At 36.8% G+C, this 115,343-nt stretch carries 114 protein-coding genes and 1 riboswitch (2 of these 115 running past the window's edge); of the genes, 59 read left to right on the plus strand and 55 right to left on the minus strand.

Annotated elements, in window-relative coordinates:
* The 6 genes from I3217_RS14175 to I3217_RS14200 form a co-directional block, all read right to left on the minus strand.
* Positions 1-1,192, minus strand: the 5' portion of a protein-coding gene (locus I3217_RS14175; RefSeq protein WP_435050432.1) for a hypothetical protein. It extends 617 nt beyond the left edge of the window; only the first 1,192 of its 1,809 coding nucleotides appear in the window; the start codon lies at positions 1,190-1,192; its stop codon lies off the left edge, out of view.
* Between the two features lie 142 nt (positions 1,193-1,334).
* Positions 1,335-2,735 (minus strand): TolC family protein, encoded by a 1,401-nt coding sequence (locus tag I3217_RS14180; protein ID WP_435050433.1) that lies wholly within the window; start codon positions 2,733-2,735, stop codon positions 1,335-1,337.
* Positions 2,735-4,087, minus strand: coding sequence for an HlyD family secretion protein (locus tag I3217_RS14185; protein ID WP_435050434.1), 1,353 nt, complete (start codon positions 4,085-4,087; stop codon positions 2,735-2,737). Before I3217_RS14185 ends, I3217_RS14180 begins: the two co-directional genes overlap by 1 nt.
* The gene (locus tag I3217_RS14190; protein ID WP_435050435.1) at positions 4,087-5,754 is read right to left on the minus strand and encodes a peptidase domain-containing ABC transporter; all 1,668 of its coding nucleotides are present in this window, start codon (positions 5,752-5,754) and stop codon (positions 4,087-4,089) included. The genes I3217_RS14185 and I3217_RS14190 overlap by 1 nt, the downstream gene beginning before the upstream one ends.
* Before the next feature lie 49 nt (positions 5,755-5,803).
* Positions 5,804-6,472: a TetR/AcrR family transcriptional regulator gene (locus I3217_RS14195; RefSeq protein WP_435050436.1), complete on the minus strand. Its 669-nt coding sequence runs from the start codon at positions 6,470-6,472 to the stop codon at positions 5,804-5,806.
* 72 nt (positions 6,473-6,544) lie between these two features.
* The gene (locus tag I3217_RS14200) at positions 6,545-7,138 is read right to left on the minus strand and encodes a DUF502 domain-containing protein (protein ID WP_435050437.1); all 594 of its coding nucleotides are present in this window, start codon (positions 7,136-7,138) and stop codon (positions 6,545-6,547) included.
* A gap of 184 nt (positions 7,139-7,322) precedes the next feature.
* On the opposite strand from I3217_RS14200, the gene I3217_RS14205 reads away from it, so the two are divergent.
* The 10 genes from I3217_RS14205 (at position 7,323) to I3217_RS14250 (ending at position 19,088) form a co-directional block, all read left to right on the plus strand.
* On the plus strand, positions 7,323-7,850 hold the full coding sequence (locus tag I3217_RS14205) for a DUF4251 domain-containing protein (protein ID WP_435050438.1): 528 nt from the start codon (positions 7,323-7,325) through the stop codon (positions 7,848-7,850).
* 349 nt (positions 7,851-8,199) lie between these two features.
* Positions 8,200-9,294, plus strand: a complete 1,095-nt coding sequence (locus I3217_RS14210) for a glycoside hydrolase family 88 protein (RefSeq protein WP_435050581.1) — start codon at positions 8,200-8,202, stop codon at positions 9,292-9,294.
* Between the two features lie 13 nt (positions 9,295-9,307).
* Entirely contained in the window at positions 9,308-10,615 is a 1,308-nt protein-coding gene (locus I3217_RS14215) for a BNR repeat-containing protein (protein ID WP_435050439.1), read from the plus strand.
* 11 nt (positions 10,616-10,626) lie between these two features.
* Positions 10,627-12,642: a DUF2264 domain-containing protein gene (locus I3217_RS14220; protein ID WP_435050440.1), complete on the plus strand. Its 2,016-nt coding sequence runs from the start codon at positions 10,627-10,629 to the stop codon at positions 12,640-12,642.
* Between the two features lie 196 nt (positions 12,643-12,838).
* Entirely contained in the window at positions 12,839-14,353 is a 1,515-nt protein-coding gene (locus I3217_RS14225) for a family 43 glycosylhydrolase (RefSeq protein WP_435050441.1), read from the plus strand.
* A 6-nt stretch (positions 14,354-14,359) separates the two neighbouring features.
* Positions 14,360-15,982, plus strand: coding sequence for a glycoside hydrolase family 43 protein (locus I3217_RS14230; protein WP_435050442.1), 1,623 nt, complete (start codon positions 14,360-14,362; stop codon positions 15,980-15,982).
* A gap of 229 nt (positions 15,983-16,211) precedes the next feature.
* Positions 16,212-17,696 (plus strand): Na+/H+ antiporter NhaC, encoded by a 1,485-nt coding sequence (gene nhaC / locus I3217_RS14235; protein ID WP_435050443.1) that lies wholly within the window; start codon positions 16,212-16,214, stop codon positions 17,694-17,696.
* Positions 17,697-17,836: 140 nt separating this feature from the next.
* Positions 17,837-18,475, plus strand: a complete 639-nt coding sequence (locus I3217_RS14240; protein WP_435050444.1) for a peroxiredoxin — start codon at positions 17,837-17,839, stop codon at positions 18,473-18,475.
* 60 nt (positions 18,476-18,535) lie between these two features.
* Positions 18,536-18,850, plus strand: coding sequence for a thioredoxin family protein (locus I3217_RS14245; RefSeq protein WP_435050445.1), 315 nt, complete (start codon positions 18,536-18,538; stop codon positions 18,848-18,850).
* Positions 18,831-19,088 (plus strand): DUF6952 family protein, encoded by a 258-nt coding sequence (locus tag I3217_RS14250; protein ID WP_435050446.1) that lies wholly within the window; start codon positions 18,831-18,833, stop codon positions 19,086-19,088. The genes I3217_RS14245 and I3217_RS14250 overlap by 20 nt, the downstream gene beginning before the upstream one ends.
* Before the next feature lie 73 nt (positions 19,089-19,161).
* On the opposite strand, the gene hutH is transcribed toward I3217_RS14250, so the two are convergent.
* Positions 19,162-20,670: a histidine ammonia-lyase gene (gene hutH, locus I3217_RS14255; RefSeq protein WP_435050447.1), complete on the minus strand. Its 1,509-nt coding sequence runs from the start codon at positions 20,668-20,670 to the stop codon at positions 19,162-19,164.
* A 119-nt stretch (positions 20,671-20,789) separates the two neighbouring features.
* On the opposite strand from hutH, the gene I3217_RS14260 reads away from it, so the two are divergent.
* Positions 20,790-21,824 (plus strand): TlpA family protein disulfide reductase, encoded by a 1,035-nt coding sequence (locus I3217_RS14260; RefSeq protein WP_435050448.1) that lies wholly within the window; start codon positions 20,790-20,792, stop codon positions 21,822-21,824.
* A 67-nt stretch (positions 21,825-21,891) separates the two neighbouring features.
* Here I3217_RS14260 and acs read toward each other — a convergent pair whose 3' ends face one another.
* The 4 genes from acs to I3217_RS14280 all read right to left on the minus strand — a co-directional run bounded on the left by acs (position 21,892) and on the right by I3217_RS14280 (position 27,723).
* A complete protein-coding gene (gene acs, locus I3217_RS14265; protein ID WP_435050449.1) occupies positions 21,892-23,799 on the minus strand; it encodes an acetate--CoA ligase in 1,908 nt (635 codons plus the stop codon).
* Between the two features lie 275 nt (positions 23,800-24,074).
* Positions 24,075-25,850: a sodium:solute symporter family protein gene (locus tag I3217_RS14270; protein ID WP_435050450.1), complete on the minus strand. Its 1,776-nt coding sequence runs from the start codon at positions 25,848-25,850 to the stop codon at positions 24,075-24,077.
* Between the two features lie 19 nt (positions 25,851-25,869).
* Complete coding sequence (locus I3217_RS14275) at positions 25,870-26,127, minus strand: DUF4212 domain-containing protein (RefSeq protein ID WP_435050451.1); 258 nt, start codon at positions 26,125-26,127, stop codon at positions 25,870-25,872.
* Positions 26,128-26,352: 225 nt separating this feature from the next.
* Complete coding sequence (locus I3217_RS14280; RefSeq protein ID WP_435050452.1) at positions 26,353-27,723, minus strand: alanine/glycine:cation symporter family protein; 1,371 nt, start codon at positions 27,721-27,723, stop codon at positions 26,353-26,355.
* Between the two features lie 193 nt (positions 27,724-27,916).
* Here I3217_RS14280 and I3217_RS14285 point away from each other — a divergent pair, with 193 nt between their 5' ends.
* A complete protein-coding gene (locus I3217_RS14285) occupies positions 27,917-29,041 on the plus strand; it encodes a heparan-alpha-glucosaminide N-acetyltransferase domain-containing protein (protein WP_435050453.1) in 1,125 nt (374 codons plus the stop codon).
* Here the strand turns inward: I3217_RS14285 and I3217_RS14290 are convergent.
* The 3 genes from I3217_RS14290 to I3217_RS14300 all read right to left on the minus strand — a co-directional run bounded on the left by I3217_RS14290 (position 29,021) and on the right by I3217_RS14300 (position 31,819).
* Positions 29,021-29,974: a phosphoribosylaminoimidazolesuccinocarboxamide synthase gene (locus I3217_RS14290; protein WP_435050454.1), complete on the minus strand. Its 954-nt coding sequence runs from the start codon at positions 29,972-29,974 to the stop codon at positions 29,021-29,023. The genes I3217_RS14285 and I3217_RS14290 overlap by 21 nt on opposite strands.
* A gap of 143 nt (positions 29,975-30,117) precedes the next feature.
* Positions 30,118-30,798, minus strand: coding sequence for a 2'-5' RNA ligase family protein (locus I3217_RS14295; RefSeq protein ID WP_435050455.1), 681 nt, complete (start codon positions 30,796-30,798; stop codon positions 30,118-30,120).
* Positions 30,799-30,865: 67 nt separating this feature from the next.
* Complete coding sequence (locus I3217_RS14300) at positions 30,866-31,819, minus strand: PhoH family protein (protein WP_435050456.1); 954 nt, start codon at positions 31,817-31,819, stop codon at positions 30,866-30,868.
* Positions 31,820-31,930: 111 nt separating this feature from the next.
* Between I3217_RS14300 and I3217_RS14305 the strand changes: the two genes are divergently transcribed.
* From I3217_RS14305 to dnaN, 6 genes are all read left to right on the plus strand, one after another.
* On the plus strand, positions 31,931-32,767 hold the full coding sequence (locus I3217_RS14305) for an SAM hydrolase/SAM-dependent halogenase family protein (protein ID WP_435050457.1): 837 nt from the start codon (positions 31,931-31,933) through the stop codon (positions 32,765-32,767).
* A gap of 2 nt (positions 32,768-32,769) precedes the next feature.
* Positions 32,770-33,066 (plus strand): putative quinol monooxygenase, encoded by a 297-nt coding sequence (locus I3217_RS14310; protein ID WP_435050458.1) that lies wholly within the window; start codon positions 32,770-32,772, stop codon positions 33,064-33,066.
* A 22-nt stretch (positions 33,067-33,088) separates the two neighbouring features.
* Positions 33,089-33,802, plus strand: a complete 714-nt coding sequence (gene gldF, locus I3217_RS14315; protein ID WP_435050459.1) for a gliding motility-associated ABC transporter permease subunit GldF — start codon at positions 33,089-33,091, stop codon at positions 33,800-33,802.
* Between the two features lie 2 nt (positions 33,803-33,804).
* A complete protein-coding gene (locus I3217_RS14320) occupies positions 33,805-34,293 on the plus strand; it encodes a hypothetical protein (protein WP_435050460.1) in 489 nt (162 codons plus the stop codon).
* Positions 34,286-35,953 carry a gliding motility-associated ABC transporter substrate-binding protein GldG gene (gene gldG, locus I3217_RS14325; RefSeq protein ID WP_435050461.1) on the plus strand — a complete coding sequence of 556 codons (1,668 nt, stop codon included), beginning with the start codon at positions 34,286-34,288 and terminating at the stop codon, positions 35,951-35,953. Before I3217_RS14320 ends, gldG begins: the two co-directional genes overlap by 8 nt.
* Positions 35,954-36,030: 77 nt before the next feature.
* Positions 36,031-37,149, plus strand: coding sequence for a DNA polymerase III subunit beta (gene dnaN, locus I3217_RS14330; protein WP_435050462.1), 1,119 nt, complete (start codon positions 36,031-36,033; stop codon positions 37,147-37,149).
* A gap of 50 nt (positions 37,150-37,199) precedes the next feature.
* Here the strand turns inward: dnaN and I3217_RS14335 are convergent, their stop codons facing one another.
* Positions 37,200-37,661 carry an Lrp/AsnC family transcriptional regulator gene (locus tag I3217_RS14335; RefSeq protein ID WP_435050463.1) on the minus strand — a complete coding sequence of 154 codons (462 nt, stop codon included), beginning with the start codon at positions 37,659-37,661 and terminating at the stop codon, positions 37,200-37,202.
* A 149-nt stretch (positions 37,662-37,810) separates the two neighbouring features.
* Here I3217_RS14335 and I3217_RS14340 point away from each other — a divergent pair, with 149 nt between their 5' ends.
* A complete protein-coding gene (locus tag I3217_RS14340) occupies positions 37,811-38,944 on the plus strand; it encodes a histidine decarboxylase (protein WP_435050464.1) in 1,134 nt (377 codons plus the stop codon).
* Between the two features lie 73 nt (positions 38,945-39,017).
* Here I3217_RS14340 and I3217_RS14345 read toward each other — a convergent pair whose 3' ends face one another.
* The 3 genes from I3217_RS14345 to I3217_RS14355 form a co-directional block, all read right to left on the minus strand.
* On the minus strand, positions 39,018-39,356 hold the full coding sequence (locus I3217_RS14345; protein ID WP_435050465.1) for a DUF4870 domain-containing protein: 339 nt from the start codon (positions 39,354-39,356) through the stop codon (positions 39,018-39,020).
* Positions 39,357-39,419: 63 nt separating this feature from the next.
* Positions 39,420-39,833 carry a DUF6691 family protein gene (locus I3217_RS14350; RefSeq protein ID WP_435050466.1) on the minus strand — a complete coding sequence of 138 codons (414 nt, stop codon included), beginning with the start codon at positions 39,831-39,833 and terminating at the stop codon, positions 39,420-39,422.
* Positions 39,834-39,837: 4 nt separating this feature from the next.
* Entirely contained in the window at positions 39,838-40,392 is a 555-nt protein-coding gene (locus I3217_RS14355) for a YeeE/YedE family protein (RefSeq protein WP_435050467.1), read from the minus strand.
* A 162-nt stretch (positions 40,393-40,554) separates the two neighbouring features.
* On the opposite strand from I3217_RS14355, the gene I3217_RS14360 reads away from it, so the two are divergent.
* Positions 40,555-41,898, plus strand: a complete 1,344-nt coding sequence (locus I3217_RS14360; protein ID WP_435050468.1) for a serine hydrolase domain-containing protein — start codon at positions 40,555-40,557, stop codon at positions 41,896-41,898.
* Between the two features lie 59 nt (positions 41,899-41,957).
* On the opposite strand, the gene ribH is transcribed toward I3217_RS14360, so the two are convergent.
* Both ribH and I3217_RS14370 read right to left on the minus strand, forming a co-directional pair.
* The gene (gene ribH / locus I3217_RS14365; RefSeq protein WP_435050469.1) at positions 41,958-42,443 is read right to left on the minus strand and encodes a 6,7-dimethyl-8-ribityllumazine synthase; all 486 of its coding nucleotides are present in this window, start codon (positions 42,441-42,443) and stop codon (positions 41,958-41,960) included.
* A 3-nt stretch (positions 42,444-42,446) separates the two neighbouring features.
* Positions 42,447-43,235 carry a tetratricopeptide repeat protein gene (locus I3217_RS14370; RefSeq protein ID WP_435050470.1) on the minus strand — a complete coding sequence of 263 codons (789 nt, stop codon included), beginning with the start codon at positions 43,233-43,235 and terminating at the stop codon, positions 42,447-42,449.
* A 129-nt stretch (positions 43,236-43,364) separates the two neighbouring features.
* Here I3217_RS14370 and recF point away from each other — a divergent pair, with 129 nt between their 5' ends.
* Genes recF through I3217_RS14385 form a run of 3 tightly spaced genes read left to right on the plus strand, consistent with a single transcriptional unit; the run spans position 43,365 to position 45,177 of the window.
* Positions 43,365-44,450 (plus strand): DNA replication/repair protein RecF, encoded by a 1,086-nt coding sequence (gene recF / locus I3217_RS14375; protein WP_435050471.1) that lies wholly within the window; start codon positions 43,365-43,367, stop codon positions 44,448-44,450.
* Between the two features lie 10 nt (positions 44,451-44,460).
* Positions 44,461-44,874 carry a lipocalin family protein gene (locus I3217_RS14380; protein WP_435050472.1) on the plus strand — a complete coding sequence of 138 codons (414 nt, stop codon included), beginning with the start codon at positions 44,461-44,463 and terminating at the stop codon, positions 44,872-44,874.
* A 6-nt stretch (positions 44,875-44,880) separates the two neighbouring features.
* Positions 44,881-45,177: a DUF721 domain-containing protein gene (locus I3217_RS14385; RefSeq protein WP_435050473.1), complete on the plus strand. Its 297-nt coding sequence runs from the start codon at positions 44,881-44,883 to the stop codon at positions 45,175-45,177.
* Positions 45,178-45,185: 8 nt separating this feature from the next.
* Here the strand turns inward: I3217_RS14385 and holA are convergent, their stop codons facing one another.
* Positions 45,186-46,190 (minus strand): DNA polymerase III subunit delta, encoded by a 1,005-nt coding sequence (gene holA, locus I3217_RS14390; protein WP_435050474.1) that lies wholly within the window; start codon positions 46,188-46,190, stop codon positions 45,186-45,188.
* Positions 46,191-46,284: 94 nt separating this feature from the next.
* On the opposite strand from holA, the gene I3217_RS14395 reads away from it, so the two are divergent.
* From I3217_RS14395 to I3217_RS14420, 6 genes are all read left to right on the plus strand, one after another.
* A complete protein-coding gene (locus tag I3217_RS14395) occupies positions 46,285-46,737 on the plus strand; it encodes a type I restriction enzyme HsdR N-terminal domain-containing protein (RefSeq protein ID WP_435050582.1) in 453 nt (150 codons plus the stop codon).
* Between the two features lie 3 nt (positions 46,738-46,740).
* Positions 46,741-47,730: a glycosyltransferase family 2 protein gene (locus I3217_RS14400; protein WP_435050475.1), complete on the plus strand. Its 990-nt coding sequence runs from the start codon at positions 46,741-46,743 to the stop codon at positions 47,728-47,730.
* A gap of 88 nt (positions 47,731-47,818) precedes the next feature.
* Positions 47,819-48,661: an OmpA/MotB family protein gene (locus tag I3217_RS14405; protein WP_435050476.1), complete on the plus strand. Its 843-nt coding sequence runs from the start codon at positions 47,819-47,821 to the stop codon at positions 48,659-48,661.
* 109 nt (positions 48,662-48,770) lie between these two features.
* Positions 48,771-49,757 carry an aldo/keto reductase gene (locus I3217_RS14410; protein WP_435050477.1) on the plus strand — a complete coding sequence of 329 codons (987 nt, stop codon included), beginning with the start codon at positions 48,771-48,773 and terminating at the stop codon, positions 49,755-49,757.
* Entirely contained in the window at positions 49,751-50,029 is a 279-nt protein-coding gene (locus I3217_RS14415) for a DUF202 domain-containing protein (protein ID WP_435050478.1), read from the plus strand. Before I3217_RS14410 ends, I3217_RS14415 begins: the two co-directional genes overlap by 7 nt.
* Positions 50,030-50,500 (plus strand): hypothetical protein, encoded by a 471-nt coding sequence (locus tag I3217_RS14420; protein WP_435050479.1) that lies wholly within the window; start codon positions 50,030-50,032, stop codon positions 50,498-50,500.
* Position 50,501: 1 nt separating this feature from the next.
* On the opposite strand, the gene I3217_RS14425 is transcribed toward I3217_RS14420, so the two are convergent.
* The 5 genes from I3217_RS14425 to I3217_RS14445 form a co-directional block, all read right to left on the minus strand.
* Positions 50,502-51,152: a hypothetical protein gene (locus tag I3217_RS14425; RefSeq protein WP_435050480.1), complete on the minus strand. Its 651-nt coding sequence runs from the start codon at positions 51,150-51,152 to the stop codon at positions 50,502-50,504.
* A complete protein-coding gene (locus I3217_RS14430) occupies positions 51,149-51,979 on the minus strand; it encodes an ABC transporter permease (RefSeq protein WP_435050481.1) in 831 nt (276 codons plus the stop codon). Before I3217_RS14430 ends, I3217_RS14425 begins: the two co-directional genes overlap by 4 nt.
* Positions 51,976-52,833 (minus strand): ABC transporter ATP-binding protein, encoded by an 858-nt coding sequence (locus I3217_RS14435; RefSeq protein WP_435050482.1) that lies wholly within the window; start codon positions 52,831-52,833, stop codon positions 51,976-51,978. Before I3217_RS14435 ends, I3217_RS14430 begins: the two co-directional genes overlap by 4 nt.
* Positions 52,830-53,372, minus strand: coding sequence for a hypothetical protein (locus tag I3217_RS14440; protein WP_435050483.1), 543 nt, complete (start codon positions 53,370-53,372; stop codon positions 52,830-52,832). The genes I3217_RS14435 and I3217_RS14440 overlap by 4 nt, the downstream gene beginning before the upstream one ends.
* Positions 53,373-53,483: 111 nt before the next feature.
* Entirely contained in the window at positions 53,484-53,903 is a 420-nt protein-coding gene (locus I3217_RS14445; protein ID WP_435050484.1) for a nucleoside-diphosphate kinase, read from the minus strand.
* 86 nt (positions 53,904-53,989) lie between these two features.
* Here I3217_RS14445 and I3217_RS14450 point away from each other — a divergent pair, with 86 nt between their 5' ends.
* Genes I3217_RS14450 through I3217_RS14460 form a run of 3 tightly spaced genes read left to right on the plus strand, consistent with a single transcriptional unit; the run spans position 53,990 to position 56,683 of the window.
* Positions 53,990-55,006 (plus strand): DHH family phosphoesterase, encoded by a 1,017-nt coding sequence (locus tag I3217_RS14450; protein ID WP_435050485.1) that lies wholly within the window; start codon positions 53,990-53,992, stop codon positions 55,004-55,006.
* Positions 55,003-55,542, plus strand: coding sequence for a gliding motility-associated peptidyl-prolyl isomerase GldI (gene gldI, locus I3217_RS14455; protein WP_435050486.1), 540 nt, complete (start codon positions 55,003-55,005; stop codon positions 55,540-55,542). Before I3217_RS14450 ends, gldI begins: the two co-directional genes overlap by 4 nt.
* Before the next feature lie 31 nt (positions 55,543-55,573).
* Positions 55,574-56,683 (plus strand): peptidylprolyl isomerase, encoded by a 1,110-nt coding sequence (locus I3217_RS14460; protein WP_435050487.1) that lies wholly within the window; start codon positions 55,574-55,576, stop codon positions 56,681-56,683.
* 66 nt (positions 56,684-56,749) lie between these two features.
* Here the strand turns inward: I3217_RS14460 and I3217_RS14465 are convergent, their stop codons facing one another.
* A complete protein-coding gene (locus I3217_RS14465) occupies positions 56,750-58,210 on the minus strand; it encodes an aminoacyl-histidine dipeptidase (protein ID WP_435050488.1) in 1,461 nt (486 codons plus the stop codon).
* A gap of 75 nt (positions 58,211-58,285) precedes the next feature.
* Between I3217_RS14465 and I3217_RS14470 the strand changes: the two genes are divergently transcribed.
* Genes I3217_RS14470 through I3217_RS14480 form a run of 3 tightly spaced genes read left to right on the plus strand, consistent with a single transcriptional unit; the run spans position 58,286 to position 61,472 of the window.
* Positions 58,286-59,353, plus strand: coding sequence for a DUF3810 domain-containing protein (locus I3217_RS14470; protein ID WP_435050489.1), 1,068 nt, complete (start codon positions 58,286-58,288; stop codon positions 59,351-59,353).
* Positions 59,354-59,406: 53 nt separating this feature from the next.
* Positions 59,407-60,204, plus strand: coding sequence for a TrmH family RNA methyltransferase (locus I3217_RS14475; RefSeq protein WP_435050490.1), 798 nt, complete (start codon positions 59,407-59,409; stop codon positions 60,202-60,204).
* 32 nt (positions 60,205-60,236) lie between these two features.
* A complete protein-coding gene (locus I3217_RS14480) occupies positions 60,237-61,472 on the plus strand; it encodes a M48 family metallopeptidase (protein WP_435050491.1) in 1,236 nt (411 codons plus the stop codon).
* A 2-nt stretch (positions 61,473-61,474) separates the two neighbouring features.
* Here I3217_RS14480 and cls read toward each other — a convergent pair whose 3' ends face one another.
* From cls to I3217_RS14495, 3 genes are read right to left on the minus strand one after another with little or no spacing between them, the layout of a single operon-like run.
* Positions 61,475-62,932, minus strand: coding sequence for a cardiolipin synthase (gene cls / locus I3217_RS14485; RefSeq protein WP_435050492.1), 1,458 nt, complete (start codon positions 62,930-62,932; stop codon positions 61,475-61,477).
* A 5-nt stretch (positions 62,933-62,937) separates the two neighbouring features.
* Positions 62,938-64,182 (minus strand): glycosyltransferase family 4 protein, encoded by a 1,245-nt coding sequence (locus I3217_RS14490; protein ID WP_435050493.1) that lies wholly within the window; start codon positions 64,180-64,182, stop codon positions 62,938-62,940.
* Positions 64,183-64,656 carry a heme-binding domain-containing protein gene (locus I3217_RS14495; protein ID WP_435050494.1) on the minus strand — a complete coding sequence of 158 codons (474 nt, stop codon included), beginning with the start codon at positions 64,654-64,656 and terminating at the stop codon, positions 64,183-64,185.
* Between the two features lie 36 nt (positions 64,657-64,692).
* Between I3217_RS14495 and I3217_RS14500 the strand changes: the two genes are divergently transcribed.
* Complete coding sequence (locus I3217_RS14500; protein WP_435050495.1) at positions 64,693-65,259, plus strand: adenylosuccinate lyase; 567 nt, start codon at positions 64,693-64,695, stop codon at positions 65,257-65,259.
* Here the strand turns inward: I3217_RS14500 and I3217_RS14505 are convergent.
* Positions 65,246-66,229, minus strand: a complete 984-nt coding sequence (locus I3217_RS14505; protein WP_435050496.1) for a DUF1028 domain-containing protein — start codon at positions 66,227-66,229, stop codon at positions 65,246-65,248. The two genes, I3217_RS14500 and I3217_RS14505, sit on opposite strands and share 14 nt — an antisense overlap.
* Positions 66,230-66,361: 132 nt before the next feature.
* Between I3217_RS14505 and purB the strand changes: the two genes are divergently transcribed.
* Both purB and I3217_RS14515 read left to right on the plus strand, forming a co-directional pair.
* Positions 66,362-67,705, plus strand: coding sequence for an adenylosuccinate lyase (gene purB / locus I3217_RS14510; protein ID WP_435050497.1), 1,344 nt, complete (start codon positions 66,362-66,364; stop codon positions 67,703-67,705).
* A gap of 14 nt (positions 67,706-67,719) precedes the next feature.
* Entirely contained in the window at positions 67,720-67,935 is a 216-nt protein-coding gene (locus tag I3217_RS14515) for a hypothetical protein (RefSeq protein ID WP_435050498.1), read from the plus strand.
* A 65-nt stretch (positions 67,936-68,000) separates the two neighbouring features.
* Here I3217_RS14515 and rmuC read toward each other — a convergent pair whose 3' ends face one another.
* The 4 genes from rmuC to I3217_RS14535 form a co-directional block, all read right to left on the minus strand.
* Complete coding sequence (gene rmuC / locus I3217_RS14520; RefSeq protein ID WP_435050499.1) at positions 68,001-69,389, minus strand: DNA recombination protein RmuC; 1,389 nt, start codon at positions 69,387-69,389, stop codon at positions 68,001-68,003.
* Between the two features lie 73 nt (positions 69,390-69,462).
* Entirely contained in the window at positions 69,463-70,257 is a 795-nt protein-coding gene (locus I3217_RS14525; RefSeq protein WP_435050583.1) for an ABC transporter ATP-binding protein, read from the minus strand.
* Between the two features lies 1 nt (position 70,258).
* Complete coding sequence (locus tag I3217_RS14530; protein WP_435050500.1) at positions 70,259-71,287, minus strand: FecCD family ABC transporter permease; 1,029 nt, start codon at positions 71,285-71,287, stop codon at positions 70,259-70,261.
* The gene (locus I3217_RS14535; RefSeq protein ID WP_435050501.1) at positions 71,288-72,304 is read right to left on the minus strand and encodes an ABC transporter substrate-binding protein; all 1,017 of its coding nucleotides are present in this window, start codon (positions 72,302-72,304) and stop codon (positions 71,288-71,290) included.
* A gap of 349 nt (positions 72,305-72,653) precedes the next feature.
* A riboswitch (cobalamin riboswitch) is annotated at positions 72,654-72,860 on the plus strand.
* Positions 72,861-72,891: 31 nt separating this feature from the next.
* Between I3217_RS14535 and I3217_RS14540 the strand changes: the two genes are divergently transcribed.
* Positions 72,892-74,721, plus strand: coding sequence for a TonB-dependent receptor (locus I3217_RS14540; protein ID WP_435050502.1), 1,830 nt, complete (start codon positions 72,892-72,894; stop codon positions 74,719-74,721).
* Between the two features lie 10 nt (positions 74,722-74,731).
* A complete protein-coding gene (locus I3217_RS14545; protein WP_435050503.1) occupies positions 74,732-75,802 on the plus strand; it encodes a DUF5074 domain-containing protein in 1,071 nt (356 codons plus the stop codon).
* Positions 75,803-75,883: 81 nt separating this feature from the next.
* On the opposite strand, the gene glyA is transcribed toward I3217_RS14545, so the two are convergent.
* Positions 75,884-77,158, minus strand: a complete 1,275-nt coding sequence (glyA, locus tag I3217_RS14550; protein WP_435050504.1) for a serine hydroxymethyltransferase — start codon at positions 77,156-77,158, stop codon at positions 75,884-75,886.
* A gap of 111 nt (positions 77,159-77,269) precedes the next feature.
* Between glyA and fahA the strand changes: the two genes are divergently transcribed.
* The gene (gene fahA / locus I3217_RS14555; RefSeq protein WP_435050505.1) at positions 77,270-78,559 is read left to right on the plus strand and encodes a fumarylacetoacetase; all 1,290 of its coding nucleotides are present in this window, start codon (positions 77,270-77,272) and stop codon (positions 78,557-78,559) included.
* Between the two features lie 36 nt (positions 78,560-78,595).
* On the opposite strand, the gene ytxJ is transcribed toward fahA, so the two are convergent.
* Positions 78,596-78,982: a bacillithiol system redox-active protein YtxJ gene (gene ytxJ / locus I3217_RS14560; RefSeq protein ID WP_435050506.1), complete on the minus strand. Its 387-nt coding sequence runs from the start codon at positions 78,980-78,982 to the stop codon at positions 78,596-78,598.
* Between the two features lie 140 nt (positions 78,983-79,122).
* Between ytxJ and clpB the strand changes: the two genes are divergently transcribed.
* Positions 79,123-81,729 (plus strand): ATP-dependent chaperone ClpB, encoded by a 2,607-nt coding sequence (gene clpB, locus I3217_RS14565; RefSeq protein WP_435050507.1) that lies wholly within the window; start codon positions 79,123-79,125, stop codon positions 81,727-81,729.
* A 133-nt stretch (positions 81,730-81,862) separates the two neighbouring features.
* Here clpB and I3217_RS14570 read toward each other — a convergent pair whose 3' ends face one another.
* The 13 genes from I3217_RS14570 to I3217_RS14630 all read right to left on the minus strand — a co-directional run bounded on the left by I3217_RS14570 (position 81,863) and on the right by I3217_RS14630 (position 94,350).
* A complete protein-coding gene (locus I3217_RS14570) occupies positions 81,863-83,212 on the minus strand; it encodes a BatD family protein (RefSeq protein WP_435050508.1) in 1,350 nt (449 codons plus the stop codon).
* The gene (locus I3217_RS14575) at positions 83,206-84,951 is read right to left on the minus strand and encodes a vWA domain-containing protein (protein WP_435050509.1); all 1,746 of its coding nucleotides are present in this window, start codon (positions 84,949-84,951) and stop codon (positions 83,206-83,208) included. The genes I3217_RS14570 and I3217_RS14575 overlap by 7 nt, the downstream gene beginning before the upstream one ends.
* A 2-nt stretch (positions 84,952-84,953) precedes the next feature.
* Positions 84,954-85,946 (minus strand): vWA domain-containing protein, encoded by a 993-nt coding sequence (locus I3217_RS14580; RefSeq protein WP_435050510.1) that lies wholly within the window; start codon positions 85,944-85,946, stop codon positions 84,954-84,956.
* Positions 85,939-86,418 (minus strand): DUF4381 domain-containing protein, encoded by a 480-nt coding sequence (locus tag I3217_RS14585; RefSeq protein ID WP_435050511.1) that lies wholly within the window; start codon positions 86,416-86,418, stop codon positions 85,939-85,941. Before I3217_RS14585 ends, I3217_RS14580 begins: the two co-directional genes overlap by 8 nt.
* 29 nt (positions 86,419-86,447) lie before the next feature.
* Entirely contained in the window at positions 86,448-87,395 is a 948-nt protein-coding gene (locus I3217_RS14590) for a DUF58 domain-containing protein (RefSeq protein WP_435050512.1), read from the minus strand.
* Positions 87,396-87,411: 16 nt separating this feature from the next.
* Positions 87,412-88,383, minus strand: coding sequence for an AAA family ATPase (locus I3217_RS14595; RefSeq protein WP_435050513.1), 972 nt, complete (start codon positions 88,381-88,383; stop codon positions 87,412-87,414).
* A gap of 35 nt (positions 88,384-88,418) precedes the next feature.
* On the minus strand, positions 88,419-89,450 hold the full coding sequence (locus I3217_RS14600) for an HAD family hydrolase (RefSeq protein ID WP_435050514.1): 1,032 nt from the start codon (positions 89,448-89,450) through the stop codon (positions 88,419-88,421).
* A 143-nt stretch (positions 89,451-89,593) separates the two neighbouring features.
* Positions 89,594-91,135 (minus strand): arylsulfatase, encoded by a 1,542-nt coding sequence (locus I3217_RS14605; RefSeq protein WP_435050515.1) that lies wholly within the window; start codon positions 91,133-91,135, stop codon positions 89,594-89,596.
* 149 nt (positions 91,136-91,284) lie between these two features.
* Positions 91,285-91,836: a helix-turn-helix domain-containing protein gene (locus I3217_RS14610; protein ID WP_435050516.1), complete on the minus strand. Its 552-nt coding sequence runs from the start codon at positions 91,834-91,836 to the stop codon at positions 91,285-91,287.
* Between the two features lie 188 nt (positions 91,837-92,024).
* Positions 92,025-92,231, minus strand: a complete 207-nt coding sequence (locus I3217_RS14615; RefSeq protein WP_435050517.1) for a hypothetical protein — start codon at positions 92,229-92,231, stop codon at positions 92,025-92,027.
* Between the two features lie 26 nt (positions 92,232-92,257).
* A complete protein-coding gene (locus tag I3217_RS14620) occupies positions 92,258-92,419 on the minus strand; it encodes a DUF1328 family protein (RefSeq protein WP_435050518.1) in 162 nt (53 codons plus the stop codon).
* Positions 92,420-92,553: 134 nt separating this feature from the next.
* Positions 92,554-93,240: an SOS response-associated peptidase family protein gene (locus tag I3217_RS14625; protein WP_435050519.1), complete on the minus strand. Its 687-nt coding sequence runs from the start codon at positions 93,238-93,240 to the stop codon at positions 92,554-92,556.
* Positions 93,241-93,312: 72 nt separating this feature from the next.
* Entirely contained in the window at positions 93,313-94,350 is a 1,038-nt protein-coding gene (locus I3217_RS14630) for an AI-2E family transporter (RefSeq protein WP_435050520.1), read from the minus strand.
* Positions 94,351-94,597: 247 nt separating this feature from the next.
* Between I3217_RS14630 and I3217_RS14635 the strand changes: the two genes are divergently transcribed.
* Positions 94,598-95,176, plus strand: coding sequence for a porin family protein (locus tag I3217_RS14635; RefSeq protein ID WP_435050521.1), 579 nt, complete (start codon positions 94,598-94,600; stop codon positions 95,174-95,176).
* 75 nt (positions 95,177-95,251) lie between these two features.
* Here I3217_RS14635 and I3217_RS14640 read toward each other — a convergent pair whose 3' ends face one another.
* A complete protein-coding gene (locus I3217_RS14640) occupies positions 95,252-96,160 on the minus strand; it encodes a YihY/virulence factor BrkB family protein (protein WP_435050522.1) in 909 nt (302 codons plus the stop codon).
* A gap of 165 nt (positions 96,161-96,325) precedes the next feature.
* On the opposite strand from I3217_RS14640, the gene I3217_RS14645 reads away from it, so the two are divergent.
* The 6 genes from I3217_RS14645 (at position 96,326) to I3217_RS14670 (ending at position 101,841) form a co-directional block, all read left to right on the plus strand.
* Entirely contained in the window at positions 96,326-96,502 is a 177-nt protein-coding gene (locus I3217_RS14645) for a hypothetical protein (protein ID WP_435050523.1), read from the plus strand.
* 13 nt (positions 96,503-96,515) lie between these two features.
* Complete coding sequence (locus I3217_RS14650) at positions 96,516-96,815, plus strand: HPF/RaiA family ribosome-associated protein (protein WP_435050524.1); 300 nt, start codon at positions 96,516-96,518, stop codon at positions 96,813-96,815.
* Between the two features lie 100 nt (positions 96,816-96,915).
* Positions 96,916-99,744, plus strand: coding sequence for a PAS domain S-box protein (locus I3217_RS14655; RefSeq protein WP_435050525.1), 2,829 nt, complete (start codon positions 96,916-96,918; stop codon positions 99,742-99,744).
* Positions 99,745-99,876: 132 nt separating this feature from the next.
* A complete protein-coding gene (locus I3217_RS14660) occupies positions 99,877-100,323 on the plus strand; it encodes a response regulator (RefSeq protein ID WP_435050526.1) in 447 nt (148 codons plus the stop codon).
* Between the two features lie 297 nt (positions 100,324-100,620).
* Entirely contained in the window at positions 100,621-100,758 is a 138-nt protein-coding gene (locus I3217_RS14665; RefSeq protein ID WP_435050527.1) for a hypothetical protein, read from the plus strand.
* Positions 100,759-100,818: 60 nt separating this feature from the next.
* Positions 100,819-101,841: a helix-turn-helix domain-containing protein gene (locus tag I3217_RS14670; RefSeq protein ID WP_435050528.1), complete on the plus strand. Its 1,023-nt coding sequence runs from the start codon at positions 100,819-100,821 to the stop codon at positions 101,839-101,841.
* Between the two features lie 82 nt (positions 101,842-101,923).
* Here I3217_RS14670 and I3217_RS14675 read toward each other — a convergent pair whose 3' ends face one another.
* Complete coding sequence (locus I3217_RS14675; RefSeq protein ID WP_435050529.1) at positions 101,924-103,189, minus strand: metallophosphoesterase; 1,266 nt, start codon at positions 103,187-103,189, stop codon at positions 101,924-101,926.
* A gap of 174 nt (positions 103,190-103,363) precedes the next feature.
* Between I3217_RS14675 and I3217_RS14680 the strand changes: the two genes are divergently transcribed.
* From I3217_RS14680 to moaA, 10 genes are read left to right on the plus strand one after another with little or no spacing between them, the layout of a single operon-like run.
* Positions 103,364-104,554, plus strand: coding sequence for a molybdopterin molybdotransferase MoeA (locus tag I3217_RS14680; RefSeq protein ID WP_435050530.1), 1,191 nt, complete (start codon positions 103,364-103,366; stop codon positions 104,552-104,554).
* Positions 104,544-104,888, plus strand: coding sequence for a winged helix-turn-helix domain-containing protein (locus I3217_RS14685; RefSeq protein ID WP_435050531.1), 345 nt, complete (start codon positions 104,544-104,546; stop codon positions 104,886-104,888). The genes I3217_RS14680 and I3217_RS14685 overlap by 11 nt, the downstream gene beginning before the upstream one ends.
* Positions 104,869-105,615 (plus strand): sulfite exporter TauE/SafE family protein, encoded by a 747-nt coding sequence (locus I3217_RS14690; RefSeq protein WP_435050532.1) that lies wholly within the window; start codon positions 104,869-104,871, stop codon positions 105,613-105,615. Before I3217_RS14685 ends, I3217_RS14690 begins: the two co-directional genes overlap by 20 nt.
* The gene (locus I3217_RS14695) at positions 105,615-106,199 is read left to right on the plus strand and encodes a molybdenum cofactor guanylyltransferase (protein WP_435050533.1); all 585 of its coding nucleotides are present in this window, start codon (positions 105,615-105,617) and stop codon (positions 106,197-106,199) included. Before I3217_RS14690 ends, I3217_RS14695 begins: the two co-directional genes overlap by 1 nt.
* Positions 106,196-107,005 carry a uroporphyrinogen-III C-methyltransferase gene (gene cobA, locus I3217_RS14700; RefSeq protein ID WP_435050534.1) on the plus strand — a complete coding sequence of 270 codons (810 nt, stop codon included), beginning with the start codon at positions 106,196-106,198 and terminating at the stop codon, positions 107,003-107,005. Before I3217_RS14695 ends, cobA begins: the two co-directional genes overlap by 4 nt.
* Position 107,006: 1 nt before the next feature.
* Positions 107,007-107,594 (plus strand): precorrin-2 dehydrogenase/sirohydrochlorin ferrochelatase family protein, encoded by a 588-nt coding sequence (locus I3217_RS14705; protein WP_435050535.1) that lies wholly within the window; start codon positions 107,007-107,009, stop codon positions 107,592-107,594.
* Complete coding sequence (locus I3217_RS14710; protein WP_435050536.1) at positions 107,594-107,830, plus strand: MoaD/ThiS family protein; 237 nt, start codon at positions 107,594-107,596, stop codon at positions 107,828-107,830. The genes I3217_RS14705 and I3217_RS14710 overlap by 1 nt, the downstream gene beginning before the upstream one ends.
* Positions 107,831-107,865: 35 nt before the next feature.
* Positions 107,866-108,303, plus strand: coding sequence for a molybdenum cofactor biosynthesis protein MoaE (locus tag I3217_RS14715; RefSeq protein WP_435050537.1), 438 nt, complete (start codon positions 107,866-107,868; stop codon positions 108,301-108,303).
* 3 nt (positions 108,304-108,306) lie between these two features.
* Positions 108,307-109,212: a bifunctional molybdenum cofactor biosynthesis protein MoaC/MoaB gene (moaCB, locus tag I3217_RS14720; RefSeq protein WP_435050538.1), complete on the plus strand. Its 906-nt coding sequence runs from the start codon at positions 108,307-108,309 to the stop codon at positions 109,210-109,212.
* A 1-nt stretch (position 109,213) separates the two neighbouring features.
* The gene (moaA, locus tag I3217_RS14725) at positions 109,214-110,221 is read left to right on the plus strand and encodes a GTP 3',8-cyclase MoaA (protein ID WP_435050539.1); all 1,008 of its coding nucleotides are present in this window, start codon (positions 109,214-109,216) and stop codon (positions 110,219-110,221) included.
* Here moaA and I3217_RS14730 read toward each other — a convergent pair.
* The 3 genes from I3217_RS14730 to I3217_RS14740 form a co-directional block, all read right to left on the minus strand.
* A complete protein-coding gene (locus tag I3217_RS14730; RefSeq protein WP_435050540.1) occupies positions 110,218-111,663 on the minus strand; it encodes a rubredoxin in 1,446 nt (481 codons plus the stop codon). The genes moaA and I3217_RS14730 overlap by 4 nt on opposite strands.
* Entirely contained in the window at positions 111,663-115,184 is a 3,522-nt protein-coding gene (locus I3217_RS14735) for a molybdopterin-dependent oxidoreductase (protein WP_435050584.1), read from the minus strand. Before I3217_RS14735 ends, I3217_RS14730 begins: the two co-directional genes overlap by 1 nt.
* A 68-nt stretch (positions 115,185-115,252) precedes the next feature.
* Positions 115,253-115,343 carry the final stretch of an MFS transporter gene (locus I3217_RS14740; protein WP_435050541.1) on the minus strand. 1,313 nt of this gene lie beyond the right edge of the window, so only the last 91 of its 1,404 coding nucleotides appear in the window; the start codon falls outside the window, past its right edge; it ends in the stop codon at positions 115,253-115,255.

Below are 115,343 nucleotides of genomic sequence, written 5' to 3' on the forward strand. Positions count from 1 at the left end.
AGGCACTTCCCGGACGATTTTTATCTATATTTCTCTGTTTTTCCAGATCCTTGGTATTACCTTTTAAGCTGTTAAAAGGCACGCCCAAAGGCGAAATATCACTTAAGTATAAATCTTTTTCTTTTGCCTGCACCATTTGGTTAAGCGTATCATCATCTACTGTAGTCGCCTCTGGAACAAGTAAAAAAGGTGTCCCCCAGCCTACAGAATCCAGTTTATACTGATCTAATAAAAATTCGTGTTCTTCGTTAGTTCCCACGCCACCCTGAGCAGTAATTTTAACATCTAAAATATCCTGAGGAACCACTAAATTCTTTTCGGATAAAGCTTTGCTTAATAGCTCGAATAATTCGTTTGCAAGACTACCTTTATTAGTTTGAAACTCGTTTAATATTGGGCCCATTAGTAAGCCGTTAGTCGCGAAAGCATGGCCACCACAATTTAAACCAGATTCAATTCTATACTCAGAAACCCAAAGTCCCTTTTTAGCTAAAATTTTTCCCTGAATTAAGGCCGAACGATAATCGCTAACCTTTAGAATTATTTTCTTTTTGATATATCCTTCAGCATCAGGATAAAAATCTTTAAAATTTTCCAGATAGCTGAATAAATGTGGATTCATCCCTGCAGAAAGAATTAAAGACGAACTTAAATCACTGTTTGCATAGCCTCTTAAAGCTGAATGCGCATCGTTATACTCGGTTGGTAATTTACTTTTATCCTTGTAATTATCCTTATCTACCTTGGTCATAATATTGACATCGATACTTCCCTTTCTTAAATGGCTGGATAAAAATTCTTTGGCTTTTTCCAGTCCAAAAGGTTTCGAAATAAATGCAGACACCTGTTCTTTTAGCTGAGACGTTCCAGGTAATAAATTTAAATACTGTTTTAGATCTTCAATATGAGACGCATTTGCAGCTTTTAACTGGTTAAATTTTTGTTCGGAAACCTCGTGTATTAAATTTAAGTACGAAGTAATACGCTTGGCTCGGAAATCGGTTTGATTGGCATCAATTTCCTCATATGGCATCTGGAACATACTACAATACATCTTTCTTAACTTCTCGATAAGAATATCATCTACCAGCGAAATGGCCGAATCGATACCTAAATGCGATACTTTAAGCGGTGTATCTATAGTAAACCCAATACCCATTACAGGAATATGAAATGAGTGTGTTTTGGTCATGATTAATCTTTTTTTATCTCTTTATTTTCAGACAAAGAGACGCAAAGGTCATGTACTGAATTTACATAGACTATGATTTTTGTCATATCTCAATGCAAATCCTGCAATTCTAATCAGCAAAACACTATAGTTTAAACCCTGGTTATTCTATAGTTAAACCCAGACTATTATAAAGTTTAGCCACAGCAACTAGTTGCTTGGTAAGCAAATCATTTTCTTTTAACTGCGCATCAATTAATTTTTGTTCGCGCGAGTTAATTAAAAATAAAGAACTATCTCCAAGAGCAAATTTACGCTCTTCGGCCTTAACCATGGTTTCGTAATCCTGAACTATATTTTTAATTAACGCATTCTGAGTTTCTAAAGAAGTTAATTCAGCCTGAATAGCTTCGGCTTTATTTTTGATTTTTAATACTGAATTTACTCTATCGAGTTTAGCATCCTCCAGTTTTAAATTAGCCAGACGTAAATCGCCACGCTCCTTTCTTAAAAACAAAGGCATACTAAAATTAACAAACGCCTTATAATTTGCCGTATTAAACGAATTTATTTGATCGACATCCTGAGTTAAAAAATTATACTGTAAGTCTAATTTAGGAAGCAACTTGGTCTTTTTATAAAACTTATCTATATCTAATTGCCCTATTTTAGCATCTAAGCTTAAAACTTTAGGATGCAGTTGCAGTAAAGCATCATCGTTATCTAAATTTTTTAAAGCCAGGGAAGCTTTTAAACTGTCTACAGAAGGTAATTCCGGCATAACATCGGGTTGAACTTCCATAGGAATATCATTAACCCACAAATAATTACTCAATTCCAGACGTGCCTTTTGCATATGTAAATTAGCCGCTTCCAGCCCCAGTTCTCTATTCTGGTAGGTAATTCTTGCTTCGGTAGCATCGATAGCTGCTTTGTCGCCTTCTTCCACGCTTAACACTACAGCTTCGTAACGTTGTTTCGCATTTTGTAAAGACGTGGTATAAATATCCTGTTCGGTAGCTGCCTGCAACCAGTTAAAATATGCCTTACTGGCCTCGAACAACAAATTGTTTACTAAAAGATTGCGCTCAGCAGCTGTCTGGTCCTTAAAATACTTCGCTTTTTTTAATGTAGCCATACGCTCATCAATCAATAGCCCCTGAGCCAGAGAAAAAGAAACACCCGCACTGTAAAGTCCATCTTCAGGAACTGTTAAACTCGGATCTAAATAATACCCTGTATTATTTTCGAAATTAGCTTTAAACTCTACACCATACCAGGTTGGTACTTTAAAGGTTGAATAAAATGTATCATAATACTCGGTGCCTTTAAACTTTTTACGGTCGTAATCGACTTCTATTTTAGGATCGAAACCACCACGTGCCTTTAACAAATTTGCTTCTCCGGAACTCAAAACAATATCTGCCTGTTTCATGATGGGATGATATTTTTTAACATACCCCAGAAACTCTTCGAAAGACAATATATTCTCAGGAGCAGTTTGTGCCTCTAATGAAAACCCGAAAGCAAACATCGCAATAAAAAAGACAATTATACTTCTCATTACTTTTTAGATTTAACGTTTTCAGCACTATTAGGCTGATAGTAATTAGGAGGAAAACCGTTTAACTTACGCCATAATTCAAACCAGATTGGCACATCTTCCAGTAATGCAAAAGTATACGCACCAGAACCCACACTTAATTTTTCAGGCCAGGCATTTTCATTTTTATCTGGAGCGATAAGTACTCTAAATTTTCCGTTTGGACTAATAAACGATTCAATAGCCACAACATTTCCGGCATAAGTACCATAAGATGTGTTTGGCCAGCCGCTAAAGAAAATGGAAGGCCAGCCATCAAACTGAATCCTTACGGTTTCTCCTATATGCAATAAAGGCAAATCTATAGGATTTATATAAGTTTCTACTGCCAGTTGAAAGTTAGCAGGCATAATTCCTACCAACTGCTCGCCTTCCTTAAAAGTCTCTCCAATTCCGCCTTTTAACGCTTTTGTAATATACCCATTTTGTGGTGCTTTAATATAATACATATCGTTACGCATTTCATAGTTAGTCGATTGACTTTCTAATTTAGAGACCTGTGCTTCGGCCTCGTATTGACTGGACTCTGCAGTATACATATCGCTAGTGGTTTTAGCTATCTTATCGGCATATTCCGCGCCAATTCTGTTCAGTTCTATTCCCGCATTTATCACATCGTTTTTACTGCTTAACAGTTTATTTTCCTGAGCAATAAGTTTAGCCTGAGCTTCCTGTAATTTTACTCGTTTTTCTTCAACATCGGTTACGGCTTTCAGGCCTTCACTTTGCAACGTTTTAGTACGGTTGTATTGACGCTCTACAATTTCATAATTGTTTTTTAAGGCCTCCAAATCCATACTATCACTAACCACCTTAAATTTAGACTGTTCTAACTTATTTTGTGCCTGAGAAAGTTTTAATTGTCTTTCATTTTTTAGAGCAGCCACCTGATTCCCTAGAGCCTTAATTTTTTCCTGATAGGATACGACCGATTTACTTTTAGCCTCTTTCTGAATATTAGTACGGGCTACTAAATTAGGATCCTGATATTCATTTTTAATCTCAGAAATATGTAAAATAGTATCGCCTTTTTTCACGTAATCCCCTTCCATAACATACCAGTGTTCTATACGTCCAGGAATTGGCGACTGGATGGTTTGTGGTCTCTGATCCGGGGTTAAAGTTGTAACGTACCCGCGACCACTAACATTTTGAGTCCAAGGTAAAAACAATACAACCAAAATAATTATGGTAAAAATGGCTAACATGCGGTTAAACACTTTACTGTTTTTAGGAGAAAAGGCCTTTTTATACGACTTGTATTCTTCTAAAGGTATCTTTTTATTAAGCTGAGTATTTGAAATGTTTAACATTATATATTCGCTTGATTAATAATTTGTCCGTTTGAAATTTCTATGGTTTTATTACAATATGGCCACCATTGCTGATTCTGACTCGAAATTACCAATGCCCATGGTCTTTCCTTAGCCGTTAGATATTTCATAAGTTGTTCCGCTTCGTCATTTTCAAAATATTCTAACGGATCTTTTAATAGCAACAACTTAGGTTTATGTACAATTGCTCTTGCTAATAATATACGTTTAGATACGGTAAACGGTATTTGCTGCCCTTCCGGATACAATACCGTATCTATACCCTTAGGCTGCGTTTTTATAAAAGGTAATAATCCGGTACTTTTTAAAACCTCATGCAACTGCTCCTGAGAAATATCTTTTCTTCCAAAGGTTATATTCTCTAAAATGGTTCCTTCAAAAGGCAATTGAAATGGTAACACCTGTCCCACATAAGCTCTGTATTTATTTGGCCAAACCCCAATCATGGAAAAATCATTCACATAGAAAGCACCATAAGTTGGCGTAAGTAAACCAGATAATATTTTAAGCAAAGTGGTTTTTCCGGAACCCGATTCGCCATCAAGTAAAATACGATCGCTTTTCTCAATATTGAAACTAAGCTGACTTAATACTTTATACCCCTCCGGATCTCTATACGTAAGTTTGTCTAATTCGATATGTAAATCGCGCTCTAATTCAAATGGATCTTCTCCCGATTGCTCCTCCAGTTCTTTATCGACAACCTGCCCTATTTTCTCCAAAGAAGTCAGCACGTCGTAAAAAGACTCCAAACCACGAATTAATTTTTCAACTGAAGTAATAACCAATAGAATAATAATTTCGGCTGCGACAAACTGACCAATGTTCATTTGCTGATTCAAAACCAGTAAACCTCCGATACTTAAAAGTCCGGCAGTTACCAAAACTTTAAATCCAATTAATTGTAAAAACTGAAGCACTAACACCTTAAAATGACTCTCTCTGGCATCTAAATATTGCGAGGTATAATAATCATTTTTTTCCATAGCAAGGTTGGTTCTTCCTGACAGTTTAAAACTTGTTAAAGATCTGGAAACCTCCTGTAACCAGTGCGCTACTTTATACTTGTTTTTCGACTCCAGTAAACTGGTATCTAATCCTTTCTTAGCTGTAAATTTAAAAACCAGATAAATTAGAACCACAAGTAAAAGACCGTAAAAAATGAAAAAGGCGTGATAAAAAGATAATAAAATCAAACCGAAAATGATCTGTAAAACAGCTGCCGGAAAATCTATTAAAATCTTAGATAAACTTTTCTGTATGGTTAAAATATCGAAAAAGCGATTAGCCAGTTCCGGCGGATAATAATTATGCAGTTCCTTCATTTTAATTTTCGGGAATCGGTAGGCAAATTCAAAAGATGCTCTGGTGAAGATTTTCTGCTGTACCATTTCCAGTATACGCATTTGCATAAGCTGTAATACACCTTGAAACGCTACCCCTAGAGTTACCAGTACCACAAGTACAATCCAGGAGGTAGAAACCTGTGCTCCCTGAATTAAATTGATAATGGCCTGTATTCCTAAAGGCAATGTTAATGCAACTATCCCAGCGAAAATAGCATAATAAAAAATCTGGCGAATATCCCTTTCATCTAACTTTAAAAGGTATATAAAGCGCCTCCACGGAGACATTATTTTTTTCATTTATTTATTTTTTTCTTTATCAACAATATATAGCGTTACTTTTTTACTACTAACTAAGAGTCTTATCTACTAGTTCTTTATAAAATCTAACCAAATCATTTTTATCTTGCATAGTATTGGTTAATCCCGGAATATGCTCTGCAAAATAGCGCTGCTGCAAAGCACTTTCTATAACTGTAGACACTAACATAACCGGAAATTCAAAATTTGGATTTACATCCAGAACTAATTGACTAACACGTTGTACTACGCGCTTATAAATTTTATGAAATCCCTTTTTATTCTCCAAGTCTACATCTTTAGTGTAAAAAGATTTAATAGATTCCGAAATAATTATTCGGTTTAAAACTACTTCGTCTATATAACTAAAACTGTGATCTTCTTTAACCTCTTCTGTTAGTATACATATGGCATTATGGAGTTTTTCCTTAGGTGTTGTGGCAGAACTTAAGGCTACTATTAACTTATACTCAATCCAGCTCCAGTACCAGTTAACCAGATACATTAAAAAATAATGTTTATTCTCGAAATAGCGATAAATAGAACTTTCGTTTGAGCCAATTAGCTTCCCAAGCTTTTTAAAATTAAAAGCCTCAAACCCGCATTCATCAATTAATACAATCCCTTTGTTTACAATCTTTTTTCCTAAATCTGACGATTCCGGATTCTTAATATAAAGGTCGGGATTAATTACAATCTGTATTGGTAATTCTTCCATAGCATCACAAATATAATAGTATTACTATTAAAACATAACTGCTATACTATTTTTATAAAATTTTTAAGATTTCTAACTAAACGATTTAGAGCGATTAACATCCAAGCCTTTCCCAAAATGGTTTAGTGCATTCATTGCCTGTTTCATGGTTATTGGTATATATTCGCAGGATTCAACAGGAAAATAACGCACTTCTCCAGCATCCATCTTAGGAGCATCTGGCACATAAACAGCTAATAAATCAGGGTTACTACGATCGGTAATAAAAGCGACTAAATAGAATGCTTCTTCTTTAAGCAAAACAGGTTCCCAAAAGTTTTGTTTTTCATAAACTACATCATCTATAAGGCGGTATTTCATCATCTGAAACGACGGAAAAAAATAGAACAAACGTTCTTCAACCTTGTTTCCCCATTGTTTAAAAAATCCATGCAATAAAAAATATCCAAAAATGTAACCTATAAATAAAATCACCAGAATACCAACTATAAAAACTGCCGCTGAACCAAAGACCGATTTTAAATCCAACAACTCTGTTAATTTATGAGAAACAGGCAATAACAGCTGCAGCGCTTTAGAAAATAAGACAACAACTATTAACATTGGTACAACAAAAAACAAGGTTCCTGCCAGAACGTATTTTACTATTGATTTAGGTTTTAACATAAGAGACTAAAATTAAAATCTGTTTTATCTGTGTAAGTTACCAAATTTAAAGTCAGAAATTGCACTCCAGATTTGTAAGACACTCGAAAACTTTAAACCTTAAAAAAATGCCGAAAATTTTGTAAATTTAAGTAAGCAGTATTCGATATAACATTTATCTACAATAAATTACACTTAAAAACATATGAAAACTTATAGCCTTTTACTTTTTAGTTTACTTTGCTGTGTTCAGCTATGCTTTTCACAAACCAAAGCAGAAAGAAAAGAAGCGAAAAAAGCGCAAGAAGCGGAAGCTTTTAAAAATGTAAAAACGCTGGTAGAATCTGGGTCGTATATGTTCGAAGCCGACTGGGCTTTTGCCCAGGGTGGCGCTCGAATAAATCTGATCGGAAATCCGAACTTCTTAATTGTAGATCAGGGACACACTAAAGGCGATTTACCTTATTTTGGAGTAGCCCAAATAGTAAATTACGGAGGTGATGGCGGAATTAATTTTGACGGACCAGCAGAAAATTATACCATTAGCTATAATAAAAAGAAAAACTGGGTACTCGTTAAATTTTCCACCAGTGACAAACTGGAAGGTATAAATGTTATTTTAAAAGTACTTGGCCCGGAAAGTGCAACTGTATCCATTAACAGTAACACCCGAAATTCCATTACTTACGACGGGAAAGTAATTGAGATCCCAGAAGATTTGAAGAAAAACTGAAGGACATTAATCTGCTAAATAACGAACCAAAATCATAAAACAGAACACTCAAAAAAATAAGTGTTAAAATCACACAAATAATTAATAAAACAATTAGTTCAATATCGGAATCGTTTGTAAAACCTATGCAATTGAATTATATTCACATAAAACTAACTAAGCTCAAAAATCGCAACTGAATTTTGGCTAAATAATGCCCTTTGAACTATAACTTAAAATGAAATATTCCATTCTGACAACCCCCGTATCAATAGCTATTATTAGTCTTTTTACAACATTCACAGCCTGCAAAACGGAAAACACAAAACCACAAAAAGCACAACCCAATTGGGCTGAGCAGCATTTGGAAATGGCAGCCAACAACTACAAAACCCTTTCCAAAAACGTTCCTGTCAACCAATTTCCCACTACTTATACCAACGATACTCTTAGATTTAGTGACTCTGGTTGGTGGTGCAGTGGTTTTTACCCAGGTACTTTGGTGTATTTATTTGAAGGCACTCAAGATTCCATGTTTCTTAAAACCGTCGAAACAAAATTGACAGAACTTAAAAAAGAACAATATAATACCACCACCCACGATTTAGGATTTATGATGTTCTGCAGTTATGGCAATGCTTATCAAGTAACGCACAACCCTAAATATGCCGAAATCATCAAAAATGCATCACAATCTATAAGCTCTCGTTTCAATCCAAAAACGGGAACTATCCGCTCTTGGGATCCTGCACCGTGGAATGACAAATGGGAATACCCTGTAATCATTGACAATATGATGAACTTGGAAATGCTTCTTTGGGCTGGGAAACAATTCAACAACCATAAATTTACCGAAGTAGCCTTAACACATGCCGATACCACGCTAAACAATCATTTCCGTAAAGATTTTAGCAGTTACCATGTTGTGTCCTACGATACCATTTCAGGAAATGTTGAAATGAAAAATACCGATCAAGGCTATGCCGATGAATCCTCTTGGGCACGAGGACAAGCCTGGGGATTGTACGGCTACACCACCATGTACCGATATACCAAAAACCAAAAGTATTTAGAACATGCCATGGGTATTGCTGACTTTATAGTGAACCATCCCAACCTTCCTGAAAATAAAATTCCGTATTGGGATTTTGACGCTCCAAATATTCCCAATGCCAAAAGAGATGCCTCGGCTGCGGCTATCATGGCTTCTGCCTTTTTGGAACTCAAAAACTACGCTTCTGAAGACAAAGCCAAAATCTATTTTAACACTGCCGAACAAATGCTCAAGAGTCTTTCTTCTCCTGAATATTTTGCATCGCAAGATGAACAAGGCGGTTTTATCATCAAACATTGTGTTGGGAATATGCCTGATAATACCGAAGTTGATGTTCCCCTCTCCTATGCCGACTATTATTACGTGGAAGCACTTTTAAGATACTTAAACAAAATAGAACTCATCAATTAGACATTAGGCAATCATGTTAAAACATACGTTTTCCTATCTTTTACTTTTTCTTTTAGCAGCATCTTGCCATAAGACTTCGTTCCAAAAACCTTTAGAAACCAGCATCTCTCACGTGGGTGAAGGTTGGGCCAAGAACTCTATCAATACGGTTATTTTCAGAAAAAATTCGTTAGTAACTCACAACAAACACCAGTACATTGCTTACTATAATCCAGAAGGCCATGTGGTATTGGGAAAAAGACTCCTAAAATCCAGCCAATGGGAAACCTTCGTCACTCCTTACACCGCCCATGTAGAAGATGCCCATAACTCAATCAGCATTATGGTTGATAGCGAGGGGTTTTTACATGTGGCTTGGGGCAACCACAACAATCAGCTTAACTATGCGAAAAGTGTACGTCCCAATTCCTTGGAACTAGGCAAGAAAACACCAATGTTGAGCGACAAAGAGCAACAGGTCAGTTACCCTGAATTCTACGCCTTACAGGATGGCAACCTCCTGTTTTTCTATAGAGATGGAGGTTCTGGAAATGGTAATCTAGTCATCAACCATTACAACACCCAAACCCAAACTTGGCACAGGGTACAGGATAATCTTATAGACGGAGAAGGTTTAAGAAATGCCTATTGGCAGGCCTATGTAGACAAAAATGACCAAATTCATATTTCTTGGGTTTGGAGGGAAAGCCCCGATGTGGCTAGCAATCATGATTTGGCTTACGCCACTTCCAAAGACGGTGGGAAAACCTGGCAAAAATCGACAGGAGAAATTTACCAACTTCCTATTACAGAAAGCTCTGCTGAAGTGATTGAAAACATCCCTCAAAACAGCGAGCTTATCAACCAAACTTCCATGACCTCCGACAAGCATGGCAATCCTTTCATTGTGAGTTATTGGCGTGAAGCAGATAGTGAGATTCCGCAATTCCATCTTACCTACAAAACAGACCAATGGCAAACTGTCGATTTAAGTTTCAGAAAAACACCTTTTAGCCTAAGTGGACTAGGTACGAAATCCATTCCTATTTCCAGACCACAAATAGTGGTTACAAATTCAAATCAAGTATTGGTTATTTTCAGAGATGAAGAACGTGGCAGTAAAGTTTCTATTGCCCATAACACTATTCCCTTTAACACCAAATGGCAAGTCTTGGATTTAAGCCAAGAATCATATGCGGCGTGGGAACCAACCTTAGATACCGAACTTTGGAAAACCTCAAAAACACTAAGCCTGTTTTTACAAAAAACCTATCAAGTAGACGGTGAAGGCTTATCCAATATTCAGAAAAGTGATGTTGAAGTTTTAGACTGGCAACCTTAAAAAATAAAACGATGAAAATCACATTTACATTAATAGCACTCTTTTTAACAGCGAATTTCACAAGGCTAAATGCCCAAAGCAACCAAAAAGCAGCGGCTGTTTTTCAAATTGACCAACCTGATTACGAACAGAGTCCCTATACAGGAATGACCAAACAACACTGGAGGGATGCCGCATTATACATATTGGAAGGCGCCTTTTCATACATCGATTCCTATGAAGACCCGATGAAGTTCCCCAAATTACCAGGTAAAAGCTACCCGCATAACGAAGATCAGGTACCAACGGAAAAGCTAGAAGGCTTATGCCGTACGTTGTTTGTAGCAGCGCCACTTTTAAAGGAAAATCCCTCCTTACAGGTTAACGGCCTTGATGTGGCAAAATATTATCGCCTTCAAATTTTAAATTTACTAGATCCTTCTAAGGCCTCCTATATCCCACCTAGAACTCAAGATCAGGGGCCTACGCAAATTCTCGTAGAGTTTGGAGCGTTGGCCATTTCACTTTTTGTAGCACCGGAGGCCATTTGGGAACCATTGTCCCAAGAGCAAAAAGACACCTTAGCCCATACCATGCTGAGCTATGGAAATGGACCAACTGTACCTTCCAACTGGAGGTTTTTCAACATTTTCGTGATGAGTTTTTTCAAAGATCAAGGATACCCCATAAACGAGAAATTATTAACCGAATATTTAAATCTATCCCTAGATCAATACCGTGCGGATGGCTGGTATAATGACGCTCCTGCCTATGACTATTACAGCATGTGGGCCTTTCAGCTTTACGGTATTTTATGGTCTGAATTTTACGGACAGAAGTACCTCCCAGAAATTGCAGCAAAGTTCACCAGTAATTTTACAGACATGACCGACAATTATCCTTATCTGTTTTCAAAAAATGGAGAAATGATCATGTATGGCAGAAGTATCAGCTATCGGTTTGCTTCTATTAGCCCGCTACCCTTTTTCGGAACCTTAGAAAATGAAGACATTAATTATGGTTGGATGCGCAGAATTTCCTCAGGCGTCCTAATGCAGTTTTTGTCCAACCCAGAATTTCTGGAAGACGAAGTTCCTACTCTCGGCTTTTACGGACATTTTGAACCTGCCGTTCAAAATTACAGCTGTCGCGGCAGTGTGTATTGGATAGGCAAAGCCTTTCTTGGGTTGCTCATTCCTGACAACAATCCATTTTGGACTGCCAGAGAAAACAATGGCCCTTGGAAAACCGATTTCAAAAAAGATACGGTTTACAATAAATTTCAAAAAAAGTCGAACATCTTAATTACAGATTACCCCAATATTGGCGCTTCAGAAATACGTGCTTGGTGTCATGAAAAAGTAGCGGATGATTGGCAAAAGTTCCGTTCTTCTGAAAATTACAATAAACTGTCCTACAACAGTGCCTTTCCCTGGCAAGCAGATGGACAGAACGGAGAAGTCTCAATGAATTATGCCATCAAAAACCAAAAAAATGAATGGGAAGTATTTAGACTTTACGATTTCAAAAAATTTGAGGACAGTATTTACTATCGAGATGCTGTTTTGGAAACCGATGAAACTGTTACCATGCAATTGGCCGACATTCCTTTACCAAATGGCATACTGCGTGTAGACCTGAACACAACCAACAAACCATTGGAAATACGTTTGGGTCATTACGCCCTTCCCAAATTGGAAAAAGATATCAAATACTCCAGAAAACGCATTGATGGCCACGAGGTATTGATTATGGATAACGGCACCTACCAACTTGCCATGGTCATACTGAGTGGTTGGGACAACTTAGAATTTGTTGAAACTACAAGATTGCATCCTGTTTCCGGAGAAAGCAGTGTTTTGAATGCTGTTGCCCAATACGCACCAAAAGAAGACAACGTTTTTGCATGTTTGATGCTTTGGAAAACATCGGGAGACTCTTGGAGTAAAGAGGATTTGGTTCCTGTAAAAAATGTAAAATTGAAAAATAACAAGGTCATTATCAAAATGAAAGATGGTAGTACAAAAACCTGTAAATTTTCAAATTAAAACACCGCTCAAAATTTATCATATTATCATTTTTCATTCACCAAAAGCACTTTTTTAACAAATTGAAGTAATATTTTTTGATAAATCAAAAAATTAAAACGATTAAATTAAAGGACAAACCGTATATTTATAGTCAAAATAACCATAAGCTTGTTTTTGAAAAGCAATTTACTCTGTTCTTTAATTTAATTAACCGATGAAACCAATATTTACAGTCCTAGTAATTCTATGTACATTTTATACGGCTAAAGCCCAAAACCAAAATTACAAGCAAACAACCCAAGAAGGATATTATACCAACCCAATATTCCCTGGTGATTATCCAGACCCAAGTATTTTAAGGGATGGAGATGATTTTTACATGGTGCATTCTTCTTTTGAATACTATCCTGGCCTTTTGATTTGGCACTCTACAGACCTCATCAACTGGGAACCAGTTACCAATGCCCTGAACACTTATGTAGGTTCCGTTTGGGCACCGGATTTGGTAAAATATGAAGGCAAGTATTACATTTATTTCCCGGCAAGCGATACCAACTATGTGATTGTTGCCGACGATATTAAAGGCCCTTGGAGCGCTCCAAAAGAATTAAAAATTACCATGATCGACCCCGGTCATATCACGGATGACCAAGGCAACCGCTACCTCTATTTCAGTAGCGGCAGCTATGTACCACTTTCCATAGACGGTCTTACCGTGACAGGAGAACCTAAACATGTGTATGATGGTTGGGAAATTCCACGCGAATGGAGTATTGAATGTTTCTGTATGGAAGGTCCTAAACTGTTTAAACGAGGGGATTACTACTACCTCACCGTTGCCGAAGGTGGTACCGCTGGACCCGCCACTGGGCATATGGTGATTTCCGCACGTTCCAAATCGCCTTTAGGACCATGGGAGAATGCGCCTCACAATCCCATCCTTAGAACGCAATCTGTAGACGAACAATGGCGGTCTATGGGACACGCCACTATTTTTGAAGACGGACATGACCAATGGTATATGCTATTCCACGGCTATGAAAAAGGGTTTTACAATATGGGACGTCAAACCATGTTGACACCTATTGAATGGACCAAAGATGGCTGGTACAAAATCCCTGACCATATTGACATTAACAAGGCGATCAAACTACCGAATCTTAAAAACAAACTGAAAAACAACTTCACGTTAAGTGACACCTTCAAAGGTCCAGAACTAGCACCACAATGGAGTTTCTTTAAAGGATCCGAAACCAACAGGTATCAGTTTACCGACAACAGCCTAGAAGTTAAAGGGAAAGGCAACGGTGTTGCCAATTGCTCCCCTTTACTGGCCATGCCTGCCAACCATTCCTATACCGCAGACGTGGAATTGGAAATTGAAGGAGAAGCCATAGGCGGCTTGGTATTGTTCTATAACGAAAGTGCGTTTTCGGGAATTCTAGCTGACAAAGAAAATGTATTGGCCAATTTAAGAGGTTGGCAGTTTCCTACAGAACGTAACGTCATTAAAAGACACGTATATCTACGCCTGAAAAACACCAATAACTTGGTTGACATGTACTACAGTTTAGACGGAAAGGAATGGCTTAAAATTGAAAACTCATTCGATGCCACTGCCTACCACCACAATGTCCTTAGTGGTTTTATGGGACTAAGAATTGGCCTATGCTCTATGGGAGAAGGCAACGTACGTTTCAAGAATTTTGTTTATACTCCGCTGAATTAAAGCATAATGACAATACTACCAAAAACACTAAAATTAAACGGCATCAAACTTACCATTATCACGGTAATGGCCTGCTTCAACCTCTTTGGACAAACAGCTCCAGCCACTTTTGAAAATCCTATTCTCCCTGGGTATCATCCCGACCCGTCCATTTGCAGGGTGGATGACGACTATTATTTGATCAATTCCACCTTTGTTTGGTTCCCTGGTTTACCAATTTATCACAGTAAAGACCTTGTAAATTGGGAACTTATTGGGCATGCTATTGACCGCCCAGATCAAATGAATTTCGATAAGTTACCAGATATGCTTGGCCTCTTTGCTGCTACCATTAGGCATCACGATGGCGTATTTTACATCATCAATACCTGTGTGGGGTGCGGGATGAACTTCTATGTAACCGCTACCAACCCTGCAGGTCCATGGTCCGATCCTAATTGGCTGCCTGAAGCCGATGGTATTGACCCTTCGTTGATGTGGGACGATGATGGCAAATGTTACTATACGGGAGTTGTAGGTGCCGAAACGCCAGAATGGAAAGACCAAGGGGTTATTTTCACCCAAGAACTGGATTTACAACAAAAGAAATTGGTAGGCGAACGCCATAATGCTACCTATGGCCATGCCAACAACGCTTCCTATTCCGAAGGGCCACATCTTTATAAAATAAACGGCAAATACCTCTTGATGATTTCTGAAGGAGGTACAGGCATTTACCACGCCCTTACCGTGCACCATAGCGATTCTGTATTTGGTCCCTACACTACGGACTATATCAACCCTGTGTTGAGCCACCGTCATTTAGGGCAAGATTACCCCGTACATGCCATTGGCCATGGCGATTTGGTACAGACCCAAAACGGCGAATGGTGGTGCGTGATGCTAGGCAAACGTCGATTGGACAGACTAACCACTCTTGCCAGGGAAACCTTTTTGGCCAAAGTGGAGTTTGATGGGCAAACGCCCGTGTTCAATCCAGGTGAAGGCAAAGTACTCATGACACAAACCCGTCCCAATTTACCTTGGACGCCTTTTGAAAAACAACCTGCCAAGGACGAATTTGAAGGCGATAAACTGGATCTAAAATGGAGTACCATTCGGACGCCTAAGGAACCGTTTTATAATGTAAGCAAAGGAGCGCTTAGCCTCAATCTGCGAAAGGAAGTCATGGACAGCCTTGTCAATTCTTCCATTTTGGTGCAGCGCATTGAACACCATAAATTTGAAGCTTCCACCAAAATGACTTTTAAAACCTCCAAAGATAATGAACAGGCAGGTTTAACAGTGTACAGAACCAACGAAAATCACTTCAACCTTTTAAAAGACAAGAATTCCTTGGTATTGATCAAAGCTTTTAAAGGCGAACAAACCGAAATTGCCCGTATCCCCTACAAAAACAAAGAGGTCTATTTTCATGTAGAAGGCAACGATTTGGACATTCAATTTAGCTACGGTGAAACTTTGGAGGCCCTAAAACCAATTGGGGACAAACAAAACCTCATTGTGATTGCAGATCTTCAGGGGAATGCCATGTTTAATGGTCCGGGTATTGGCATGTATGCCACCAGTAATGGCAAGACCTCCAAAAACAAAGCGGTTTTTGATTGGTTTTATTATGAGGGCAAATAATAATTATTATAAAAATTAATATGAGGAACTAATAACACAATTAAATATAGTGTATTGCAATTTCAAGTCAGAACAGTTTTTCTCTTAAAAAAACGCTTCTACAATTTAAGAAGCGTTTTTTTTGTTTATATACTAACAAAACGCTCCAAAAAGTAAAAATTACCTATTTGCACAAAAGCATCTAAAATCGTAACATTACAACTCTATTTTAATACCCTTAAAGAACTTCATGGAAAGCCAAGACATTAAACCTCAAAGTCCGAAAGACGAACCTATCGTAGAAAATAAAGAATTAAGCATCTGGGAAGCCCTGATACCTGTAATAGCACTGGTATTAATGCTGTTCTACAATGTAAAATTTGCTTTTGGAGACGATGCTTTAAGTGGAAGTAATCAGTTTATTTTACTCTTGGGTGCCGCAGTTGCCGCCGTAGTTGGCTTTTTCAACAAGGTATCATACGATCAGATGTTAGAAGAGGTCGCTTTAAATATAAAATCCACATCCGGAGCTTTACTTATTCTTCTTTTTGTAGGTTCTTTGGCTGGCACCTGGTTGATAAGCGGTATTATACCCTCCATGATTTATTATGGTTTACAGATTTTAAATCCAAGTATATTTTTACCTGCATGCGTTATAATCTGCGCTATTATATCTGTTGCTACGGGAAGTAGCTGGACTACTTCTGCCACAGTAGGTATTGCTTTAATAGGTATAGGAAATGCCTTAGGCATCTCTTCGGGAATGACTGCCGGAGCTGTTATTTCGGGCGCTTATTTCGGAGATAAAATGTCTCCACTTAGCGATACCACCAATCTGGCCCCGGCAATGGCAGGAGGTGAATTGTTTTCGCATATAAAATATATGACCCTAACTACAGTCCCTACATTAATCGTTACACTTGTATTATTTATAATTATAAGTCTGTCGCTGGATATTTCAGGAACAACAGACACCTCAGATATGTTATCTGCCATTGACGCGTCATTTAACATCTCTCCTTGGCTATTTTTAGTTCCCGCTCTAGTAATTTTTATGATTATCAAAAAAACACCACCGCTACCTGCCCTATTAGTCGGTACACTTTTAGGAGGTGTGTTTGCGCTTATCTTTCAACCGGAAATCGTGAAACAAATTACAGGAGCTACAGAACTCACTACGCTTTCTGCTTATAAAGGCGTTATGACCGCCATGACTGTAGACACTTCAGTGAACACTACCAGTGCCGAATTAAACGACTTGTTTTCGTCTGGAGGTATGGCTGGTATGTTAGGAACTATCTGGTTAATAATTTGTGCTATGGTCTTTGGAGGTATAATGGATGCCATCGGAGCTCTATCCAGAATCAGTCGAGCTGTTCTAAATCTTTTCGATTCTGTATTCGGTTTATTTGCCAGTACAGTAATTAGCTGTGTTGGTTTAAACGCCATTGCCAGCGACCAGTATTTAGCCATCGTAATTCCGGGAAGAATGTATAAAAAAGCGTTCGAAGACAAAGGGCTGGCTCCAGAAAACCTAAGTCGCACCCTGGAAGATTCCGGTACGGTAACCTCTGTTTTAGTGCCTTGGAACACCTGTGGAGCGTACCAAAGCAGCGTATTAGGAGTAGACACCTGGTCGTATGCCGGCTATGCCTTCTTTAACTACTTAAGTCCATTTACAACTTTATTATTCGCCGCCTTCAGAATAAAAATAAAGCAGCTTACAGATAAATAACACAAAACTATACAGTTAACATTTTACCATAACTAAAACTTATACATCTATAAAAATTTAAAATTTTGTTGACATTTTAAATCCACCTAGAGCCCTATATTTGCACAAAGAAAAATAATAATCATTTAATAAAAAATACTATGGCATTTGTAGGAAAAAAATTCCCAAATTTAAACGTTGACGCAATGAATGAAATGGGCGATACTTTTAAAGTAAACGTTCTAGAAGAAGCTGTTAACAACAAGAAAAAAGTAGTTTTATTCTGGTATCCAAAAGACTTTACTTTTGTTTGTCCAACAGAATTACACGCATTCCAGTCAGCAGTTGCTGAATTCGAAAAAAGAAACACTATTGTAATTGGTGCTTCTTGTGATACTCCAGAAGTTCACTTTGCTTGGTTAAACACAGCTAAAGACAATGGTGGTATCGAAGGTGTAACTTACCCAATCCTAGCAGATTCTAACAGAAACTTAGCTTCTACTTTAGGAATCTTAGATATTACTAACGAAACTTACAACGAAGAGACTGGTATTGTAACTGTTGAAGGTGACAACGTAACTTACAGAGCGACTTACATTATCGACGAAGATGGTATCGTACAACACGAAAGCATTAACAACATGCCTTTAGGTAGAAATGTTGGTGAGTACTTACGTTTAGTAGATGCTTTAACTCACGTACAGGAAAAAGGTGAAGTTTGTCCAGCAAACTGGGAAGAAGGAAAAGACGCTATGAACGCTAACAGAGATGGTGTTGCTAGTTACTTAGCTTCTCACTAATAAATAAATTCAATCTACCATCCTTTTTCGGTAAAGGATGGTAACCTAAAAAATACGCTTATGTTACAAGAATTAGAACAAGACAATTTAAACGATATCGTATCAGAAAACGATACAGTAATCGTACAGTATTCAGCGACTTGGTGTGGTAATTGCAGAATTATGAAACCAAAGTTTAAAAAATTATCTACTGAAAACGAAAATGTAACGTTTGTTATCGCTGATGCCGAAAAATTTACAGAATCAAGAAAATTAGCCAATGTAGACAACTTACCTACGTTTGCTGCCTTTAAAAAAGGGGAATTTGTAAATCAGGTGCAAACAAACAAGTTTGACGTTTTAAAAGAATTAGTCGATGAAGTTACCAGTAATTAAGCACTTAACTCAGTTTATAGAAGAAAACGATGAGGATTTCGTTCACGAAACCATCGAAACGCTTGAAGCTTTAACTGAAGTGCCATCTTTAAAAGATGAAGAATTAGATGTTATTGGTGAATTGATTTCTAATATGTACGGTGCTATAGAGGTAAATACCATGATAAAAAGCGGTACCCCTCAAAAAGAAGCCTTAAACAGTTTCATGAAACGCGTATTAGGATCTATAGACAAATAACTTTATAGATTGTATAAAACAAAAATCCCGACATAAATTATATGTCGGGATTTTTGTTTTATGACTTTTACTTTTAAAATAATTCAGCTGAATCGATTTGAAGATTTTCAATAAATGATATGGACCTTTCAATATCATCATGTAAAATTCTATCGTCTGTTACAAACGGTACTACTTCCTGATACGATTTCAAAAATGATTCAATAAACTCAGATGACTTCAGAGGTGAACGCAATTGCAAGGCCTGAGAGGCATTAAATAATTCAATAGCCAGAATACGCTCTACATTGTTTACTAGTTTATAAGCCTGAGTTGCGGCATTAGCCCCCATACTAACATGATCTTCCTGACCGTTACTGGAAACTATACTATCTACACTTGCAGGTGTTGCTAACTGCTTATTTGCACTAACAATACTAGCTGCGGTATACTGCGGAATCATAAAACCTGAATTCAATCCAGGATTATTCACTAAAAAGGCCGGTAATCCTCGCAAGCCTGAAACCAGCTGAAAAATTCTGCGTTCCGAAATATTTCCTAATTCTGCCATAGCTATTTTTAAATAGTCTAAAGCCAAAGCTAAAGGCTGACCGTGAAAATTCCCTCCCGAGATAATCTCATCTTCTTCAGCAAATATATTAGGGTTATCTGTCACCGAATTAATTTCAGTTTTAAATGTTTTCTCTACAAACGCCAAAGTATCCTTACTCGCACCGTGTACCTGAGGTATACATCTAAAAGAATATGGATCCTGTACATGTTGCTTTTCCTGTGTAATTAATGCACTGCCATCTAAAAATTCACGAACGCGTTCTGCTGTTTTTAACTGTCCGTTATGAGGTCTTGCCAAGTGTACCAATTCATTAAATGGCTCAATTCTTCCATCAAAAGCATCTAATGACACACATCCTATTAAATCGGCTAAGTAAGATAGTTTGTAGGATTTTAATAGTAAGTGAACGCCATAGGCACTCATAAACTGTGTGCCGTTAAGTAGCGCTAAGCCTTCTTTAGAACGCAAAGCTATAGGAGCCCAGTTTAATTTTTTCAATAAAACTTCGGATGCCATAAGTTCTCCCTCAAACACCACTTCACCTTTACCCAATAATGGTAAAGACAAGTGTGCCAAAGGTGCCAAATCTCCCGAAGCTCCTAAAGAGCCCTGAGTATAAACCACAGGTAAAATATCGTTATTAAAAAATTCAATTAAACGATTTACCGTTTCCAATTGCACCCCACTATGCCCATAACTCAACGATTGAATCTTAAATAGCAACATTAACTTAACGACTTTCTGAGGCACTTGTTCTCCCGTACCACAAGCATGAGACATTACCAGATTCTCCTGAAGTTTCGTTAAATTCTCTCTGGAAATTTTTACGTTATATAAAGACCCAAACCCGGTATTAATACCATAAATAGGTTTGTCCTGAGATTTCATTTTTTCGTCTAAATACTCGCGACACTTTAAAATACTCTGTTTCGCCTCTTCCGATAATTGTAATTTTTTATGTTCTGTTACAATGTCCTGAATCGTTGTAAGATCAAGAGTTTTATTAGAGATTGAATGATAATTATTCATAATATATAATTAATGAGCGCAAAAATCTTCATTTTTGTTAAACAAAACAAACTTTTACAAATAATTCATAAAGATTAGAACGAATCTCTTATTTTTGGGAAACTTAAAATGAACTTAAAATGAAAAAAACACTTTTTGCCCTAGGTGCGCTTAGTATTTTCGCCTGCCAGCAAGCCCCAAAAGAAATTAAAGATTACGCTTCCCTTTCGGGAAAAATTTCCAACAAAAATAGTGATTCACTACTTATTCGTAGCAGAACTTATAATAAAACTATAAAAGTTAACGAAGATGGTACTTTTAGTGATACGCTTAAGGTTGAAGCTGGTCTGTACAACTTTTTCGACGGTACAGAATCAACAACTATTTTTCTTAAAAACGGGTATGATTTAAATATATCTTTAGACACCAAGACATTTGACGAATCGCTTAAATATACTGGAGAAGGTGCCAACGACAACAACTTCCTGGCTGAAAAATCTTTATTACAGGAAAAATTATTCGATCAGGATTTCTCAACTCTGGATATGGATGGTTTAGATAAAGCCTTTAATGATATAGAATCGGAATTAACTAAGTTCTATGCTTCAAAAACAGAAGTAGATTCTTTAGCCATTACACCATTTACGAGTAGTTTACCTCGTATGCTGGATAGCTATAAAAAATACTATGCAGGAGCTATTTTACTTAGACAGGAAATGGCAGGAAAACCATCACCTGAATTTACCGATTACGAAAACATAGACGGTACTAAAACATCTTTAGCAGATTTAAAAGGAAAGTATGTGTATGTTGATGTTTGGGCTACCTGGTGCGGACCTTGTAAAGCTGAAATCCCATCTTTAAAAGCTTTAGAAAAAGAATATCACGGTAAAAACATTGCTTTTGTTAGTATGTCTGTGGACGACGACAGAACGCATGGTGGGTCATGGGACAAAGCCAAGGAAGACTGGAAAGCTATGGTTGCCGATAAAGAATTAAGTGGTATACAGATTATGGCTCCGGAAGGTTGGAAATCTCAATTTGTACAGGATTACAAAATTACGGGTATCCCAAGATTTATCTTAATAGATCCTGCTGGAAATGTGGTTGACCCTAGTGCCCCAAGACCTTCAGACGAAAAAATTAAAGAGATTTTTAACGCGTTAAGTATTTAATTCTCTACATTAAAATATAAAAAAAGCCGCTTTTCAGCGGCTTTTTTTATCTGTATCAGTTCTGAATTTACAATATGCCATCCATAATTTCTTGAACTACTTCCGGATTTAATAATGTACTGGTATCTCCCAGATTGGAAGTATCGTTGCTCGCTATTTTACGAAGAATTCTGCGCATAATTTTACCACTTCGTGTTTTGGGCAAAGCACTGGTAAATTGTATTTTATCTAACTTCGCTATAGCGCCTACTCTATCAGTAATCACCTGATTAATTTCATTTCTCAAGTTATTCTGATCACGAGATTCTCCGGTTTCCTTTAAGGTTACATAACCATATAAAGCATTGCCTTTTACTTCATGAGGAAATCCTACAATTGCTGATTCTGCAACGGCTGGGTGTTCGTTAATCGCATCCTCGATAGGTGCTGTTCCTAAATTATGTCCGGAAACAATTATTACATCGTCTACACGACCTGTTATTCTGTAATAGCCAACCTCATCACGTAAAGCACCGTCACCGGTAAAGTACATATTTTCAAAGGCCGAAAAATACGTGTCTTTGTAACGTTCATGGTTCCCCCAGATAGTTCTGGCAATCGAAGGCCACGGAAATTTAATACACAAACGGCCATCCACCTGATTTCCTTTTATTTCCTCTCCGTTTTCATCTAATAGCGCGGGTTGTATTCCGGGAAACGGTAACGTGGCATAAGTCGGTTTTGTTGGTGTTACATAAGGTAAAGGCGTAATCATTACCCCACCTGTTTCGGTTTGCCACCAGGTATCTACTATCGGACTTTTATGTTTCCCCACATTATCATTATACCAGTGCCAGGCCTCTTCATTTATCGGTTCTCCTACAGAACCTAACACTTTTAACGAAGATAAATCGTGTTTTTCAACAAACTCAATACTCTGCTTTCCTAAAGCCCTGATCGCCGTAGGTGCGGTATAAAACTGATTGACTTTATGCTTATCTACTATATCCCAGAAGCGTCCAAAATCGGGATATTGTGGCACCCCTTCAAACATTACCGTAGTTGCACCATTAGCTAACGGACCATAAACTATATAACTATGTCCGGTAATCCAACCGATATCGGCAGTGCACCAGTACACATCGCCATCTTTATATTGAAATACATTTTTAAACGTGTATGCCGAATACACCATGTAACCTCCTGTGGTATGCACCATGCCTTTAGGTTTACCTGTAGAGCCCGAAGTATATAAGATAAATAAAGGATCTTCAGCATCCATAATTTCAGGTTCGCACGCTGCAGATGCTTCGTCCAGTAAAGGCTTCAACCAAAGATCACGACCTTCTTTCATAGTGATTTTTGAATTTATTCTGTTTACCACCAACACCGTTTCTACAGACGAGCAGGTTTCCAAACCATCGTCTACAATACCTTTAAGATCGATGGTTTTTGCTCCGCGATACGAGCCGTCGGAAGTAATGACCATTTTACATGCACTATCGTTAATTCTGGAAGCCAAAGCGTTGGATGAAAACCCTGCAAAGACCACCGAATGAATGGCTCCTATTCGGGCACAGGCTAAAAGTGAAATAGCCAGCTCTGGAATCATGGGCAGGTAAATACAAACACGATCACCTTTGTTGATGCCTTTAGATTTTAAAACATTAGCCATCTTACACACCCGTTCGTGTAATTGCTTAAAGGTTATATATTCCGCTTCCTCTTCAGGACTATTGGGCTCAAAAATAATAGCGGGTTTATCGCCTTTAGTCACCAAATGTCTGTCTATACAATTTTCTGTAATATTCAGCTGAGCGCCTTCATACCATTTTATCTCCGGTTTTTTAAAATCCCAGCTTAGTACTTTGTCCCATTTTTTGCGCCACATAAAATGCTCTTCTGCAACTTCTGCCCAAAAGCTTTCGGGATCGCGAACCGATTTTCTGTAGACCTGATAATATTCTTCTAAATGCTTTATATGATAATTACTCATTAAATGATATTTTATAGTTTTCTTTAAATTTTACACATTATATAAATTTAAACTCTAAAATATAAAAATATACCAAACTCAATAAGTTTTTTCTACCGATAACACAAATTAAACGACTGACTATAGAAAATTAAATACAAATAAGATATTCTTTAATCCTTTTTCTGTTTTACTATAAAAATAAAGAAGCACTGATTTTCTCAATGAATTCCGAATAATTAAATCTACATTATTGCGAATTATGGTCTTCACACAGAATCTGGTAAAATAAAGCTTTAATGTGAAGCCGCCTGTTTAACTCCACTTGGTATTCTGATCGACTCTACCATATCCTGAACCGCTTCTGAAGGCGCCGGTGTAAGTCTGGAAATTACTACAGATACAACTACATTTACCAGCATAGCAATAGTACCGAAACCTTCTGGTGACGTTCCAAACCACCATTCGCTTTCGGGTAAAGGATCAAAAACACCTATAAGTCCGGTTTTAAACCGAACCATATAAAAGAGCATCAAAAGCGTCCCAATTACCATTCCGGCGATAGCTCCCTCCTTATTCATTCTCTTATCAAAAATTCCGAGTATAATAGCCGGAAAAAACGACGCTGCTGCTAGGCCAAAAGCCAAAGCAACCACTGCCGCCACAAAACCGGGCGGATATATCCCAAATAAACCAGCTATAACAATAGCTACAATAATAGATATACGCGCTATTTTTAATTCGTCGGAATCCGATATATCCGGACGTATTTGTTTTTTAATTAAATCATGAGAAATAGAAGTGGAAATAACCAATAATAAACCGGCTGCTGTAGATAATGCAGCTGCCAAACCACCGGCTGCTACCAAAGCAATAACCCAATCGGGTAATTTTGCTATTTCCGGATTAGCTAATACCATAATATCACGATCCACATACAATTCGTTAGGGTGAATACTGGCATTAGTAATTAATCGTTCGCCATGTTCGCCTCTTTCTTCTGTAAACTTTGGGGTTTTACCATCCAAAGCCTGTCCGTTAAGGTATTGTATTTTTCCGTCAGCATTTTTATCTATCCAGGCTATAAGCCCAGTATTCTCCCAGTTTTTAAACCATTCCGGAATGTTGGTATAACTTTCATCCCTTACCGTTTCTATTAGATTAGTTCGCGAAAACACAGCAATTGCAGGAGCAGTAGTATACAAAATAGCGATAAAAAGCAAAGCCAGGCCAGCCGATTTACGCGCATCTTTAACCTTGGGCACGGTAAAAAACCTTACGATTACATGTGGTAAACCTGCAGTCCCTACCATTAATGCCAAGGTAATAGCAAACACATCCCAGGTAGATTTAGATCCGGAGGTATAGGCTTTAAAACCTAATTGCGTATGCAAATCATCCAGTTTATCCAACAAATATACCCCGTCTGTTCCTTTACTTCCCATACCGAATTGTGGTACCGGACTTCCCGTCATTTGAATCGATATAAAAATAGCCGGCACCATAAAAGCAAAAATAAGCACGCAGTACTGTGCTACCTGTGTATAAGTAATCCCTTTCATGCCTCCTAAAAAAGCAAAAACCAAAACTACCGCCATGCCAATTATAACACCTACAGTAATGTCAACCTGTAAAAACTGAGAAAACACAATACCAACACCCCGCATTTGACCTGCCACATAAGTGAAGGACACAATTAAAGCACAAATTACAGCAACGGTTCTTGCTGCATTAGAGTAATACCGGTCGCCAATAAAATCGGGAACAGTAAATTTTCCAAATTTTCTGAGATAAGGTGCCAGTAACAAGGCCAGTAATACGTAACCACCGGTCCACCCCATTAAAAACACAGAACCATCGTAACCACTGAAGGAAATAATACCTGCCATAGAAATAAATGAAGCGGCACTCATCCAGTCTGCTGCCGTGGCCAGCCCATTTGCCAGGGGAGACACGCCTCCTCCAGCAACATAAAAATCTTTAGTAGATCCTGCTCTGGCCCAAAAAGCAATTCCAAAATATAAGGCAAATGTAATTCCAACTAAAATCCAGGTCCAAACTTGTACTCCCATAACTATGTTCTCTTATAATTTATTTATCGTAACCGTACTTCTTATCCAGTTTATTCATTAAACGGACATATACAAAAATTAAAATCACGAAAACATAAATTGAACCTTGCTGAGCGAACCAGAATCCCAGCTTAAACCCTCCTAATTTAATAGCGTTAAGCTGATCTTTAAATAAAATTCCGGCGCCATAGGACACCAAAAACCAAATCGATAATAAAACAATAAGATATTTCAGGTTCTCCCTCCAATATGCCTTGGCCTGTTGATTTTCTTTCATAAAGTGTTGGATTAATAATGTAATTGAAATTGAATCTCATGATTTGGCCGTACCCAGACTTACATTCATTACGGAATACTCATTAAACCGAAATCAATAAAACCGAAAATACATTATTATTTTAACATTTTTATTAAGAAATTGTAATTTTCAAACTCATATAATTATTACAAAACTAATTCTTATACAAAGACAATAGCAACAGGCTTATATTTTCGGCTGAAACTAACGCTCAAGCTTTTTCACATAAATAGTTACCTGTTTTAAAACACGAGGCGCCATAATTAAAGTCGCCAACATGGTTGGAATTGCCATTAAAGCGAAAAAACCATCTATTAGATTAATCATCATGGATAATGAGGTTGTGGCTCCCACAATAATACTGGCGATATAAATATAGTTGTACCAATGTTTATTTTGAGCTCCAAACAAAAAGGACATACATTTGGAACCGTAATAGGAATAAGAAAACAACGACGAAATACTAAAAATAAAAATACAGATGAGTAGCAAGTATTTACCAGCATACGGGATAGCCTTATTAAAAGCTGTTGCTGTTAAACTTACACCATTAGCATCGGACGTTTGCCAGACTCCGGTTACAAGAATAGCGAGAGCTGTTAAAGTACAAACCACTAAAGTATCTATAGCAGGTCCTAACATTGCTACCAGGCCTTCTCTAACAGGCTCCGTCGTTTTAGCTGCCCCATGTGCCATAGGAGCGGTTCCTATTCCTGCTTCGTTAGAGAATGCAGCTCTTCGAATTCCTAAAAGAATTAAACCACCTAATGTTCCGCCTAAAAAAGTATCCCCTTTAAAATTGTGAGCTGTAAAAGCATTAGACAATATCATTCCTAAATACTTAGGCACCTGATCGTAATTAACGAATAAAATAATGAGCACCAGTACAAAATACAACACTACCATAGAAGGCACTAATTTTGCAGCTGTTTTACTAATACGATCCAGACCACCCAGAATAACAAAACTAGTAAGCGCCACTAAAACCAATCCGATAATAAAACTGGATGTAAAACCAACAGGAATATGATTTGGAGCTAACAAAATATCATTTATAGCCTGAGTTAACTGATTTACATTAAAAATAGGAAGTGCACCTACCAGGCCGCAAACACTAAACATTACCGCCAGAGGTTTCCATTTAGCCCCCAAACCTTCGGTAATAAAATACATAGGTCCGCCTTGTAATTGTCCCTCGCTATCTTTTCCTCTGTACATAATTGCCAAAGCAGAAGTAAAAAATTTGGTAGCCATACCAATAACAGCACTTACCCACATCCAGAAAACTGCACCGGGACCACCAATAGCAATTGCTACAGCTACTCCGGCAATATTTCCCATACCTACGGTAGCCGACAAAGCCGTTGTTAGTGCCTGAAAATGTGAAATCTCACCGGGATCATCGGGGTTATCATATTTTCCTCTTAAGACCTGAATGGCATGTCCCATAAACCGGAAAGGTAAAAACCGCGAATACATGAGTAAATACAACCCGCCTCCGGTTAACAAAATAAGCAATGGCAAACCCCATACAAAAGATGCAAAATCTGATAAAAACTGCTCTAATTCCAGCATTATATATTGTGTTTTAAAAGCTTAAATATATCTTTTTTATCCTTAAACCATTACCAATAATTCACAAAACAAAAGCTATTTTAAAAGAATCAGCAATTATATTCTTAATTTTTTCAACAACATTTTAATTCTACACACTCATTATCAAGATCTTAATTTAAATACTATTTTTGACCTTTTAATTCTATATTTTTTGAAAGCGACCAGGTTATATTTTATCGATGCCGTTAGAGCATTTGCTATTTTAATGATGTTACAAGGACATTTTATTGATGGCCTGCTCGATCCTGTTTATAAATCGACCGACCATCTTGCTTTTAATATCTGGAATTATTTCAGAGGGAACACTGCTCCTGTATTTTTTACTATTTCAGGATTAATAGTCATGCTCTTACTTTTAAAAGCAAGAGAAAAACAAACCGATAAGCTTCGCATAAAAAAAAGCATTAAACGCGGATTTAATTTAATACTTACCGGATACTTGCTTCGCATCCCTTTCTTTATGTGGTTTAGCGGACATTTTAACACCTATTTTTTAGTTACCGATGTCCTCCAGATTATAGGACTGTCCTTAATTCTTTTAAATGGGATTTATTATCTGGCAAAATCAAACCTCTACGTACTTACAGGAATTTTAACAAGTATCGGGACTTTAATTTTTCTTACCGAACCCTATTACCGCAATTTAGAAGTCAGTCGGTTACCTCTGGCTATTTCTAATTATCTTAGTAAATCTAATGGCTCTGTGTTTACCATATTTCCATGGTTTGCTTATGTTTGCTTTGGAGCGGTAATTGCAGTAGCGTTTCACAAATTCCAGGACAAACCTCATTTTAAACTAAAAACACTGTCGATTTTTACTGCTTCTGGTTTATTCCTAATCTTTTTGTCATCTCCGATTTTAAGCTGGATGTCTCAGATTACAGGTATAGACTTATTTGAATCCATAGCAGTCTATAACTACCTTAATTTAAGACTGGGTAATGTTTTAATAACTTTTGCTGTATTTTTTGCTTTAGAATCTCGCCTGAAACATCCATTAATTACACGATTAGGAGCGCATACGCTTTCTGTTTATGTAGTTCATTTTATAATACTTTATGGAAGCTTTATAGGAACTGGTCTATACCGTTTTTTGCATCATACACTAAGGCCATGGCCAGCTGTTATCGGCGCTGCATTATTTATGATTTCGGTATCGGTTATTGTACTGTTATACGAAGCCAAAATAAAAGCCTTCCTGAAAATGTCATTCAGAAAGGCTGTTATAATATTTAAATTTAATACCGTAAGACGTTTACGCCTTTACAGACGCTAAGTAGTTTTCGACATTTGCTTTTATACGGGCTTCAATATTGGAAACATCTGCTTTATTAAAAGTTTCTCCCATAATGTTTTCGTATAATTCGATATAACGATCGCTTACAGTTTCTATATATTCATCTGTCATTTCCGGTAATACCTGACCTTCTAATCCCTGGAATCCGTTAGTAATTAACCACTGACGCACAAATTCTTTAGACAATTGCTTTTGAGGTTCTCCTTTTTTCTGACGCTCTATATAGCCTTCAGCATAAAAATAACGTGAAGAATCCGGGGTATGAATTTCGTCTATAAGAACGATTTTACCGTCCTTAGTTTTTCCAAATTCATACTTCGTATCTACCAGAATTAAACCGCGACCAGCTGCAATTTCAGTTCCTCTTTGAAATAATTTGCGCGTATAGTCTTCTAAAACTTCATAATCGGCTTCTGAAACAATTCCTTTTTTAATTATATCTGCTCTGGAAATGTCTTCGTCGTGATCGCCCATTTCTGCTTTAGTTGCAGGCGTAATAATTGGCTCCGGAAATTTATCATTTTCCTTCATTCCTTCCGGAAGTGCTACACCACATAATTCTCGTTTTCCAGCTTTGTACTCGCGTGCAGCATGCCCAGACATATACCCACGAATAACCATTTCTACTTTAAAAGGTTCACACAAATGCCCCACTGCTACATTTGGATCTGGCGTTGCCACCAGCCAGTTAGGCACTAAATCTTCGGTCTGTGCCATAAATTTAGTAGCAATCTGATTTAAAATTTGACCTTTAAAAGGAATGCCTTTAGGCATTACAACATCAAACGCACTTAATCTGTCTGTGGCAATCATTACCAACAAATCGTCATTAATATTGTAAACCTCTCTTACTTTTCCTTTATAAACACTTTTCTGACCTGGAAAATTGAAATTAGTTTCTGTAATTGTCATGGTATTATTTTTGCATCTGCTCCGTATTGAGATGCGCTATTTGTTAATTTAAAATAATAAAAAACACTATGTTTTTAGCAGTACAAAAGTAAGTAATAATTCATGAAATGATTCATGCCTTTCTAATATTCCGTAAATCTTTATTACAGTGAAAAGGTATGTAACAGCTTTACGTGTTCAGCTTTCTGATACCAGTCGTTGTATACTAACTCCACCTCATTTACATTAAACGTACCAAAATCGAACTCCCTATACTGGTTTAAACAATTTATAAATTCAGCTTTTTGTTGTAATTCTGATTTAAATCGGACAACAGTAGCATGAGCTGTCTGAATGGTATACCGTGAATCTAAAGATTGTTGTAAACTGCTATTTTTAAACTTGTGTCGCAAAGCGTCCCGAAGTTGATTTAAACCTTCTGAAGTTGGAAAACCCTGAATCATAATACAGGATAGTGAACCGGTAACACCCTTAAATGCAATTGAAAATTCCTGAATTTGCTGCAAACACTCCTGAATGAGATGTATATAATCCTGCAACACTATGGTTTTTAACCGAAATCCGGAATAACATGAAATTACAGACATTACTGTAATATGAATATCGCTATCGGGATAATAATACTGATTAGGATCGACCGCTTTTAAATCGTCCAGAAAAGTTTGAATCCTTAAATTCACACATTCCGGAGGCCTAATTCTTAAAGTGATTCCTCTTCTAAAATCCTTTTTATCTGAAATTAAATTATCTGTACTATAAATATCATTTTCTAAGGCGTGTAGAGTATTGCTATACAATCCGTCATAATGAGCTTTCAAATGCATTTAAACAAACAGGATTCCTTTAGTTGAAATTAAATTGAGAAGGCAAAAACCAGAGAATAAGACAGCCTTATTCTCTGTTTTCTATACTCTTGTAAGCTTCAATAACTTTTTTAACCAGTTTATGACGAATAACATCTTTATCGTCTAAGTAAATCATCCCTACACCTTCCACATTTCTTAAAATTAGCAAGGCTTCTTTTAACCCTGAAGTGGTACGTCTTGGTAAATCTACCTGCCCCGGATCGCCAGTTAATAAAAACTTAGCATTTTTCCCCATACGGGTAAGGAACATTTTCATCTGGGCATGTGTGGTATTCTGTCCTTCATCTAAAATTACAAAGGCATTGTCTAAAGTACGACCACGCATAAAGGCCAGCGGTGCTATTTGTATGGTTCCGTTTTCAATGTACATAGCCAGTTTTTCAGGAGCAATCATATCGCGAAGTGCATCGTAGAGCGGCTGCATATACGGATCCAGTTTTTCCTTTAAATCTCCTGGTAAAAACCCTAAATTCTCCCCGGCCTCAACTGCTGGTCGGGTTAAAATAATACGCTTAACTTCTTTGTTCTTTAAAGCCTGTACAGCTAAAGCCACCCCGGTATAGGTTTTTCCTGTTCCCGCTGGTCCTATCGCAAAAACCATATCGTTTTTACGCATGCTTTCCACAAGTTTACGCTGATTCGCTGTTTGGGCGCGTATTAATTTCCCGCTAACACCATGTACAATAACCTCACCGCTTTGCTGAGACGTCGTGTAATCGTCACTACTCTGACTTGTAAGTACACGCTCTATGGTATTCTCGTCTAATTTATTGTATTTGGCAAAATGATTCAGTAGCATGGTAAGTCGACGATCGAACTCTTCTAAGAGATCTTCATCTCCAAAGGCTTTAATTTTATTGCCGCGGGCAACGATTTTTAATTTGGGGAAATATTTTTTAAGTAATTCAATATTTACATTTTGTGCTCCAAAAAACTCTTTTGGAGTAATCTCTTCAAGTTCTATAATAATTTCGTTCAAAAGCTACTCGATTAAATTAAATATATCAGTTAAGTTTTATTAGTTTTGTGCTTCTAACAAATCTAATCAATTTTACCTCAGATATGTGAAAAACATATCAACAATTCACGTATGGCAATAATAACTTTAACGACTGATTTTGGTGAGAAAGATCACTTTGCTGGCGCAATTAAAGGGGCTGTCTACAGTGAATTGTCGGATGTTAGAATTGTTGATATCTCGCATTCGGTAACCCCATTTAGCATCTCAGAAGCGGCTTATATTATCCAAAATGCCTACACCAGTTTTCCCAAAGGCACCATACACATTATAGGTATAGATGCCGAAATTAATCCGGAGAACAAGCATATAGCAGTCCTGCTGGATGGCCATTATTTTATCTGTGCCAACAATGGCATTATGAGTATGATTTGTGCTGAAATTAATCCGGAGAAAATTGTAGAAATTAACATTCACGATAAAATTCAGACGAGTTTTCCTGTTTTGGATGTGTTTGTAAAGGTAGCCTGCCATATAGCAAGAGGAGGTACTCTGGAAGTGATTGGCAAGACGATTGAGGAAATAAAACCCATACAAAATATTAAGCCCTATGTAAATGACGAACAAAACCAGATTATTGGAAGCATTATTTACATAGACAATTACGGGAATGTGGTAACCAATATTAAACAGAAGTTTTTTGAAACCATACAAAAAGGACGAAACTATAAAATTTCAGCCCGAAACCACAACTTTACTACTATTCACAGGAAATACAGCGATATTATAGATTTCTCCAAACCGAGGGACGAACGACAAGCAGAAGGAAAAGGATTAGTGGTTTTTAATTCGTCCAAATACCTGGAAATTGCCATTTATAAAAGCAATACTACAAATATTGGAGGTGCCTCTACCCTTATGGGACTGGATTTAATGGATACCATAACCGTAAATTTCTCAAAAGAATAGGTATGTTTGCACGCATAGTTAAAATGAGTTTTAAACCTTCTGAAGTGGAAGCTTTTAAAACGCTGTTTCAATCTAAAAAGGAATTGATTCGTAACTTTAACGGATGTATGTTTTTAGAACTCTATCAGGATAAAACTAATACAAACATATTTTTTACCTATAGCTATTGGAATACCGAAGAGGATTTAGAGCTGTACAGGCAATCTGAGTTGTTTAAATCCGTTTGGTATGAAACAAAACAATTATTTAACGATAAACCCGAAGCCTGGAGTGTAGACAAACTGGTGAGTCTGCCATAACGCTTTTTATATATTACAACACATGTTTGCAATCTTAAAAAAAGAAATAAATACTTTTTTTTCATCGCCCATAGGCTATTTAGTTATCGGCCTATTTTTACTCTTTAATGGCTTGTTTTTATGGTTTTTCAAGGGAGAGTTTAATATACTGGATAGCGGATTTGCAGATGCGTCGCCTTTTTTCCTTCTGGCTCCATGGATTTTAATTTTCCTGGTTCCTGCAGTGACCATGCGCAGTTTTTCCGATGAAAAAAAACAGGGAACTTTAGAACTTTTGCTCACTAAACCACTTACGAAATTACAAATTGTACTCGGCAAATTTTTGGGTGCTTTTAGCTTAATACTAATTACTCTTGTTCCTACGCTTCTGTATATTTATACCCTATTTAAATTAGGGGCTCCGGAAGGCAATCTGGATTTAGGCAGTACCATGGGGTCTTATTTCGGACTAATTTTCCTTACTGCCGCATATACTGCCATAGGCGTATTTGCTTCATCGCTGTCAGATAATCAGATTGTAGCCTTTTTGCTAGCCGTGTTTTTATGTTTCTTTTTCTATTTAGGTTTTGAAGGGATTGCAAATTTAATATCCAGCGATTTTATAGATGGCCTGGGAATGAGTTACCATTACAAAAGTATATGTCGAGGTGTATTAGACACACGCGATCTCATTTACTTTTTAAGTATATCCTTCTTGTTTATCACCCTAACCCAAATTAATATCAACAAAAAATAACCATGATACTTACAACTGCTTTTGTAATTATAATTTCGGTCCTTTTCGTCCTATTATGGCTATTTGCCAGAACTATAGACAAACGTATTTGGGTTAGTGGTCTCATTAGCCTTGTACTCACTCCTGTAATATATTTTTATGTACTGTATCCTTTAATCAACATTTTTACCGATTATCATCATGAAAAATATTTTGATTCAGAAGCATGGAAAGGCAAACCGGGATTACGCTACGAAATGGCAGACCATCTGGAAACATCAGAATTAGTGATTAACAAATCAAAAAATGAAGTCGCCCAACTACTGGGTAAGCCAGAATGGTTTAGCTGGAACGATGCCATTAAAGCAAACGATTCTAATTTCTGGAATTACAATTTAGGTATAAAACCCGGAGCCTTTAACCGCATGCAGGAATGTATTAAAATAACCTTTGATGCTGATAAGGCTTCAAAAGTTGAACATTATCAATTAGAATTAAAATTTGATGAGTAAAAACGTAAAACAAATCGCTCTTGTTGTTGGTGTTTTAATTTTAGTCAACATCATAGGAGCTAAGCTATATAAACGATTCGATTTAACTCAGGATCACAGATACACTTTAAGCGAAGCCACAAAAAACATTATTAACGATGTCGATTCCCCAGTGCTTATCGATGTATTTTTAGAAGGAGAAGGGTTTCCTTCGGAATTCAGAAAGCTACAGGCAGAAACAAAGCAGCTGTTGGACGAACTTTATGCCGAAAACAGTAATATCAAATACAATTTTATAAATCCGTTAGAAAACGAAGCTAATCGCGATAAGGTTATACAGCAGCTTAACGATCGAGGGATGACGCCGATGCAGTTAACCGTTCAGGAAAACGGCAAGAGCAGTCAGGAAATTATTTTTCCATGGGCTTTAGCCAGTTACAACAATACTACCGTAAAAATTCCTCTGGTAAAAAACAAGCTGGGAGCTTCCCAACAGGATCTGGTTAGCAATTCCGTTCAACATCTGGAATATGCATTTGCCGATGGACTAAATAAATTAGTTTATCCTAAACGTAAAAAAATCGCTGTATTAAAAGGTAATGGCGAACTGGAAAATAAATACATAGCCGATTTTGTTACTACCCTGCGCGATTATTATTTTATAGCTCCTTTTACACTGGATAGTGTAGAACTTGCCCCTAGAAAAACCCTGAAAGCTTTAAACGCTTACGACCTGATTATAGCAGCAAAACCGACTGAGGCGTTTTCTGAAAAAGAAAAATTTGTTCTAGACCAATATACCATGAACGGCGGTAAAAGCCTATGGCTAATAGATGCCGTGGCCATGGAAAAAGACAGCCTTTACAACGCAGAAGGACGCTCCATTGCTCTGGCTCGCGATTTAAATCTTACCGATCTTTTCTTTAAATACGGGGTAAGAATTAACCCTGTTCTGGTAAGTACACCGTATTCTGCCCCCATAACACTGGCCATGGGCGAAGGCAGCAATGCTCAGTTCCAGAATTTACGCTGGCCTTACTCCCCGCTTGTAAATCCGGAAAACCATCACCCTATAGTAAACAATATCAATTTAATTAAATTCGATTTTGCAAACCCTATAGACACGCTTAAAAACAATCTTAAAAAAACCATTCTACTGGAAAGTGCCAAACTCAGCAAACTGGAAGGTACTCCTAAAGAAATTAGTTTAGATATTGTCACCAAAGACCCCGATCCTAAGCAGTTTATCAATGGAAGTCAGCCACTGGCTGTTCTTGTTGAAGGAGTGTTTACCTCGGCCTACAAAAACCGTTTAAAGCCCTTTAAATTAGATTCTGAAAAAGAAACCGGAAGTCTGGCAAAAATAATTGTGGTGTCTGATGGCGATCTGATTAAAAATGATGTGATAAAAAATATTCCTCAGGAATTAGGTTTCGATCGCTGGACCGGTCAGCTCTTCGGAAATAAAGAATTCTTACTGAATACCGTAAATTATCTGCTGGACGATAACGGACTTATAAACATTAGAACGAAAGAAATAAAGGTTCCTTTCTTAAATCACGAGAAAATTGCGGAGTCCAAATTAAGCTGGCAACTGCTTAATACCCTGTTACCATTGGGCTTATTAGCCATCTTCGGAATTGCATTTAATTATATACGCAAAAAAAAGTACAGTGCCTAAATGTTAATAAGTTTGTTTCTTAATTAAACCTTTAACCGATATATTTGTAAGAAGTATAATTAACCTTTAAGATACAGATGAAATTTATAGTATCAAGTACCTATTTATTAAAGCAATTACAAGTACTGGGTGGTGTAATTAACAGTTCGAACACCTTACCTATTTTAGATAATTTCCTTTTTGAATTAAGCAGTTCTAAGTTAACTGTTTCGGCAAGCGACTTAGAAACCACCATGTCTGCCACACTTGAAGTAGAAAGTGATAGCGATGGTAGTGTAGCCATTCCTGCGCGTTTACTTTTAGATACTTTAAAAACGTTTCCAGAGCAACCTCTAACCTTTATTATTGAAGACAATAATACTATAGAAATAAGCTCTAATCACGGTAAATATGCATTGGCATACGCCGACGGAAAAGAATTTCCTAAAGCTGTTACCCTGGAAAATCCAAGCACAACAACTATTCAGGGAGACATTTTGGCAACCGCCATTAGCAAAACTATATTTGCTGCAGGTAACGACGATTTACGTCCGGTAATGAGTGGCGTGTTTTTCCAGTTCTCTACAGAAGGTTTAACCTTTGTAGCTACCGATGCTCATAAATTAGTAAAATATACTCGTGAAGATGTTTCTGCAAGTCAGGTCGCAGAATTCATTATGCCTAAAAAGCCTTTAAATTTATTAAAAGGTATACTGGCTGGAAGCGAAGACGATGTTATTGTTGAATACAACGATTCTAATGCAAAATTCACATTTGATAATGTAGAGCTTATTTGTCGTTTAATTGACGGTAAATATCCAAACTACGAAGCGGTAATACCAAAAGAAAACCCTAACAAACTTACTATTGCCAGAAATCAGTTTTTAAGTTCGGTAAAACGTGTTAGTATTTTCTCTAATAAAACCACGCACCAGATTCGTTTAAAAATTGCCGGTGCAGAATTAAATATTTCTGCCGAAGATATTGACTATAGCAACAAGGCCGAAGAACGTTTAACCTGTGATTATCAGGGAGACGATATGCAGATAGGCTTCAACTCGCGTTTCTTAACAGAAATGTTAAACAACCTGAATGCCGATGACGTTCAACTTGAAATGAGTTTACCAAACAGGGCTGGAATCTTAACACCTGTAGATGGTTTAGACGAAGGAGAACAGGTTACTATGCTGGTAATGCCGGTAATGCTTAACAACTAAAACATTACATTAAATAATTAATCCTATTGAAGTCCTGTAGATTTTTTAATTTACAGGACTTTACTTTTTAAATCCTTTATATTCTTAATAACAAAAGAACTCTGAATGTTGGAAATAATACTCAGCTTAGACAACTTCCTTAAAACGAATTCCTGATACTCATTCATATCCTTTAAAAGAATCTTCAATAAAAGGTCGTACGTCCCCGCAATATAATTAGCCTCCACAACATCATCCAAAGTATTTATATAAGCTTCAAACGCTTTAAAAGGCTCTTCCTGATGACTGTTTAAAGTAACCTGGCAATACACCACTAACGTTTTTCCCAGCTTATTGTAATCTATTACAGCAGTATATTTATTAATAACCCCCGAAGCCTCCAGCTTCTTAATACGTTCATGTACGGGTGTTATTGAAAGGTTTACGCCTTCTGCCAGTTGTTTTATAGACTGTTTTCCATCCCGTTCCAGGGCTTCAATCAGTTTATAGTCAATATCGTCCAGTTTAATCATGGTATTATTTTCTATTTCGGTGTTAAACTTTCAGTTAAAAAGAATTTTATTCTTCAAAAATAATATTATTAGAATAATTTTTCAAATAAACTTCCTTAACACAAAATATTTACCACATAATATATCTTTGCGTAACAAATTTTAATATTATGAACTCAGCAGAAATCAAAGAAATCTACCACAGAATTAAACACTTTTCAGACAGCTTTTTAGGCTATCCTGTATCCAAAGATTTCTCTTACCAGGACTTTGCTCCTTTTTTAGGGATTTGCATCAATAACGTAGGTGATCCCGAAACCCCTTCTACATTTGCCATAGATACTAAAGATATAGAACTGAAGTGTATTTCATTTTTTGCCGAAATGCTTTCCACCAACATGCAGGATGTTTGGGGTTATTTAACCAACGGAGGAACCGAAGGTAATCTTTATGCCTTATACCTTGCACGTGAAAGTTTCCCTAATGCTATGGTATACTATAGTGAAAGTACACATTATAGTGTTAAAAAAAACCTGCATTTATTAAATATACCTAACATTGTAATCCGCTCTCAGGAAAACGGCGAAATGGACTATGAAGATCTGGAACAATCTGTTGCGCTTCGTCGTGATAAACCCGCTATTTTCTTTTTAAACATTGGAACTACAATGACAGAAGCCGTAGACAAACTGGACGAAATTAAGCGCATTATTAAAAAGTTTGCCATCAAGGATTATTTCATCCACTGCGATGCGGCCTTTTTAGGGACCATTGCTCCTTACGTAAACCCAAAACCTAAATTTGACTTTGCCGAAGGCGTAGATAGTATTGCCATTTCCGGACACAAATTTATTGGTAGCCCTATTCCATGTGGTGCTGTACTAGTAAAACGAAGACACCGCGATCGTATCGCCAACATGGTTTCTTATGTTGGGACTATGGATACTACAATTACAGGTTCGCGTAACGGCCTTACACCATTATTTATCTGGGATTTCATCCAGAGACACGGGCATGACGGACTAAAGGCACGTGTTGTAGCTGCCCAGAAAGTTGCGGCATATACTGAAGAGGAATTAAACAAAATTGGGGTAAAAGCCTGGAGAAATAACCAGGGATTAACTGTAATCTTACCTAAACCAAGTATAGCACTTTGTAAAAAACATCAGCTGGCATCTCAGGAGGATATAGCACACGTTATTTGTGTACCCGGTATTACCATTGCTCAAATTGATGGTTTTATTGCCGATTTAAAAGCTGAGATTAACGCTATTCCCACAGAAGCTGAAGCTGTTTTAGCTTAGCATAAATACTTTTTTCATGTTAAAAAAAACGCCAACTGAAAAGTTGGCGTTTTTAACTTTATCTTAAAAAGGATTAACTAATAAAATTAAAAGATAAAGGATATCTTGGTGTTTCTCCGTTACTCACTTTAATGGCATTCAAAATAGGAAATACAATCCCAAGTATACCAATGAGGGCAAAACCTAATAATCCTAGTCCTAATACAAGTATTAACGGTACGCAAATTAAAGCGTAAACAATTAAACTGATTTGAAAATTAAGGATGTTTTTACCATTTTCATCCATCATCCAAACTTTATCTTTTTGAGTTATCCAGATAATTAAAGGAATTAACAAACTTCCAAAACCGGTTATTAAAGTAACCAGCTGACTTAAATGGGTAATAACTAAAAGTTGTTTATCTTCTCTCATGGTTTCAATACTTTAACTGTTATACATAAGACGACAAACCTTTTAAAATGTTACACCATTTTTTTAGTGCGGAAGCTTATTTTTTACGACTCCATAAACAAAAGTGCCTAAAACAGCCGATAGGAACACAACAATTACAGGTACAAATCCTGCCCCGATCAACACAAATATAGGGCCCGGACATGCTCCGGCTAAAGCCCATCCGAGACCAAAAATGATACCGCCATACATGTATCTGGCAAAAGAGCGCTCTTTTTCTTCAATAATTATAGGATCGCCATCGAAGGTTCTTAATTTTTTACGCTTAATCAACTGAACAAAAATAACCCCAAAAGCTAAGGCTGTTCCTATAATACCATACATATGAAAAGATTCAAATCTGAACATTTCATAAATTCTGAACCACGACGCAGCTTCCGATTTATACATTATAATTCCGAAAGCAAAACCTAAAACGATATATATTAACTTTTTCATGTTCTTAAAAAATTAAAGGAAACAACAGGTGAACCATTACTAATCCACCTATAAAAAATCCAATTACGGCAATTAAAGATGGTAATTGCAAATTACTTAATCCGGAAATAGCATGACCAGACGTACAACCTCCGGCATAGCGCGCACCGAAACCGATTAAAAATCCGCCTGAAATTAAAATCACCCAAGTTTTAACACTTGATAATGCTTCCATCGAAAATAACTCTGCCGGTAAATAGCTGTTCTTGTCAGAAATATTTAAATCCTGTAGTGCTAGTTTTGTACTTTCACTAATATCCGGAATACTGTTAGCCGATAAATATTGTGCTGCTACAAAACCGCCTAAAACAGCGCCAATAACAACAAATAAATTCCAACTATCCTGTTTCCAGTTGTAATTAAAAAAATCGCTGGCTTTACCGCCTCCGCACATACTACAAAATGTTCTTAAGTTAGATGACATTCCAAATCGTTTGCCGGAAAGCAACAATAAAAACATGAGTACCGCAATTAAAAAGCCCGAAACATACCAAGGCCAGGGGTTTAAAATAAAATCCATAGTTTAATTAAAATATTTTTTTTGAAGGCAAAAATAGGTTTTACATCTATTAGCTATGTAACCTAAGTTACCTTAAATTTAAATTAGTACTTTTTATATCCCATTACAAATTAAAACCTTAAATAATTTTAATTCGTTATCTTTCAAAATCATAAGGTTACTATGAAAACAGCTTTAAAAATTACCGGTATTCTTCTTCTAATTATATTAAGTTTTGTGGTTTATACCAATTACCCAAAATTGGATATTATTACAGGGTTTGCCTCTAAAAATGTATGTTCATGCACGTTTATAGCACAAAGAGACCTTACCTCTATAGAAAGTCAGGATAACGACTTTTCTCCTGTTTTTTATACTAAAAACAATATTAATTACAAGAACAAATCGGTTACTTCTACTCTTTTCGGCCTTAATCCCAGAACAGCTGTTTATAAAGAAGGTTTAGGCTGTATTTTACTCCCTGAAAACTCTAGTGCGCAACAAATCAGTTTAAAACCTAAGCGGAATTTCAAACCAAATACTGCTCCTTTCCCATATGGAGATGAAGCACAAAAAGACACAATTTTCAAAAACATTGATTATAAGCAACTAGATAAAGCGGTTAATAACGCCTTCGATGCTCCCAATGAAAAACAAAAGCGTACCCGAGCACTTTTGGTTATTTACAAAGATCATATTATAGCCGAAAAATATGCCGATGGTTTTAACAAAGACACGAAAATTTTAGGCTGGTCTATGACCAAAAGTATTACCAGTGCTATTGTTGGAGTTCTTGAAAAGCAAGGAAAAGTAAATAGAAATCAATTCCATTTATTTAAATCCTGGGATGAAGACCAGCGCGCAGAAATCACTTTAAATAACCTCTTACAAATGAATAGTGGACTGGAATGGACTGAAGATTACAATGCCATTTCCGATGTCACAAAAATGCTGTATCAGGCACCTGATATGCCTAAAATACAATTAGAAAAACCACTAATAAACAAACCCAACCAACATTGGAATTATTCATCCGGAACCACAAATTTAATATCAGCATTTATTGCGAATCAGTTTAAAAACAAGCAGGATTATCTGGATTTCTGGTATACCGAGCTTATAGATAAGATTGGGATGCATTCCATGGTTATTGAAACAGATTTTGAAGCGAATTTTATTGGATCGTCATATGGCTGGGCTACCGCAAGAGACTGGAGTAAATTTGGTTTATTATATCTGCACAATGGAATCTGGAATGGAGAAGAAATATTAACTAAAGCATGGATAAATTACACCACGACCCCGACAAACACCTCGGACGGCATTTACGGCGCTCAATTCTGGTTAAATGCCGGAGGCCAGTTTCCGGATTTACCAAAAGACCTGTATTCCTGTAATGGCTTTCAAGGGCAAAAAGTAAGCATCATTCCATCAAAAGAAACGGTTATCGTTCGCTTTGGATTAACCGAAGCACCTGAATTTGATTTTAATGTTATGCTTTCAGGAATCCTGAAAGCCATAAAATAAAAACTCCCGACTATACAAGCCAGGAGTTCTTTATATTTTTAATATAGTACTCGATTTTATTACGCTATACTTCTTAAATGCGCCATTTTAATAGCAGCAATGGCCGCTTCTGTCCCTTTATTGCCATGAATTCCTCCAGAACGGTCTATAGCCTGTTGCATAGTATTATCTGTTAACACACAAAAAATAACCGGAGTGTCATGTAATACATTTAAATCTTTAATCCCCTGAGCTACGCCTTCGCAAACAAAATCGAAATGTTTAGTTTCTCCCTGGATTACACTACCTATTGCGATAACAACATCTACATGTTGTTCCTGCATTTTCTTGCAACCGTAAATCAACTCATAGCTTCCCGGAACTTGCCAGTGTTTGATATTGTCGGCACTAACACCATGTTCTAGAAGTGTATTATAAGCCCCTTCAAACAACCCATTGGTTATGGTATCATTCCATTCTGAAACAACAATCCCAAACCGAAAGTTGTTCGCGTTTGGGATTGTTGTTTTATCGTAATCGGATAAATTTTTATTAGCTGTTGCCATATATTATTTATTTGCTAACACCTGTGCTTTTCCAATAAACACATCGATAGTAGTAGCTTCAGCCGAATTTGGATACTCATTCTTTACTTTTTCGAAGTAGCCTAAAGCCTTATCTGCTTTACCTAATTCTAAAGCTACTAAACCTGCTTTATTTAAATACATTGGTGTTGTAAATTCATTTGTTCTTATTTCTGCAGCTTCCTTATAGTAATCTAAAGCGTCGTCTAACTGGTTTAACTGAACAAAAGCATCTCCTATTGCACCTTTAGCTAAAGGAGCCAAAGCTTCATCTTCGCTTGTAAAATTGCTTAAATGTTCAACAGCGTTTTTATAATCTTTTAAATTTAAATAAGCCATACCTGCGTAATACTCTGCAAGATTAGCTGCCGGAGTTCCTCCATGTTCGTTTATGATATCTAACATACCATATTTCCCATTTCCTCCGTTTAACGCTAAAGTATAAAGTGAATCCTTTTCCGTTCCGTTTACAGCTTCATTAAAGTACTTTTGTGCCTGGAACATATCGTTCATAGCTTCACTTTCTTTTGGCTGCGCTACAAATTCATTATAACCTAAATATCCTAAAACAAGAGCTGCAACCACCCCTATAATAACAAAAATATACTTTTGGTTACCTGCTACCCATTCTTCAGTCTTTGAAGCCGTTTCGTCTAAAGTATTAAAAACTTCGGCTGTAGTTGAAGTTTCTTCTACGTTATCGAAATTTTCAATTTCGGTTTCTACTTCAGGTTTTGCAGTTGGTTTGTAACCTCTTTTCTTATAAGTTGCCATAAATTCTATATTAGTCGGCGCAAAAATAAAATTTTTCTGTAGAAATAAAAGCTAATTTATTTGTTATTTTTCAATAATTTGCGGCACTTTCTAACGTAAAAATCGTTTTAGATCTTTATCTTTCGTTTTATGATTCTAAAATCCTTATCTGTAATTAATTATAAAAATTTTGAAAGCGAATCGTTTGAATTCGACAACAAAATTAATTGCTTTGTAGGACAAAACGGAGTTGGAAAGACAAATATTTTGGATGCTATTTATCATCTGGCCTTCGGAAAAAGTTACTTTAACCCTGTTGCTTCCCAGAATATTAACCACAATGCCGATTTTTTTGTAGTAAATGGTGATTTTTTGAAAGGTGACACGCCCGAAAAAATTATTGTAAGTTTAAAACAGGGACAAAAAAAAGTGATAAAACGCAACGGTAAGCCGTACGAAAAATTTAGTGACCATATTGGTTTTATACCCCTGGTAATTATCTCTCCGGCAGATCGCGATTTAATTATTGAAGGCAGCGAAACTCGCAGAAAATTTCTGGATAGTGTGATTTCGCAAAGTGATAAATCCTATTTAAACGACCTTATTAATTACAACAAAACTGTGGCACAACGCAATGCCTTATTAAAATATTTTGCACTTAACTACACGTTTAACAAAGACACACTGGACGTTTATAACCAGCAAATGCACGAGCTTGGCACCTCAATTTTCGAAAAGCGAAAGACCTTTCTGGAAACCTTTGTTCCTATTTTCAAGGCACGTCATAAAGTAATAAGCAACGGGCAGGAAACCATAGACCTCTGTTATAAAAGTGATTTATTTAATGGCCCACTTATCGAATTGTTAAACCAAAACATTGGTAAAGATCGTGCCGTACAATACACCTCTACTGGTATACATAAAGACGATTTATTATTTCAGATTAAAGACCATCCGATAAAAAAATTCGGTAGTCAAGGGCAACAAAAATCGTTTTTAATCGCTTTAAAATTAGCACAGTTCGATTTTATTAAAGCGCAAAGTGGAGTTAATCCTATTCTGCTTTTAGATGATATTTTTGATAAACTGGACGAACAACGTGTGGGACAAATTATTAAATTGGTGGACGATGCCAATTTTGGGCAATTGTTTATTAGTGATACACATGCCGACAGGACAGAGAATGCTATTAAGCAAGTGCATCAATCTTATCAATTATTTAAAATTGGCGAATAACATTATAGCTATGAAATATCTGTTAACAGGTTTATCCTTAATTCTTTTATTAGCCTGTACTTCTAAACCAGACATTAATCCTGAAGATTTAAACGGGTACTGGGAAATAGAAGACGTGACTTTACCCGATGGCTCTAAACACATTTACAAAATAAACGAAACCGTAGAACAATTCGAACTGAATGACAGTTTAAAAGGCTTCAGACAAAAAATGAAACCAACGGATAAGGATGTCTATATTCCCGTTACGGAAAAAGAAACTATAACTCTTAAGACTGAAGGTGACAGTATAAACCTGTATTACAAGACGCCTTTTTCCAGCTGGAAGGAAACCATTCTGGAATTAGATAAAAATCATTTAAAACTTACTAACCCAAACCATAACATTTACTCGTATAAACGTTATATCCCTTTAAACCTTTAATATTTCATGGCTAAACGTAATAATGATCATTTAAGCATTTCAGACGTTCTAAAAGAATTTGTGGAAACCAATAAACTAGAACGTGGTTTAGACAAGGTTAATGTTAGAGATGCCTGGACCAAACTTATGGGAAACGGCGTAAACAATTACACTACAGCCATTAGCTTAGAACGTGAGACACTTTACGTGCAGTTAAGTTCCAGTGTGCTTAGAGAAGAGTTGAGTTACGGTAAGCAAAAAATTATTGCAATGCTTAATGAGGATCTGGGTAAAGAAGTGGTAAAAAAATTGGTCTTAAGATAAAACAGCAACTAAGACATCAGGAGTACCAATAGTTCTTTTAACAAATCGCCCTGAGATACGGCATTTGCCCCCACCCCTTTACTTTTAACATCGAATTCCCTTAAAGTTGCTATATTAGCACTTACCTTTTTCATTGGGTAATTTCTAACTGCTGTTAAATATTCGTCCACAAAATACGGACTAATTTTTAGGGCCTGAGCTACATTACGCGGATTCTTATCACTCATACCATGCACATGAAGTAATTGAGAAAAGAAACTAAAGAGTAACGAAACCGTAACCACCATAGGATTGTCCTTAGGGTTATCGGCAAAATATTTTACTATTTTATGAGCTTTTACGGCATCTTTAGCACCAACGGCCTTTCTTAACTCAAAATTATTATAATCCTTACTTATCCCGATATTCTCCTCGATATGGTCGGGTGTAATCTGGGTGCCTTCAGGTAAAATTATCTGAAGTTTTTCCAGTTCATTACTTATTTTACTCAAATTAGTTCCTAAAAACTCCACAAGCATCTGTGCTGCTTTAGGCGTAATAGTATACGATTTAGGAGATAATACGCGTCTAATCCAATCGGCTACCTGGTTTTCGTAAAGTTTCTTACTTTCATAAACCAGACCTGTTTTATTAATGGTTTTGTATACCGCTTTCCGTTTGTCTACAGATTTATACTTATAGTTAAGCACCAGAATAGTAGATGGCTGCGGTTGCTTAGCGTAATCCACAAGCTTGTCTATAGTTCGGGCTAATTCCTGAGCTTCCTTTACTATAACCACCTGATATTCGGCCATCATCGGGAAGCGCTTAGCCTGACCAACAATATCTTCTATAGTAACATCACGACCATAAAGCACCATCTGGTTAAAGCCTTTCTCCTCTTCACTAAGTACATTGGCTTCAATGTAATCAGAGATTTTATCTATATAATAAGGTTCTTCCCCCATTAACAGATAAATAGGTTTTAATTTCTTTTGCTTAATATCGGCTACTAATTGTTTAATTTCGTCCAAACTGTAAATGCTCTGGTATTGAATTCCAAAAATAAGGTGATGGAATTTGGTTTTTGAATTATGAAATCTACCTTTGAACACTCAAGAATTAATCATGCAGGAGCTCAACTTTCCAAGGTTTACATTTCGATTCAAAAATAGCGAAAATAAAATTTCTATTTTTGATGAAATACGTAAAAAATTTATCGTTCTTCAGCCAGAAGAATGGGTACGACAACACTGTGTACAATACTTAATTCAGGTTAAGGGATTTCCAAAATCTCTGATTAATGTGGAGAAAGAACTTAGCGTAAATAATTTAAAAAAGCGCTACGATATTGTAGTTTTTAATCCTGACGGTTCCATACATTTAATAGTGGAATGTAAAGCACCAAAAGTAACTATAGACCAAACTACTTTCGACCAGATTGCCCGATATAACCTAACGTTAAACGGCGAGTATTTAATGGTAACTAACGGATTAAATCATTATTATTGTCAGATGGACTTTAAAGCCGAAGCCTATAATTTTTTAAAAGACATTCCCAATTATAAAGACCATAACTAAGCCATGAAGCTCGCTATCGTTATTTTAAACTGGAACGGCAAAGCCTTACTGCAACAATTTTCACCTTCAGTTATATCCCATTCTCCAGAAGCAGATATATATGTAATTGACAATGCTTCTACCGATGATTCTGTGTTTTTTTTAAAAACAGAGTTTCCAGATGTAAAAATTATTATTAATTCTGAAAACGGTGGCTATGCCAAGGGGTACAATGAAGGCTTAAAACACGTAGATGCCGATATTTACTGCTTATTAAACAACGATATTGAAGTTTCTCCTAATTGGTTACAGCCTATAATTGAAACTTTTAAAACACAACCTAACACGGCCGTTATACAACCCAAAATTTTAGATTTCAAAAACCGGGAGTATTTTGAATATGCCGGAGCCGCAGGTGGCTTTATAGATAAATATGGCTATCCGTTTTGTCGCGGTCGTATTTTTGATACTCTGGAAAAAGACCTGGGACAATACAATGCTGAAGAAGACATTTTCTGGGCTACCGGTGCCTGTCTGTTCATCAGGTCATCCGTTTTTAAATCACTACAAGGTTTCGATGAGCATTTCTTTGCACATATGGAAGAAATCGACTTATGCTGGAGAGCAAAAAATTTAAACCATACCATTAAATGTGTCCCTGCTTCTACAGTTTATCATGTTGGAGGCGCAACCTTACAATCGTCTAATCCGCAGAAAACCTATTTAAATTTCAGAAACAGTCTTTACACACTAGTAAAAAATGCCAGTGGCAATATTTTCGGAATTATTTTCATGCGCTTACTTTTAGATGGACTCGCTGCCGTTAAATTTTTAATAGCTCTAAAACCCTTCCATATAGTATCTATTTTAAAAGCACATTTTAAGTTTTATTTGCATTTACCAAGACTCCTAAAACAGCGAAAAACAACGTTAAAGACAAAAAATTATTTTACGGTCCGCTCGATTGTTTGGGCATATTTTGTTAAAAAAAATAAAAACTTTAATCAATTATAAATAAGTTCATAAAAGTTTTGTTAAAGCGCTTTTAAGCGTCATTTTTTTTATATTTTTGGTATGTTTAAATATAATTTAAAAAATTCTCATGAAGAAACTGATTTTAAGCAGTGTAGCTGCTTTACTCCTTTTATCATCTTGTGTATCTAAGAAAGAATATGCTGCTTTAGAAGCCAAACAAAAAGAAACTCAAGATTTACTGAATTCTGCAACTGTTAAATTAAATGCCTGTTTGACCGATAAGGCAGCCGCTACGGCAAGAGCAGAAGCACTTAAAGATCAAATTGACGATTTAATTGACACTAAAGGTAATTTAACTACCTTAACACAAAAAGGTGCTGAAAACCTTGAAAAGTCTTTAGAAAGTTTAAAAGAAAAAGATCTTAAAATTACACGTTTACAAGACGCTTTAACTAAAAAAGACAGTGTTACTTTAGCTGTAGTTACCAGTTTAAAACGTGAAGTGGGAATTAACGATCCTGATATTGAAATTAACGTTGAAAAAGGAGTTGTTTTCATTTCGATTGCAGATAAATTATTATTTAAAAGCGGAAGTTATATCGTAACAGACCGTGCAAAAGAAGTGCTAGCTAAAGTAGCTAAAGTTGTTAACAGTAAACCAAACTTCGAGTGTATGGTAGAAGGTCATACAGACGACGTGCCTTACAAAAAAGGTGGTATTTTAGAAGACAACTGGGATTTAAGTGTTAAACGTGCAACTTCTGTTGTACGTGCATTACAAGACTTAGACGTTAATCCAGCTCAACTTATTGCTGCTGGTAGAAGTCACTATGTGCCTTTAGTTGCTAACGACACTCCAGAAAACAGAGCTACAAACAGACGTACGCGTATTGTTGTTCTTCCTAAAATCGACCAGTTCTACGAAATGGTAGAAAAAGAAATGAAAAATTTAGCAGGAGAAGGTAACTAATCCAGAGTTAAAATAAATGAGAGAAGAGCTCAACCGAAAGGTTGAGCTTTTTTTATGCCCCTATCCATGCATTTAGTATCTTTACTTAGTAATTTAAAAAATTAAACCAATGAAATATCGCAGCCTCGGCAAAACCAACTTTAACATTTCTGAAATCTCTTTAGGCACCTGGCAGGTTGGTGGTAAATGGGGATCTGAATTCAATCACAGTTCTGCCGACAGCTTACTAAATACAGCAATAGATCAGGGTGTTAATTTTATAGATACCGCCGATGTTTACGATAACGGATTAAGCGAAACTGCTGTTGGCCGCGTAGTACGTTCCCGTTCCGAACGCATTTATGTAGCTACAAAATGTGGACGCCAAATTACGCCACACGTCAATGAGGGCTACACACCTGAAGTTCTAAAAAAATATGTAGAAGACAGTTTAAAACGTACCGGACTGGATTGTCTGGACCTGATACAATTACACTGCCCACCGACTGAAGTCTTCTATCGTCCAGAAATTTTTGAAACTTTCGACCGCTTAAAGGATGAAGGCAAAATTTTAAATTTAGGAGTGAGTGTAGAAAAAGTTGAAGAAGGTTTGAAAGCCATCGAATTTGATAACGTAACAACCGTTCAGATTATATTTAATGTCTTTCGCCAGAGACCTTCTGAACTGTTTTTTAAAGAAGCTTCAAAAAAGAATGTTGGAATTATTGCTAGAGTGCCATTAGCCAGCGGACTACTTAGTGGAAAATTTTCCAAACAAACCACATTTGGACCAGACGACCACAGAACTTTTAACAGAAACGGAGATGCCTTCGATAAAGGCGAAACCTTTTCCGGAATTCCATACGACTTGGGACTAAAAGCGGTAGATGAGCTCAAAGCCTTATTCCCGAATAACTCGAATCTGGCACCTATAGCTTTACAATGGATTTTAAAATTCCCTGAAATAAGCTGCATTATACCAGGTGCTTCTAAAGCCGAACAGGTTCTATCCAACCTTTCTGCTTTAAATTTACCTGAACTCTCGGAAACGCAATTCAATGAAATGAACCGTATTTACGACCAATATATAAAACCAGAAGTGCATCAGTTATGGTAAATGAACAAACTCCAGACACCTCAAAATTAATCACCAGAGACTGGTTGGCTATAGAACGGACGAAACTGGCTAACGAACGTACGTTCTTAGCGTATTTCAGAACCTTTATGGTGTTTTTAGGTACGGGACTTACCATTATAAAAATGCATATGTTCGAGAATCTGGAATCTTTTGGAATTGTATTACTCATTATTGCTCCTATCGTTCTGGGTATAGGCCTTTATAGGTTAATATACGTTAGAAAATTAATACGAAACCATTATAAAGTGTAAATGAAAGCAGCTACTGTAAAAGCGCTAAAAACCGAACTGGAAGATTTGTCGCAACCCGAACTTATTGCCTTATGTCTGCGATTATCAAAATTCAAAAAAGAAAATAAAGAACTACTCACCTATTTACTTTTTGAGGCGTCGGATGAAGGTGAATTCATCGCTCAGGTTCAAACAGAAATTCGTCAGGAGTTTGAGGCTATTAATACCAAAAGCTATTTCTACATTAAAAAAAGTGTTCGTAAAATACTTCGAAGGATAAAAACATATTGCCGCTATTCCGGCAAAAAAGAAACCGAAGTTGAATTACTCTTGTTTTTTTGCTCCGAATTAAAAGACATGAAACCAGATTACAAACGAGACACCAGCTTGAGAAATATTTATAACAGACAATTGGAAAGTATTAAAAAACACATTACCACACTGCATGAAGACCTACAATACGATTTTAATTTAGAATTGGAAAACTTATAACTTACAAGCTTGTTTTTATATCGTAATTGGTCATTTTTAGAATGATTTTTCCCGTTTTAACGCCATCGGCTTTCAATTCAGTTTTATCGACCTCGGCACCTTTGCCCATATAATTTAAAGGAATTTTTATACGTTCAATTTCAAAATTCACATGAACCATATCCGGTAAAATTTCGCTTTCCTTATCATAATTAAACACCACCACATAAGTGCCGTTTTTCTTGGTATTTATTTCTGATTCTACGACCCGTTCCAAGCGAGTATCCAGCAATAAGGTAGCAATAGCAAAGTCAGCTCGCTTATCGGTTGGAATTACATTTACAGCTTTTAGCGACACCCCTTGCCTCAACTCTTCCCCCCGGTCTACAGTTATAAACGGATATTCAAACAATTGTTGAAGTGAAAAATCCAGCCCTCGTTTAGGTAACATGACAAAATCTGTAGACTCAAACTTTGTGGGTTTTCCTTTCTGATACACCATTTTGGCGTATTTCGTTGGCATATTAATAAAGCTAACATCAACATCCAGTTGCAAATCCACATTAAAAGCCGTTATGGCATCCATACGCGATTTTACAGCTAACAAATCGGCATCAACTTCCTGAGCCGCTGCATTTAATACTACTAAAAACAAAAATACGAATCGCATCATCCTATATCTTTTTTATCGAATACATACACTCCCAAAGCTATACATGCCCCTATATAAATGGTTAACATTAGTGTATTCCGACCTATTAATTTCCAATCTATTACATGATAGAAAAAATATTGCCAGGTATCGTTTAGCTTAACAAATAAAACACTGTTTATAAAGGAATACCCGAAATCTACCTTCAATAAAATATTCGAGAGTATTAAAAATAAAGCTGCAACTATCCATGTTTTGGTTGTTTCCTTAAAAAATACGGCTAAAGTTAGACTGGCAACCGAAAAAAATACCATGGAAAATGCCCCTGAAAAAAAGGCCCAGATGAGACGTTTAAATGCGTCTTCCTGTTCAAAAAAATTAAGCGCATTTAAATACACTATTAAGTCGCCCTTTCCAAATATACCATAGGATAGCAAAAATGATGAAAGCGCTACTAACACGACTACAATCAATGTAAAAATAATAGCTACAATGTATTTACTCAACATAAACTTCCACTTACTTACGGGTTGTAGCATGACAGCCTGAACCGTGCGATCTTTATACTCAGAAGTCAGCATACCTGAAACTATAATCATTAAAATTAAAGGCAGATTAAACCACAATGAATTTAAAATGAGATATACCAATAAATTGCCATTTAACAGCGAGCCTTCAAAATAAAAAGACTGTTTTAAATTATCCAGCAAAATATCAATAATCGTTGCCCCTTGAAAATATGCACTAATCAGCACCACACTTTCAATAAGAAATAAGGCAGCCAATGCGTAATAGGTTTTTCCCTGTTTAAACAATTTATAAAATTCTGATGCTACTAATGCTCTCATACTTTCGAATAATCAAACAGTTTATCCATATTTAATTCCGGTACACAGGAGGTAATGTAGATCTGTTCTTCCTGTAATTTTTGAATGAGCTTTGGCACCTCTTCGGCTTTTAATTGCACGCTTGCTGAATTTCCTTTAAATTGAACTTCATAGCCTTTTAAGACTCTTGCATTTTTAATATCCGGAGCACTAAAACTATAACTGGTCGTATTATGTACTATGAGTTCCTGAGTTGGTCCCGATTTTATAATACTACCGTCTTTAATGACATAAAGCATGTTGCAAATTTTACTCAGCTCTTCTATTATATGTGAGGAGATTATAATGGCCAACCCTTCCTTTTCGGCCAAATCGGTAATTAATCCTCTTAAAGCAGTAATTCCCAATGGATCCAAACCGGAAAATGGTTCGTCCAGAATTAAACATTTAGGATGATTAAGCATGGCTATCGCTATTGCCAAACGCTGCTTCATGCCCATAGAAAAATTACGCACCGGATCATGTCTGTCCACTGGAAGTCCTACTTCTTTAAGTTTAAGCTCCAATTCAGAATCACTGAGTTTTAAGCCCTGAATTTTACAGAACAACCTCAGGTTTTCCCGAGCATTTAAATATTCATATAACGCTGGTTTTTCAATAATTCCACCAATAGGTTTTACCCCTTTAACATTTAAAGTTACAGTACCCGAATCTGGTTGTATTAAGCCTAAAATAATTTTAAACAAGGTCGTTTTTCCTGCGCCGTTTGCTCCCAGCAAACCACAAATTTCTCCAGCCTTACAAGCTAAATTCACCGCTTTCAAGACATGAAGATTACCATATGATTTCGTTACGTTCTTAACCGATAAAATCATGAAGTAAGTTCCAATTGAAGTTTTTTATAATCGAACCTAGGTGTGTATTTTTTTTCGAGAAAGGTTCTGGACCAAAATGCCTTTTTAAATAAGAATAACGGATCCTTGACCATAAAATAAGGCACAAAATGATGCCATTTTACGCCCCGTTTTTCATAATATGCAGCCACTTTCTGTTCTATGCCCAACTCACTGGCTGCAACCAGAGCTGCGGCACGCTGACATTTAGAGCCGATGTAATTTGCAGCAATTCTATTCTGGAATCCATATTCGTAAAACTGATCTTTTGCTCTTCTGTAATTCTGAAACCGCGACCAACCATCCATAACAACCAGAAATATATGCACAAAACTAAACAGAAAACAAACCAGTAAAATACCTTGTACCCAACGATTATCCTGTTTCAGCGATTCCTTAAAAAAATGCCAGAATACTATAGATTCAATTATAAAGAGTGCTAAAGAATAATACAGAAGTTTTCCTACCCTGAGATAGGATATTAGAATGTTTGGTTGTTTTGGTAGATTAATAGATTCCATCTAACCAAAATAAATAATTCTTTTCTTACATTCAAATAATATCTTAAAAATTAGGCACATAAAAAAAGCCTGCAGAAATCTGCAGGCTTCATATTATAAAGAATGATAAAATTAAAACATTTCTCTACCTGAAAAATGGAATGCACCTTCTATAGCAGCATTCTCATCGCTATCACTTCCGTGAACAGCGTTTTCACTGATAGAATCAGCGAACATTTTACGAATAGTACCTTCTGCAGCATCAGCCGGATTAGTTGCTCCGATTAAAGTTCTAAAGTCTGCAACTGCATTTTCTTTTTCTAAAATTGCAGCTACTATTGGTCCGCGAGTCATATATTCTACTAACTCTCCAAAAAACGGACGTTCGCTGTGAATTGCATAAAATGCTTCAGCATCTGCCTTAGTCATTTGAGTTAATTTCATAGCTACGATTCTAAATCCTGAAGCGTTAATTTTTTCTAAGATTGCGCCAATGTGTCCTTTTTCAACCGCATCTGGCTTAAGCATTGTAAATGTTCTATTTGTTGCCATTTGTTTTTTAAATTTGCTGCAAAAGTAATGCATTTCTTTACAAATACCTCATATTCCAATATTAAAAAATTGTATCTTCGCCGCCTATGACAGGAACAGAAATAAGCAGTATTAAGACACTTTTAAGCGCTCCAAAACGTATAGTAATTGTACCTCATAAAAATCCCGATGGCGATGCCATGGGATCCAGTTTAGGTTTGTATCATTACCTTAAACACTATAATCACGAGGTTGTGGTAATGTCTCCAAACGATTATCCTGACTTTTTAAAATGGTTACCTGGAGATGATACTGTTCTTAATTTTGAGAGTAATACAGATATTTGCGAAGAGCACCTGGCTAATGCCGAAATCATTTTTACTTTAGACTTTAATGCCTTACACCGTGTTGGTCTTTTAGGACAGGACATTTCAAAATCTGCCGCAATAAAAATCATGATAGACCACCATCAACAACCGGACGATTATGCGAAGTATATGTATTCGGATGTGTCTATGAGTTCTACCTGTGAAATGGTTTATAATTTTATTGCCATGCTGGGCGATTTAAATTTAATAACCAAGGACATTGCCACCTGTTTATATACAGGAATTATGACCGACACCGGATCGTTCCGATATGCATCAACAACCAGCCAGACCCATTACATTATAGGTAAACTTATAGAACACGGTGCCAGTAATGCCCAAATTCACAATAACATTTACGACACCAATTCTTACGAAAAACTTCAGTTACTGGGCTGTGCCTTGAGTAATTTAAAAGTTATACCAGAATACAGGACAGCATATATTACGCTTTCGCAGGACGAATTAAATAAATTCAACTTTAAAAAAGGAGATACTGAAGGCTTTGTAAACTATGGTTTATCTTTAAACAACATAATTTTTGCCGCGATTTTCATTGAACACAAACAGGAAAATATTATTAAAATCTCTTTGCGCTCGAAAGGTGATTTCTCTGTAAATGAATTTTCGCGACACTATTTTGAAGGAGGCGGACATACCAACGCTGCCGGCGGAAAAAGCGATTTATCGTTAGATGATACAATTGAAAAATTTATTAGTATCTTACCTAACCATAAAAATGAATTAACCTCATGAGAAAAATTCTTTTAGGTGGTCTGATTATTAGCAGTCTATTTGCCTGTAAATCTCCCGAAGCCAGACGACCAATTTCTGTTAAAGGCGGGTCGTTTATAGACGAATCTATAGCGCGAAACGCAACTTTATTTCAAGCTGAAAAAGAGCAATTTCAAAATATAATCGATAAGAATCCGAACCAAAAATATCTGGCCTCTCAAAGTGGCTTTTGGTACACTTACAACAAACAAATAGCATCCGACAGCTTACCAAAACCGGATTATGGCGATATTGTTGTGTTCGATTACGATGTAAAATCCCTGAGTGGTATCCAGATCTATTCGGAGTCGGAAACCAAACCTGATCGCTATGTAATGGATCAGCAGGAATTATTTACCGGATTACGAGAAGGCCTGAAACTGATGAAGGCAGGCGAAACCGTAACCTTTCTATTTCCTTCATCAAAAGCCTATGGCTATTACGGCGATGAAAATAAAATAGGCACTAACATCCCCTTAATCTGTAAAGTCACAGTACATTCAATAACCGAAAATTAATTATAATCATATGACATTTTTAAAACAAACAATGAAGTTATTCCTACTTACAATTCTGTTAAGTTTTACGGCGTGTAATGAAAAATATCCCGATTTACCAGACGGGATGTATGCCGAAATAGTTACTAACAAAGGTACCATGGTAGTCAATTTAGAATACCAAAAAGTACCGGTAACCGTAGCTAACTTTGTTTCTTTAGCCGAAGGAACAAATACTATGGTAGACAGTATGTACAAATCTAAAAAATTCTATAACGGAACTATTTTTCACCGTGTAATAGACAAGTTCATGATTCAGGGTGGTGACCCAACAGGCACTGGAACAGGTAGCCCTGGATACAAATTTAACGACGAGTTTAACGACGAATTAAAACACGATAAACCTGGAATTTTATCAATGGCTAACTCCGGACCAAACACCAACGGAAGTCAGTTTTTTATCACCGAAGTTCCAACACCACATCTGGATAACAGACACACGGTTTTTGGAGAAGTAGTTGAAGGTTTAGCCGTTCAGGATACTATTTCAAATGTTAAAGGAGACGCCAGAAACAAGCCTCTGGAAGATGTTGTTATTAATGAAGTAAACATTATAAGAAAAGGTGCTGAAGCCAAGAAATTTGATGCCAATAAAATTTTCTTAAACAGTTTTGCTGAAATTGAAAAACAGAAAAAAGAAGCTGAAGAAAAATTAAACGCCGCTAAAGCTGAATTTTTAGAAGGCGACAAAGCCTTAAGAGCGAAGGTTAAGAACTTCCCTTCAGGTTTAGGTATGGCAATGATAAGCGAAGGAACTGGCGTTAAACCTACTGCCGAAGATTTCGTGCTTATTGGTTATGCAGGATATCTGGAAGACGGGTCTTTATTCGATTCGAACGATGTGGAAATTGCTAAAACCTATGGGGTTTACAATCCACAACGCGATCAGCAGGGTGGTTACGAACCTTTTCCTATGATTTATAACGAAACAGCCAGTTTAATTCCTGGATTCAGAGAAGCCATGCTTAACATGAATGTTGGAGATAAAGCTCGTGTATATATTCCTTCTGCATTAGCTTACGGTGAAAGAGGAGCGCCTCCGGTAATTAAACCTAATACACCGCTTATTTTTGATTTAGAAATTGTAGCTATAAAAGAATAACGCAACACCCAATAAAAAAGCCGCTTAATTAAAATTTAAGCGGCTTTTTTTATCCATTAATGTATCCTATTTCACAGGGATAGACTTTAAAATTTCAAGTACAAAATTCCAGTATTTTTGAGTTGACGAAATACTGGCGCGTTCATCTGGAGAATGTGCTCCTTTAATAGTAGGTCCAAAACTAATCATTTCCATATCCGGATAATTAGATCCTAAAATACCACATTCCAATCCAGCATGACAAGCAGCTACATGTGCCTTGACACCGTTTAATTTTTCATAAGTTTCATCCAGAACCTTTAAGATTGAAGACTCCATATTTGGTGTCCATCCCGGATAATCACCTGAAAACTCCACTTCGCAACCTGTTAATTCAAAAGTTGCTCTTAAGGTATTTGCTAGATCCCATTTAGAGCTGTCTACCGAAGATCGTGTTAAACAGGCCACCTTAATTTGTCCGTCTTTTAATTCCACTCGTGCAATATTGTTAGAAGTCTCCACCAAATCCGGAATATCGGCACTCATACGATACACACCATTTACAGCGGCATATAAAGCTCTTGTAAAACCTTCCTGAACCCCTAAATCCATAATCTTCTCAGGAGTATCTATGGCTTCCAACACAATATTTAAGCCTGGTTCCATGGTTTTTAATTCTTCCTTAATAACCTCGCTTACCTGTGCTATCTCTAATTCAAATGCCTCTTTATGTATGGCATCTATAGCCACTATAGCTTTACTTTCTCTAGGAATTGCATTTCGTAAGCTTCCGCCATCTATTTCAGAAATACGTAAACCAAAATTTTCAAAACCATCGAATAAAATACGGTTTAGAATTTTATTTGCATTGCCCAGACCTTTGTGAATATCCATTCCTGAATGTCCGCCCTGAAGACCTTTAACAGTAATTTTATACCCAATTTTAAATTCTGGTGTTTCTTCTTCTGCATACGAGCGTGTGGCAGTAACATCTACACCTCCGGCGCAACCTACTCCTATTTCATCGTCTTCTTCGGTATCCAGGTTTAAAAGAATTTCACCTTTAAGCAAACCACCTTTTAACCCCTGAGCTCCGGTCATTCCAGTTTCCTCATCAATAGTAAATAAGGCCTCAAGCTCCGGATGCACAATACTATCGCTTTCTAAAATCGCCATTATTGTAGCCACGCCCAGACCATTATCGGCTCCTAAAGTCGTTCCTTTTGCTCGTACCCAGTCCCCATCGACATACATTTCAATACCCTGAGTCGCAAAATCAAAAACGGTATCATTATTTTTTTGATGCACCATATCCAGATGCGATTGCATAACTATAGGTTTACGATCTTCCATTCCCGGAGTTGCCGGCTTTCGTATAATTACATTTCCAACTTCATCTACCACGGTTTCCAGACCTAAAGACGTTCCAAAATCTTTCATAAAGACTATTACTTCTTCCTCTTTTTTAGAAGCTCTTGGCACAGCATTTAAGTCTGCAAATTTATTCCAAAGTGCTTTGGGTTCCAGTACTCTTATTTCTGAATTCATAATATCGGTTTAAATTGTTGCACAAAGGTAGGTATTCGCAACTAGCTATTACAAACATTTACCTATTTTTGAGTTATGCGTAAAAACCCAAAAACATACCTGGCCCTTGCCCTACTTCCGCTTTACGGCCTGATTAAATACATCTCCGGATATCCTGAACTTGTAGAACAGGTTTATAGTCATGGTATGTACCCCTATATTTCTAAAATGTTCCGGTTTGCTTTAGGCTGGTTACCGTTCTCTTTTGGAGATTTAATGTATGCCTTTAGTATTATTTACATTCTGCGCTGGTTGTATATAAACAGAAAACGAATTGTAACAGATACCAAAAACTGGCTGACAGACATTCTTGCTGCCGTAACTGTAATTTATTTTGCTTTTCATCTGTTTTGGGGTATGAATTACTATCGACTTCCGCTACACCGGAATTTAAATTTAGAAGCCGATTATACCACAGAACAATTATTGGATGTTACCCGGATTCTAATTTCAAAAACCAACAGCCTTCAGCTCCAGCTTACAAAAAACGATACTCTTAAAGTTGATATTCCTTTTAGTAAAACTGAAATCATGAAGAAATCAGTAGCAGGGTATCGCAATCTTAAAAAACAATTCCCGCATTTAAACTATCCGCCTCGAAGTATTAAGTTGTCATTATTTAGTGTGCCTTTAACCTACATGGGGTTTAGCGGATATTTAAATCCTTTAACCAACGAAGCTCAGGTAGATTATCTAATTCCCTCTTACAAATTTCCAACCACAACCGCCCATGAAATAGCGCATCAACTAGGATATGCTGCTGAAAATGAAGCCAATTTTATAGGTTGCCTCGCGAGTATTAACAACGATAATTTATACCTTAAATATTCCGGATACGCCTTTGGCCTAAGACATTGCTTAAACGAAATTTACAAGCGGGACCCCCTACTTTTCGAAAACACTGTTGTTAATGTAAACCCTGGTGTTTTAAAAAATTACGAAGAAACCAGACTGTTCTGGGAAAGTTATCAAAACCCTTTGGAACCTGTTTTCAAACTCACTTACAACTCGTATTTACAAGCCAATAACCAGGCCGATGGTATGGAGAGTTATAGTTATGTTGTAGCCTTATTAGTAAATTATTTTCAAAAGTTTCCGGCCTAAGCAATTTATACCTACGACATAGCTCCTATAAAAATTTGCATTATTTTTGCGACATGGAAAAACACATCAGCAGTTTACAAAACCCCTTAATAAAACACTTATTTCAATTAAAGGAAAAATCGCGCGAACGTAGAAAATCGGGCACTTTTTTAATTGAAGGCCAGCGTGAAATTACTCTGGCTATAAAGGGAAACTACAACATAAACACCGTTTTATATTGTCCGGAAGTATTCAACCAGAATGATTTTTCATTTTTAGCCCCTTCTACTGCCGACCTCATTGAAATTTCCAAAGACGTTTACCAAAAGCTGGCCTATCGTAAAACTACCGAAGGCATTCTGGCAGTAGCACAAACTAAAACAAACAGTTTAGAGCAATTAGAATTTAGTACTTCCAATCCTTTAATTTTGATTGCTGAAGCACCCGAAAAACCAGGAAACATTGGGGCCTTACTCCGTACTGCCGATGCTGCAAATGTTGATGCTTTTATTATTGCCAATCCTAAAACGGATTTATACAACCCAAATATTATTCGATCCAGTGTAGGTTGCGTGTTTACCAATCAGGTTGCTACAGGGTCAACTAAAGAGATTATCGCCTTTTTAAAATCGAAAGGCATAAATATATATTGCGCAGCGCTACAGGCATCCAAACCTTATCACACTATAGATTTTACAGGAGCTACGGCCTTGGTTGTTGGCACAGAAGCCACAGGTTTGAGCGCAGACTGGTTAGACGAGGCTACCCAAAATATTATCATCCCCATGGGGGGCGAAATAGATTCTATGAATGTATCTGTTGCAGCGGGTATATTGGTTTTTGAAGCGAAACGCCAGCGGCAATTTGCGTAATTTTACCTGTCCTACCCCTTAAATATTCTATTATGACTTCCACTACCCTTTTTTATATTATAATTGCGATTTTAAGTATCAGCTTTATTGTTGATAAAGTTCTGGATGCTTTAAATGCCAGGCACTATAACGATACCTTGCCAAAGGAATTACAGGATGTTTACGATGCCGAAGAGTATAAAAAATCGCAAGCTTATAAAAGCACTAACTATAAATTCGGAATTTTAAGTTCAAGCTTTTCATTTATAATTACTCTGGTCTTTTTATGGTGCGACGGATTTAATATCATTGACACATTTTCAAGACAATTCAGTAGTAACCCTATTATCGTTGCGTTAATATTCTTTGGCGTAATCATGTTCGCCAGCGATATCCTGACTACCCCTTTTTCATACTACAAAACATTTGTAATCGAAGAACAATTCGGGTTTAACAAAACGACAAAGGCCACATTCTTTACTGATAAAATTAAAGGCTGGGTTATGGCTGCAATTTTAGGTGGTGGACTATTATCATTAATTATCTGGTTTTACACTATTACCGGAGCTCAGTTCTGGATTTACGCCTGGGCACTTATTGCTGTGTTTAGTGTAGCTATAAATATGTTTTACGCCAAATTAATTGTGCCTTTATTTAATAAACAAACCTCTTTAGAACAAGGAAGTTTAAGAGATAAAATTTCTGCTTATGCCAAAACAGTTGGTTTTAAACTGGATAATATTTTTATAATTGATGGTTCTAAACGCAGCACTAAGGCGAATGCCTATTTTTCCGGGTTTGGAAGTGAGAAACGTGTTACCTTATACGACACATTGGTAAACGATTTAAGTGAAGAAGAAATTGTAGCGGTACTGGCTCACGAAGTGGGACATTACAAAAAGAAGCACATCATTTTTAATTTAGTTGCTTCAGTTGTGCTAACTGGAGTTACTCTATATATTTTATCACTATGTATTGCTGAGCCTGTCCTATCTCAGGCCATAGGTGTATCAACGCCGAGTTTTCATGTAGGCTTAATTGCTTTTGGATTATTATATAGTCCAATAAGTGAAATTACAGGCCTTATAATGAATGTGTTTTCTAGAAAATTCGAATATCAAGCAGACGATTATGCTAAGAAAACCTATAATGCGAACGATTTAATTACTTCGCTAAAAAAACTTTCAAAACACAGTCTAAGTAATTTAACACCACACCCGGCTTATGTGTTTATGCATTACTCTCATCCTACTTTATTCAGCCGGATTAAGAATTTAAAAAAGGAATAAACTTAGAGTAAAGGTGACCATAAACGTGCCAGTTTTTCAGTGAGTTCGTGATACCAGGAACGGTTTTTCCAACGCTCCAGAATAATTTCATCGGCATCATTTAAGTCGTTGTAAAAGGCGTCCCGAAGCTTTTCATTTATACCCTTATCGTAAACAATGGCATTCACTTCAAAATTTAAATCGAAACTTCTTAAATCCATATTCGCCGACCCTACTATGGCAATCTCATCATCAATCGTCATAGTTTTCGCATGCACAAACCCTTTCGTGTATCTGTAAATTGAAACTCCCGAATGCATTAATTCTTCGTAATACGAACTTGCAGCTGCATTAACCAATTTAGAATCGGAAGTTCTGGGTACCAGCAATTTCACCTTTACCCCACTTAAAGCTGCAATACACAAGGCATCCATAATACTTTCGTTTGGAATAAAATAAGGTGTAGTAATTAAGATTTCGCGTTCTGCTAAACTAATAGCCTGAAGCAATGCATACAAGATCGTGGGGGTTTTAGAATCGGGTCCACTAGCTGCAATCTGCACCGCGACATTTGCTTTAGTTTCATAAGTTTCCAGTTCAGGAAAAAGCTCCTTTGTAGGTTCTATCTCGCAATTAGCGCAGAAATTCCAGTCGCACAAAAACAAATACTGCAAATACCAGATTGCCGGTCCGTGAATTTTTAAATGCGTATCGCGCCAATATGAAAAAGGTTCTGTATCTATAGAGTTTATATATTTATCGCAAACATTAATTCCTCCTACAAACCCCACTCGACCGTCAATTACAATAATCTTTCGGTGATTTCTGTAATTCATTCTGTTGGCCAGATAAATCAGTTTAACTTTATAAAACGGGAAGGCTTCTATGCCCGCATTGCGCAAACGCATTACCAGACTTTTACGAATTGAACTACTCCCGTAATCGTCGTACATAAAACGGACTTTAACACCTTCCTGAGCCTTTTTAATTAATAACTCCTCTATTTTTCTTCCAACAACATCATCGGTAAAAATATAGTATTCCAGATGGATATGATGCTTTGCTGAAGCTATGGCTTTATAGACTTCAGGAAATTTAGACTCACCATTTATCAATAAATCCACTTCGTTTTTATTGGTAAGCGGACTAGAAATTTCCTGAAACAACAACCGAACTAGCTTTTTATTAGACTCTAAAATCTCTCCTTTACTCCGTATTATTTCTTTCGCATATTGCTGAAGCTGAATGGCTAGCTGTCGTTCAAATTTGATATTATTAAAGAGTTTTTTACTATAGATTTTTGTGTTTCTATAATTCATTCCAAACGAAAAATAGAAAATAATGCCTAATACCGGAATGAAAATAACCAATAGCAGATACGACAACGTTTTGGTAATATGGTGCGTATCGTAAATTACACGCAAACAAACTAATGCGACTACGACAATGTATAATATTTGCAAAACGGAGGTCCATTCCATAGGCCTTAATTACTAAGCTGTTTATTTTTTTCTTCTATCCAACGCGACATAAACTTAGTGCTTTGTAGGCTATGATGCTGTAACATAGCCCCTGTAAAATTAGATAATCTATGCGCTTCTAAATGCTCTAAAAGATTAGAAATTGAATTCAAAAACAACGATTTAAATATATTTTCATTAAAACGACTGTTATAAACCGCATACCCCTGATTCTGAGATGTTTCCCATACAGATTGTGAATTATATAAATCTACAGCCTGCCTTGAAAATGAAACAGGCTCATCTTCTATAAAACCATTGGCTGGCATCGTTCCAAACATACCTTCGGAAGCTATAGAAGACATAGCACAGGGCGTTCCGCTTTTCATGGCATCAACAAGTTTTCCTTTTAGGCCTGCTCCAAATACCAGTGGAGCAAGACATACTCTGGCCTGTTTCATCACGTCATCCACGCTTTCTGCAAATCCCATAATTAAAAAGCCATCTTTAGGTTGATGCAATTGATTTACTTTCTGGCTCGCATAAGCGCCGTAGACATGCACTTCTGCTTTTGGTAAAGCCTTTCTTATCTCCGGCCAGATAATCTGCTTTAAATGTAAAACAGACTGATAATTGGGTTCATGTAAAAAATTACCTATAGTTATAAAATGAGATCGCGAAGCATAATTGGGATTAGCCTTTTGGTCTGTCTCCGTAAGAGGTTGGAGCATAAATGGCAAATACAGTAATAAATCAGCTGGCACTTTAAATGTTTCGGCTAAAAGCGTCATTTCTGCTTCAGAAATTATTAAAGTTAAATCGCAGCGATAAATACTGGCTATTTCCCTTTTAGCCACTTCGTTAAACAAAAAGGTGTTATTGAATTCAGTCTTGAGTTTATAAGCCTGTTGTCTGCCTTTTCTTAAACTATGCAGATCTTCAGTATCTAATAGTTTCAGCGCTTTTGGGCAATGTTCGGAAACCCGCCAGCCAAACTGTTCCTCGGTCATAAACCGATCGAACATAACAATATCTGGCTGAAGATATTTTAAAAATTCATCGAAACTACTATCATTAATTTTTACAGTTTCCGTGGCTATTCCTAAAGTCTCAAGACCTACAGCCTGTGCTCCTCTGGAACTGGCACTCACAAAAGTAATTTTATAGTCTTGTGACTGAAAGGCTTCTATTAATTGCATCATTCGGCTCCCTGCCGCAGAAGACCTGGGCTCGGGCCAAACAAACCCAATTATTAAAACCGATAATTTCATCTACTCCGCTTTAGGTATCAAACTGTATTTTATACGTAAATTCTGTGCCCACTCTTTAACCGATTCTATATCGGCGTCAGACAATTTGGCCTCGCTATGAGCCCAGGTATACGATTCTAAAGGCATACTTCTATCTTCTACCATCTCTATTAACTCTTCAATTTTGTGGTCCTTGCGTTTTACAGAATAAGCATCCCATTTAGACACATTAAAATGTTTTTTACCATCTTCAACATGTTCTGCCATCCAGTAATTAACCGGCGTAATATTACTATACCATGGATATCGTGTATAGTCACTATGGCAATCGTAACAACTTTCCTTTAAAATTACACTTACATTTTCCGGAGGATTTGTATCAGCTTCAAACACCTTTATTGAGGTTAAATCACCTTCGTTTTTCTGCGGTCCGAAAAATTGAGCAATTACAAAAACAATTAGCAAAAGCCATCCGATTTTCTTTAGAATTTTCATTTTTATTATTTTTATAAACTAAAATAGGAAAATAAAGTGACTACTGAACAGCTCTACGATCAATTAAATTATGTAGACAGTACCAAGGCTTCAAGATTGAAGTTTGCCCAACAGATTTTAAATCAACCTGAATTAACGCCTGTTCTTTTGGAACTTATTTTAAAAGTTGACGACGCTTTATCCTCCAAGGCAGCATGGATTCTGGAAGTTGCTTGCGGTGAAAACCTGAATATATTACTCCCCTATCTCGATTATTTTACTCTAAAAATGCCAACAGTCCATTTTGATTCGGCAGTACGATCTATAGCGAAAATTTGCGAATATCTAACCAAGGCATTTTATATCAGCTCAGATCCCGAAGTCAAAACACATCTAAAATCTGAACACAAAGAACGGATTATAGAACTATGTTTCGACTATATGATAAATGATAATAAAACAGCCCCCAAAGCCTATAGCATGCAAACACTTTTCTTACTGGGTAAAGAATACTCCTGGATTCACCCCGAATTAGCTACTATTTTACAACGCGATTTTCAACAAGGAAGTGCAGGTTTTAAAGCCCGGGCCCGACACATTTTAAAAGCCATTACCACGACATAACTTTTTTAAGCTCTTCGTCTGAAATACTTAGCAATTTACTATCCATTAAACGTCCGGTTAATATTTTCCAGTTATTATCCTTTTTAAAAATTGGTTTTAACACCTTATGCGCACGATCAAATTCTTTATTATTCAGCAAATTAATACCATACCAGTATTGCATTTCAATATTATCCGGATATAATTTTTGAGCACTTAAATACAGTTCTTCTGCAAGTTTAGAATCTCCTTTTTCCATGGCTACATCACCCTTATTCATAAAATCGTAAGCTTTCTGAATACCAATTAAGCGTTCCAGTTCTGCCACCGGATTTTCATGATCTTCCACTCTTAAATCCATAACAGTATCTTCCCACGAATTTCCTGTACTTTCAGCCTTTACTATTTTTATTGCTGCCGACTGGCTTCCTCGAATATCTCCTTTTTCTGCTTCAGCCGCTTTCATGGCTGCAATAATACGGGTACTTAAATCGCCTTTTGTCGTTTCATAGGCTTTGGCCATAGCCTTCCAGACTGTATTTTTAAGCATCATATTAGCCTGCACAGAAAAATTCTTCCCCACATAATGACCCGCTTCTCCAATACATAAATCCCCGGTATGTGCAGCCACATCACCATTTCCATTTAAAAAAGCCACCTGTCTGTACATTTGACCTTCATCTTCTGTCAATAATTCTTCTAATGCAGCCTTAGGACTTTTACCTTCTGACATAAGCTTCAACCCATTAGGCCCGTAACTAGGATTCACCAGCGCCTGAGTAGCTACAACTCCCACACCAGCCTGACCATAAATAACCACACTCCCCACGCTAAACCAATGACTTTGTACGGCAACTGCCATGTTGCCCGTAACAGAATCTCTGGCAACAATGGAATACGTATGGGTATACGGTTCAGCCTTTTTGTATACTTGAGCATGACCAACAAGTAGTGAAAAAAATAAAAATACAAAGATGTAAAAAGATTTCATAATCGTAGTTTAGTAGTTAGAGTTCTAATTTAGCTAATTATTTAATTTATTATAGCTTTTCTTATACTGTGAATTTCTGTCTTCTATCTAAAAAGATTATCTTCGCACTTTTAAAAAACAACACAAAAAAACATGTCATTAACACCACTTAATGCGATATCTCCAATCGATGGTCGTTACGGAAGTAAAACCCAATCATTGTCGGCTTATTTTTCTGAAGAAGCCTTAATTAAATACAGAATACAGGTTGAAATTGAATACTTTATTGCACTTTGCCAGGTGCCTTTAGAGCAATTAAAAGATTTCGACACTACAAAATTTGATGCTTTAAGAGCTATATATAAAAACTTCACTTCTGAAGATGCCTTAGCGATTAAAGATATAGAGAAAGTGACTAATCACGATGTTAAAGCTGTAGAATATTTTATAAAAGAAAAATTCGATACTTTAAATATATCACAATACAAAGAGTTTATCCATTTCGGATTAACCTCTCAGGATATCAATAATACGGCAATTCCTTTAAGTATTAAGGAAGCCCTTAACGATGTATACTTACCGGAATTCAACAGCGTTTTAGAAAAACTTAAAGATTTGGCTGTAGAATGGTCAGACGTTTCTATGCTTGCAAGAACACATGGTCAGCCGGCATCTCCTACCCGTTTAGGCAAAGAGATTGAAGTATTTGTTGTTCGTTTAAATCAGCAGATTGAAACATTAAAAACAGTACCGCATGCTGCTAAATTTGGTGGTGCAACGGGTAACTTTAATGCTCACCATCTGGCATTTAAACATATCGACTGGAAAATTTTCGGACGCACGTTTGTACAGGATATTTTAGGCTTACACCACTCTTTCCCTACGACTCAGATTGAACACTACGACCATATGGCGGCCTTATTCGACAATTTAAAGCGTATTAACACGATTTTAATTGACCTTGACCGAGATATCTGGACCTATGTATCTATGGATTACTTTAAACAAAAAATTAAAGCCGGAGAAGTAGGAAGTTCTGCTATGCCGCATAAAGTAAATCCTATCGATTTTGAAAACAGTGAAGGGAATTTAGGTATTGCCAATGCTATTTTTGAACATTTAGCGGCAAAGTTACCTATTTCAAGACTGCAACGTGATTTAACAGACAGTACCGTTTTAAGAAATGTCGGCGTTCCTTTTGGTCATACTCTAATCGGATTCCAATCAACTTTAAAAGGTCTTAACAAGTTACTTTTAAACAAAGACAAGTTTGCTGAAGATTTAGAAAACAACTGGGCGGTTGTTGCCGAAGCAATTCAAACCATTTTAAGACGAGAAGGTTACCCTAACCCTTACGAAACCTTAAAAGGCTTAACCCGAACAAACGAAAAAATAAATCAATTGTCTATTTCTAATTTTATTGATACCTTAGATGTATCTGAAACTATAAAATCAGAATTAAAAGCTATTACTCCATCTAATTACACCGGAGTATAATAAAGACCCTAAAAATGATATCAGACAAAACGTCTTTTTATTTAACTGTTGTTGTGTCTTTTGGATTCACAATATCCGGACTTCTTAAAATTCTGGATAATTTTGTAGTCATTACATTATTAATGCTGGGCTTTATTATAATTGTTGCAAACCTGTTTACGCACGAAAAAGTCCATCATGAAGAATACGAAAAACCAACGCCGGAAATGGACGACTTTGATGTCTTTTAACTTATAAACAATAAAAAAAGCTGCTAAAAAATTAGCAGCTTTTTTTTTATTAATATTCAAAACATTTATTCCTCTTCTAGCTCTGCGCGTTTTAAAACCACTTCCGGTAAGGCCTTTTTAGCTTTAGCTCCCATTATTTTTAATTTTTCAACACTGGATATTAAATTCCCTCTTCCATCTACAAGTTTATTCATGGCCGAACTATAATCTTTTTTAGCATCGTCGAGCTTTTTACCAACTCCTGTCAAATCTTTAAGTAAGCCTTCAAACTTATCGTACAGCGCTCCTGCTTGTCTGGCAATTTCCAAAGCATTCCTCTGTTGCTTTTCATTATTCCACATCGTATCAATAGTGCGCAAAGTTGCCAATAAGGTTGCTGGTGTAACGATAACAATATTCTTTTCGAAAGCCCGGTTATACAGTGTGTTATCTTCATTTACTGCCACGGCAAAAGCGGGTTCTATAGGGATAAAAAGCAATACAAAATCAGGAGAATCCATATCGTATAAATCCTGATAATTTTTAGCCGACAATTGGTCGACATGCCTGCGAATAGAATTAACATGAGCCTTTAAATACAAAGCACGCTCTTCATTTTCGGCATTTACAAAACGTTCGTAATCTACCAGAGAAACCTTGGAATCAATAATCATTCTTTTGTTATCCGGTAAATGGAGAACCACATCGGGTAACACACGCGTACCGTCTTCGCGTGTAAAATGCTGCTGAACAAAATATTCCCTGTCTTTTTCCAACCCGGATTTTTCCAGAACACGTTCCAGAACCAATTCGCCCCAGTTCCCCTGCATTTTACTATCTCCTTTTAAAGCACGCGTTAAATTAGTCGCCTCTTTAGTCATTTGTAAATTAAGATCTCGAAGCCCCAAAAGCTGCTCCTTCAAAGCCGAGTGCATACTTATATTTTCTTTTTGAGAATCTTCCACACGTTTTTCGAACCCCTGAATTTTTTCGTGTAACGGAGATAAAATATGCTTTAGATTTTCCTTATTCTGAAGGGTAAACTTTTCCGATTTTTCCTCAAGAATTTTATTCGCCAGTAATTCAAAGTCCCTGCGTAGTTGCTCCTGTTGTTTTACCAGATCTTTATCGCGTTGTACATGCTGCTCCTGTAAATTTTGAAATTCTGTAGACTTACGTGTAAAGGCTTCATTTAAAAACTCCTTTTCCCGTCTTATAGCATCCCGATCCCCTTCTATTTTCAACAGTTCTTTCTGAAGCTTATCTAATTGCTGGTTAAAAATGGTATTCTGCTTTTCATTTTCCGAATCAGTATAGGTTTTAAAATGGTTAAATTGCTCCTGTAGTTGCAAATTGCGTTCCTCCAACCGTGCTAACTCGCCCTTAGCTTTCAAGCGAGACATTATAACGCCCAGCCCTGCCCCTATTCCAGCAGAAACTAAAGCCGTAGAAAATAGTATAAGTGTATCGTTCATAAATCGCGTTCTATTACTCCAAATATAGCATTTATATTAGAAGACATAGGTGTCTGGAGTCTTAGTAAAACGATTATTTATTTACTCTAAAAGTTCCTGTTTTTTCATCGAACTGAATCAGGTCGGTCGGAAATAGCTGTGAGAAAACCCCTTGCGAAATTAAGTTACAAGGCGAATCGGATATCACCTGTTCAGGAGTCATTACTATCATTTTATCGCATAACTGAATGGCTAAATCTATTTCGTGCGACGAAAACAAAATGGTTTTCCCTGTTTCTTTAGCCAATTTCTGAAGCAATTTTAAAACGTAGGCCTTATGATACATATCCAGGTGCGTAGTTGGCTCATCTAAAATAATTAGATCTGTATCCTGGGCAAGTGCACGAGAAATCATGACTTTTTGCAACTGACCATCGCTAAGTTCAAAACATTTTTTATGCTTTAAGGCTTCAATATGAGTTAAACTTAGTGCGTAATTTACTTTTTGAATATCTGTATCAGACAGGCTACCAATCCAGTTCGTATACGGATGCCTACCTAAAGCCACCAACTCAAAAACCGATAAATTTTTAGAAATCAGTTTTTCTGTAAAAACGATACTCAGCACTTTCGCCAACTGCAAAGCATCATAGGTATCTAAAGCTTTACTATTGATATAAACGGCACCTTCCAAAGCATCCTGAGTCTGCGTTAAAGTTCTTAATAGTGTCGATTTACCAATACCATTTGCTCCTACAAGACTAACCAACTCTCCTCTATTAAGAGTTATATTAATACCTTCCGCAATACAGGTTTCTGATCGTTTAGAACGATATCCCACCTTTAAATTTTCGGCCTTTAAAACAATATGCGATTTAGTCTCCTCCATTTTAAAATACCATACTTCGTTTGCGCACAAGCAGCCAGATTACAATAGGCGCCCCTACCAGCGAGGTAATTGCATTAATTGGTAAAGTATAATCACTGTTTGGGATTTGTGCAATCGTATCACAAATCAGCATAATTATTGCTCCTAAAAGAATTACAGCCGGTAATAAAATATTGTGGTTTGATGTATTAAAAATTAATCGGGTGACATGCGGAATGGCTAATCCTATAAAAGCTATAGGCCCGGCAAATGCTGTAATGGTTCCTGCCAGTAAGCTTGTTGCCAGAATAATTATTAATCGGCTTCGCTTAAGGTGTAACCCCAGACTTTGCGCATAATTTTCACCCAGAAGCAGGGTATTTAAAGCCTTTATCGAAACTAAACTTAATAGTAATCCCAGAACATATAATACCCCAAAAATTATAATTTCATTCCATGATAAATTGCCTAAACTACCGAAGCCCCAGAAAATATAACGCTGGAGTTGCTCAGCCGAACTGAAATAAGACAAGACACCAACTATAGCTCCTGTAATACTGGAAAACATTAGACCTATAATTAACAAAGCCATAGTATCCCGCACACGCAGTGACACTATTAAAACCGCACTTAAAACCAGAAAACTGCCCAGACTAGCAGCAATTACTATACTCCATTTAGACATTAAGAATACTGCAAGGACACCTTCGAAAATTCCAGCGCCTAAAATAATCAAGGCCACACCCAAACTGGCTCCGGAACTAATCCCCAGTACAAAAGGTCCTGCCAGAGGATTCCTAAATAGGGTCTGCATTAATAAACCAGAAACACCAAGGCCCGAGCCCACCATGATAGCCGTTATGGTTTTTGGCAATCTGTAATTTTGAATAATATACTGCCAGGATTCTTGTTTACTTGTTCCCAACAGGCTTTCTATAATTTGTTTTAAAGGAATAGAAACCGAGCCCAAACCAATATTTAATAGCACACAAACAAGCAACACTAAAATTAGTATCACAAAAACACCTTTATATGTTTTACTTTCCGGCACTTATTGTAAAGGTTTAAAAAACGAAAGTTGATACTCCTGTAACAATTCGGGATGCGCAATTTTTATTAAATCTTTTAATACCAGATCCGGCCTGCTTAATCCCTTTTCATAATACAACACACCACCGGTAGCTCCCGTAGTCGTGCTTACAGTAAATATATTTTTACTCTTAAAAGCTTTAAATGTTCCATAATGGCTGTTAGCATCCTCCAAGGCCTCATAGCTTGGATAATATGATGGATTGAACCATAAATCTGCCGACTGTGCTTTCGTAAAAACAGTTTCAAAATTTAACGCCAGACTGCCTGACGCTGCGGTGCTAGCCCAAAGATAATCCACATTAGCGTCTTTAAGTAACTGACCTTCAGGACTTGTTCCGCTTGGTAAATACCACACATCCTTATGCATGGCTCCGCTTAAAACGGTTGGTCTGTTTTTTACTGACTTTGCCAGTTCCCGAGCCGAAATATAACCTGCTTCTATAGCTTTAAACACAGAATCAGCTTTTACTTCTTTATCATACAGTACTCCAAATAATTTTATCCACTCCGCCTTTGCAAGCGGTGATTCTTCTACCCAGTCGCCATTATAAATAACCGGAATCTTAGCGTTTGTAATCGTTTCGAAAGCACTGTTATTCCCGTCTATTCCAAAAGCAATAAGCACATCGGGACGCAATTCTAAAAGGACTTCGGTATTTATACCTTCATTTTTACCTAACTCACGGATTTCACCAGAATCTATACGTGTTCTAATTTTAGGTAAAGACACATACGTCGTTCCTGGAAAACCAATTAAACTTGCTGTCTCTTCCAATAATTCTAAAGCTGGTAAATGCGTTGTAGAGGTCACAACAATATCGTCTACAGGCACCGGAATAATACCATCAAAATTGTTATAATTCAGATTAATTTTTATCGGACTTTGTTTATCAACCAAAGCGTACTTAAAAGTAGTTTCGCTTTTAGGCCAGGGACTAAAAATTTCTAAAATCTTATATCCCTCAAAGGCGGTCACACTAAAACCTTTAGCATAACTTAAGCTTATTTTTTCACCTTTAACTTTAGATTCACTTTCTTGTTTTGTATCATCTTTACAACAAAAAAAACAGAGACAAAGCACTAAAAAAAAATAATTTAACTTAGATATCATGAAAGATTTTTATTTGAAAACACCTTGCTAATTAATCTTAATCCGTGTGTAACTTCATTTAATTTTACACGGGAAAAATCTGTTCAAATGTAAGCATATATATCTCAGTCAAAATAAAAAAAGTCAAATTTTTGGAATTTCCTTAAATTCCACCACCTCAAAATAAGGCTATAAAAAATTCTGATTTATCAATTTGTTTACATGGAAAAAGATTACATTTACAGCGAATTTTGGTTCCAATCATACAATGATGGATTAAAAGGGAATTGAGTGAAATTCTCAAACTGTTCCCGCAACTGTAATCTTAGTTCTGTTTAACAGAATGCTTGTTATTACTACTTCAATATACCACTGATTTTTTAATTGGGAAGGTGAATAACAAGACGAGAGTCAGGAGACCTGCCAGAAGCATTATTAACGTAAATGACTTTCGGGTAAAAGGTCTTGAAGCTATGACAAAATATTTTACTTTCTTTTTAATAAGCATTGGAGTTACTCTGAATTTTCATGCGCAAACAGAACCCGTAGAAACTTTAGATGAAGTTTTAATTACGGCAGATACCCAATTAAAAACCTTTAGTGAATCACAATCCGTTTTAATCCTTAGCGATAGTATTATTAACATAAACCAGCCTTCTTTAACCAGTTTACTGCAATATAACACGCCTATTTATTTTAAAGAAAACGGACTAGGCATGGTATCATCACCTTCCTTCCGCGGTACCACAGCGCAACAGACCGCGGTGGTCTGGAATGGCATTAACATCAATTCCCTATTTAACGGACAAACCGATTTTAACACACTAAATACGACAGACTTCAACAATATAAGTGTTAAAAGCGGTGGAGGTAGCGTAATTTATGGTAGCGGAGCTATAGGCGGCAGCATCCATTTAAACAATAATTTCGACTATTCCGAAGGCTTTAAAAACACGGTTAAAAGCAGTTACGGTAGCTTTAACACCTTTCAGTTTTTATACAGAAATAACATTACCACGAACAATCTTAGCGCCAATATAAATGTGAGTCGTAACAGTTCAGACAACGATTACCAATATGCAGATTCTGAAAATTATAACAGAAACGGTGCGTTTTACAATACCAGTATAAATGCTAATATTAGCTACAAATTGAATAAGCTGAATATTTTAAAATTTCACACTTATGCTTTCGACGGCGAGCGCCACTTCTCGCTAATCTTCCCTTCGGAAACTCCTACAAAATATCACGATTTTAATACACGGCATCTACTGGAATGGGACGGATTTTATAAGGCATTCACTTCGAAATTGAAATTAGGGTACCTCACCGAAGACTATAAATATTACGGAAACATAAATTCCACAAATCATACTTTTGGCAAGGTAAACACCCTAATTGCTAAATACGATTTAAGCTATACACCTTCGGAACAACTTACAATAAACACCATTATAGATGGCACTCAAAACAAAGGCAAAGGCTCCAGTATTGCTGAAGAAACCAGGCAAATTGCCAGTTTTAACTTGTTATTAAAGCACAAAATTCAGACCTGGTTTTTATACGAGATTGGCTTGCGTCAGGAAGTTACCAATACTTATAAAAGTCCGTTTTTATACAATCTCGGACTACAATTTAAAATTGCAAATCCATACACTATCACGCTTAATGGTTCTAAAAACTTCAGAATTCCAACCTTTAACGATTTATACTGGGAAGGCAGTGGTAACACGGATTTAAAACCAGAGACTTCATATCAGCTAGAATTAGGTAATCACTTAAATTTTAAATCTGTTTCACTATCGGCCACCGCATATTATAACAAAATAAACGATATGATTCGCTGGCTGCCAAACGGATCGCTTTGGAAACCTGTTAATACAGATCAGGTTGAAACCTATGGCGTTGAAAGCACCCTACATTACACCTATAATATTGGATCTCATCAGTTTTCCTTTAACTCAACTTACGCCTATACTATTTCAAAAAACACAGAAACTGACAAACAGCTTATTTACGTCCCGAAACACAAAACAACAGCTAGCCTGGGATATACCTTTAAAAAGGTCTCTGCCTTTTATCAATATTTATATGTTGGCGATGTGTACACCACCACCGACAATGCAAGCCAATACCGTTTAGATGCCTACCAGGTTTCTAACATCGGTCTGGATTACACCTTCGGTAAACGTTATACACTGGGCACTAAAGTAAATAACCTGTTTAATACAAACTATCAAAGTGTATCTAACCGCTATATGCCCGGACGAAACTATTCAATTTACATTAATATAACATTTTAATTATTTCACTATGAAACGAATAAACAAATTTATTCTACTAAGCTGCATTAGTCTTTCCTTATTTAGTTCCTGTAGTTCTGACGATGATGGAAACGACACACCGAATCTACCAAAAGGCACCTACGATAATGGCTATTTTATTATAAATGAAGGCGGAAGCGATCCTTCAACAGCCAGCATCTCATTTATAAGCGAAGACAATACTTTAAACTCCGATATTTACCGCACGGAAAACCCTAACGCTTCAGAAACAGGAAGCTATTTACAAAGCATGTTTTTTGATGACACCAGAGCTTTTATAATTTCAGGACAGGCAAATCAAATTACCGTTGTAGATCGCTACACTTTTGAATACATCACCACTTTAGATTCCGATTTCACTGCACCGCGTTACGGGGTAGTTATAGACGATACGGCCTATGTTACCAACTCAAACGGCTGGGATGATGGTTCTGATGATTTTATTACCATTATTAATTTGAACGATTATTCCACTAGCAAATTAGCTTTGGGTATTACTGCCGAAGCTATTACAGAGGCGAACGATATAATTTATATTTCCAACGGATATTACGGTGCCGGTCAAACCATAACAGTACTAGACCCTAAAACCAATACTACACAACTTATCGATTTAGGAGAAGGCAATGCTCCTAATTCCTTCGAAATTCAAAATGGCAATTTATTTGTACTCACAAACAATGCCGGTTCAAATTCAAACATATTTAAAATTAATATTGCGACTAACGCTATTAGTCAACAAATGATTTTACCAACTTTACTAGCAGATGCCAAGCAACTCGATATTGAAGACAACACTATATATTTTACTAATAATACCAGTGTGTTTAAAGTTAGTACATCGGGAGACGAAGATTCTTTCGGTAAAGTGTTGGAATACACCTCAACTTCAGACTGGGGAGCCATGTACGGCTTTGCTGTGAACAATGGTACGATTTATATTGCCGATGCAGGCGATTTTATTTCTAATGGCACAACTTTCGAGTTCTCTCTAAACGGAAATCAACTCAACAGTTATGTTACTGGTATTAGCCCAAATTCCTTTTATTTTAATAACTAGTTATTAAGTTAACTAGTATCAAAAAAAGGCAACCTAACGGTTGCCTTTTTTCTTTATAATATATGTATTTACCAAATGTTATTAGTCTACAAACAAAGGTCTTTCTGCCATAAGAGCATTCACTTTTGTTGCTACACCTTCTAAAACGGCTTCATCTTCAAGGTTCATAATTACCTCATCTACAAGATCAGCAATAGTCTGCATCTCTCCTTCTTTTAATCCACGTGAAGTCACAGCTGCTGTTCCAATACGAATACCTGAAGTTACAAAAGGAGATTTATCATCAAATGGCACCATATTTTTATTTACGGTAATTTCAGCTTTTACTAAAGCTTCTTCTGCCTGCTTACCGGAAACATCTTTATTTCTTAAATCGATTAGCATCATGTGGTTATCAGTTCCTCCCGAAATAATATTATATCCCTTAGCCACAAACGCCTCAGCTAAAGCTGCTGCATTTTTCTTAACCTGTAACATGTAATTTAGGTACTCATCGGTTAATGCCTCTCCAAAAGCAATGGCTTTAGCCGCAATAATATGCTCTAAAGGCCCACCTTGATTTCCAGGGAAAACTGCAGAATCAAATAAAGAAGACATTTTTCGAGGTGTACCGTTTTTAAGGGTTAAACCAAACGGGTTATCAAAATCTTCACCCATCATAATCATACCTCCTCTTGGTCCTCTTAATGTTTTATGAGTTGTAGTCGTTACTACATGACAGTGAGGAATCGGATCGTTTAAAATGCCTTTAGCTATTAAACCGGCTGGATGCGAAATATCGGCCATTAAGATAGCACCTACACTGTCCGCGATTTCACGGAAACGCTTAAAGTCGATATCTCTTGAATAAGCAGAAGCCCCGGCAATAATAAGCTTCGGTTGTTCTTTAGTGGCAATCTCCTGAATTTTATCGTAGTTTAAAACTCCTGTTTCCTGCTCTACACCGTAAAATACAGGATTGTATAATTTTCCTGAAAAGTTTACCGGTGACCCGTGAGTTAAATGTCCTCCGTGAGATAAATCAAATCCTAAAATTTTATCACCAGGCTTTAAACAGGCAGCAAATACAGCGGTGTTTGCCTGACTTCCGGAGTGTGGTTGCACATTAACATAAGCTGCTCCAAAAAGCGCTTTTGCGCGATCAATTGCAATTTGCTCTACTTCATCTACCACTTCACAGCCTCCGTAATAGCGCTTGCCAGGATACCCTTCAGCATATTTATTTGTTAGTACAGAACCTGCTGCTTCCATCACCTGGTCGCTCACAAAGTTTTCCGAGGCAATTAACTCTAAACCATGTAATTGGCGTTGTTTTTCAGCTTCAATTAATTCAAAAATTTGTTCGTCGCGTTGCATAATTGTAATTATCGTTAAAAATTCCTCAAAAATAATAAATAGATTAGTTAAATACATCAAAAAACATATATTTGAATAGAAATTATTAAACAATTAATCAACAACTACGTTATGCAGATATCCGCTAACAATCCCGATAGAAAAACCTGGCTTCACGTCGATAAAAACTCCGATTTCCCGATACAAAATATTCCTTTTGGTGTTTTCCTTACCCGAGACGACATCATTACCATTGGAACACGTATTGGGGATACGGCTATAGACTTGGGCGCCTTGCATCAGTTGGGATATTTTGACGACATTCCTTTAACCGATGATATTTTCCTTCAGGATACTTTGAACGACTTTATTGCCGACGGAAGAAAAACCTGGCGTGCCGTTAGAAATAAAATTGCCGATATTTTTGATGATGAAAACGATACCTTAAAAAACAATAAACAGCATAAAGAAATTGTATTATTTCGATTAGATGAAATTGAAATGCAATTACCGGTTGAAATTGGAGATTATACCGATTTTTACTCCAGCATCGAACATGCTACCAATGTAGGAACCATGTTTAGAAGTGCTGAAAATGCGTTAATGCCAAACTGGTTGCACATTCCGGTAGGATACCACGGCAGGAGTTCATCTATTATTCCATCTGGAATTCCAGTACACAGACCACAGGGACAAACGTTACCTGAAGGTGCTACAGAGCCTGTTTTCGGACCTTCAAAACTTGTAGACTTTGAGCTTGAAATGGCCTTTATCACTACCGATGCCAACGATTTAGGAGAGCCTATACCTGTTGAAGAAGCAGAAGAATATATTTTTGGTCTGGTATTATTCAACGACTGGAGCGCCCGCGATATTCAAAAATGGGAATACGTGCCACTTGGCCCGTTCCTGGCAAAAAGCTTTGCCTCTTCTATGTCACCATGGATTGTAACATTAGACGCATTGGAACCTTACCGTGTACAGGGACCAAAACCTATAAAGAAGCAAATGCCTTACCTGCAATCTAAAGGACCTAAAAGTTTCGACATTAATTTAGAAGTGGCCATTCAACCAAAAAAAGCAAAGGAAACCATAGTATCACGTTCCAACTTTAAATATATGTACTGGAACATGTCTCAGCAACTAGCACATCATACCATTAACGGATGTCCTGTAAATTCGGGAGACCTGATGGGTAGTGGCACCATTTCCGGGCCTACACCAGACACGTTTGGTTCTATGCTGGAGTTAACATGGAAAGGTGAAAAACCATTAAAAATGAAAGACGGCAGCGAACGAACTTTTATTAACGATTATGATACTGTTATTATGCGTGGTTATTGTGAAAATGACGGTACAAGAATAGGATTCGGAGAAGTAAAAACCCAGTTACTCCCGGTATTTAATCCTAAGAAAAAATAATATTTTAAAAAGCCCGAAATTAAATTCGGGCTTTTTTTATACCTGATATGAAGCTAAATCTACCTGATTAATCTGCCCATGCGAAGCATGTTCAATCACTTCTCCATTTTTAATAATGAGCAATTGCGGAGATTCGTGATACACCTTAAACACTTCGGAAACTACATTCGACACATCCCGGTTTTGTAACAGGTCCAGAAAATACATATCCAGTTGTAAACTGTCATCGAATGCCCTTTCAAATTGTCTTAACACCATACTACTAATTCCACATCGTGTAGAATGTTTAAAAATTACCTGTGTTTTGCTTTTGGAAGCCTCCATAATTCCCTCCAGCTGAGCGGTGTTCAACAATGGTTTCCAAGGGACTCCCCCCTCATCTTTTAACGTATTGTTAGCAAACAACTTATCAAAAAACCCCATAATATTTATTAATTTTAAGTCTTACTTCAGACTTCATTAAACCGACAAATAGTCAGTGTATTTCACTAAAAACATGTCTTTTTGTCCTTCTTTTTGTAATGGTAAGATAATTGAATTAACCATTGAAAAACAAAATAACTATGAACTTTAACAATTATACAATAAAATCGCAAGAAGCCATACAACGTGCGCAACAAATTGCTCAGGAGTATGGTCAGCAAAGCATAGAAAACGAACATGTTTTCAAAGCCATTTCGGAGGTGGATGAAAATGTACTACCATTCCTTTTAAAAAAACTAAATGTTAACACCAATATTTTAGCTCAGGCGGTAGAAAAACAAATTGAAAGTTTCCCTAAAGTTTCCGGAGGCGATATTATGGCTTCACGAGACCTGGGTTCTACTCTAAACGAAGCATCCAGCATTGCTAAAAAAATGAAAGACGAGTATGTTTCTGTAGAGCATTTAATTCTGGCCATTTTAAAATCTAAAAGCAAAGTAGCTCAAATGCTAAAGGATCAGGGTGTAACAGAAAAAGGACTTACAGCAGCTATAGAAGAATTACGTAAAGGCGATCGCGTAACATCTCAAAGTCAGGAAGAAACTTATAATGCTCTAAATAAATATGCTAAAAACCTAAACGAATTAGCAAGAACAGGAAAACTGGATCCTGTAATTGGTCGTGACGAAGAAATACGTAGAATTCTTCAAATTTTATCGCGTCGCACCAAAAACAATCCCATTCTGGTAGGTGAACCTGGTACCGGTAAAACAGCAATTGCAGAAGGTCTTGCTCACAGGATCGTGGATGGAGATGTACCTGAAAACCTAAAAGACAAGCAGATTTTTGCTTTGGATATGGGTGCACTTATTGCTGGTGCAAAATACAAGGGTGAATTTGAAGAGCGCCTAAAAGCCGTAATTAAAGAAGTTACAACCAGCGAAGGCGACATAGTACTGTTTATTGATGAAATACACACCCTGGTTGGTGCAGGCGGCGGACAAGGCGCTATGGATGCAGCCAATATTTTAAAACCTGCTTTAGCCCGTGGCGAATTACGAGCAATAGGAGCCACTACCTTAGACGAATACCAGAAATATTTCGAAAAAGACAAGGCCTTAGAACGTCGTTTCCAAAAAGTAATGGTAGACGAACCGGATACAGAAAGTGCCATTTCCATATTACGTGGAATTAAAGAAAAATACGAAACACACCATAAGGTAAGGATAAAGGACGAAGCTATAATTGGCGCTGTAGAATTATCCGAACGCTATATTACCAATCGTTTTTTACCAGATAAAGCCATTGACCTGATGGATGAAGCTGCTTCTAAACTTCGTATGGAAATTAACTCTAAACCAGAAGAATTGGATGTTTTAGATCGTAAAATCATGCAGTTGGAAATCGAGATTGAAGCCATTAAACGGGAGAAAGACGAGGTAAAACTAAAAAGTCTTAAAGGTGATTTAGCGAACTTAAAAGAAGAGCGCAACGAGATTAATGCCAAATGGAAAAGTGAAAAAGAAGTGGTAGATAATATTCAGGCTACAAAACTGAATATAGAAAACTTTAAACTGGAAGCCGAACGTGCAGAACGTGAAGGCGATTATGGCAAGGTTGCAGAAATTCGATATGGAAAAATAAAAGATGCTCAGGAACGTCTGGACTTACTTCAAAAGGAATTAAATGAAAACCAGTCCGGAAGCTCCTTAATTAAAGAAGAAGTTACGTATGATGACATTGCTGAAGTTGTAGCAAAATGGACGGGAATACCGGTTACTAAAATGCTGCAAAGCGAACGCGATAAATTACTGAGACTGGAAGACGAATTACACAAACGAGTTGTTGGTCAGGAAGAAGCTATTGCAGCTGTTAGTGATGCTGTTCGCCGAAGCCGTGCCGGTTTACAAAATCCGCAAAAACCCATAGGAACCTTCCTGTTCCTGGGAACAACCGGGGTTGGTAAGACCGAGCTGGCCAAAGCGCTGGCAGAATACCTGTTCGACGATGAAAATGCGATGACCCGTATCGATATGAGCGAATATCAGGAGCGTCATGCCGTAAGCCGACTTGTAGGTGCTCCTCCTGGATATGTAGGGTACGACGAAGGCGGCCAGTTAACCGAAGCTGTAAGACGTAAACCGTATTCCGTAGTGCTTTTAGACGAAATAGAAAAAGCGCATCCGGACACCTTCAATATCCTGTTACAGGTATTGGATGAAGGCCGTTTAACAGATAACAAAGGCCGGGTAGCCGATTTTAAAAACACCATTATTATCATGACATCCAATATGGGTAGTCAAATAATACAGGAACGTTTTGAAGCAACTAAAGACATAGAAAGCGCTATAGAAACAGCAAAACTGGATGTCCTGGCACTTTTAAAACAATCAGTACGACCTGAATTCTTAAACAGAATAGACGACACCATTATGTTTACACCGCTAAGCAAAGAAAACATTATAGACATTGTAGGGTTACAACTTAAAGGTGTCGCTAAAATGTTAGGACAACAGGGCATAACTTTCGATTCGACGCCTGAGGCCATAAATTATCTGGCTGAAAAAGGATACAATCCGGAGTATGGTGCCCGACCTGTAAAACGTGTAATACAAAAAGAAGTATTAAATGCACTAAGTAAAGAAATCCTGTCCGGCAAGGTTACCACAGACAGTATTATTTTACTGGACGCCTTCGATGATGAATTGGTATTCAGAAATCAAGATCATTTAGTACACGAAGAATAATTAAAATTTTGTTAAAAAGACATACCTGAAATACTAGGCCATAGAAAGTGTCGTTTTATGCATAAGGTTGGTTAGTTAAAAAGCAACGTGAATCCTATTCTGGAGGAACGTTGCTTTTTTTTATATATCCATCTTAATATTTACGAGTATCTGAAATAGGATTTAACCATTCTGATTTTGAAGTTGTAGAATTTAGATGTTCCTTTTTTAAATAACGAGCTCTCGCTTGTTTCAATTCAGATTTAAATGTATTAGAATTGAATGTAGCTGAACCTTTTCCTAGTGCCTGTTGTTCCAAGGCCAGAAAATTATTTTTTAAAACATCACTACCATACACTGAAATAAAAGTTCCCATGTTCGGAATTTCCGGATTCAATTTAATCAACCAGACTTTTAAGGCGTATAAAATTTTAAAAGAATCAGACTGTACTAAGACACGTTCTAACTGTTTAAAGGCATACCCTTCAGAAGCCCTGTACATCGCTTTATGATGTTTTATTTTTTTTATACCCCAAGGCAAGAGTTTATAAAGCACATACAGGGTTAAAAGTCCTAATAGCAATAGCTCTATAAAACGTTTTATCGTTAATCCAAATATTAAAAATGGTTTATCTTCTTCAGGTATTGCTGAGTTTTCTGCTTCCAGTTGTTTTTTAATACCAGCCAGCATTTTCAAATCCGGATTCGGCGCTACTTCTATCCTTAAAGAATCGATAACTTTTTTATAAAACTGTCGGTTATTATAATTCCAAAACACAAACTCAATACGAGGTAAAACGACCTCGCCTTCCTTTTCGAATAAATAATTCGCGGCATCGGTTCTTGAGGATGAAATTGACGTTTTCGTTTTATTGGTATTCACCCCCGGGCGTTTCGGATAAATACTTACCCCTGGAATGCTATCCCAAATCACCGCCGGAATAAACTCTCCTGTCGTACCAGCAGCCGATCTTGTTATCGTCCGCTGAAGCACATCGCCTACTTTCACGTTCTTTGTATCTGTACTCCAATGCTCATTAATAGTTAAATTACCGGAAACCAACCAATTGTTCGGATTATACCCTAAAGGCACTGGTTTAACTGTAATCGTTTTAGGCTTAGTATGTATGGTGTGTTTTATACCTTTATAACCACCGGGAGCAGGCGACTCCACATCGATTGACAAAGGCTGAATGGTCAATGTACCTTCCTGAGTTGGAAACACGTTGTAAATAAAATCAACCCCCGCATAATCTTTACCGCTAATCGTTTTACGATTGGAAAGCGATCTGAAGTACACCGTTAAAGCTCCTTCGATCTGAATATTTCCAACATCTACTCCCGAAGTAAACCATGTACTAGTGTATACCGAAACCGTCATCTGGATTGGCTGACCGATATAAGCCTCATCGTGATTAACCGTGACATAACTAATTAAATTTTGAGCGGACACACCACACCCTAACACAAATAAAAAGCACAGTATTTTAATTCTTTTTACCATGATGTTTGGGTTTGTTCTACATCTACCTGATTATGCTTTACCTGATACTGAAACTTACGCTTTAAAAACAAGGCAGGATCATCGTCTACTTTTCGCATTAAAATGTTTTTAGGAATACTCCCTTTCCCCGATTCAAAATCATCCGGTAACTCATCCAATTCCTTTCCTTTGCGTTTTCCTGTATTTACAGTTTCCTCCAGCCGTTGCTTTTCCATGTCTTTTTTAGTAGCCTTTTGTCCGCCACCACCTAAATCTTCAGGAGAATCATTTTGTTTATTTTCAGCGTTAGGTTTTTCATCGCCAACTTTACTTTCCTCGGCAGACATCTCATCCTTTTGCAATAAGGCTTCATTAATATTTTTAAGCCCCGTATTAGCCTCCTCCATTTCAGGATGATTTTTCACCAAAGTTTCAAATACCTGTTGAGCTTTTTCTAAATCACCTAATTTGGCATAAGTTAGTCCTAAATTAAATTGACCATTTGCAGTGGAATCCTTTTCAAATTCGGCCTTAGCCTTAGTAAAATTCCCTGCTTTATAATAGGCAGCCCCTTTATGCATAGGATCATTAAACCCTTCTGCTGCTTGGGCATATTCTTGGTTGTCGTATTGCAATTGCGCCTGATAGGCTTTGGTGTACCATAAATCTTTAAACTGAAACCCACCCTCCTTTTTCTCTAAATCCTGATTCTGACAAGACATTGCACCAATACACAGCACTATACTCAACAGACTCCAACCTTTTCTGAAAGAAAACAAAAACAAAATCATTAACGGAATCAGCAACCAATACCCATTATCCTGCCAATGTTCATCCTGTTTTTTAGGTTTTTCTTCAAAAATTAGATGATCGCTAACCGATTCCGCAAAAAGCTTTACATCACTCTTATCTAAAGTCATTTCCATTACAGTAACTCCTTCAATTTGTCTTAAAGCCTCTAAAGCTTCCATATTTAATTTTGAAGTAACAAGATTACCTTTTTCCTTAAGTGCAACTTTCAAATTGTTAAATGATGGTACATGCCCCCCTTCCTTTGTTGCCATCGGGTATACATGTAAATCAATGTTATTATTTTGAATAAAATCACTTACATCTGCCAGATTCAAATCGACCAGGTCGTCTGTAAATAGTAATATGCGACCAGGTGCTTTATTATCTACAAACAAACTATCTAACTTAGCAAACAGCATTTTAAAACTTGTTCCCCTGCGCGGCATCATGTGTGGTTGTAAACCATCCAAATTATCATTGATAATTTTATAATCGGTTGTAAAGGGCACAACAGTATGTGTAGACCCTGAAAAGACCAGCAAAGCCGTTTCGGCCCGCGGATTCGCTTCCAACAAATCGTGAATTTTAAATTTAGCACGTTCTAAACGGTTTGGGGAGACATCAGTAGTCAACATACTTTGCGACAAGTCTAAAGCCACAACCAATTTGGAAGCAACTTTTTTAGCAGGCGCTTGTTCTTCTGCCCAGGTAGGTCCTAAAAATCCAATAAACCCTATAGCAAATAAGACTAAAAGAGAAATATGAATAAAACGCACTTTCCAGGTTGTCCCCTTCTGGATTACATAAGGCTGCAGATGTTTCGCGATGTGTTTTTTCCATCTGGCATTATCGCCATAAAACACGATTCCTAAAAAAATAACTATTGCTATAGGAATGCTCAGCCAAAGATATTCGGCGCGCAAAAAATGGAATTTACCCCAATCTATGTCCTTCCAAATGGCTTTCATAGTCAATTCCGTTTTAGGCGTTTTATTATCAGTACCAAATTATTAATAGCAACTGAAGTAATAGCAAGAATTAAAGCAATACCTAACGGAATATAATACAGTAAGGTTTTTGGCGTATAACTTTCTTCCTCATATTCTATCGGCTCCAGCGTATCTAAAGTCTTATACACATCTTGTAGCGCTTCGGTGTTTTGCGCTCTAAAATATTTTCCGTTAGTCATTTCGGCAATATCCTGAAGTGTGCGTTCATCCAAATCGGAAGAAGAGCTACTCGGATCACCAATTCCAATAGTATAAATAACTGTAGAATCCTTTTTTGCGAGATTAGCGGCATCCAATGGCAAAATATCCATACCAGAATCGATACCATCGGTTAACAACAACATGACTTTCTGCGGAATGGTGTCGCGTTGAAACAAATCCATCCCTTTTACAATAGCTTTCCCAATGTTAGTCATCTGCCCGGCCATGCCCACATCAGCTTCATCCAGCATAGTTTCCACCGTTCTTAAATCGGACGTAAATGGCGCCTGGATATAGGCACTCGACCCAAAAAACAACAATCCCATGCGGTCACTTTTCCGTTCTTTAATAAAATCTTTCATCAGGTTTTTCACAGCCATCCATCGCGTTGAACGTTTTCCGTTAACCACCCAATCGGTGTTCCCCATACTAAAGGAAATATCGGTTGCAATTAAAAAATTTCGAGACGTTTTAATTTTTTTTTCGGACTCACCTACCAATTGTGGCGAAGACAAAGCAATTACTAAAAACCCCCAGATTGTGTACATTATTAACCAGGCCCACCAAGGTCTGCGTTTTACAAAAGAGGCCGTTTTAGGCTTTTGTTTCGACACTTCGGCTGCACGCTTAAAATACGTATAACGCAAGGCTGTACTTCGATTTTTTATTGCAGGAAACAACCAATATACCAATAGAGGTAAGGGTAACAGCAGAGCGACATACGGATAGGCAATGTGAAAATTCTCAGGCATGATGTGTAATCCAGTGTATACTTTTGTTTTTAAATTGGTCTTTACTAAAACCGGAAGCGTCTTCAACTCGATCTTTATAAACTGCCTGTAAAATAGCAGTTTCATCGGCCGAAAAATTAGATTGCTTTACCTTATTATCTAAAAACTGCAACCAGTCTTTACCGTGCAAAGCGGCCACTTCTGTGCGACCAAAAGTTTGTATAGCGGTTCGCTTAAGTGTAATCAAAATCGCATTAATGTATTGCGCTAAACTCAAGTCCGTTTGCACTGATAAGGTTTGAATATGCTGTACAGCATCCCTCAAATACTGCTTCTTTTTATAAGCAACATACCATTTGTACAACCCAAACAAAAACAGCAACACCAATACACCAAACACTATTTTCCACCCGAGCGTATCGTAACTATACGGTATAGGCTCGGGTTCTTTTAAATCGCCCAGTTGCAAGGTTTTTTCCTGAAAAAATCCCATACATAACATACTATGTAAATTCCCAATCCTCATATTTTTCCAGGAGCATTATATTGCGTAAACACCTGTATTAATTGTTCTTCAATCGGATCAACTGTATTAATTTTAAACAGGCTGATATTGTATTTTTCTATTTCTTTCTTAAAAGCTTCGTAATTCGATTCAAAATCCACTTTTAATTCCTGTACCACGCGCTTACGTTGTTTTAATAAACTGATTTGTTTTATATCGTTAGTCAGCGTTAATTTATCATCCGGTAATTCTTCCTCCATAGGATCGAATAACTTAATAAGAATAACATCGTTATGTTGCGATAACATACTCATGTATTTTATTGTTTCCGGATTATACCGATAAAAATCACTAATGATAAGGACTATATAATCGTGAGTAATGATATTTTGTAATTTCGAAATCATATCTTTTAGTTTCGTTTCGTAATCGAAAGATTTCTGATTATAAATTTCCGCATTGGCATCCACAATTTTCTGCAGGAACTGCAACACATTGCGCTGGTCACGTTTGGGTGTAATTAAATCGTAAGTATCCCCCTTAAACACCAGACCACCTACCCGATCACCTCCTTTTAAAATTTTGTACGCTGCAATAGAAGCCAGTTCACCTGCCACAACAGCTTTAGTTTTAGAGACAGAACCAAAGCCCATAGTCGGCGACTGATCGACAAATATGAAAGCAGGCTTTTCTTTTTCTTCGGTAAACACTTTGGTATGTGTTACCCCGGTTTTAGCTGTGACACGCCAGTCAATTTTTCTGATATCATCACCTATCACATAAGGCCGCGCTTCTTCAAAATCCAAACCTCTTCCACGCAAGCGCGATGCAAATCGTCCGGATAATACACTATTCGACTTTTGTCGCCCTACTTTAAAATTAAGCACTGTATTAAGCCACTCGAATTGCAATAAATATTCGAGCGTTAAAAACACATTTTGATCTTTTGATGCTTTTAATTTCATATCAAGAACTCTAAAATTAGGCTACAACAGCAACTGCTTCTAAAATTTTATCAACCACCTGATTCACTGAAATACCTTCTGCTCTCGCTTTATAGCTTAAAGCGATGCGATGTCGTAATACGTCTTTAATTACCGCATGAATATTGTCTGGAGAAACAAAGTCTTTTCCTTCCATCCAGGCATTTACGCGACTGCACCGATCTAACGCAATAGTACCACGCGGACTTGATCCGAAATCAATCCAGCTCGCTAAAGTGTCATCAAATCGTTCCGGGTATCGGGTTGCTGAAATAAGACTCACCATATATTTTTCCAATTCCTCGCTAACAGTAATATTTCCTATGTCCTTACGGGCATCAAAAATAGTCTGTTGTGGAATGGTTTGTACGGTTTTGGAAGATTCAGATTTTGGTTGCTGCTCCTGTTTATTTAAATGCAAAATTTCTAACTCTGATACATCATCGGGATAGTCAATTACCACATGCATTAAAAAACGGTCCATTTGCGCTTCGGGCAATGGGTAAGTACCTTCCTGCTCAATAGGGTTTTGAGTTGCCATTACCATAAACAAATCATCCATTTTATAGGTTTTTCCCGCAACAGTAACCTGACGTTCTTCCATGGCTTCTAATAACGCCGACTGCACTTTGGCCGGAGCACGGTTAATTTCGTCTGCCAGAATAAGATTACTAAAAATAGGTCCTTTTTGAAAAGTGAATTTTTCGGCAGCATCCGGCTGATAAATTTCCGTTCCCGTAATATCTGTAGGCAATAAATCCGGCGTGAATTGTATTCTGCTTAAATCGCAATCCAGATATTTCGATAAGGTTTTTATCGCCCGTGTTTTTGCCAGCCCCGGCAAACCTTCCAGCAACATATTACCATCGGCTAACAATACTAAAATTAAACGATCTATAAGCTCCTGTTGCCCGATTATAGCTTCGGACATCTGAGATTTTAAAAATACAATGGCTTCATGTGAGGTCATACGCAAGTCTTTAAATAAATGAAATTGAAAACGGATTACTGGAAACTAAAAATCTGTTTAAAGTCGTTTTTCATATCGACCACCAACCAGTTCTTTTCTTTAGCTTCCACCAAGGCTGTTTCAAGATGCCCGCTCAACGTTTTGGTATCGTATTCAAATTCGCGTTCACCATCGGTATGATGCAAGATAACGCACATCGATTTATATTTAGAACTGGAAGTATACTGCATCATAGCCTGATCGCCATCACTGTTTCCGCCGCAGAATACGGGCTTTTTACCAATAAAACGATGAATAGCTACCGGCTTGCCTGCTTTATCGTCTACATATAATTCGCCCTCTGTTTTTGTAATCCGAGGTATCCCATCTACAACTTCATATTTTAATTCGCCGTAGGACCCTATAACCTGATACGGTGGAATACCATAAATATCCTCGGTCCATACACGCATAAAATCAGCCCCTCCACCACTAACTATAAAGGTTTTAAATTCGTTATCTCTTAAGTAATCCAACAACTGAAGCATAGGTAAATACACTGCCTCTGTATATAGTTTATTAAATTTTTTACTTTTTGTGGTATCAATCCAGGTTTTAACCGACTCATTAAATTCCGATTCGGTTCTTGCCGTATTCACTTTATTAATCACATTAATTAAGCCTTTCATTCCTGCTTTTTTCAACGGCTCTAAATCGCCATTTACTACCCCCGTAACAACGGCGTCTTTTTTCCATTCGGGTTTATTTGAATATTCTTTCTTCAAATAATCAAAAATATATTGCGCCTGATTTGGCACCGGCTGTTCGGGCCATAAGGTCCCGTCGTTATCAAAAACTGCTATACGATCTTTTACAGGAATATAATCGGGAGATCCGTCCTGAGTAACAGCTTCTACCCAATCTACAATACGTTGTTTCGGAGCGTCTGCCCAGGCCGAAAGCACCTCTATTTTAACGTCTTCAACTACTGGTTCTTCATAAATATCGGCCTCTTTAGGTTCATTTTTACATCCTGTAAAACACAATACTCCACAAGCTAAAGCCAAGGTTACATAATTTAATTTCATAATAGGTGGTTTAAAATTTATTGATTACTAAATATACTTATTTATAGCCGATTAATAAACTATGTTACAGTTATCTATACAAAAAAAAGCTTCCCGTAGTAAGAACATACAGGAAGCTTCTCTTTAAAAAGATATAGAAATTATTATTTCCCTTCTCCAATATTCATAAACGAAGCCATAACCTCATCTAAGTTAAAGGATGCTGGTTTTTGCCTTGGCGGAAAATCTTTAAAGGTAGAAATCATCTTCCCTGCATATGCCTGAGCAGGTCCTCCTAAGAACTGCATATGCTCTTCCAGCCAGCTATAATAATTATTAGAATTGTGCTGAGCACGCTCGAACGGATCCATACGTAAATCGAAAATTAAAGGAATACGTAACTGTACAAAAGGATACATCCAAACTCCGAATTTAGACGATTGCTGCTCCATAAATACCAGTTTCCAGCGGTCGTAACGCAAGGCAACTAACTGTCCGTCATCGTTCCAGTAAAAGAATTCTCGTCTTGGCCAGTTTGTACCACCGTACTGATTAAATTCTTCTTTCTTTTCGCCTGTTAAAAACGGTAATAAGTTATAACCATCTAAATGGACTTTATAACCTTTGTAACCAGCAGCCAGTTTATCTTTAATATCCGGCACTCCGGCAGCTGCCATTAAAGTTGGCACCCAATCGTTACCCGCTACAATATTATTAACTACACCTCCTGCAGGAATCTTATTTGGCCATTTTACAATACATGGTACGCGGTAAGCCCCTTCCCAGTTGGTATTTTTTTCACCTCTAAACGGTGTAATTCCACCATCAGGCCACATGTTAAAATGTGGACCATTATCGGTAGTATATACTATAATCGTATTTTCATCCAGACCTTTATCTTTTAAATGCTGTAAAAGTTTACCCACTTCGTCGTCATGCTGAATCATACCATCGGCATAAAAATTCAGACCGGATTTCCCTTGATAACTTTCAGGCGGATGGGTTACGTAGTGCATTCTGGTAGTATTAAACCAAAGGAAAAATGGTTTACTGGCATTTTTATCGACAAACTTAATCGCCGCATCTAAAAATTCCTGATCTACAGTTTCCATACGCTTTTTAGTTAATGGTCCTGTATCTTCAATTTTACCATCAGCTGTACTTCTTATAACACCACGAGGTCCGAAGTTTTTTCTGAATTCCGGATTTTTAGGATAATCATCCAGTTCCGGAGTTTCTTCAGCATTTAAGTGATATAAGTTCCCGTAAAACTCATCGAACCCGTGATTGGTAGGTAAAAATTCATCCAGATCACCCAAGTGGTTTTTACCAAACTGCCCTGTGGCATAGCCAAGCGGTTTTAACATTTCGGCCAGAGTAGGGTCTTCTTTTTGTATCCCCAGTTTAGATCCTGGAATACCTACTTTAGTCATTCCTGTTCTAACAGGCATTTGTCCTGTAATAAAGGCTGCACGCCCTGCAGTACAGGATTGCTCGGCATAATAATCGGTGAAAATGGTGCCTTCGGCAGCTAATTGATCGAGATGAGGCGTTTTAAACCCCATCATACCGCGGTTGTTGTAGCTTAAATTCCAGTACCCCACATCGTCGCCCATAATTACGACTATGTTTGGTTTTTTCTGTGCGAAGCCTGAAAAAGCCAGCAAACACAACAACCATGTTGATAAAAGTTGTCTTTGATTCATAAAAAAAATATTGATTAATTGATTAATAAATAAGAGCGCCTTGGTTAACATTTTAAGCTGTAATTAAATCACTATCAGCTTTAAACGCTTCTAAAGTTAAGAAAATAACTACACAACCAACTAATTATCAATACTATTTTTACACAAACTTAAAGTTGTCGTCTTTTTTCTATAATTTTTTGAAAGGTGGAAGGTGTTAGCCCTGTAATCTTTTTAAACTGCCCGGAAAGATGTGCCACACTGCTGTAATTTAAGCGGTGCGCTATTTCGGTAAGCGTTAAACGGGCGTCTGACGACATGAGTTCTTTAGCTAAATCTATTTTTTTTAGCATGACAAAATTTTCAATGGAATTATAAGTCACCTCGGAAAAAATAGTGGATAAATAACTATAGGAATATTCCAGTTTCTCTGAAAGAATTGTAGAAGTATTATATGCTTTTGCCTCTTCACTATCGTAAATCATTTCAGTTATAATATCCTTTATGCGCTGCACCAAAACCTCGCGTTCGTCCTGAATTAAAGAAATACCAAAAAACCGGAGCGCTTCAGTCAATTCGACCTGTTGCTCTGGCCTTAGCGGTTTCTGTGTTTCAATTTCACCTAAACCGGATAAGGTATACGGAATATTGAGTCGCTCTAATTCAGATTCTAAAACACGTTTACAAACCACCTGATAATCAAATTTCACAAATAATTTCATAGTTACCAATTAACTTACTGTCCTGCCATATGAGTCGGGCAGCTTCCAAAATACAAATATAAACAGGACCAGAACTTATCTGTAAAACTTTTTCGACAAGCGACATATTTCGTTTAAAATATAACAAATAGAAAAAGGGCATATTTTAAAAATATACCCTTTAAATATTAACTAAAATCCCTTTTCTTTTAATCTACAGCATCCTCTATGGCGTCTCCTGTATCTTCCACACCATCTTCTATGGCATCGCCTGCATCTTCAATACCGTCTCCAATATCGTCTGCTGCATCTTCAATCTTTTCTGATGTTGTTTTATTTTCTCTGCAACTTGTTACACTTAAACTTGTGGTTCCTAAGGCGAACATGACAAGAATAATATACATTGTCTTTTTCATATAGTTATAGTTTAAAATTTATAGTATTAGACTTTTTTTCGCCCTGTAAACAGCGAAATAATAAAAAGTACGATAAAAATGAAGAATAAAATTTTTGCAATACTTGCTGCTCCTGCTGCAATGCCTCCAAATCCGAAAATGGCTGCTATTATTGCTAAAATTACGAATGTTACTGTCCAACGTAGCATAATGTCTGGTTTTAAATGATTAATATTAATAGTAAACGATATTACTATTTGCTTACTGTAAAGGTCTTACAATTACACGACAGCGATTAACTGTATCCAATTAAAACTTAACGCATTAGGTTCGCAAGCACCTTTTAAACCGCATCATCCAGCCCCAGAAGCTGCTGAAATTCGTCTATATTATTATTTACAGATAAACGGTTAGCTGTAGCAAACCTGTTTATGGTGTAACCATGAGGACGTTGTAAACCAGCTAGAGCCGTTTTTAAATTTGCAGACTGATCTAACCACAACTTACAACTATCCGGATGCAATATTGCTGGCTGCATCGTGTTTTCTGTCCCAGAAGACACAAATTTGCTTGGCTTAGTATTTACAATTAAAGAACAGCTATAAAAACCATCTTCCAACTGGCTGTAGATTCCAGCCACACAAAACGGGGCGTCGTCTTTATTGACATTGTAATACGATTTTACCTCGCCGTTAACATTGTAAAACCCGAAATATCCCGTTACAGGAATCAAGCAGCGTTTTATCATTTTACTGCCCGTAATTAATCGGCCTACATCTTCTGCTTTAACATTTAAAGTACTCTGTTTTTGCTGAAACGGTTTCCACTCCCCTTTAAAATATTCGGGCAACATGCCCCAGATTGCAAAATCAATGCGCTTTGAGTCTTCCCATGTTATTACAGGAATAATACTTTCCTGCATGCCGTTAATGATAAATTTAGACCGATAAAGATGTGGAAATTTGAATGTAGCCTTCAATTCCTCTTCCATAATCGCTTTGCTTGCTATATTCGATAATTTGTAAAACATACTTTTCTTTTTCTAAAATTTTTAAAAACTTCATAATCTCTAAATATCCCTCCCTTAATTGCTTTTAGATTTCTACAGGTATTTATTTGCTTCACTATCCACCTGTTTACCATATTTTTGTTTATAAATCCGTAGAATTAATAAAAACAAACTAATAAGCAAAGGCCCGAACACTAAACCTATAAACCCAAACAAGGGCACACCAACCACAACACCTATTAAGGTTATAACCGGATGTACATCGTCCAAACGCTTAAGTATTACCAGGCGCAATAAGTTATCTGTAGAACCTACAATTACAAAACCATAAATTAAAATACCCCAGGCCTGAAAGGTATTACCGTGAATTAAAGCTATAGCAAATACTGGTAACGTACCTATTAAAGTCCCTACAAATGGAATCATAGAGCCAATAAAAACAATAACACCCCAAAAAAACGGATCGGGTATATTAAAAATAAGAAATCCTATTAAAGCCACAATCCCCTGAGCCAAAGCCACTAAAGGAATCCCTATAGCGTTAGATTTTACCATAGCCAGACTATCGCGGCCAATAATTTTGAGATTATCCTTACTGATTGGAATATATTCTACCAATGCCGATTTTAATGCCTGTTTATTAGTTAACATATAAAACAGCATAACGTACATAATAGCGATAGAAATAAACATATTAAACGTGCTTCCCACAAGGTCCGGCACATTTTCAGACAACCAGGACGGCACCGAAGACCAATCCAGGTTATCGGTAAACTTATACCCTAAACTATCTTCCCAGACTTTAATCTGTTTTTTTATGGTATTAAAAAGCACTTCGGTTTTCCCAAGTGCATTTTCCAGTCGTTTTCCCAGTAATAAAACAATAGTGGTTACCGGAATTAAGACTCCAATAAACGATCCTAATAACAATACAGCTGCAGCCAGATTTACATTCCATTTTTTGGCCAGCAAATAAGTCATTGGGCGTTGTAACAACACAAAAAATGTTATCGCTCCCAGCACCCCTGGCAGATATGGTAACATTTCGGCAAAAATTAAACCACCTAACAATACTATCAGTAATAATACAAACACTTGCCGGATGACCTGAGGACTAATTAGTTTTGTCATGTATAAATCATTTCTCGTTTTACAAAGGTCGCAACAGACTTCGCACTAAGTTAATGCTAATCAACTTAATATTATCTGATTTAAGGAAAACACCCAATAGAACAATACCCTATTAAAATAATAAATTAAAATCATGGTATACTTTTTTAAAACGAATTGAGTTAATACTATAATTTTTAGCAGCCGTTTATATGTAAGCATCGACCTACTTTTGACCCCACAAGAAACCATTATAAAACAAAATTCCATGAAAAAACAATTTTTAGTTTTAGCATTAAGTTTAATAGGTATAAGCGCAACAGCCCAGTCCTGGTCTACAAAAGCTCAACTTGGAGTTAAAGGAGGCGTTAATTTTGCAACCGTTAAAGGTGACCGTTTCGACAGTCCGGATTCCCGAACCAGTTTCAACGCTGGTTTGATACTGGAAGCTCCTTTAAATGAAATTATTTCCTTACAACCCGAAGCTTTTTATTCCGGACAAGGTTTTAAAATTGACGAAGATTACGATGCCGAATATCAGGTAGATTATATTCAGGTTCCGGTACTTTTAAAAGTATATATCGTTGAAGGATTAAATATACAGGTCGGACCTCAGTTTGGATTCAAAATTAATGAAGAACTCGATTTTGAACCAACGAACGATGATGGTGATATAAACACGAATGAAATAGAAGATTTCGACATGCAGATCGCCACTGGTCTGGAATACAAATTTGCTCAGAACTTTTTTATTCAGGGACGATACACCTACGGTTTTTCTGAACTGATTAAAGACTACGATGTACATAGTTCGGTATTTTCTGTAGGGATAGGATTTATGTTCTAAGCCTTTAAAATATAATCTTAGCGCAAGCGGCTGTACTAATAATTCTATTAGACAACCGCTTATTTTTTTTATTAATTATTCTGTTTTAACGGCATGGTCGTTTGGCTGTACTCCACCACCGGTATAATGCGCAAACACCCAGGTAAACTGAGCCCCGAAAAACAAAATTAAACAGGAATAAGACACCCAGAGTAAAATAAGCACGACAGTACCAGCCGCACCATACGTAGATCCCGGATTAGATTTTCCAAAATAGTAGCCCATTAAAGATTGTCCCAGAACAAACAGTACCGCAGTTAAAAATCCGCCTACCCACACACTCCGCCATTTAATTTTTACATCGGGTAAATACTTAAACATTAAAGCAAACAAGGTTGCTATAATAGCCAGAGATATGCAGAGGTCTAAAAAATAAGCCAGATATAAGATAATATCGGGGAATAATTTTCGAATATAATTATTTAACAGCGAAATTCCAGTTGAAACAATTAAACTAATTAACAGCAGGAAGCCTATAACCAGAATAAAAGCAAAGCCTCTTGCTCGTTTTTTAAGCATGCCCCAGATATTAATTTTTGACGTACTTACAGCTTCTATCCCCCAGATCTCATTTAAAGACAACTGCAAATGATAAAACACTCCAGTCGACCCAAACAAAAGAGTAGCAATTCCTATAATTGTAGACGTTAGATTTTTATTAGGATTTTGCGTCTCCTTGATCATGGTTTCTATAGACTGAGCAGCGTCTACTCCCAAAGCAGAAGAAAACTCCTGAGTCAATTCGCCTTCAATAATATCCTGTCCCCAAACAGATCCTATCACATTAATAATGATAACCAATAAAGCAGGAAGCGACAACACGGTATAATATGCTATTATGGCACTTAAACGCCAAGGATCGCTATCTAACCATCTTCGTAAAGTATCTTTTAACAGTTTAGGTAAATCTTTAATTTTAAATCGTCGTGACTCCGAGTTAGTCATAGCCCAGCTCTTTTTTATCAATTAAATTACTGTTTTTATTTGTTTTAAGGCCCAGAAGTAATCCAAATCTTATTAAATTTTAATTGAGCGCAGGAAAAAATGATTTGAGTTAAAAATAAATTTGATTTAAAATTAGATTTGTTGTAATACAGAATAATATAAATTATGAGTACTTCCAAAGCCCGTTTATACTACGAGACTACGCACCTGCAAGAAACAAATACAACATATGCCACAACTAAAAAGAAACACAACATACATAAAAACTTAACTAGTAAAAAATGGAACTCTTCCCGTGCAAGGTTTAAAGACAGATATGGAACAAAAGGAATGATTAACTGAAAGCTTTAATACGATGGATATAAGATATGAATATGTAAACATTACCCAAAACAATTATTTTGAATATTTAATGTCTGAAAAGTTAGGCCCCATAATTCGAAAATACCCCTTTGTTGATGGAGCAAAAGTATTTTTTAAGGTTGAAAACAATGCAGACCATTTAGATAATATTTGTGAAATAAAAATAATTGCAAACAACGAGAACCTTACAGCTGCAAACAATCAGGAATCTATAGAAATGGCTATAAACAAATCAGCCAAAGACATAGAAACGCAGCTGGAACACATAAAATCTCAATTAAAACTTAATTAATAGCTTAATAAAAAGTTTTACCTTGAACACATAAAACCTTCTTTAAAAACCTTCAATACGTCTTGAAGGTTTTTAAATGTCAATACAATAACGAAACATTATGACCTCGAATTCGAAAATCCCCTTAGTTAGTTCTGATTTTAATTCAAAATTTAATGCTCCATTTTGGGAACACACCGAATTAGGGAAGGTTTCGCTATGGCCAGAACATTTAATTTTCGGATTAAACCTCATCCTTAAATCCAGTCAGCCCATGGCTATATGCTGGGGTAACACCAAGCATTTTTTTTATAACAAAGCATTTTTGGCCGCTAATTTAAGCCCTGATACCAATTTTGATACTTTTGGACTTCCTTTAGACAAGGCCCCGTTACACCCTGAAATCAAAACACAAATTCTGCTTTGCTTTAATGGGGAGCAACCAGAAACTACAGCCGATTTAACTTTTAATAATGTAAAACAAAAACCATCTTACTGGTCTTTTGCCTTTAGCCCACTGTGCTCAAATCCGGAAACTATAAGCGGAGTATTAATACAGGCCTTAAACAAAACCCCGGTTATAAAGGCAAAAGCAAAATCGGAACATCTTCTTAAACGTCTAAACAATACCATACGACAAGCCCCAACAGGGGTCTTGATTATTTCGGCAAAAACACAAAATATCGAAATAATAAACAGAAAATTCAAACAACTCCTGCCTGCAAAAGTAACAGATTTAATAGACCAACCTTTTACTAAAGCGCTACCGCACTGTAATTTTGATTTAAAAAGCGAAATAGTAAAATTACTACAAACCGGAACCGGATTTCAGGCTAATGAAATTCAAGTAAAAAACACGTTTGATTGGCCCAACGAAATCAGGTATTTTAATATTTTAGGCGAAGCCATTTATAACGAAGAGCAGGAAATTACAGGTGCTATAATAGCCAGCACAGAAGTAACGGAAACCATCATTGCAAAACAAAAGGTTAGCAAAAGTGAATACAGATTTAAAAGTCTTATAGATAACAGCCCTATACCAATAGCACTGTTCTCAGGACCGGATCATGTGATAACAATGGCCAACAAAACCATGATACATGATATCTGGAGAAAAACCGAAAAAGATATTATTAACAAGCCGCTTGTAGACGTATTTCCGGAATTAAAAGCACAAAAATACCCGGAACTTCTGGATAAGGTTTATAAAACCGGTATACCACATAAAGAGAAAGAATCTAAAGCGCTTATAGAGGGTAACGATGGCACCAAGGCGTTTTATTTCGATTTTGAATACTCCCCTATTTTTGAGAGCGACAATAAAATATCGGGAGTAATGACTACTTCCATTAATGTAACCGAAAATGTAATTTCGAGAAAAAAAATAGAAAAAACAGAAGCACGCCTGCGCATTGCCACCGAGGCTGCAAAGCTAGCCACTTGGGAACTCGATTTAAAATCATCCAAAATTTCTCACAGCAAAAGACTAGCAGTTATATTTGGCTACCCGGAAGACAAAAAGTTGACACACGAAGCTATACGCAAACATGTAAACCGAAAAGATTTAAAAGATATTTTACTCCCTGCTTTCGAAAAAGGTCTTAAAACAGGTTCTTACTTTTCAGAAGTTAAAGCGTATAAAGACAACGGAGAGCAGCTCTGGATTAGAAAACAAGGCAAAGTGCTATATGCCGAAGACGGACAACCGGAAAAAATAATTGGTACACTGCGCGATGTGACTTCCGAAAGAAACAACCAGCAGCGTTTAATAGAAAACGAACAGAAATTCAGGCTTTTGGCAGACTCCATGCCTCAAAAAGTCTGGATTACCGATAAGGAAGGTAATGTCAATTATTTTAATAAAACCGTATACGATTTTACCGGTTTTAAACTGGACAAATTTAATCCGGAAAACTGGCTGGACTTCGTTCATCCCGACGACCACAAAGAGAACATTCGACTTTGGGAACACGCTGTAAACACGGGAGAAGATTATTTATGCGAACATCGCTTCAGACGCTTTGACGGACAATATCGCTGGCAGTTAAGCCGTGCTATTGCGCAACGCGACGAAAAAGGAAACATTCAACGCTGGGTTGGTACGAGCACCGATATTCAGGACCAGAAAATGTTTCTTAAAGAACTGGAACGCCAGGTTACAGAACGTACAAAATTACTAGCCGAGACAAACTCCAAACTAGAAAATTCTATAGAAGAATTGCAACGCATGAACGAAGAACTCCAGTCTTTCGCTTATATTTCCAGTCACGATTTACAGGAACCTTTACGTAAGATTCAGATTTTTGCATCCCGAATCCAGGATGTAGAAAAAGATAATCTATCTGAAACCGGAAAAGATTATTTTAATCGTATGCAAAAATCTGCCAGCCGTATGCAGGCACTGATTAAGGATCTTCTTGCCTATTCCAGAACCAACACTTCCGTACGAGCTTACGAAGAAACCGATTTAAATGATATCATAAACGAAGTAAAAGCGGATTTGAAGGAATTGCTTCAAGACAAACAGGTTACTTTAGAAGTAGATAGTTTATGTTCGGTCGAAATTATACCGTTTCAGTTTATTCAACTGTTTAGCAACTTAATCAGTAACGCTATAAAATTTTCGAGAACAGATATTCCTCCTGTTATAAAAATTGAAAGTATAATTGATAAGGGCGCTAAATTCAACATAGAAGAACTGAATACCGAAGAAGACTACTGCCATATTAAAGTATCTGATAATGGTATTGGGTTTAACCCGAAATACAGCGAGCAGATTTTTGAAGTTTTTGAACGTTTACATACCAGAACAACTTATGAAGGTACAGGTATAGGTCTGGCAATTGTAAAAAAAATCGTAGAAAACCATGAAGGTTATATTTTTGCCAGCAGCAAGGAACAACAAGGTGCAACCTTCAATATTTATATTCCAATAAACAAATCGATGTAATGCTATTTTTTTTTAGAATCCACATTATATTTATCTGTACATTTACATGCTTAGCCTGATACAGGCCTAAAACCCATACTAAACAATTTATAGGATTATAATTTGTTATTGTTATAAATTCGCAATTACCCTATGAGCTTAAAAGCCTTAAACATTGCTCTTGTAGACGATGACGAAGACGATCGTTTTCTATTTAAAGAAGCTATTGATCAAATCCATATTCAAACGGAATTAAGTCTGTTTGAAAATGGTCAGCTATTTATGGATTTTCTGAACACCCCGAAAATTAAATTACCACAGGTGGTGTTTTTAGATTTAAATATGCCGGTAAAAAACGGACTGGAATGTCTTCAGGAAATAAGAAGCACTGATACCTTAAAGGAATTATCAGTAGCTATTTATTCTACCTCCTCGTCTGAAACAGACATTAACGAAACCTTTATAAACGGAGCAAACATTTACATTAATAAACCTACTGAGTTTTCTAAATTAAAATCGGTTATTGAAAAAGTACTGCAAATTAACTGGCAATACAACACTTCAAACCTCAACAAAGAAAACTTTATAATGCGTTTGTAATTCAAAGCTTCGACTTAAAAAACACACCAAAACTCCGACAGTCATCGTCGGAGTTTTTTTATCCCCTTCATTTTCAATGAGCTTCTTTAAAGCTATCGCTTATTTTCACATCGGTACTCAGAAACATTTCATTTAAACAGCTGTTTTAACATAAACTTCACATAAACAACATTTTACCTCATTAAAACGATTGAAATCTAAAAATTATATAACAGTATCTAAAAATTGTGTAACACAAAAGCCTGAGTATTTTCTGAATTTTGAAATATCATTAACCATAAAAACAAAAATTAATATATGAAACCAAATTCAGATCAGAATGCCCGTGTAGGACAAGTAAGAAAAAAGTCCTTTTTTACATCTCTTAATTTAAACAGCATTGTGAGCCGCATAGACAACCAGACTCACATTATTACCGATCTTGAAACCAAATAAGTGTTACTAAAGCACCTATTCAATTTTACTTTCATATTAATTTACATTAAAAGCGATCTCATGAAAACCTTAAATATTAAATCGACCACTGCCACTAAAATGATTAAAGACCTTCAGGTTCTAATTGGCGGCGACATAAAATCTTACAACAAAGAACATATTTTAACTGTAGATAATAGTCTGGCAACGGGAACAATAAGTGCCATTTCTGTTAAGAAAAGCATTTCATTTTTAGCCTTCGATATTACATTTAACGAGGACATTACATTAAAGAACACGTTTTTAAAATCTGCTCCTATTTACTTTACCTATTGTTCTGAAGGGCATGTAGAACACAGCTTTACAGAGCAGGATACTGTAAACACGCTGGACGCTTTTCAAACAGCAATCTTACGAAGCACCTCCTCTAAAAGTAATGTGTACTACTTTAAAAAACAGGTGAATTTTAATTTCTCTACAATTGTAGTTAATACGGACGACATTTCTTTGGCTACTAATGAACTGAATGCACAACTAAGTGAGACTTTCAGTCCGACAAATCAAGGAGAGAACTTTATCTATTTTGGGTCTTACAATCTAAAAATAGCAGAAAAAATAGAACAGTTAAACACCATTTCGCAAGACGGTGTGGTAAGACGTTTATTAATAGAAAGCACCGTACAGGCCATACTTGCCTTAGAAATACAACAACACAAAGATGATGTGGCACATGCTAATTCTCATTTTGGTTCGCTTAATATAAACGAACTGGAAACGATAAAAGAGGTTTCCTTGTTTATTAATAACTATCCCGAAAAACAATACACCCTTAAATATTTAAGTCATAAATCTGCTTTATCACCTTCCAAATTACAAGAAGGATTCAAGTTACTTTACGGCAGAACAGTAACCGATTATATAAGAAATGTACGTGTGGAAAAAGCAGAAGAATTGATTAAAACCACAGATTTAAATATTTCTGAAATTGTATATACCGTAGGACTTACCAGTCGTAGTTATTTCTCTAAAATCTTTAAAGAAAAATACAATTGCAGTCCGAAACAATATCAGGACAACCAAAACACGTTAGCTGCCACAGCATAACATATATACTATTTTACACTACTTAACAGACAAAGCGGATTAGCAAAATACTAATCCGCTTTGATTTTACATCCCATTTATTTTAACGTTTCAGTGTGATTAATGTTATTTCCGGCCGCATACCCAAACGTCCGGGAAATCCCAGCCAACCTAATCCCCGGGTTACATACAGAAACTGTGATCCGTTTTTATACAAACCAGCCCAGTGTTTATATTTATACTTTATAGGGCTCCAGGCCTTATTTCTAATGCGTAATCCGGCCTGCATGCCATGGGTATGCCCCGATAAAGTTAAAGCTATATTTGTATGTCCTACCACCTCTTCGCTCCAATGTGTAGGGTCGTGAGACAGTAATATTTTAAATACATCCGGCTCCAGACCTTTTAAACTTTGCTCTAAATCGCCATATTGCTTAAACGGTGGATTACCCCAGTTTTCCACGCCTACAACCGCCACAGTTTCTCCATCCTTTTCAATACCATCCCATTCATTTAATAGCACATTAAAATCCACTTTTTTATAAAACTGCTTTACCTGTTCCAGATTTGCTTCCTTTTCAGCTTCTGAGTCCCATAAACTATAATCGCCGTAATCATGATTTCCTAATACAGCATACTTTTTAATTTGTTTGTCCAGTTTTAAAAAACTACGCCCCCAGCCTTTTAGTTCCCATGCAAAATTATTCACTAGGTCGCCGGTAAAACACAAGATATCCGGTTTTAAATCATTAATAATTTTGAACGCCCTGTTAAGCACTTTAAATCTGTAGTTTAGACTGCCCAGATGTAAATCTGAAATATGCACCAGTCGCATACCGTTAAAAGCTTCCGGTAAGTCTTTATGATGGACTGTAATGTGATAGGTTTTAAAATGATAAACTGCTTTAAAAATAGCATACACTATCGCAAAAAAAGGCATAAAACCAGCCACAAGGCCTAACAACGGCACAATAATAACCGATTTTTCACTTGAAAACACGTTATGAGTTACACTAAACACTGTGATAAAAATCACAAAAATAATTTTAGGAATAAATGACGATACCGTTAAACCGTACAGTCTGGAAATAAGCTTTTGTTTTTTACGTGCATCAATATGATCCAGTCTTATTTTTAAAATGATAATAGCCGTTATCAATCCAATAGAGAAAAATACAAAAGCACTATTTATAATCAGCTTAAACCCCTTAGAGTCCACGCTCTGCATTATAATTTGCAACCAGTAAAATGCTAAAGTATCTACAGCTAAAATAACAAGGCAGAGCAATAAAATAGACGCTAAGGAGTAGGTTTTCATTTCATTTTGTATTTCAACATATAAAAGTACTGCATTCTGTAAAAAACGCATAACACATTTAAAATCAATATGAATCTAATCCATATATTAACAATTTTAGAGCCTGCTTTTTAAGATTTTACTAATAAAAACGAACTTCATTAATATCTACGTAAAAATACTTAGTTCGCTATTTTAATCGAAAATAAATCGCTATATTCGATAAGACATAACGCTTATATAATTATGATATCTGTAACCGAGGCCTTAGGACTAATAAATGCAACTTCTGTACCCGAACGCATCAAACCTATGCGCATAGAAAAAACACTGGGATTAATTTTAGGAGAAGACATTACAGCGCCTATAAATATGCCGCCTTTCAGGCAATCCGCTATGGATGGTTATGCCTTTATCTGGAGCGAAAATGACAATATTGTATTACATGTTATAGATACCTTTAAAGCTGGAGATACCACAAATATAGATTTAAAACCTGAGGAAGCCGTTCGGATTTTTACAGGAGCAAAAGTACCCGACCAGGCCGATACTGTGGTTATGCAGGAACACGTTAACACAAAAGACCAGCAAGCCATTATAATTAAAGCACCGAAAAAAGGAGCCAATGTTAGACCTGTTGGGGAACAGGTAAAAAAAGGCGATGTTGTTTTAAAAAAGGGACTTCAAATTAATGAAGCTACTATTGGCTTTCTCGCCGGACTTGGTATTAGAAAAGTAGCTGTTATTAAACCGCCTAAAATAGCTATACTGGTAACAGGTAACGAGCTACAAAACGCGGGAACTCCTTTAGCAGATGGTGCGATTTACGAAAGTAATTCCATTATGCTAAAAATGGCATTAAAGCGTTTTGGGTATTCTAAAGTTAAAATATTTCGTGCCAGAGACACACTAAAAGCGACCAAACAAGGTATAAAAAAAGGCTTAAAATTTGGGGATGTTTTATTGATTTCAGGCGGCATTTCTGTAGGTGATTACGACTTTGTAAAAGAGGCTCTGGAATCGAAAAAGGTTAAAGCTCATTTTTATAAAATAAATCAGAAACCCGGCAAACCACTTTGGTTTGGACAAAAGGACCAAAAATTTGTGTTTGCCCTACCGGGAAATCCAGCTTCGGCATTAACCTGCTTTTATGTATACGCGCTTCCGCTGATAAAAAAAATATCAGGAATAAAAACACCTCATTTACAACGAACAGAAGCCAGAATATCGTCCGATTTCAATAATAACTCAGGAAAATCCCTTTTCCTTAAGGCGACCTTAAAGGATAATGAATTAAGCATTTTGCAAGGACAACAATCGTCTATGTTACACACTTTTTCTAGTAGCAATGTTTTAGCTTACATCCCCGAAGACGTAAAAACAATTTCTAAAGGCGATGCAATAACCTGTATAAAATTAAACAGTTATGGAAATTAAAAGTAGGATATGGATTGAAAAAGAAGGAAAACCATTTCTTGGATTTGGCAAAATTCAACTTTTAAAAATGGTAGACCAGACCCGTTCTATAAGTGCCGCTGCTAAAAGCCTGAACATGTCTTATAAAAAAGCATGGAATCTCCTAAACGATATGGAAGAACTTTCCGAACAACCTTTACTCGTTAAACATATTGGTGGAAAATCGGGAGGCAGTACTGTATTAACCGCTTATGGAAAGACCATAATCAAGGAGTTTGAACACCTTAATACGAAATGTGAAACCTTTTTAAATAACGAATTTAAAACCTCAGCCCATGGAGTTTCTGAATCCTAGCACATTTTTAGTATTTTCACTAATACTGGTAGGCATATCCTTTTTATATGCCTCGGTAGGTCATGGCGGTGCCAGTGGCTATCTGGCTTTAATGGCCTTATTTTCCTTTCCTGTAGCTGTAATTAAACCTACAGCCTTATTGCTGAATATTTTTGTAAGTGGTGTAGCATTCTGGTATTTCAAAAAAAACCAACATTTTAACTGGAAGTTATTTTACCCCTTCGCCTTAAGCTCCATTCCAGCCGCTTTTCTCGGAGGCTACATTTCCATTAACACGACATTGTACAAACAAATTCTGGGCATCTTTTTAGCTATTGCTGTTTTGCGCATACTTGGTGTTTTTGGTAAAGAAAAATCTGAAAAACGGCAGGTAAATTTACCCTTAGCCTTACTGATTGGTTTTGGCATCGGGCTTTTTTCAGGAATGATTGGTATTGGCGGCGGAATAATTTTAAGTCCGATAATCTTACTTCTGGCCTGGGGAAATACTAAAGAATCCGCGGCAGTTTCTGCGCTCTTTATTTTTGTAAACTCCATTTCGGGAATGATTGGATTTTTACTAAATAGGGAAACCTTTCCTTCCGAAGCCTTTTACCTCGTCCCTTTTGCGCTCATTGGAGGCACTGTTGGAGCCATTTACGGCAGTCAGAAATTTTCCAATTTAAAACTAACCTATGTGCTGTCAGTCGTTTTAATATTAGCATCGTTTAAACTCTTTCTGTTCTAATGCAAAATCAAAAACACATATCGGCATATATACTTTGTGGCGGAAAAAGCTCCAGAATGCAAACAGAAAAAGGTTTGGTGGAATTTAACAGTAAACCATTTATCGAATGGATTATTGAGGCTGTTAAGCCAATTACCGATAATATTTATCTGGTAACAGAAAACACAAGTTACAGCAAATATAATTATCCGCTGTTAGCAGACATTCACAAAAACAAAGGACCAGTTGGCGGTATATATACGGCTTTATCTCACACGTCGACACATCAGAATTTAATTCTAAGTTGCGACATTCCTATGATAAGCACTGACATTATAAAACGCTATCTTATCAATTCAAAAGTGATAAATTCTCATATCAGTTTTGTTTCAGACAGTACCAGAGATTACCCTTTAATTGGCATGTACACTTCTAATAATTTACCGCGGTTTGAGCAGGCTATACGTACCAACCAATTAAAGTTAATGACCTTAATTAAATCGTCCACCTACCATCGCATAGAGGTGGCAACAAAAGATTATGATGCCTTGCACAATGTAAACACTAAGGACGAATTACAACATTTAATAGACCGTAAATCATGAAAAAAGCAGTAATACAACCCAAAGTAACTCTGGTAGGCGCAGGGCCGGGCGATCCCGATTTACTTACCCTTAAAGCGGTAAAAGCGTTAAAAAAGGCTAAAGCCGTGTTATACGATGCCCTGGTCAATGAAGCTATTTTAGATTATGCGCCTAAAGCTGTTAAACTTTATATAGGAAAACGCAAGGGACAACACAGCCATACCCAGGACGAAATAAACGATTTACTGGTTACATATGCCAAGAAATACGGTAAAGTAGTCCGTTTAAAAGGCGGCGATCCTTTTGTCTTTGGAAGAGGTAAAGAGGAAACCGATTATCTGGAAGGATTCGGAATAAAGACTGCGATAATTCCCGGAATAACCTCAGCTATTGCTGTACCGGCATCCATAGGAATTCCTGTTACGCAACGCAAAATGGCACAAAGTTTCTGGGTTATAACAGGGACAACCTCGTCAAGAACTTTATCTCCGGATATAAAGCTTGCCGCCCAGTCAACTGCCACAGTGGTTATATTAATGGGCATGTCTAAACTACCGGAAATTATGACGATTTACAAAAATTGCAATAAACAGGACACGCCTGTAGCTGTAATCCAAAATGGCACCAAAAAAGAAGCCAGACAGGCTATAGGAACTGTTTCCAACATAGAACAACTGGTGAAGGAAAAGCAACTGGCTGCTCCTGCAATTATTATTATCGGTGAAGTGGTAAACGGCCATAAAAGTTTACTGACTTATTTTAATGAACAATTTTTAGAAGATGAATTTATATATCAGAATTTAGATATAGAACCTATTTTAGCTTAAGATGGACAAAAACGAATTATATCCGATATTTTTAAAAGTAAACCACTTAGATGTTTTAATCGTTGGTGGAGGCAATGTGGGTTTAGAAAAGTTAAGTTTTTTACTTAAATCAAGTCCAAATGCCAATGTAGAAGTTATAGCCTTGGACTTTTTAAAAGCGTTGGAAGAACTGGCTGAACAACATCCAAATGTAAAACTCACAGAAAAAGCCTATGAAGTTTCCGATTTAGAAAACAGACATATTGTTATAGGCTGTACAGATAATCTGGAAGTAAATCTTCAAATAAACAAGGATGCCAAAGCCCGACATTTATTAGTTAATATTGCCGACACGCCAGACCAGTGCGATTTCTATTTAGGAGGAATTGTAACCAAAGGTCATGTAAAAATTGCCATTTCCACAAATGGAAAATCACCGACAACCGCCAAAAGGTTAAGACAGTTTCTGGAAGATGTTATTCCTGACAATATTACTGATTTTGTCCAAAATATAAACGCATACCGCAGCACCATAAAGGGTGACTTTCAGGATAAAGTAGACGCCCTGAATAAATTAACAGAAGGATTAGTGAATAAACAAGACAGCTAATGATTACTATAAAATATTTTGGCATGCTTGCCGAACAGGCTAAATGCCAGCAGGAACATTTAGAATTTAAAGAATTAACCTTAGCCGAACTTATTGAAGACATAAAGACAAAACATCAGTTTAACAGCTTATCATTTAATGTGGCGCTGAACCAGAAACTGGTTCAGAACAGTAAAGATCAAAAGCTGAAATACAACGACGAAATCGCATTATTACCTCCTTTTGCAGGCGGGTAATTATTAAATATTAATCTTAAAAACCAGTAAAAAAAATGAAAAATCAAAATGTATTTATTGAGGGAGCCATTGCTCCGGAATTTATTGCATCCTCTATTGCCAAACATCAAAGCAAGCAAACTATAGGAGCACATAACATCTTTTTAGGGCAGGTTCGCGCCGATGAAGTCCAGGACAAAAAAGTAGCCGCTATAGAATTTACAGCCTATAATGATATGGCCTTAGAACAAATTGCTGCTATTAGAGAAAAAGCCTTTAAAACGTTCGATTTAACCTGCCTACACATTCACCATAGTTTAGGAAAAATTAATGCGGGAGAAATCTGCTTTTTTGTTTTTGTTTCAGCAAAACACAGTAAAGAAGTCTACGCCGCTACAGAATATCTTGTTAATATCGTTAAGAAGAAAGTCCCTATTTTTGGAAAGGAAATTTTTGAAGACAGTACCCACCAGTGGAAAACAAACATAAACTAACCCATGGTCGATATAACCCATAAAATAAAAACACTACGTACAGCAACAGCCCACGCTGTGGTTAAGGTAAGTAAGCCTGAAACCATAGACGCTTTAAAAAGGAATACCGTTCCCAAAGGGAATGTCTTTGAAATGGCAAAAACAGCAGGGCTTTTCGCTGTAAAAAACACACATACCGTAATCCCCGATTGCCACCCTCTACCTATTGAATTCACTTCTGTAGATTATACCATAAAGGATCTGACTATAACCATCCATTTCAATGTAAAAACCATTTACAAAACGGGCGTGGAAGTTGAAGCAATGCATGGTGCTTCTGTGGTTGCCCTTACCATGTACGACATGCTTAAACCCATAGATAAGCAAATAGAAATAGGGACCATTAAATTGATTGAAAAAAAAGGAGGCAAAAGTTCTTTTAACAGCAAAACTATTTCCAGATTAAAAGCCAGCGTCATAGTCTGTTCCGATACCATATCACAAGGCAAAAAAGAAGATTTCGCTGGAAAGGCCATAATTGAAAAACTTGAGTCCAATAATGTACAAATAGAACATTACAATATTATTCCAGACGAAATTGAAGACATAAGAAATCAGGCCTTACATCTTTGTAAAAGCAGCAACCTTATTATTTTTACCGGAGGTACGGGCTTATCGTTTAGAGATGTTACACCAGAAGCTTTAGAACCTATTTTAGAGCGTCGTATTCCAGGTATAGAAGAAGCCATCCGTAGTTACGGGCAGGACCGCATGCCCTACGCCATGTTATCCAGAAGCGTTGCCGGAACCATAGGAAATTGTTTAATTCTGGCCTTACCAGGATCTACCAATGGCGCCAAAGAATCTATGGACGCTGTATTCCCGCACCTGCTTCACGTTTTTAAAATATTAAGAGGTCAACAACATTAAAATGACACAACCCAGTAACATATTAACCGATAGCTTTGGCAGAAAACATACGTACTTACGAATTTCCCTGACCGAAAAATGCAATTTAAGATGTACCTATTGTATGCCCGAAAACGGTGTTCCATTATCACCAAAATCGGATATTATGACTGCTGATGAAATATTTAAAATCGCCAGTATATTTGTAAAAAACGGCGTCACTAAAATCCGTTTAACAGGTGGAGAGCCTTTAGTTAGAAAAGATTTTTCAGAAATTTTAAAACGATTGGCTTCACTAAACATTTCGTTATCCATTACAACAAATGCAGTTTTAACTGACCGCTTTATCTCAGATTTTAAATCCTGTAATTTACAGGATATCAACGTAAGTCTGGACAGTTTAAATCGTGATAAATTCGTTTATATTACCAGAAGAGATCAGTTTAAAAAAGCTTACCAAAACATAATTCAATTACTTGAAGAAGGTTTTAACGTTAAACTAAATATCGTTCTTATTAAAAATTTTAACGATAACGAGATTCACGATTTTATAAACCTGACTAAATGGCTTCCTGTTAGTATTCGCTTTATAGAATTTATGCCTTTCGATGGCAACAACTGGAATAAATCCAAGTTAGTAACACAGAAAGAAATTTTACAGACAGCAGCCTCATATTTTGGAAACACCAACATTCTTCCTTTAAAAAACGATGCCCATTTTACGGCACGCAACTATCAGGTTAATGGTTTTAAAGGCACATTTGGCATTATTAGTTCTGTTAGCAATCCTTTCTGCGACAGCTGCAACCGTATACGTTTAACAGCAAACGGACGTATAAAAAACTGTTTATTCTCGAACAATGAAACAAATCTGTTGCACGCCTTTAGAAATGGAGAAAATATTGAACCTTTAATACAGGGTTTAATTAAGAAAAAACACGCTATAAGAGCAGGTATGTCGGATTTTGAAACCTTAAATAACCCCGAATTACACAACAACAACCGGAGCATGATTACTATTGGTGGTTAATCCTGAGTAATATGCTTTTTAAAAATCTTTTTTACAAAAGAATACTTGGGTGCCTCACATAACGAACAGCAATAGGTTTCCGGCAAAGCATCAAAAGGCACAAATGGTTCTATATTCTGTGTTGCATCCCCATAAGCTTCGTTATATACAGTTAAGCACTCCGGACACTGATATACTTCGTAATCTACAACCTCATCTTCTCTTTTTATTTCAGATACAGAATCATTTTCATTACCCAGCTGTTCAAAATACAACTGACTTAATTCCATAAGCAATCCTGGCAGTTCCACCTGATCTATATTTTGAACATGTGTAATATAGTCCCGCGTGTTAGGGTCAAAATTTTTGGCGTACAACAAATTATAAGTGTCCCGAATCTTAAAATCGGAAAGTCCTTCCGGACGCTCATTTTTTTCAATAACAACCGATGTAAAGTAATAGGCCTTTTTGGAGTAAGCTGTAATTGCAAAAGTTAAACCGTATGTACTAATATCATTCTGATCGAAATTAGCAACCAGATATTTTTTTAATTTCAACGCCTCGTCATCAGCAACCGGCAAATGCCAGTTTAATTCCAACATGGAATGCCTTACATTAATCCCGTATTTTCCCAGGAATTTTTCCCAAATTAATTTTGATTCTCCAGGAATATCTTTAATGATAAAGGACTTCCAGGGCGTAATGGAAATTTTACCAATTTTACAATCTGAACACAAATCGCACATGGCTTTTAAAAACTTTAAATCGTAGCGATTATTTCGCCAATACAGTCCCAACCAATATTTATCGTTACCAATACGATTCATTCCTTCGTAATACGGAAATGGATAGAAAGGCACCTGAAGCGGTTTATCTATAGTTCGGTTATTAGCGTCAATGGTATCATTTACCAAATCAAAAATCATATCAACAGCATCTGGTTCTTCCAGCAGTAACCCTTCAATAGTCAATTGAATTTTAGCCATATCCCAACTGTAAATCAGTGCCGGGTACATTTCGGTTTGTTCCCAATCTGGTAGCCTCACATACAAATACCAGTAATCTTCATGCTCGGATGCAATAAAATTAAGGTTTCCGGTAAACAAGGGTACTAAACGCTGTTTCGGATCTGTTATATTAATTTTCAATCGGGTATCTACTCCAAACTGCTCCAGAACATACAAATACTTTTCTCCGGTTAACCACGAGGTACTGGAAAAAATACCAGCGCTGACATAAGAAGATACTATATTTTCTGAACCGCCCTGATGCAAGGGTATTAACTGCACATTTTCAATCGCCTGTAACGCTTCGGTTTTCACCTGCCCCGGAAACAATATATCCTGACGGGAACCAAACAAAACTGAGTCTAAGCCCAGACTTTCAGCTGTTAAACAAATAGATTTTAATTCCCCTGGAGACAACACCCCGCCTTTTATTATTAATCGCGATAATTCCTGCATTACACCAATACTTTATAATTATTCAACAACTCCCTAACTTCTGTTTTACAACTTCCACAGCCTAAACCAGCTCCGGTTTGATTACATAGCTCTGTAAAATTAACACAGCCTCCTGCTATAGCTTCATTTATATTTCCTTCTCCAACCTGACTACAAGAACAGATAAGCTTACCTAAAACCGGTTTATTATTGGAACTACCGCGCAACAAAGTATCACGTTTATCCGATAATTCAACTTTACTTTCTATTAAGGTTTTGAATTCCGCAAACTCATTTTTATCGCCCATTAATACAGCTCCCACTAACAAATCATCTTTTACGATACACTTTTTATAATAACGTTTAGACATATCCATAAATACAATCTCTTCGTAAGAATTATCATTTTCCGGAACTGAAATATCCCCAAGGCTACACAAATCAAGATCACTGAATTTTAGAATATTCATGGCCACAGAACCTTTATACATACTACTGATATCTCCCGCAAGAAAATTGGCTAAAATAGCAGCCTGTTCTTCTGCTGCCGATGTAATTCCTAAAATTGAATTATTAAATTCGGCGATTTCACCTATGGCAAAAATATCCGGGTCGGAAGATTGCAAATGATGGTTAACTTTTATCCCTCGTCCGCAATCCACTCCACCAGCCTTGGCTATTTCAATATTAGGACGCGTCCCGATGGCATATACTATAGCATTAGATTTAAACGTTTTTCCACTTTTTAAAGTTATATTCAGACTATGTTTTTCATCGCCATCAAAAACGGTACTAACTTCGTTTGAGAAATAAATTTGTATACCTAATTCCTGAACATGTTTAGCAAGTAATTTACATGAAATAGCATCCAGTTGGCGCTCCATTAAATTGGAAGCCCTCTGAATTATAGTGGTTTTAACCTGTCTGTGTTTGAGTGCCGCCGCCAGCTCAAGACCTAAAAGCCCCCCCCCAACTATAGTAACGTGCTGCGCTTCGGCATTTAAATTTGTCCCGTCTAAATAAGATTTAAATCTATCTGCATCTGTTTTAGAACGCAGTGTAAACCGGCCTGGTAAATTTAAATTAACATCGTTAGGCACAAAAGCCCGACTTCCAGTCGCCAGAATTAATTTATCGTAAGCATGCGAATTTCCTTCATTATCGATTACGCATTTTTGCTTACGGTCTATATCAACAACAAATCGCCCCGAATGCATTGTAATATTTAAGAGCTTTAACTCCTGCTCCTTTATTTTTAAGAGTTGTTCCCAAGTAAGTTCTTCGGTAACGTATTCAGGCAATAACACCCGATTATAAAAGGGATTATGCTCTTTGGAAAATACTGCAATCTCATCCGTTTCTATATGTTCTCTATAATTCTGAATAAAACGAAAGGCAGCTGCCCCGGCTCCTACCACGATTATTTTTTCCTTTACCTTTTTAAATTTTGACACGGATACCCTGGTATATTTAAAATCAGGTTCTTTAGATACCGGATCGACTATAGTATGTGTTAAATTATTGGTCCTGTTTAAGCTGCTTTGCAGCTGCTTTCCCCAGTGCATTGGCAGAAAAACAACACCATTTTTAACACTATCGGTAACCTTAGTACGAACCCGTACCACACCATTAGCACTACTCACTTCCGCAACATCTCCGTCTTTCAATTTATTAATAAAAGCATCTACAGGGCTTATTTCGAGTACCGGGCTACTATAATGCGTTTTTAATCGGGATACTTTTCCTGTTTTAGTCATAGTATGCCATTGGTCCCTCACCCGTCCAGTGGTTAAAATTAAAGGATACGTAGCATTAGGCTGATCGGATACATTACCTGTAAATTCAGGAATATTAAATATTGCTTTTTTTGAAGGCGTATAAAATTGCTTATCCTCAAACAACCTTGCCGTACCGTTAAAACTGTTTCCAGAAACCGGCCACTGAAACGTTCCTTCCTGTTTTAAGCGCTCGTAAGTTAATTTAGATACATCTATATTGGTTCCTTTGGTCATGGCGCAGTATTCAGCATAAATTTCGGCTGTATTAGTGTAATTAAAACCTTCAAACCCCATTTTATTAGCAAACTCACACAAAATTTCAACATCTGGTTTGGCTTCTCCCGGTGCTTCTATCACCTTTGGCAAATACGAAATGCGACGCTCGGAATTCGTCATAGTTCCTTCCTTCTCCAACCAACCGGCTGCCGGAAGAATTAAATCGGCGTGTTCCAGAGTATCCGATCGATGCGAAATATCCTGGACCACGACAAACTTAGCCTGTTTTAAAGCTTTTTCTATTTTATTGGCATTAGGCATACTTACCATAGGGTTAGTACATACTATCCAAACGGCTTTCATTTTACCCGACTCCAAGGCCTCAAACATTTCTGTTGCCGTGTAGCCGGCTTTATCTGATATCTTATCTACCTTCCAGAAGTCTGCAACCTCCTGCCTGTGTGTTTCATTAAACAAATCTTTATGCGCCGCCAGTAAATTAGCCATGCCTCCTACTTCGCGACCGCCCATGGCATTAGGCTGACCGGTTAAGGAGAACGGCCCCGATCCCGGTTTTCCAATCTGCCCCGTGATTAAAGACAAATTAAGTAGAGCATAATTTTTATTAACACCAACCGCACTCTGGTTTAACCCCATAGCCCACATACTGATAAATGACTTAGACTGCCCGATAATCTGAGCAGCCTTTTTAATGTCATCTAAAGAAATACCACAAATTTTTGCAGCTTCTTTAAGTGAAGTGGAACAGACTTGTTTTTTATACTTATCGAAATTTTCGGTATGGTTTCGTATAAACGATTTATCTATTAAACCACGTTCTATTAAACGTCTGCCAATAGCATTATAGAGTACTACATCGGTTCCCGGTAAAATTTGAAGATGCAAATCGGCAAAATTTGCAGAATCTGTCTTGCGCGGATCGACCACCAGGATTTTCACATCAGGATGTTTTTCTTTATGCTGCTCTATTCTTCTGAATAGTATAGGATGACACCAAGCAGGATTTGCGCCCGCTATTAAAAAGCAATCTGCCAATTCAATATCTGCATATGCAATGGGCACAGAATCTTCACCAAAAGTTTTTTTATATCCTACAACCGCAGAACTCATACATAATCTGGAATTGGTATCTATATTATTAGTACCTAAAAACCCCTTTGTTAGTTTGTTTGCTATGTAATATTCTTCGGTTAGACATTGCCCGGACACGTAAAAACCTACACTATCCGGACCATGCTTTTTTATAATGGATTGGAACACTTTTGCTGCTCGGTCTAAAGCGGTATCCCAGGACACGCGTTCTAACGGGTGCGATTTACTCCACCTCATACTAGGAAACAAAATGCGGTCTGACACATCGTTGGCTACATAATGTAAATTCATCCCTTTAGAACATAACATACCGCGATTAACAGGATGCTCCTTATCGCCTTCAACATAAACCTTGTTATTCTCGTCCTTTTTAACGACAATTCCACAACCTACGCCACAGTACGAACATGTTGTTTTTATTTCCTTTTGAAGCATCATAATTCTTTAAACACTATTATAATTTATATTAAATGTAATAAAAGCCGATTATAATCCTTTCTGTTTTAAACAGATTGTGTAGCAAATTCCGCTTCAAATTCAGACGCTTCCTCTTCTACGTTCACAGTTTTAAACTTTATGGCTAAGGTTAGCAGA

The organism is Formosa sp. S-31, assembly GCF_051172795.1.
Classification (GTDB): Bacteria; Bacteroidota; Bacteroidia; order Flavobacteriales; family Flavobacteriaceae; genus Formosa.

Coding starts and splice junctions, on each gene's coding strand:
- I3217_RS14180 (WP_435050433.1), bottom strand. CDS start 2,735: ATGAGAAGTATAATTGTCTTTTTTATTGCGATGTTTGCTTTCGGGTTT.
- I3217_RS14185 (WP_435050434.1), bottom strand. CDS start 4,087: ATGTTAAACATTTCAAATACTCAGCTTAATAAAAAGATACCTTTAGAA.
- I3217_RS14190 (WP_435050435.1), bottom strand. CDS start 5,754: ATGAAAAAAATAATGTCTCCGTGGAGGCGCTTTATATACCTTTTAAAG.
- I3217_RS14195 (WP_435050436.1), bottom strand. CDS start 6,472: ATGGAAGAATTACCAATACAGATTGTAATTAATCCCGACCTTTATATT.
- I3217_RS14200 (WP_435050437.1), bottom strand. CDS start 7,138: ATGTTAAAACCTAAATCAATAGTAAAATACGTTCTGGCAGGAACCTTG.
- I3217_RS14205 (WP_435050438.1), top strand. CDS start 7,323: ATGAAAACTTATAGCCTTTTACTTTTTAGTTTACTTTGCTGTGTTCAG.
- I3217_RS14210 (WP_435050581.1), top strand. CDS start 8,200: ATGGCAGCCAACAACTACAAAACCCTTTCCAAAAACGTTCCTGTCAAC.
- I3217_RS14215 (WP_435050439.1), top strand. CDS start 9,308: ATGTTAAAACATACGTTTTCCTATCTTTTACTTTTTCTTTTAGCAGCA.
- I3217_RS14220 (WP_435050440.1), top strand. CDS start 10,627: ATGAAAATCACATTTACATTAATAGCACTCTTTTTAACAGCGAATTTC.
- I3217_RS14225 (WP_435050441.1), top strand. CDS start 12,839: ATGAAACCAATATTTACAGTCCTAGTAATTCTATGTACATTTTATACG.
- I3217_RS14230 (WP_435050442.1), top strand. CDS start 14,360: ATGACAATACTACCAAAAACACTAAAATTAAACGGCATCAAACTTACC.
- nhaC (WP_435050443.1), top strand. CDS start 16,212: ATGGAAAGCCAAGACATTAAACCTCAAAGTCCGAAAGACGAACCTATC.
- I3217_RS14240 (WP_435050444.1), top strand. CDS start 17,837: ATGGCATTTGTAGGAAAAAAATTCCCAAATTTAAACGTTGACGCAATG.
- I3217_RS14245 (WP_435050445.1), top strand. CDS start 18,536: ATGTTACAAGAATTAGAACAAGACAATTTAAACGATATCGTATCAGAA.
- I3217_RS14250 (WP_435050446.1), top strand. CDS start 18,831: ATGAAGTTACCAGTAATTAAGCACTTAACTCAGTTTATAGAAGAAAAC.
- hutH (WP_435050447.1), bottom strand. CDS start 20,670: ATGAATAATTATCATTCAATCTCTAATAAAACTCTTGATCTTACAACG.
- I3217_RS14260 (WP_435050448.1), top strand. CDS start 20,790: ATGAAAAAAACACTTTTTGCCCTAGGTGCGCTTAGTATTTTCGCCTGC.
- acs (WP_435050449.1), bottom strand. CDS start 23,799: ATGAGTAATTATCATATAAAGCATTTAGAAGAATATTATCAGGTCTAC.
- I3217_RS14270 (WP_435050450.1), bottom strand. CDS start 25,850: ATGGGAGTACAAGTTTGGACCTGGATTTTAGTTGGAATTACATTTGCC.
- I3217_RS14275 (WP_435050451.1), bottom strand. CDS start 26,127: ATGAAAGAAAATCAACAGGCCAAGGCATATTGGAGGGAGAACCTGAAA.
- I3217_RS14280 (WP_435050452.1), bottom strand. CDS start 27,723: ATGCTGGAATTAGAGCAGTTTTTATCAGATTTTGCATCTTTTGTATGG.
- I3217_RS14290 (WP_435050454.1), bottom strand. CDS start 29,974: ATGACAATTACAGAAACTAATTTCAATTTTCCAGGTCAGAAAAGTGTT.
- I3217_RS14295 (WP_435050455.1), bottom strand. CDS start 30,798: ATGCATTTGAAAGCTCATTATGACGGATTGTATAGCAATACTCTACAC.
- I3217_RS14305 (WP_435050457.1), top strand. CDS start 31,931: ATGGCAATAATAACTTTAACGACTGATTTTGGTGAGAAAGATCACTTT.
- I3217_RS14310 (WP_435050458.1), top strand. CDS start 32,770: ATGTTTGCACGCATAGTTAAAATGAGTTTTAAACCTTCTGAAGTGGAA.
- gldF (WP_435050459.1), top strand. CDS start 33,089: ATGTTTGCAATCTTAAAAAAAGAAATAAATACTTTTTTTTCATCGCCC.
- I3217_RS14320 (WP_435050460.1), top strand. CDS start 33,805: ATGATACTTACAACTGCTTTTGTAATTATAATTTCGGTCCTTTTCGTC.
- gldG (WP_435050461.1), top strand. CDS start 34,286: ATGAGTAAAAACGTAAAACAAATCGCTCTTGTTGTTGGTGTTTTAATT.
- dnaN (WP_435050462.1), top strand. CDS start 36,031: ATGAAATTTATAGTATCAAGTACCTATTTATTAAAGCAATTACAAGTA.
- I3217_RS14335 (WP_435050463.1), bottom strand. CDS start 37,661: ATGATTAAACTGGACGATATTGACTATAAACTGATTGAAGCCCTGGAA.
- I3217_RS14340 (WP_435050464.1), top strand. CDS start 37,811: ATGAACTCAGCAGAAATCAAAGAAATCTACCACAGAATTAAACACTTT.
- I3217_RS14345 (WP_435050465.1), bottom strand. CDS start 39,356: ATGAGAGAAGATAAACAACTTTTAGTTATTACCCATTTAAGTCAGCTG.
- I3217_RS14350 (WP_435050466.1), bottom strand. CDS start 39,833: ATGAAAAAGTTAATATATATCGTTTTAGGTTTTGCTTTCGGAATTATA.
- I3217_RS14355 (WP_435050467.1), bottom strand. CDS start 40,392: ATGGATTTTATTTTAAACCCCTGGCCTTGGTATGTTTCGGGCTTTTTA.
- I3217_RS14360 (WP_435050468.1), top strand. CDS start 40,555: ATGAAAACAGCTTTAAAAATTACCGGTATTCTTCTTCTAATTATATTA.
- ribH (WP_435050469.1), bottom strand. CDS start 42,443: ATGGCAACAGCTAATAAAAATTTATCCGATTACGATAAAACAACAATC.
- I3217_RS14370 (WP_435050470.1), bottom strand. CDS start 43,235: ATGGCAACTTATAAGAAAAGAGGTTACAAACCAACTGCAAAACCTGAA.
- recF (WP_435050471.1), top strand. CDS start 43,365: ATGATTCTAAAATCCTTATCTGTAATTAATTATAAAAATTTTGAAAGC.
- I3217_RS14380 (WP_435050472.1), top strand. CDS start 44,461: ATGAAATATCTGTTAACAGGTTTATCCTTAATTCTTTTATTAGCCTGT.
- I3217_RS14385 (WP_435050473.1), top strand. CDS start 44,881: ATGGCTAAACGTAATAATGATCATTTAAGCATTTCAGACGTTCTAAAA.
- I3217_RS14395 (WP_435050582.1), top strand. CDS start 46,285: ATGCAGGAGCTCAACTTTCCAAGGTTTACATTTCGATTCAAAAATAGC.
- I3217_RS14400 (WP_435050475.1), top strand. CDS start 46,741: ATGAAGCTCGCTATCGTTATTTTAAACTGGAACGGCAAAGCCTTACTG.
- I3217_RS14405 (WP_435050476.1), top strand. CDS start 47,819: ATGAAGAAACTGATTTTAAGCAGTGTAGCTGCTTTACTCCTTTTATCA.
- I3217_RS14410 (WP_435050477.1), top strand. CDS start 48,771: ATGAAATATCGCAGCCTCGGCAAAACCAACTTTAACATTTCTGAAATC.
- I3217_RS14415 (WP_435050478.1), top strand. CDS start 49,751: ATGGTAAATGAACAAACTCCAGACACCTCAAAATTAATCACCAGAGAC.
- I3217_RS14420 (WP_435050479.1), top strand. CDS start 50,030: ATGAAAGCAGCTACTGTAAAAGCGCTAAAAACCGAACTGGAAGATTTG.
- I3217_RS14425 (WP_435050480.1), bottom strand. CDS start 51,152: ATGATGCGATTCGTATTTTTGTTTTTAGTAGTATTAAATGCAGCGGCT.
- I3217_RS14430 (WP_435050481.1), bottom strand. CDS start 51,979: ATGAGAGCATTAGTAGCATCAGAATTTTATAAATTGTTTAAACAGGGA.
- I3217_RS14435 (WP_435050482.1), bottom strand. CDS start 52,833: ATGATTTTATCGGTTAAGAACGTAACGAAATCATATGGTAATCTTCAT.
- I3217_RS14440 (WP_435050483.1), bottom strand. CDS start 53,372: ATGGAATCTATTAATCTACCAAAACAACCAAACATTCTAATATCCTAT.
- I3217_RS14445 (WP_435050484.1), bottom strand. CDS start 53,903: ATGGCAACAAATAGAACATTTACAATGCTTAAGCCAGATGCGGTTGAA.
- I3217_RS14450 (WP_435050485.1), top strand. CDS start 53,990: ATGACAGGAACAGAAATAAGCAGTATTAAGACACTTTTAAGCGCTCCA.
- gldI (WP_435050486.1), top strand. CDS start 55,003: ATGAGAAAAATTCTTTTAGGTGGTCTGATTATTAGCAGTCTATTTGCC.
- I3217_RS14460 (WP_435050487.1), top strand. CDS start 55,574: ATGAAGTTATTCCTACTTACAATTCTGTTAAGTTTTACGGCGTGTAAT.
- I3217_RS14465 (WP_435050488.1), bottom strand. CDS start 58,210: ATGAATTCAGAAATAAGAGTACTGGAACCCAAAGCACTTTGGAATAAA.
- I3217_RS14470 (WP_435050489.1), top strand. CDS start 58,286: ATGCGTAAAAACCCAAAAACATACCTGGCCCTTGCCCTACTTCCGCTT.
- I3217_RS14475 (WP_435050490.1), top strand. CDS start 59,407: ATGGAAAAACACATCAGCAGTTTACAAAACCCCTTAATAAAACACTTA.
- I3217_RS14480 (WP_435050491.1), top strand. CDS start 60,237: ATGACTTCCACTACCCTTTTTTATATTATAATTGCGATTTTAAGTATC.
- cls (WP_435050492.1), bottom strand. CDS start 62,932: ATGGAATGGACCTCCGTTTTGCAAATATTATACATTGTCGTAGTCGCA.
- I3217_RS14490 (WP_435050493.1), bottom strand. CDS start 64,182: ATGAAATTATCGGTTTTAATAATTGGGTTTGTTTGGCCCGAGCCCAGG.
- I3217_RS14495 (WP_435050494.1), bottom strand. CDS start 64,656: ATGAAAATTCTAAAGAAAATCGGATGGCTTTTGCTAATTGTTTTTGTA.
- I3217_RS14505 (WP_435050496.1), bottom strand. CDS start 66,229: ATGAAATCTTTTTACATCTTTGTATTTTTATTTTTTTCACTACTTGTT.
- purB (WP_435050497.1), top strand. CDS start 66,362: ATGTCATTAACACCACTTAATGCGATATCTCCAATCGATGGTCGTTAC.
- I3217_RS14515 (WP_435050498.1), top strand. CDS start 67,720: ATGATATCAGACAAAACGTCTTTTTATTTAACTGTTGTTGTGTCTTTT.
- rmuC (WP_435050499.1), bottom strand. CDS start 69,389: ATGAACGATACACTTATACTATTTTCTACGGCTTTAGTTTCTGCTGGA.
- I3217_RS14525 (WP_435050583.1), bottom strand. CDS start 70,257: ATGGAGGAGACTAAATCGCATATTGTTTTAAAGGCCGAAAATTTAAAG.
- I3217_RS14540 (WP_435050502.1), top strand. CDS start 72,892: ATGACAAAATATTTTACTTTCTTTTTAATAAGCATTGGAGTTACTCTG.
- I3217_RS14545 (WP_435050503.1), top strand. CDS start 74,732: ATGAAACGAATAAACAAATTTATTCTACTAAGCTGCATTAGTCTTTCC.
- glyA (WP_435050504.1), bottom strand. CDS start 77,158: ATGCAACGCGACGAACAAATTTTTGAATTAATTGAAGCTGAAAAACAA.
- fahA (WP_435050505.1), top strand. CDS start 77,270: ATGCAGATATCCGCTAACAATCCCGATAGAAAAACCTGGCTTCACGTC.
- ytxJ (WP_435050506.1), bottom strand. CDS start 78,982: ATGGGGTTTTTTGATAAGTTGTTTGCTAACAATACGTTAAAAGATGAG.
- clpB (WP_435050507.1), top strand. CDS start 79,123: ATGAACTTTAACAATTATACAATAAAATCGCAAGAAGCCATACAACGT.
- I3217_RS14570 (WP_435050508.1), bottom strand. CDS start 83,212: ATGGTAAAAAGAATTAAAATACTGTGCTTTTTATTTGTGTTAGGGTGT.
- I3217_RS14575 (WP_435050509.1), bottom strand. CDS start 84,951: ATGAAAGCCATTTGGAAGGACATAGATTGGGGTAAATTCCATTTTTTG.
- I3217_RS14580 (WP_435050510.1), bottom strand. CDS start 85,946: ATGCCTGAGAATTTTCACATTGCCTATCCGTATGTCGCTCTGCTGTTA.
- I3217_RS14585 (WP_435050511.1), bottom strand. CDS start 86,418: ATGGGATTTTTTCAGGAAAAAACCTTGCAACTGGGCGATTTAAAAGAA.
- I3217_RS14590 (WP_435050512.1), bottom strand. CDS start 87,395: ATGAAATTAAAAGCATCAAAAGATCAAAATGTGTTTTTAACGCTCGAA.
- I3217_RS14595 (WP_435050513.1), bottom strand. CDS start 88,383: ATGACCTCACATGAAGCCATTGTATTTTTAAAATCTCAGATGTCCGAA.
- I3217_RS14600 (WP_435050514.1), bottom strand. CDS start 89,450: ATGAAATTAAATTATGTAACCTTGGCTTTAGCTTGTGGAGTATTGTGT.
- I3217_RS14605 (WP_435050515.1), bottom strand. CDS start 91,135: ATGAATCAAAGACAACTTTTATCAACATGGTTGTTGTGTTTGCTGGCT.
- I3217_RS14610 (WP_435050516.1), bottom strand. CDS start 91,836: ATGAAATTATTTGTGAAATTTGATTATCAGGTGGTTTGTAAACGTGTT.
- I3217_RS14615 (WP_435050517.1), bottom strand. CDS start 92,231: ATGAAAAAGACAATGTATATTATTCTTGTCATGTTCGCCTTAGGAACC.
- I3217_RS14620 (WP_435050518.1), bottom strand. CDS start 92,419: ATGCTACGTTGGACAGTAACATTCGTAATTTTAGCAATAATAGCAGCC.
- I3217_RS14625 (WP_435050519.1), bottom strand. CDS start 93,240: ATGTTTTACAAATTATCGAATATAGCAAGCAAAGCGATTATGGAAGAG.
- I3217_RS14630 (WP_435050520.1), bottom strand. CDS start 94,350: ATGACAAAACTAATTAGTCCTCAGGTCATCCGGCAAGTGTTTGTATTA.
- I3217_RS14635 (WP_435050521.1), top strand. CDS start 94,598: ATGAAAAAACAATTTTTAGTTTTAGCATTAAGTTTAATAGGTATAAGC.
- I3217_RS14640 (WP_435050522.1), bottom strand. CDS start 96,160: ATGACTAACTCGGAGTCACGACGATTTAAAATTAAAGATTTACCTAAA.
- I3217_RS14645 (WP_435050523.1), top strand. CDS start 96,326: ATGAGTACTTCCAAAGCCCGTTTATACTACGAGACTACGCACCTGCAA.
- I3217_RS14650 (WP_435050524.1), top strand. CDS start 96,516: ATGGATATAAGATATGAATATGTAAACATTACCCAAAACAATTATTTT.
- I3217_RS14655 (WP_435050525.1), top strand. CDS start 96,916: ATGACCTCGAATTCGAAAATCCCCTTAGTTAGTTCTGATTTTAATTCA.
- I3217_RS14660 (WP_435050526.1), top strand. CDS start 99,877: ATGAGCTTAAAAGCCTTAAACATTGCTCTTGTAGACGATGACGAAGAC.
- I3217_RS14665 (WP_435050527.1), top strand. CDS start 100,621: ATGAAACCAAATTCAGATCAGAATGCCCGTGTAGGACAAGTAAGAAAA.
- I3217_RS14670 (WP_435050528.1), top strand. CDS start 100,819: ATGAAAACCTTAAATATTAAATCGACCACTGCCACTAAAATGATTAAA.
- I3217_RS14675 (WP_435050529.1), bottom strand. CDS start 103,189: ATGCGTTTTTTACAGAATGCAGTACTTTTATATGTTGAAATACAAAAT.
- I3217_RS14680 (WP_435050530.1), top strand. CDS start 103,364: ATGATATCTGTAACCGAGGCCTTAGGACTAATAAATGCAACTTCTGTA.
- I3217_RS14685 (WP_435050531.1), top strand. CDS start 104,544: ATGGAAATTAAAAGTAGGATATGGATTGAAAAAGAAGGAAAACCATTT.
- I3217_RS14690 (WP_435050532.1), top strand. CDS start 104,869: ATGGAGTTTCTGAATCCTAGCACATTTTTAGTATTTTCACTAATACTG.
- I3217_RS14695 (WP_435050533.1), top strand. CDS start 105,615: ATGCAAAATCAAAAACACATATCGGCATATATACTTTGTGGCGGAAAA.
- cobA (WP_435050534.1), top strand. CDS start 106,196: ATGAAAAAAGCAGTAATACAACCCAAAGTAACTCTGGTAGGCGCAGGG.
- I3217_RS14705 (WP_435050535.1), top strand. CDS start 107,007: ATGGACAAAAACGAATTATATCCGATATTTTTAAAAGTAAACCACTTA.
- I3217_RS14710 (WP_435050536.1), top strand. CDS start 107,594: ATGATTACTATAAAATATTTTGGCATGCTTGCCGAACAGGCTAAATGC.
- I3217_RS14715 (WP_435050537.1), top strand. CDS start 107,866: ATGAAAAATCAAAATGTATTTATTGAGGGAGCCATTGCTCCGGAATTT.
- moaCB (WP_435050538.1), top strand. CDS start 108,307: ATGGTCGATATAACCCATAAAATAAAAACACTACGTACAGCAACAGCC.
- moaA (WP_435050539.1), top strand. CDS start 109,214: ATGACACAACCCAGTAACATATTAACCGATAGCTTTGGCAGAAAACAT.
- I3217_RS14730 (WP_435050540.1), bottom strand. CDS start 111,663: ATGCAGGAATTATCGCGATTAATAATAAAAGGCGGGGTGTTGTCTCCA.
- I3217_RS14735 (WP_435050584.1), bottom strand. CDS start 115,184: ATGCTTCAAAAGGAAATAAAAACAACATGTTCGTACTGTGGCGTAGGT.